This window comes from Staphylococcus pseudoxylosus, assembly GCF_044794325.1.
In the GTDB taxonomy this organism is placed as follows: domain Bacteria; phylum Bacillota; class Bacilli; order Staphylococcales; family Staphylococcaceae; genus Staphylococcus; species Staphylococcus pseudoxylosus.
In genome coordinates, this window is the sequence record NZ_CP085024.1 from 1268775 (window position 1) to 1384117 (window position 115343).

At 33.0% G+C, this 115343-nt stretch carries 102 protein-coding genes, 1 other RNA gene, 1 riboswitch and 3 other annotated features (1 of these 107 only partly in view); of the genes, 87 read left to right on the forward strand and 16 right to left on the reverse strand.

What is annotated here, in order from left to right; translation table 11 throughout:
- The first annotated feature begins 94 nt into the window (after window positions 1-94).
- Window positions 95-1216 (forward strand): HAD family hydrolase, encoded by a 1122-nt coding sequence (locus LG295_RS06105; RefSeq protein WP_107558253.1) that lies wholly within the window; start codon window positions 95-97, stop codon window positions 1214-1216.
- A 282-nt stretch (window positions 1217-1498) separates the two neighbouring features.
- On the opposite strand, the gene serA is transcribed toward LG295_RS06105, so the two are convergent.
- The 3 genes from serA to LG295_RS06120 form a co-directional block, all read right to left on the reverse strand.
- On the reverse strand, window positions 1499-3115 hold the full coding sequence (serA, locus tag LG295_RS06110) for a phosphoglycerate dehydrogenase (protein ID WP_107531449.1): 1617 nt from the start codon (window positions 3113-3115) through the stop codon (window positions 1499-1501).
- A complete protein-coding gene (locus LG295_RS06115) occupies window positions 3108-4268 on the reverse strand; it encodes an alanine--glyoxylate aminotransferase family protein (protein ID WP_318832800.1) in 1161 nt (386 codons plus the stop codon). Before LG295_RS06115 ends, serA begins: the two co-directional genes overlap by 8 nt.
- A gap of 166 nt (window positions 4269-4434) precedes the next feature.
- Window positions 4435-4875, reverse strand: coding sequence for an SACOL1771 family peroxiredoxin (locus tag LG295_RS06120; RefSeq protein ID WP_107531451.1), 441 nt, complete (start codon window positions 4873-4875; stop codon window positions 4435-4437).
- A 79-nt stretch (window positions 4876-4954) separates the two neighbouring features.
- Between LG295_RS06120 and LG295_RS06125 the strand changes: the two genes are divergently transcribed.
- Window positions 4955-5695 (forward strand): glycerophosphodiester phosphodiesterase family protein, encoded by a 741-nt coding sequence (locus tag LG295_RS06125; RefSeq protein WP_318832801.1) that lies wholly within the window; start codon window positions 4955-4957, stop codon window positions 5693-5695.
- 95 nt (window positions 5696-5790) lie between these two features.
- Here LG295_RS06125 and LG295_RS06130 read toward each other — a convergent pair whose 3' ends face one another.
- From LG295_RS06130 to LG295_RS06140, 3 genes are all read right to left on the reverse strand, one after another.
- Complete coding sequence (locus LG295_RS06130; protein WP_107558250.1) at window positions 5791-6303, reverse strand: GNAT family N-acetyltransferase; 513 nt, start codon at window positions 6301-6303, stop codon at window positions 5791-5793.
- A 233-nt stretch (window positions 6304-6536) separates the two neighbouring features.
- Window positions 6537-7139 carry a 30S ribosomal protein S4 gene (rpsD, locus tag LG295_RS06135; RefSeq protein WP_017722144.1) on the reverse strand — a complete coding sequence of 201 codons (603 nt, stop codon included), beginning with the start codon at window positions 7137-7139 and terminating at the stop codon, window positions 6537-6539.
- Window positions 7140-7394: 255 nt separating this feature from the next.
- On the reverse strand, window positions 7395-7859 hold the full coding sequence (locus tag LG295_RS06140) for a GAF domain-containing protein (protein ID WP_107531105.1): 465 nt from the start codon (window positions 7857-7859) through the stop codon (window positions 7395-7397).
- A 224-nt stretch (window positions 7860-8083) separates the two neighbouring features.
- On the opposite strand from LG295_RS06140, the gene ezrA reads away from it, so the two are divergent.
- The 9 genes from ezrA (at window position 8084) to LG295_RS06185 (ending at window position 18065) form a co-directional block, all read left to right on the forward strand.
- On the forward strand, window positions 8084-9775 hold the full coding sequence (gene ezrA / locus LG295_RS06145; protein ID WP_107531104.1) for a septation ring formation regulator EzrA: 1692 nt from the start codon (window positions 8084-8086) through the stop codon (window positions 9773-9775).
- Window positions 9776-10083: 308 nt separating this feature from the next.
- Window positions 10084-11220, forward strand: a complete 1137-nt coding sequence (locus tag LG295_RS06150) for a cysteine desulfurase family protein (protein ID WP_107557901.1) — start codon at window positions 10084-10086, stop codon at window positions 11218-11220.
- On the forward strand, window positions 11217-12440 hold the full coding sequence (gene thiI / locus LG295_RS06155) for a tRNA uracil 4-sulfurtransferase ThiI (protein WP_107531102.1): 1224 nt from the start codon (window positions 11217-11219) through the stop codon (window positions 12438-12440). Before LG295_RS06150 ends, thiI begins: the two co-directional genes overlap by 4 nt.
- A 38-nt stretch (window positions 12441-12478) precedes the next feature.
- Complete coding sequence (locus tag LG295_RS06160) at window positions 12479-13252, forward strand: TSUP family transporter (RefSeq protein WP_107557902.1); 774 nt, start codon at window positions 12479-12481, stop codon at window positions 13250-13252.
- 282 nt (window positions 13253-13534) lie between these two features.
- Window positions 13535-14527: a signal peptide peptidase SppA gene (sppA, locus tag LG295_RS06165; RefSeq protein ID WP_107557903.1), complete on the forward strand. Its 993-nt coding sequence runs from the start codon at window positions 13535-13537 to the stop codon at window positions 14525-14527.
- An 8-nt stretch (window positions 14528-14535) separates the two neighbouring features.
- Window positions 14536-15078, forward strand: coding sequence for an RDD family protein (locus tag LG295_RS06170; protein WP_107557904.1), 543 nt, complete (start codon window positions 14536-14538; stop codon window positions 15076-15078).
- Window positions 15079-15169: 91 nt separating this feature from the next.
- Window positions 15170-15664: a thiol peroxidase gene (gene tpx, locus LG295_RS06175; protein ID WP_107531098.1), complete on the forward strand. Its 495-nt coding sequence runs from the start codon at window positions 15170-15172 to the stop codon at window positions 15662-15664.
- Window positions 15665-15833: 169 nt separating this feature from the next.
- Window positions 15834-16781, forward strand: coding sequence for a class I SAM-dependent methyltransferase (locus LG295_RS06180; protein WP_107531097.1), 948 nt, complete (start codon window positions 15834-15836; stop codon window positions 16779-16781).
- A gap of 84 nt (window positions 16782-16865) precedes the next feature.
- On the forward strand, window positions 16866-18065 hold the full coding sequence (locus LG295_RS06185; RefSeq protein ID WP_107531096.1) for an acetate kinase: 1200 nt from the start codon (window positions 16866-16868) through the stop codon (window positions 18063-18065).
- 157 nt (window positions 18066-18222) lie between these two features.
- Here the strand turns inward: LG295_RS06185 and LG295_RS06190 are convergent, their stop codons facing one another.
- A complete protein-coding gene (locus tag LG295_RS06190) occupies window positions 18223-19401 on the reverse strand; it encodes an esterase-like activity of phytase family protein (RefSeq protein ID WP_107557905.1) in 1179 nt (392 codons plus the stop codon).
- A gap of 236 nt (window positions 19402-19637) precedes the next feature.
- Window positions 19638-20141 (reverse strand): universal stress protein, encoded by a 504-nt coding sequence (locus LG295_RS06195; protein ID WP_017722132.1) that lies wholly within the window; start codon window positions 20139-20141, stop codon window positions 19638-19640.
- A 142-nt stretch (window positions 20142-20283) separates the two neighbouring features.
- On the opposite strand from LG295_RS06195, the gene ald reads away from it, so the two are divergent.
- A complete protein-coding gene (gene ald, locus LG295_RS06200; RefSeq protein WP_107531094.1) occupies window positions 20284-21399 on the forward strand; it encodes an alanine dehydrogenase in 1116 nt (371 codons plus the stop codon).
- A 121-nt stretch (window positions 21400-21520) separates the two neighbouring features.
- On the opposite strand, the gene LG295_RS06205 is transcribed toward ald, so the two are convergent.
- The gene (locus tag LG295_RS06205; protein WP_107531093.1) at window positions 21521-22150 is read right to left on the reverse strand and encodes a copper homeostasis protein CutC; all 630 of its coding nucleotides are present in this window, start codon (window positions 22148-22150) and stop codon (window positions 21521-21523) included.
- Window positions 22147-23199, reverse strand: a complete 1053-nt coding sequence (locus tag LG295_RS06210) for a M24 family metallopeptidase (protein ID WP_404476719.1) — start codon at window positions 23197-23199, stop codon at window positions 22147-22149. The genes LG295_RS06205 and LG295_RS06210 overlap by 4 nt, the downstream gene beginning before the upstream one ends.
- 209 nt (window positions 23200-23408) lie before the next feature.
- On the opposite strand from LG295_RS06210, the gene LG295_RS06215 reads away from it, so the two are divergent.
- Complete coding sequence (locus LG295_RS06215; RefSeq protein ID WP_107531091.1) at window positions 23409-24098, forward strand: metal-dependent hydrolase; 690 nt, start codon at window positions 23409-23411, stop codon at window positions 24096-24098.
- 73 nt (window positions 24099-24171) lie between these two features.
- On the opposite strand, the gene LG295_RS06220 is transcribed toward LG295_RS06215, so the two are convergent.
- Window positions 24172-24585 carry a universal stress protein gene (locus LG295_RS06220; RefSeq protein WP_107531090.1) on the reverse strand — a complete coding sequence of 138 codons (414 nt, stop codon included), beginning with the start codon at window positions 24583-24585 and terminating at the stop codon, window positions 24172-24174.
- A 226-nt stretch (window positions 24586-24811) separates the two neighbouring features.
- On the opposite strand from LG295_RS06220, the gene LG295_RS06225 reads away from it, so the two are divergent.
- From LG295_RS06225 to pyk, 8 genes are all read left to right on the forward strand, one after another.
- Entirely contained in the window at window positions 24812-26104 is a 1293-nt protein-coding gene (locus LG295_RS06225) for a DRTGG domain-containing protein (RefSeq protein WP_107531089.1), read from the forward strand.
- Window positions 26105-26131: 27 nt separating this feature from the next.
- Window positions 26132-27067 carry a bifunctional oligoribonuclease/PAP phosphatase NrnA gene (locus tag LG295_RS06230; RefSeq protein WP_107531088.1) on the forward strand — a complete coding sequence of 312 codons (936 nt, stop codon included), beginning with the start codon at window positions 26132-26134 and terminating at the stop codon, window positions 27065-27067.
- A gap of 21 nt (window positions 27068-27088) precedes the next feature.
- Window positions 27089-30292: a DNA polymerase III subunit alpha gene (locus LG295_RS06235; RefSeq protein WP_107557909.1), complete on the forward strand. Its 3204-nt coding sequence runs from the start codon at window positions 27089-27091 to the stop codon at window positions 30290-30292.
- Between the two features lie 256 nt (window positions 30293-30548).
- A complete protein-coding gene (locus LG295_RS06240) occupies window positions 30549-31781 on the forward strand; it encodes an NADP-dependent malic enzyme (RefSeq protein WP_107531086.1) in 1233 nt (410 codons plus the stop codon).
- Window positions 31782-31859: 78 nt separating this feature from the next.
- Window positions 31860-32726 (forward strand): acetyl-CoA carboxylase, carboxyltransferase subunit beta, encoded by an 867-nt coding sequence (gene accD / locus LG295_RS06245; RefSeq protein ID WP_107557910.1) that lies wholly within the window; start codon window positions 31860-31862, stop codon window positions 32724-32726.
- The gene (locus LG295_RS06250) at window positions 32719-33663 is read left to right on the forward strand and encodes an acetyl-CoA carboxylase carboxyltransferase subunit alpha (protein WP_107531085.1); all 945 of its coding nucleotides are present in this window, start codon (window positions 32719-32721) and stop codon (window positions 33661-33663) included. The genes accD and LG295_RS06250 overlap by 8 nt, the downstream gene beginning before the upstream one ends.
- Before the next feature lie 264 nt (window positions 33664-33927).
- On the forward strand, window positions 33928-34896 hold the full coding sequence (gene pfkA, locus LG295_RS06255) for a 6-phosphofructokinase (protein ID WP_107531084.1): 969 nt from the start codon (window positions 33928-33930) through the stop codon (window positions 34894-34896).
- A gap of 20 nt (window positions 34897-34916) precedes the next feature.
- Complete coding sequence (gene pyk, locus LG295_RS06260; protein ID WP_107531083.1) at window positions 34917-36677, forward strand: pyruvate kinase; 1761 nt, start codon at window positions 34917-34919, stop codon at window positions 36675-36677.
- 222 nt (window positions 36678-36899) lie between these two features.
- On the opposite strand, the gene LG295_RS06265 is transcribed toward pyk, so the two are convergent.
- Entirely contained in the window at window positions 36900-38261 is a 1362-nt protein-coding gene (locus LG295_RS06265; protein WP_107531082.1) for an amino acid permease, read from the reverse strand.
- A 353-nt stretch (window positions 38262-38614) separates the two neighbouring features.
- Between LG295_RS06265 and LG295_RS06270 the strand changes: the two genes are divergently transcribed.
- From LG295_RS06270 to LG295_RS06405, 28 genes are all read left to right on the forward strand, one after another.
- Window positions 38615-39733 (forward strand): citrate synthase, encoded by a 1119-nt coding sequence (locus LG295_RS06270; RefSeq protein ID WP_318832802.1) that lies wholly within the window; start codon window positions 38615-38617, stop codon window positions 39731-39733.
- A gap of 113 nt (window positions 39734-39846) precedes the next feature.
- Window positions 39847-41112, forward strand: coding sequence for an NADP-dependent isocitrate dehydrogenase (gene icd / locus LG295_RS06275; protein WP_107531969.1), 1266 nt, complete (start codon window positions 39847-39849; stop codon window positions 41110-41112).
- A 489-nt stretch (window positions 41113-41601) separates the two neighbouring features.
- The gene (locus tag LG295_RS06280; protein ID WP_107531411.1) at window positions 41602-42312 is read left to right on the forward strand and encodes a response regulator transcription factor; all 711 of its coding nucleotides are present in this window, start codon (window positions 41602-41604) and stop codon (window positions 42310-42312) included.
- Window positions 42312-44000 carry a two-component system histidine kinase PnpS gene (gene pnpS / locus LG295_RS06285; RefSeq protein ID WP_107531412.1) on the forward strand — a complete coding sequence of 563 codons (1689 nt, stop codon included), beginning with the start codon at window positions 42312-42314 and terminating at the stop codon, window positions 43998-44000. Before LG295_RS06280 ends, pnpS begins: the two co-directional genes overlap by 1 nt.
- Window positions 44001-44306: 306 nt before the next feature.
- On the forward strand, window positions 44307-46937 hold the full coding sequence (gene polA / locus LG295_RS06290) for a DNA polymerase I (RefSeq protein WP_107557913.1): 2631 nt from the start codon (window positions 44307-44309) through the stop codon (window positions 46935-46937).
- Window positions 46938-46952: 15 nt separating this feature from the next.
- On the forward strand, window positions 46953-47825 hold the full coding sequence (mutM, locus tag LG295_RS06295; protein WP_107531414.1) for a bifunctional DNA-formamidopyrimidine glycosylase/DNA-(apurinic or apyrimidinic site) lyase: 873 nt from the start codon (window positions 46953-46955) through the stop codon (window positions 47823-47825).
- A gap of 15 nt (window positions 47826-47840) precedes the next feature.
- Window positions 47841-48461 (forward strand): dephospho-CoA kinase, encoded by a 621-nt coding sequence (coaE, locus tag LG295_RS06300; RefSeq protein ID WP_107557914.1) that lies wholly within the window; start codon window positions 47841-47843, stop codon window positions 48459-48461.
- A 282-nt stretch (window positions 48462-48743) separates the two neighbouring features.
- Window positions 48744-49769, forward strand: coding sequence for a type I glyceraldehyde-3-phosphate dehydrogenase (gap, locus tag LG295_RS06305; RefSeq protein WP_107557915.1), 1026 nt, complete (start codon window positions 48744-48746; stop codon window positions 49767-49769).
- A gap of 326 nt (window positions 49770-50095) precedes the next feature.
- A complete protein-coding gene (gene nrdR, locus LG295_RS06310) occupies window positions 50096-50566 on the forward strand; it encodes a transcriptional regulator NrdR (protein WP_017724710.1) in 471 nt (156 codons plus the stop codon).
- On the forward strand, window positions 50567-51946 hold the full coding sequence (locus tag LG295_RS06315; protein WP_107531417.1) for a replication initiation and membrane attachment family protein: 1380 nt from the start codon (window positions 50567-50569) through the stop codon (window positions 51944-51946).
- Complete coding sequence (gene dnaI, locus LG295_RS06320) at window positions 51947-52870, forward strand: primosomal protein DnaI (RefSeq protein ID WP_107531418.1); 924 nt, start codon at window positions 51947-51949, stop codon at window positions 52868-52870. It abuts the gene before it with no gap.
- Window positions 52871-53220: 350 nt separating this feature from the next.
- Window positions 53221-55158, forward strand: a complete 1938-nt coding sequence (thrS, locus tag LG295_RS06325) for a threonine--tRNA ligase (protein WP_039069384.1) — start codon at window positions 53221-53223, stop codon at window positions 55156-55158.
- 59 nt (window positions 55159-55217) lie between these two features.
- A riboswitch (Lysine riboswitch) is annotated at window positions 55218-55392 on the forward strand.
- A gap of 214 nt (window positions 55393-55606) precedes the next feature.
- Entirely contained in the window at window positions 55607-57097 is a 1491-nt protein-coding gene (locus tag LG295_RS06330) for an amino acid permease (RefSeq protein WP_107531420.1), read from the forward strand.
- A gap of 60 nt (window positions 57098-57157) precedes the next feature.
- Window positions 57158-57286 (forward strand) — a sequence feature (ribosomal protein L20 leader region).
- 23 nt (window positions 57287-57309) lie between these two features.
- Window positions 57310-57837: a translation initiation factor IF-3 gene (gene infC / locus LG295_RS06335; protein ID WP_039069398.1), complete on the forward strand. Its 528-nt coding sequence runs from the start codon at window positions 57310-57312 to the stop codon at window positions 57835-57837.
- Between the two features lie 29 nt (window positions 57838-57866).
- Window positions 57867-58067: a 50S ribosomal protein L35 gene (rpmI, locus tag LG295_RS06340; RefSeq protein ID WP_002507378.1), complete on the forward strand. Its 201-nt coding sequence runs from the start codon at window positions 57867-57869 to the stop codon at window positions 58065-58067.
- A 62-nt stretch (window positions 58068-58129) separates the two neighbouring features.
- On the forward strand, window positions 58130-58486 hold the full coding sequence (gene rplT, locus LG295_RS06345; RefSeq protein ID WP_017724704.1) for a 50S ribosomal protein L20: 357 nt from the start codon (window positions 58130-58132) through the stop codon (window positions 58484-58486).
- A 212-nt stretch (window positions 58487-58698) separates the two neighbouring features.
- Window positions 58699-59310 carry an NUDIX domain-containing protein gene (locus tag LG295_RS06350; RefSeq protein WP_107557916.1) on the forward strand — a complete coding sequence of 204 codons (612 nt, stop codon included), beginning with the start codon at window positions 58699-58701 and terminating at the stop codon, window positions 59308-59310.
- A 12-nt stretch (window positions 59311-59322) separates the two neighbouring features.
- Entirely contained in the window at window positions 59323-60246 is a 924-nt protein-coding gene (locus LG295_RS06355) for a hypothetical protein (RefSeq protein ID WP_107531422.1), read from the forward strand.
- A gap of 167 nt (window positions 60247-60413) precedes the next feature.
- Window positions 60414-61724: a trigger factor gene (gene tig / locus LG295_RS06360; RefSeq protein WP_107555185.1), complete on the forward strand. Its 1311-nt coding sequence runs from the start codon at window positions 60414-60416 to the stop codon at window positions 61722-61724.
- Between the two features lie 185 nt (window positions 61725-61909).
- On the forward strand, window positions 61910-63172 hold the full coding sequence (clpX, locus tag LG295_RS06365) for an ATP-dependent Clp protease ATP-binding subunit ClpX (RefSeq protein WP_039069378.1): 1263 nt from the start codon (window positions 61910-61912) through the stop codon (window positions 63170-63172).
- A gap of 272 nt (window positions 63173-63444) precedes the next feature.
- The gene (gene yihA, locus LG295_RS06370) at window positions 63445-64032 is read left to right on the forward strand and encodes a ribosome biogenesis GTP-binding protein YihA/YsxC (RefSeq protein WP_318832804.1); all 588 of its coding nucleotides are present in this window, start codon (window positions 63445-63447) and stop codon (window positions 64030-64032) included.
- A 172-nt stretch (window positions 64033-64204) separates the two neighbouring features.
- Window positions 64205-65539 (forward strand): glutamyl-tRNA reductase, encoded by a 1335-nt coding sequence (gene hemA / locus LG295_RS06375; RefSeq protein ID WP_107530529.1) that lies wholly within the window; start codon window positions 64205-64207, stop codon window positions 65537-65539.
- Between the two features lie 21 nt (window positions 65540-65560).
- Window positions 65561-66397 (forward strand): inner membrane protein YpjD, encoded by an 837-nt coding sequence (locus LG295_RS06380; RefSeq protein WP_107530528.1) that lies wholly within the window; start codon window positions 65561-65563, stop codon window positions 66395-66397.
- Between the two features lie 49 nt (window positions 66398-66446).
- Window positions 66447-67373, forward strand: coding sequence for a hydroxymethylbilane synthase (gene hemC, locus LG295_RS06385; protein WP_107557920.1), 927 nt, complete (start codon window positions 66447-66449; stop codon window positions 67371-67373).
- Window positions 67374-67391: 18 nt separating this feature from the next.
- Window positions 67392-68078, forward strand: coding sequence for a uroporphyrinogen-III synthase (locus LG295_RS06390; protein ID WP_107530527.1), 687 nt, complete (start codon window positions 67392-67394; stop codon window positions 68076-68078).
- Complete coding sequence (hemB, locus tag LG295_RS06395; protein ID WP_107530526.1) at window positions 68068-69048, forward strand: porphobilinogen synthase; 981 nt, start codon at window positions 68068-68070, stop codon at window positions 69046-69048. The genes LG295_RS06390 and hemB overlap by 11 nt, the downstream gene beginning before the upstream one ends.
- 13 nt (window positions 69049-69061) lie before the next feature.
- Window positions 69062-70345, forward strand: coding sequence for a glutamate-1-semialdehyde 2,1-aminomutase (gene hemL, locus LG295_RS06400; RefSeq protein ID WP_107530525.1), 1284 nt, complete (start codon window positions 69062-69064; stop codon window positions 70343-70345).
- Window positions 70346-70439: 94 nt separating this feature from the next.
- Window positions 70440-71525 (forward strand): AbrB family transcriptional regulator, encoded by a 1086-nt coding sequence (locus tag LG295_RS06405; RefSeq protein WP_107530531.1) that lies wholly within the window; start codon window positions 70440-70442, stop codon window positions 71523-71525.
- A gap of 157 nt (window positions 71526-71682) precedes the next feature.
- Here the strand turns inward: LG295_RS06405 and LG295_RS06410 are convergent, their stop codons facing one another.
- Window positions 71683-72261, reverse strand: a complete 579-nt coding sequence (locus LG295_RS06410) for a DNA-3-methyladenine glycosylase I (RefSeq protein ID WP_107557921.1) — start codon at window positions 72259-72261, stop codon at window positions 71683-71685.
- 58 nt (window positions 72262-72319) lie between these two features.
- Window positions 72320-72562: a binding site (T-box leader), on the forward strand.
- A gap of 42 nt (window positions 72563-72604) precedes the next feature.
- Between LG295_RS06410 and LG295_RS06415 the strand changes: the two genes are divergently transcribed.
- From LG295_RS06415 to LG295_RS06440, 6 genes are all read left to right on the forward strand, one after another.
- Window positions 72605-75235 (forward strand): valine--tRNA ligase, encoded by a 2631-nt coding sequence (locus LG295_RS06415; protein ID WP_107557922.1) that lies wholly within the window; start codon window positions 72605-72607, stop codon window positions 75233-75235.
- An 11-nt stretch (window positions 75236-75246) separates the two neighbouring features.
- Window positions 75247-76512: a folylpolyglutamate synthase/dihydrofolate synthase family protein gene (locus LG295_RS06420; RefSeq protein WP_107530522.1), complete on the forward strand. Its 1266-nt coding sequence runs from the start codon at window positions 75247-75249 to the stop codon at window positions 76510-76512.
- A gap of 244 nt (window positions 76513-76756) precedes the next feature.
- Window positions 76757-77575 carry a squalene/phytoene synthase family protein gene (locus tag LG295_RS06425; RefSeq protein ID WP_107557923.1) on the forward strand — a complete coding sequence of 273 codons (819 nt, stop codon included), beginning with the start codon at window positions 76757-76759 and terminating at the stop codon, window positions 77573-77575.
- A 288-nt stretch (window positions 77576-77863) separates the two neighbouring features.
- Window positions 77864-78571 carry a prepilin peptidase gene (locus LG295_RS06430; protein WP_107557924.1) on the forward strand — a complete coding sequence of 236 codons (708 nt, stop codon included), beginning with the start codon at window positions 77864-77866 and terminating at the stop codon, window positions 78569-78571.
- On the forward strand, window positions 78571-79248 hold the full coding sequence (gene radC / locus LG295_RS06435; protein WP_107530519.1) for a RadC family protein: 678 nt from the start codon (window positions 78571-78573) through the stop codon (window positions 79246-79248). Before LG295_RS06430 ends, radC begins: the two co-directional genes overlap by 1 nt.
- Before the next feature lie 156 nt (window positions 79249-79404).
- The gene (locus tag LG295_RS06440; RefSeq protein WP_107530518.1) at window positions 79405-79686 is read left to right on the forward strand and encodes a hypothetical protein; all 282 of its coding nucleotides are present in this window, start codon (window positions 79405-79407) and stop codon (window positions 79684-79686) included.
- Window positions 79687-79896: 210 nt separating this feature from the next.
- On the opposite strand, the gene LG295_RS06445 is transcribed toward LG295_RS06440, so the two are convergent.
- Window positions 79897-80073, reverse strand: a complete 177-nt coding sequence (locus LG295_RS06445) for a hypothetical protein (protein WP_241959662.1) — start codon at window positions 80071-80073, stop codon at window positions 79897-79899.
- 149 nt (window positions 80074-80222) lie between these two features.
- On the opposite strand from LG295_RS06445, the gene LG295_RS06450 reads away from it, so the two are divergent.
- The 24 genes from LG295_RS06450 to LG295_RS06565 all read left to right on the forward strand — a co-directional run bounded on the left by LG295_RS06450 (window position 80223) and on the right by LG295_RS06565 (window position 104151).
- Complete coding sequence (locus LG295_RS06450) at window positions 80223-80681, forward strand: DUF4930 family protein (protein ID WP_107530517.1); 459 nt, start codon at window positions 80223-80225, stop codon at window positions 80679-80681.
- 70 nt (window positions 80682-80751) lie between these two features.
- Window positions 80752-80919, forward strand: coding sequence for a hypothetical protein (locus tag LG295_RS06455; RefSeq protein ID WP_199186493.1), 168 nt, complete (start codon window positions 80752-80754; stop codon window positions 80917-80919).
- Window positions 80920-81465: 546 nt separating this feature from the next.
- Window positions 81466-82308, forward strand: a complete 843-nt coding sequence (mreC, locus tag LG295_RS06460) for a rod shape-determining protein MreC (protein ID WP_107530516.1) — start codon at window positions 81466-81468, stop codon at window positions 82306-82308.
- Complete coding sequence (gene mreD, locus LG295_RS06465; RefSeq protein WP_107557925.1) at window positions 82308-82832, forward strand: rod shape-determining protein MreD; 525 nt, start codon at window positions 82308-82310, stop codon at window positions 82830-82832. The genes mreC and mreD overlap by 1 nt, the downstream gene beginning before the upstream one ends.
- Window positions 82833-82861: 29 nt before the next feature.
- Window positions 82862-82935: a sequence feature (ribosomal protein L21 leader region), on the forward strand.
- Between the two features lie 12 nt (window positions 82936-82947).
- Complete coding sequence (rplU, locus tag LG295_RS06470; protein WP_107530514.1) at window positions 82948-83256, forward strand: 50S ribosomal protein L21; 309 nt, start codon at window positions 82948-82950, stop codon at window positions 83254-83256.
- 2 nt (window positions 83257-83258) lie between these two features.
- The gene (locus LG295_RS06475; RefSeq protein ID WP_026113597.1) at window positions 83259-83579 is read left to right on the forward strand and encodes a ribosomal-processing cysteine protease Prp; all 321 of its coding nucleotides are present in this window, start codon (window positions 83259-83261) and stop codon (window positions 83577-83579) included.
- Between the two features lie 12 nt (window positions 83580-83591).
- Window positions 83592-83876 (forward strand): 50S ribosomal protein L27, encoded by a 285-nt coding sequence (gene rpmA / locus LG295_RS06480; protein WP_017724675.1) that lies wholly within the window; start codon window positions 83592-83594, stop codon window positions 83874-83876.
- A gap of 131 nt (window positions 83877-84007) precedes the next feature.
- Window positions 84008-85303, forward strand: coding sequence for a GTPase ObgE (gene obgE / locus LG295_RS06485; RefSeq protein ID WP_107530513.1), 1296 nt, complete (start codon window positions 84008-84010; stop codon window positions 85301-85303).
- A 12-nt stretch (window positions 85304-85315) separates the two neighbouring features.
- Window positions 85316-85771: an ACT domain-containing protein gene (locus LG295_RS06490; protein WP_107530512.1), complete on the forward strand. Its 456-nt coding sequence runs from the start codon at window positions 85316-85318 to the stop codon at window positions 85769-85771.
- Window positions 85772-85783: 12 nt separating this feature from the next.
- Entirely contained in the window at window positions 85784-86386 is a 603-nt protein-coding gene (ruvA, locus tag LG295_RS06495) for a Holliday junction branch migration protein RuvA (RefSeq protein ID WP_107530511.1), read from the forward strand.
- 31 nt (window positions 86387-86417) lie between these two features.
- A complete protein-coding gene (gene ruvB, locus LG295_RS06500; RefSeq protein ID WP_107530510.1) occupies window positions 86418-87422 on the forward strand; it encodes a Holliday junction branch migration DNA helicase RuvB in 1005 nt (334 codons plus the stop codon).
- Window positions 87423-87424: 2 nt separating this feature from the next.
- On the forward strand, window positions 87425-88450 hold the full coding sequence (queA, locus tag LG295_RS06505; protein WP_107530509.1) for a tRNA preQ1(34) S-adenosylmethionine ribosyltransferase-isomerase QueA: 1026 nt from the start codon (window positions 87425-87427) through the stop codon (window positions 88448-88450).
- Window positions 88451-88470: 20 nt separating this feature from the next.
- Window positions 88471-89610 carry a tRNA guanosine(34) transglycosylase Tgt gene (gene tgt, locus LG295_RS06510; RefSeq protein ID WP_404476749.1) on the forward strand — a complete coding sequence of 380 codons (1140 nt, stop codon included), beginning with the start codon at window positions 88471-88473 and terminating at the stop codon, window positions 89608-89610.
- A gap of 18 nt (window positions 89611-89628) precedes the next feature.
- Entirely contained in the window at window positions 89629-89889 is a 261-nt protein-coding gene (gene yajC / locus LG295_RS06515) for a preprotein translocase subunit YajC (protein ID WP_039068310.1), read from the forward strand.
- Between the two features lie 406 nt (window positions 89890-90295).
- On the forward strand, window positions 90296-92572 hold the full coding sequence (secDF, locus tag LG295_RS06520) for a protein translocase subunit SecDF (protein WP_404476752.1): 2277 nt from the start codon (window positions 90296-90298) through the stop codon (window positions 92570-92572).
- Window positions 92573-92804: 232 nt separating this feature from the next.
- Window positions 92805-95084, forward strand: coding sequence for a single-stranded-DNA-specific exonuclease RecJ (gene recJ / locus LG295_RS06525; RefSeq protein WP_107558298.1), 2280 nt, complete (start codon window positions 92805-92807; stop codon window positions 95082-95084).
- Between the two features lie 12 nt (window positions 95085-95096).
- Entirely contained in the window at window positions 95097-95615 is a 519-nt protein-coding gene (locus LG295_RS06530; RefSeq protein WP_107530505.1) for an adenine phosphoribosyltransferase, read from the forward strand.
- Window positions 95616-96066: 451 nt separating this feature from the next.
- Window positions 96067-98256 (forward strand): bifunctional (p)ppGpp synthetase/guanosine-3',5'-bis(diphosphate) 3'-pyrophosphohydrolase, encoded by a 2190-nt coding sequence (locus LG295_RS06535; protein WP_107530504.1) that lies wholly within the window; start codon window positions 96067-96069, stop codon window positions 98254-98256.
- Between the two features lie 12 nt (window positions 98257-98268).
- Window positions 98269-98721: a D-aminoacyl-tRNA deacylase gene (gene dtd / locus LG295_RS06540; protein WP_107530503.1), complete on the forward strand. Its 453-nt coding sequence runs from the start codon at window positions 98269-98271 to the stop codon at window positions 98719-98721.
- Entirely contained in the window at window positions 98718-99593 is an 876-nt protein-coding gene (locus LG295_RS06545; RefSeq protein ID WP_107558297.1) for an N-acetylmuramoyl-L-alanine amidase, read from the forward strand. Before dtd ends, LG295_RS06545 begins: the two co-directional genes overlap by 4 nt.
- Window positions 99594-99920: 327 nt before the next feature.
- A complete protein-coding gene (hisS, locus tag LG295_RS06550) occupies window positions 99921-101183 on the forward strand; it encodes a histidine--tRNA ligase (RefSeq protein ID WP_107558296.1) in 1263 nt (420 codons plus the stop codon).
- 12 nt (window positions 101184-101195) lie between these two features.
- Window positions 101196-102962 (forward strand): aspartate--tRNA ligase, encoded by a 1767-nt coding sequence (gene aspS, locus LG295_RS06555; protein ID WP_318832811.1) that lies wholly within the window; start codon window positions 101196-101198, stop codon window positions 102960-102962.
- Window positions 102963-103026: 64 nt separating this feature from the next.
- Window positions 103027-103217, forward strand: a non-coding RNA gene (gene ssrS / locus LG295_RS06560) — 6S RNA.
- A 163-nt stretch (window positions 103218-103380) separates the two neighbouring features.
- The gene (locus LG295_RS06565) at window positions 103381-104151 is read left to right on the forward strand and encodes a ThiF family adenylyltransferase (RefSeq protein WP_107558294.1); all 771 of its coding nucleotides are present in this window, start codon (window positions 103381-103383) and stop codon (window positions 104149-104151) included.
- A gap of 102 nt (window positions 104152-104253) precedes the next feature.
- Here the strand turns inward: LG295_RS06565 and LG295_RS06570 are convergent, their stop codons facing one another.
- Window positions 104254-105528, reverse strand: coding sequence for a replication-associated recombination protein A (locus LG295_RS06570; RefSeq protein WP_404476757.1), 1275 nt, complete (start codon window positions 105526-105528; stop codon window positions 104254-104256).
- Window positions 105529-105614: 86 nt separating this feature from the next.
- On the opposite strand from LG295_RS06570, the gene cymR reads away from it, so the two are divergent.
- The 3 genes from cymR to LG295_RS06585 all read left to right on the forward strand — a co-directional run bounded on the left by cymR (window position 105615) and on the right by LG295_RS06585 (window position 106552).
- A complete protein-coding gene (cymR, locus tag LG295_RS06575) occupies window positions 105615-106034 on the forward strand; it encodes a cysteine metabolism transcriptional regulator CymR (RefSeq protein WP_017724657.1) in 420 nt (139 codons plus the stop codon).
- A gap of 132 nt (window positions 106035-106166) precedes the next feature.
- The gene (locus LG295_RS06580) at window positions 106167-106349 is read left to right on the forward strand and encodes a CsbD family protein (protein WP_029377123.1); all 183 of its coding nucleotides are present in this window, start codon (window positions 106167-106169) and stop codon (window positions 106347-106349) included.
- A 35-nt stretch (window positions 106350-106384) separates the two neighbouring features.
- A complete protein-coding gene (locus LG295_RS06585) occupies window positions 106385-106552 on the forward strand; it encodes a hypothetical protein (protein ID WP_167456072.1) in 168 nt (55 codons plus the stop codon).
- Window positions 106553-106938: 386 nt separating this feature from the next.
- Here the strand turns inward: LG295_RS06585 and LG295_RS06590 are convergent, their stop codons facing one another.
- Window positions 106939-107937 carry an LLM class flavin-dependent oxidoreductase gene (locus LG295_RS06590; RefSeq protein ID WP_107558292.1) on the reverse strand — a complete coding sequence of 333 codons (999 nt, stop codon included), beginning with the start codon at window positions 107935-107937 and terminating at the stop codon, window positions 106939-106941.
- A 288-nt stretch (window positions 107938-108225) separates the two neighbouring features.
- Here LG295_RS06590 and sal point away from each other — a divergent pair, with 288 nt between their 5' ends.
- The 5 genes from sal to LG295_RS06615 all read left to right on the forward strand — a co-directional run.
- Window positions 108226-109857, forward strand: coding sequence for a Sal family ABC-F type ribosomal protection protein (sal, locus tag LG295_RS06595; RefSeq protein WP_404476763.1), 1632 nt, complete (start codon window positions 108226-108228; stop codon window positions 109855-109857).
- A 60-nt stretch (window positions 109858-109917) separates the two neighbouring features.
- Entirely contained in the window at window positions 109918-111063 is a 1146-nt protein-coding gene (locus tag LG295_RS06600) for a cysteine desulfurase family protein (protein ID WP_318832812.1), read from the forward strand.
- The gene (gene mnmA / locus LG295_RS06605; RefSeq protein ID WP_107558289.1) at window positions 111064-112176 is read left to right on the forward strand and encodes a tRNA 2-thiouridine(34) synthase MnmA; all 1113 of its coding nucleotides are present in this window, start codon (window positions 111064-111066) and stop codon (window positions 112174-112176) included.
- 135 nt (window positions 112177-112311) lie between these two features.
- The gene (locus tag LG295_RS06610; RefSeq protein WP_101049493.1) at window positions 112312-112977 is read left to right on the forward strand and encodes a tetratricopeptide repeat protein; all 666 of its coding nucleotides are present in this window, start codon (window positions 112312-112314) and stop codon (window positions 112975-112977) included.
- Between the two features lie 3 nt (window positions 112978-112980).
- Window positions 112981-115343, forward strand: the 5' portion of a protein-coding gene (locus LG295_RS06615; protein WP_107531867.1) for an ATP-dependent RecD-like DNA helicase. It continues 25 nt past the right edge of the window; 2363 of the gene's 2388 nt are visible here — the first part of the coding sequence; the start codon lies at window positions 112981-112983; its stop codon lies beyond the right edge, outside the window.

Here is a 115343-nt window from a genome sequence, read left to right on the forward strand (position 1 = left end):
TTTAACAAAACACTGTAAATGCATTGCTCTTTTGTTTGTAAAATAGTACGATATAATGGTATCAGAATTTTCTGATTAAAGGAGAGTAGGTAGTATGAAGTCGGTATTATTTGATGTTGATGGCGTTTTTTTAAGTGAAGAAAGGTGTTTTGATGTATCGGCGTTAACCGTATATGAAATGCTTATGAGTAAGGATTATATTGGGTTAGATCCATCGATACCATTTGAAAATTTGAGTGATGAACAAATTACAGAAATCAGGGATATTGTATTCTATCATGATGAGATATTAACTAAGCTAAAATCACTTGGTTTAAACTCAAATTGGGATATGCTATTTGTTGTAATAGCTATTCATTTCGTTGATATTTGTAAAACTTTATCTGCTGATGCATTAGCAGAAATTTTAAATCCTGAAAATTTTGGACAAGCAACATTACAAAAAATAGGGAATCAAATTTCTGATATAACATTGAACTTTGACGCACCATTATCATTTTTAGAACATGTGCGTACAGGTAAAGATAATATATATCAGGACTTGATTAAGTATGTGAGTGAACAGTTAGACACACAACAAACAGCACTATTTGAGTTGAAAAGTCCATTTTGGTTACTTTCACAGGAAATTTATCAAGAATGGTACCTAGGTCATCAACTTTATAATGAGGTTGAACAAAAATTGAATCGTTCTGACTTTAAAAAAGGTTACATATATAATGAAGTGGTGTTAAGACCAGTTGATGAGATTAAGCAATTGTTAGAAGACTTAAAAGCAGCAGGATATCATATCGCGATTGCCACAGGGAGACCGCGCACGGAAACGTTAGTTCCATTTGATACAATTGGTATTAAAGACATATTCGAAGATAAACACATTGTTACTGCAAGCGAAGTACTAATTGCTGAAGATATTTATCCTGAATTGAAACCTTTAGGTAAACCAAATCCATTTAGCTATTTGGCAACACTTGAAGGCAATTTCGAAGAGGATTATAGAAAGTATGCAACTAATCAAGAAAATCGAGTTGTTAAAAATGAAGTCTTTGTAGTAGGGGATTCATTAGCTGATTTGCTAAGCGCCAAAAAAATTGGCGCAACTTTTATTGGTCCTTTAACTGGATTGAAAGGTCAAAACGCACGTGAAGAACTAGAAGCTTATGAAGCAGATTACATAGTCGATCACGTAGGTGAGATAAGAAATATTTTATTATAATGATTGCTGACACATTGCAAATTTATTTTCTTAAAAATGATTATAAATTTGTAGATGTGTCTTTTTTTATGTCTGAATAAATTAAGAATAATAGTTTAGTAATGATCAAGTTGAAAACATTAAAACTAATGTATATTAAATAACATAGTTTAGTATCGCCTTATAATGTCTTGAGCTACATTAAAATGAGAATGATTGAGCATTAAAAAGCGCGAGTAAGAAATTTTAATTAAATTCCTTACTCGCGCTTATGTTATTACATGTATTTAAAAGGAAAGAGCATTAAATATTGTAATTAATATTATTATCAATTTCTAATTCTACGCTTCTAATTAAATTGAAACCTTCAATTTGGTATAAACCGTCAATAACATCTTCTGTTACAGGGTGGTCGATTGATAAAATCATTAGTGCGTTACCACCTTGATTAGTACGGCCGAGGTGCATAGAGGCAATGTTAATGCCATATTCACCTAAGATTTGACCAGTACGTCCTACAATACCAGGTCTATCATTATGATTAATTACAAGTTGATATTGTTCAGGCTTAAAGTCTACTGGATAATCATTAATACGAACGATCCTTGGACCATAACCATTTAATACAGTAGCGCCAATCTTGATTTGTTTATCTTTATTGATAAGTGTTAATTCAATATAATTACTGAAACCACGGTGTTTTGTATTTTTTTCAATATTATAAGATACACCTTGTTCATTTAGAAGTACTAACGCATTAATCAAGTTAACACGTTCAGCTAAATCTCGTTTTAGTACACCTGATACTAATGTTCTAGTTAATAAACTTGTATCATCTAGCGCGATGTCACCTTCGTATTTAATGTGGAGTTCACGAGGTGCTTTTTCAAGTAGTTGGATGCCAACCTCACCTGTTAATTTGCTTAATTCGATATATGGCTTTAACTCATCATTGATTTCACTGTAAGTCATACGTGGTGCATTTATTGCATTTAATACATTACCGTTTTCAAAAATATCTACGATTTCATTAGCAACTGATACAGCTACTTTTTCTTGTGCTTCAACTGTAGAAGCACCTAAGTGAGGCGTAACAATAATTTTTTCATTTTCTACAAGAGGGGATTCAGTTGCTGGTTCAGTTTCAAAAACATCAATCGCTGCACTTTGTATTTGATCATTATCTAAAGCTTCTACTAATGCTTCTTCATCAATAATACCACCACGCGCTACATTGATGATTTGTAATGTTGGTTTTGCTTTTTCAAAAAATGCTTTACCAACGATACCTTTTGTTTTAGGCGTTAATGGAGTGTGCACAGTAACGAAATCTGCTTGTTCTGCAATTTCTTCAACTGTTGCACGTGTTACATTTAATTCTTTAGCTTTATCTTCTGATAAATAGGGGTCAAAGGCTAATATATTCATCCCAAAACTTTGTGCGCGTTTTGCAACACCAAGTCCAATTCTACCTGCACCGATTACACCAAGTGTTTTATTAAAAAGTTCCGTACCTCTATAAGTCTTACGGTCCCATTTTCCATTTTTTAATGATTGATGTGCTTGTGGGATATTTCGTGCCATCGATAAAATCATTGCCATTGAATGTTCAGTGGCAGAAATTGTATTACCATCTGGTGCATTGATTACTATCACACCATTTTTGGTAGCGGCATCCACATCGATATTATCTACACCAACACCAGCACGAGCAATTACCTTGAGGTTAGGTGACGCTTCAATAATAGCTTCAGTGACTTGTGTTTGACTACGTACAATCAATCCTTGGTAATCTTTAATTTCTTCAATTAATTCATTTTCAGTTAAATCTGTATTAATTTTAACTTCAAAATCTTTATGGTCAATTAAACTTTTTAAACCTTCTGGTGAGATTGGATCAGATACTAAAATTTTATACATAAGCTTTGACGACCTCCATATACTTAGTGATTGCTTTACCAACATAAGATTCATTTCTAAATTCTGTTAACAGAATCTCCAATGCTGAAACTACTTGTAAAATATCAAATGGAGAGATTTGCCCCATATGACCGATGCGTAATATTTCACCTTTTAAGTGACCTTGACCGCCAGCAATTGTAATAGCAAAACGGTTTTTTAATTCATTTTTGATGAAATTTAATTCATCTTTTGTTTTAGGAGTAAATGCAGTGACAGTAGGCGAAGCATATTCGTCTTCGACTAGTAAATCTAATTCTAGTGCTGCCAATGCTTCTCTAAGACCATCACGAATTGCATAATGACGAGCGACTACATTACTAAAACCTTCTGCTTCAACTAATTTTGCATATGCGTTTACACCTCTAAACAACGAAACATTAGGTGTGAAAGGTGTTGAGTTTTCAGACTGTGATTTTAAATATTTGTTCAAGTCTAAATAAAAACGTGGCGTTGTAACTTCACTAAAGCGTTTTTTAGCACGATCATTATAAGCTACAAATGCTAAACCGGGTGGTAACATGATTGCTTTTTGGCTACCTGAGATAAGGACATCAATTGCATCACGTTGTAAATCAACATCTACTGCACCGATACAGCTTACGCCATCGACGACAAAGTAAATAGATTCATCATATGCTTTAAGAGCATGGCCCAATTCGCTTACGGGATGCAATACAGCTGTTGAAGTTTCACAATATTGGCTGTAAACAGCCGTAATATTAGTATTTAAAGATTCCAAGAAATCTATGAAGTCAGGTACATTGACAGCTTTACCCCATTCGACCTCGAAAATATGTACATTATTGTAATAAGTTTCTGCAATTTGTTTAAAACGATTACCAAATGCGCCAGTTACGATAATAACAATTTCATCATCTGGATTTGCAAGATTAAGCATACTTGCTTCTAGTGAGCTTGTACCACTGGAAGTAAGTATCATTACATCATTTTGTGCACCAAAAATTGGTTTAAGCGCACGAAATGCTTCTTCAGCAATTGCTTCGAAATCACTTGATCGATGACCGACCATAGGTGACTGTGTAGCATGTAAAATTTGTTCTGGTACTGGTGTAGGTCCTGGTGTTAGTAACAAAGGATGATAATATTTCATGAGTAATTCCCCCAATGCTTAAGATTGTACAAGTTTAGCAAATTTTCAGATAATATAAAAGTGCAAATATTAAAAAAACAGACGGAATAGACAGGTTATCAATCAAATGTAAGGGTATTCATTGCTAATTTAATCATATTCCGTCACACATAAAATTTTTTTGAAATTATTTTATTTTTGGTTCTATTTTTACAGAAACATTGCCTCTAATAGAATTAGAAATCATACAATTGTTGTCTGCAACCTTTAATAGTTTAGGTAATTTTTGAGTCAAAAGTTCTTTTTGATTCGTTTCAACTGAAATGACTGGATAATGTATGATTGTATCCATGCGAAATTTTGCGTTTTCAAAAATTGCTGTTCCAATAGAGGATTGGTCTATTGTAATATTATTGAAGCCTGAGCGTTCTAATACAGCTGCTAGTGAAATGATATAACATGATGAAGCGGCGGATACTAATAACTCATCTGGGTTTGTGCCTGTTCCATTACCACCTAGTCCTGAGGGTATTGATATTTGCTCACTTAAAACATCACCTTTAAGGTCACCGACTGATTCACGGCCGCCTGACCAATTTGTTTGTACTACAAATTCATGTTGCACCATATAGATTGACCTCCAGTATAATTATGATAACTTTAGTTTAGACGATTCTAAGAGATAATGAAAGTGGGGCATTATAAGCATGCATAACTATTTAGAAGATAGTAGAGTAATGTTGATTGCACATCGTGGATTTTCAACTGATTTTCCAGAAAACACACAAGCAGCTTTTGAACCTGCATTAGAAAGTGATATAGATATGCTAGAAATAGATATACATAGAACAAAAGATAATTACTTAGTTGTGATTCATGATGACACAATAAATCGCACTTCAAACGGTAAAGGCAAGGTGAAAGATTATAGTTTAAATGATTTGATGCAATTTGATTATGGTGTGACTAAGCATATTAAATTTAAAGGTCAACATTTGATGACGTTAGAGCAAGTGTTGGTATTAATTCAAAATTACCCACAAAAGCTTTTAATTGAAATTAAGCAACCACATGTTTATCCAGGGATTGAACAACAATTAATTGATAAGCTAAAAAAACATGACATTTCTGAGGAAAAAGTAATGATACAATCTTTTGATCAAAAATGTATTCGTAATCTCTATGATATGAAAGTGGGGTTTAAGCTTGGCGTTTTAATTAGCAAAAGGCAGTACTGGTATAGAATGCCGAATTTTGGCAAAATTGCCGTATATGCGGATTATGTAAATCCACATTATTCTTTAGTAAATCATAAATTTATGACTGCTGCACATAACCTTGAATTGTCAGTTATGCCATATACTGTTAATGAGCCGAACATTGCTAACAAGTTAATCATGTTAGGCGTTGATGGTTTAATTTCTGATAATCCGACAAAATTAAAATAACTTAATATAAAAAATATGTGAACTTTGTAAATGAATTGATTTCAACTAAAGTTCACATATTTTAATTTAACTATAGATGTATGGATTATTTACAATTAACTATCTTCATGTGTATTAATCCAATGCTTTTTTAGTAAACCCATAATATGGCAATTACTATATTTTCCTCGAGTATAAAAGTGTTCTTGCAGTGTGCCTTCAATAACAAAATTTTGGCTTTTATAGATATGGACTGCTCTTTCGTTTTGAACATCTACAAAAAGGTAAATCTTATGCAAGTTCAACACTAGAAATGCATAGTCAATTGCTTTTTTAAATGCATTTTTTGCATATCCTTGCCCGCTATATTGAGGGTCGACAATAATTTGAATCTCACAATTACTATGTACAAAGTTAATTTCTACTAGCTCTACGACCCCGATGCGAACATTGTCATCTTCTATGATGAAGCGACGTTCAGATTCATCCAATAAATGTTTTTTATATAATGATTGCAGTTCACTTAATGATTGATATGGTTCTTCAAACCAATAGGACATAATTGAATATTCATTATTTAAGTGATGTACAAATTCTAGGTCAGTTTCTTCTAAAGCTCTAATAATCAAAATATACACTCCTTTAATTATATATGCTTATCATACTCAAATATAGTAAGATTGTAAATCGTGATGTAATTATAAACTGTGTATAATATTATTGATATACATAAATATGTTGAAAAGTTCATTCCATAATTAAAGACGTTATATCACTATTTAGGGAAGAGGAGAGTTAACGATTAGAAGACAATAAAAAAACCAAGAAATCAATAAGATTTCTTGGTTCGACATAATCACGCTTATCTTGAGTAGTACTCAACGATAAGTTGTTCGTTGATTTCAGCAGGTAATTCACTACGTTCTGGAACGCGAATATATTTACCTTTTAAATTGTCTGCATCAAATTCTAAATAATCTGGAACAAAATTGTTGATTTCAACAGATTCAGCGATGATATCTAATTTTAAAGATTTTTCGCGTACTGAGATTTCTTGACCAGGTTTTAAAGTGTATGATGGGATATCAACACGTTTGCCATCAACTTCGATGTGACCGTGGTTAACGATTTGACGAGCTTGACGACGTGTACGTGCTAAACCTAATGAATATACAACTGCATCTAAACGAGCAGCTAGTAATTGCATGAAGTTTTCACCGTGGACACCGTGTTGGTTACCAGCAGTTTCAAAAGTGTTACGGAATTGTCTTTCAGTCATTCCATATAAGTAACGTAACTTTTGTTTCTCACGTAATTGTAATGCATATTCTGATAATTTTTTACGTTGGTTAGGACCGTGTTGACCTGGTGCGTATGGACGCTTCTCTAATTCTTTACCAGTACCACTTAATGAGATACCTAAACGACGTGATTTTTTCCAGTTTGAACCTCTAAATCGAGCCATAGTAGACTCCTCCTTTTTCTCTTTTGTTGTTATGAAAAAACAAAAAAGAGTGTTGCATGCTTATTTGGATATATTGTTTTATGTGTCCTCGCCTCATAGCTACGGTTACACGGCACGTCCGCGTTGGGAACAACATAGTGCCAAATAATATACAACTGCTAATTTCGTTTATTCACACAAAGTACATTGTATCATGATATTAAGAACTGTCAACAACTAATGAGGATTTTAATGAAAAGTAGTTTTCTTTTACACTTATGCGATTTGATTTTCAATAGTTTTTACAATATTTTCTAATGCGTTCTTATCCGTTTCTGAAAAACGATTTGTGATTGGCGCATCAATATCTAATACTCCAATTACTTGTTCATTTTGATGAATAGGCACTACAATTTCCGATTTGCTGTTAGCATCACAAGCAATATGACCTGGGAAGGCATGAACATCTGCTACTAATTGTGTTTCATCTTGAGCTACTGCGGTACCGCATACACCACTACCAATTGCAATGTGTACACACGCTGGATGACCTTGGAAGGGGCCTAAAATCAATTCATTATTTTCTATTAGATAAAAACCCACCCAATTGACTTGATCTAAAGAATCATTTAATAAAGCAGACACATTACTGAGTATGGCGATTAAATTGGATTCGTCTTCTATTAAACTAGAAACTTGTTTTTCTAATAAATTATAATTGGTTTCTTTAACCTCTGACATACAAAAACCTCACTTTTTACTTTTCATTTAGTATAAAGACTGTTTTAATAGTAATCAAACAAATGATTTGTAAGGGCTTTTTTTAAATAACTTTATACATATAATTACTAGAGGTGAATTTAACGCAAATATTGAAATATTCATATGAATTAATTCATTTTCTCTTTTAATGCATAGGTAAATTACGTTATAATAAATAGTGATAAAATAGGAGGAGAAAACGTATGGTATTGTATATCATTTTAGCAATTATTGTCATAATACTGATTATTGTTGGTGTATTGTTCTATATGCGTTCAAGCAAAAGCCAAATTATTGAAAAGGCAGAAGAACGCAAAGTAAAAGTAGAACAATTACCTTATGATGAGAGTTTATCTCAATTATCTGAGTTAAATTTAACTGGTGAAACAAAATCTACCTATGACAATTTAAAACAATCATCATTAGATAGTAAAAACCAATATTTAGTACCAGTAGAAGAAAAAATTCATAACGCAGAAGGTTTGTTAGATAAATTTAAGTTTTCACAAGCGCAAACCGAAGTGGATGAAGCCCACGAAATGATGGATCAATATGAAGCGAACTATAATGAACTTACTACAAAAGTAGAAAATATTATAGGACTACATAAAGAAAGCGATCATTTATACGAAGAATGTACAACTGATTATCGTGAAATGAAACGTGATGTATTAGCAAATAGACATCAATTTGGTGAAGCAGCTACGCCACTTGAACAAGAAATTGAATCGTTTGTACCTGAAATGGAGACATACGAAACATTAAAAAATGAAGGCAACTATAATCAAGCACATGAGCATATTAAAACTTTAAATGATGATATGAATTATTTAAAAAAAGATATGGACGAAATTCCTGACTTGATTAGAGAAGCACAAAAAGAATTACCTGGACAATTCCAAGATCTTAAATATGGTTGTAGAGACCTAAAAGTTGAAGGTTATGATCTAGACCATGTCAAGATTGACAGCACGCTACAAACATTGAAGACTGAACTTAGTTTTGTTGAACCAATGATTAGTAGATTAGAACTTGATGAAGCAAATGAGAAACTTAATAGTATTAATGATCGATTAGATGAGATGTACGATTTAATTGAACATGAAGTGACAGCCAAAAATGAAGTAGAAGAAACAAAAGAAGTTATTACTGATAATTTATTTAGAGCTAAAGAAATGAATTATACACTACAAACTGAAATTGAATATGTTCGTGAAAATTATTATATTAATGAAAGCGATGTTCAAAATGTAAGACAGTTTGAAAATGAAATACAAAACATGATTGCTGTATACGATGATATCCTTAGAGAAATGTCAAAATCAGCAGTAAGATATAGCGAAGTTCAAGATAACTTGAAATATATCGAAGAACATGTTGATGTTATAAATGAGAAACAAGAAAAATTACAAAACCATTTAATTCAATTGCGTGAAGATGAAGCAGAAGCAGAAGAAAATATCTTACGTGTACAAAGTAAAAAAGAAGAAGTGTACAGAAAGTTACTTGCTTCAAACCTACCTAGTGTACCAGAACGCTTTATTATCATGAAGAATGAAATTGATTACGAAGTAAGAGAAGTAAATAAAAAATTCAGCGTACGCCCAATACATGTTAAACAGCTAAAAGATAAAGTTTCTAAAGTAGTACTACAAATGAATAAATTTGAAGATGAAGCTACTGATGTACTTGTGAATGCTGTTTATGCCGAAAAATTAATTGAATACGGTAACCGTTATCGTAAAGACAGCTCGAATATAGATAAGAGCCTAAACGAAGCAGAACGTCTCTTTAAAAATAACCGTTACAAACGTTCGATTGAAATTTCTGAGCAAGCTTTAGAAAGCGTAGAGCCAGGTGTTACAAAGCAAATTGAATCAAAAATTATCGGTTAAGTACGGTTATAACTCATATTATATAGTAAGTTGGAGCCTGGGACATAAATAGATGTCTCAGGCTTATTTTTAATTTGGCAGTAGGTGACTGAATTGAAAATACGCTTATATCAAGCTTTTTTCAATGCTAGTCACCTTTGCCGGGGTGGGACGACGAAATCTATGTTAGAAAATTTGATTTCTGTCCCACTCCCTTTTCTTTTTAATAAAAGCGAGTATAATGCTAAAGGGAAAACTTAAAAAGATTACGTGAAGCAAAGTTGAATACTAAGTAGTTTATAATATATATAATGAATGGAGTGAACGCGGTGATATACTTAGATAATGCTGCGACGACAAAACCCAATCCTGAAGTGTTGGATACCTTTGTTAAAGTGAATCAATCACTATATTTTAACCCTAACAGTCCACATCAAGCTGGATTACAGGCAGAACAATTACTGCAACAATCAAAGCAACAAATTAAAGATCTATTTGATTTGAAGCAATCATTTGATATTATCTATACAAGTGGTGCTACTGAAAGTAATAATATAGCAATTAAAGGTATCGCATATAAGAAAAAATTATTTGCCAATGAAATTATTACTTCAGTGTTGGAACATCCTTCAGTTTTAGAAGTAGTTCGTTCGCTTGAGACAGAAGGTTTTATTATTAAATATGTAAATGTTTTAGATGATGGCCAAGTAGATTTGACTCATTTAGAAACGTTAATGACAGACAATGTGGGATTAGTAACTTGTATGCATGTTAATAATATAATGGGGCAAATACAGCCTATTAAGGATATTGCTAATATTGTTCATCAATATCCTAAAGCGCATTTACATGTCGATGCTGTACAAGCACTAGGTAAAATACCGTTAATATTTGACGGCGTAGATACACTTAGTTTAAGTGGTCATAAATTTAATGGGTTAAAAGGGCAAGGTGTACTCTTTGTTCGTAATATTCATCAATTAGAACCCGTTGTACATGGCGGCGGTCAAGAATATGGCGTTAGAAGTGGCACAGTGAACTTGCCAATGGATATAGCGATTGTAAAAGCAATGAAAGCAGCCGTAAATCAAACGTCTGCATTAAATAGTCAGTTACGTCGCTTTCATGATGAACTTACCCAGTTCTTAACTCATTTTACGGGTGTGAAGATTAATTCACCCCAAGCAGGTGCACCGCATATACTGAATATAGGCTTACCAGGTGTTAAAGGAGAAGTTTTAGTAAATGCATTTTCTAAAAATGACATTATGTTATCGACAACAAGTGCCTGTTCATCTAAAAAAGCGAGTCTTAACGAAGTGTTATTGGCTATGAATGTACCAGTAAAACAAATTGAAGGTAGTATTCGCATTTCTATGGGAAGTCATACTACATCAGAAGATATACAAGGGTTTAAAGATAAATTTAAATTAGTTTATGAAGAAGTGAGGGATTTATTAGTATGATATATGATCATATATTAGTTAGATACGGGGAGTTAACATTAAAAGGAGCTAACCGTAAAATATTTGTGAACAAATTACGTTCAAATGTAAAACGTTCACTAATGCCATTACAAGGATATACGGTAAAGGCAAATAGAGATAGAATGTATATAGAATTAGCGGAAGGTTCAGATATTGAAGAAATGTGCAACAGATTAAAAAAAGTCTTTGGTATTTATTCAATAAGCCCTGTATTAAAAATAGATAAAACAGTAGAAGCGGCAAAAGAGTTAGCTGTCCGATTTGCTAAAGAGTATGCACAAAATGACACTTTTAAAATTGATGTAAAGCGTTCAGATAAAAACTTCCCATATGACACATATGAACTACAAAGAACTTTAGGTGGAGCTGTATTAAGTGAAACTGATTATTTAAATGTAGATGTACACAATCCTGATCACGTGATTAAAGTTGAAGTGCGTTTAGATGCCATTTACATGTATGATCAAGTGATTGCAGGCTCTGGTGGATTACCAGTTGGTACTGGAGGTAAAACTTTATTAATGCTATCTGGTGGTATTGATTCTCCAGTTGCCGGTATAGAAGTTATGCGTAGGGGTGTTACTGTAGAAGCGATACACTTCCATAGTCCGCCGTTTACAAGTGAAAAAGCAAAAGAAAAAGTAATCGAACTAACGAGAATTTTATCAGAACATGTTGGACCAATTAAATTACACATTGTGCCATTTACAGCACTACAAAAACAGGTGAACAAAGAAGTTCATGAACGTTATACCATGACTTCAACACGTCGTATGATGATGCGAGTGGCTGACAAAGTGGTTCATGATATTGGCGCGCATGCGATTGTAAATGGCGAGAATTTAGGCCAAGTTGCAAGTCAAACATTAAAGAGTATGTATGCGATAAATCATGTCACATCTACGCCTGTATTACGTCCTTTACTGACTTTAGATAAAGAAGATATTGTTAAAAAAGCTAAAGATATAGGTACATTTGATGTATCTATCCAACCATTTGAGGATTGTTGTACAATTTTCACTCCTAAAAATCCAGTTACTGAACCGGAATTAGAAAAAGTAGAAAAATATGAAAGTGGTTATGATTTTGAACCACTTGTACAACAGGCTGCGGATGAAATTGAGACATTATATATTACAAGCGATTACCAAAGTGAGAAAGATTCAGCTACACAAGCGCTAGCTGATGATCTATTTTAACTTTAAAAATTAATTAATTAAACAAGGGGAGTGATGGGATGTTGGAATGGGACATATCTATCGTAATCATCATTGTTCTTTTAGGGTTTTTGGCAGCATTTATTGATGCTGTTGTTGGAGGCGGCGGTTTAATTTCTATTCCTGCACTGCTAGCTGTTGGAATGCCACCGTCTATGGCTTTAGGTACAAATAAATTAGCGAGTGCATTTGGTTCAATGACAAGTGCTTTTCGATTTTTACGGTCAGGTAATGTAGATTTAAAAATTGTAGGGAAGTTATTCCCAATTGTATTTATTATGGCTATGGGGGGCGCAAGTATTGCAACATTCTTGCCCTCTCAGTTATTAAAACCTGTCGTCATTGTCGTCTTAACAGTTGTAATGATTTATACGATTATGAAGAAAGATTGGGGTAATGTACGAACTTTCACAACATTAACGTTACCTAAAGCGATTTTATTTACATCTTTAATGAGCTTGATTGGTCTTTATGACGGCTTTCTTGGTGGCGGTACAGGGTCATTTATGCTGTTTATATTATTGATGTTTGGTTTTGATTTTTTAGGTGCAGCAGGAAATGCTAAAGTACTCAATTTTGCATCTAACTTAGGCGCATTAATCCTTTTTATCTTTTTAGATCAAGTAGATTATTTTTATGGCTTTATTATGGCAGCGAGTATGATTTGTGGTTCGTATATTGGGGCGATGTTTGCTATTAAAAAAGGCGTTGGCTATGTTAAAGCCTTATTCATTATTGTTACTGCAATTTTGATTTTGAAAAATACATATGATTACATCATGCAAATAATGTAAAAGAATCAAATTTAATAAAACTAACGAAGTGATAAAATGCGAGTTTAGCAGTTGTTAAGTAGAAAAATATACAACCGTAATACACATTTTTCTTGAAATTTAATTGTTGCAAAATTTATATTCACCATATGACAAGGCAGAACACTGAAATCAATTTTACGTTTACGATTTCTGTTCTGCCTTGTTTTGAATTGTTTGATAAAAGGTATACATAAATGAATTAATTGTGTTTAAATTAAGCGTGAGATAACAAAATTATTAAAATATAGGAGTGACTATTAAATGTCGAAAAAACGCATTATTGCTATTATAATTGCGATCGTTATAGTGGTTGGTGGTATTGTTATGAGTTCGATATCAGCTTTTGTAACCACAATGTTTAATGATTCGTCTTCTACAGCGATGGATCCCTTTACAGAAGAAATAGAAAAAAAAGGAAATTCTAGCAAACGTATTGCACATTTAACATTAAATGGAGAAATCGCTGAAGGCACGGGTGGTGGATTGTTCGGTGAAAGTGGCTATAATCATGAGTCTTTTCTTAAACAGTTAGATAACGTGAAAAAAGATGACACGATTAAAGGTATGTTATTAACAGTCAATACACCTGGTGGTGGCACATACCCAAGCGATGAAATATACGAAAAAATAAAAGAAATTAAACAGAAGAATAAAAAAGTTTATGTACATATGGAATCGATGGCAGCATCAGGGGGCTATTATATTTCAGCGCCTGCCGATAAAATTTATGCAGGACCACAATCAATGACAGGTTCTATTGGAGTAATTATGTCCAATGTCGATTATTCTGAATTACAAAAGAACTTAGGAATAAAAGAAAATGTGATTAAATCTGGAGACCATAAAGATATTTTAAGTAGTTCAAGAGAGATGACTTCAGAAGAAAGAAGCATCTTACAATCTGTATTAGATGATAGCTTTGATCGTTTTGTAAATATTGTTAAAGAAGGCAGGGACATGCCAGAAAGTAAAGTAAGAAAATTAGCTGACGGTCGCATCTATAGCGCACAACAAGCAAAAAGTAATGGCTTAATTGATGAAATAGGTTATGAAGATAAGACTATAAAAGCTTTACAGAAAGATATTAAATCTAAAAATGCTGAAGTATTTGAATATACAGAAGGCGGTGGATTCTTCTCTTCATTTTCAGATATGAAGACGAGCGTTTCTCAGTTTACAGATAGTTTTAATGATATCAAATCAGTAATTAACAATGATACTAAAACTGAACCTATGTATCTATACGAAGGTTAGGTGTGACCATGAAAAATATACAAAATGAATATAGAGATAATGAGAAAATCAGTAATGATAGCAAGAAAGACGAAACAAGTGATCTTTACCACGAACAAATATCCAAAGCATTATATGCAGGATTTGGAATAAGATTTTTCGCATTCATCATAGATTTACTAATTATTTTTGGTGTAGAGAGTTTTATTTTGAAACCTATTTATCATTTTACAAACATTAATTCTTTAAAGTTGTTGATTGATTATTTTAGTGTTGAACACTTGCTAAATGCATTAGTATTTTACTTGTATTTTGTACTACTTACGAAGTATTTTAAACAAACATTAGGGAAAATGATATGTAATGTAAGGGTTGAGCGTATAGACAGACAACGTTTGACTTGGCAAGATGTATTATTTAGAGAGTGGATAGGTCGTATTATTAGTGGTGTATTTATGAATTTACCATACTTGGTAGTTATATTTACGAACAAACATAGAGGTGTTCACGATTATTTTGCAGATACGGTCGTTATAAAAAATAAATTAGATAAATTGTTTTATTTGAAGTAGTTTAACACAATTTATAAGTTGAATAGTTTATTTCAGAAACACAAACAGTTATAATTACAAAGTAAACACTTTTAATTTAGGAGGCGTTCTAATGGCGCAAATTACATTCAAGCAAGATCCAATTACTTTATTAGGTTCACAAGTGAAAAAAGGAGAAACTGCACCGGATTTCGCTGTATTAGACAATGATTTAAATGAAGTAAACTTATCAACTTACGATGGTCAGAAAAAACTTATTAGTGTTGTACCATCTATAGATACTGGTGTTTGCGATCAACAAACACGTAAATTCAATGAAGAAGCTTCAAAAGAAGACGGCGTTGTATTAACTGTTTCTGTTGATTTACCATTTGCACAAAAAAGATGGTGTGCCTCAAACGGATTAGATAATGTTATTACATTAAGCGATCATAAAGATTTATCTTTTGGTAAAAACTATGGCGTTGTGATGGAAGAATTACGTTTGCTTGCACGTTCAGTTTTTGTCTTAGATAAAAATAATAAAGTTGTATATACTGAAATTGTTTCAGAAGGTACAGATTTCCCGGATTTCGATGCTGCTTTAGAAGCTTACCGTAGTATTTAATTCGATTAGTTTTAATAAAAATAGCATATGTTAAAGTATTGTTACACAGAAAAACAGTATCATTGACATTATAAAATTTACTGTCCATAATTATTTGGTAAAATAAGTTAGCTGAAACTAACTTGATTTCAATTAAATTATGGACAGTTTTTTTAGAAAGGACTATTAAATGACACAAGAAGAAACAGTAATGGAGAAGTTATTCCAGACATTAGATGAAAAAGCTAAATCGTTAAATGAAGATAATGGGCAAAGTTTTATTGAGAATTTAGGACTTGCAATGGAGCATGTTTATACAAATCAAAGAGACTTATTAGAACAAGCTACTTTGCAAGATAGAAGGAAAGCTTTTCAATTTGCTTATTTAAGTTTGATGCAAAATGAAGATATACAAGCAAATCATCAAATTACACCAGACTCTATAGGTCTAATCCTTGGTTTTCTATCTGAACGTTTCTTGAAAAATAGTGAAGCCATGCATATCGCTGATCTTGCGAGTGGAGCAGGACATTTAAGCGCCTCTGTTCATGAAGTGCTTTCTGATCATACGTTAATGCATCATTTGGTAGAGGTCGATCCAGTATTATCTAGAGTAAGTGTGCATTTAGCTAATTTCTTAGAAATTCCATTTGACGTATATCCACAAGATGCTATTATGCCATTACCGTTTGAAGATGCTGACGTTGTTATTGGTGATTTACCGATTGGGTATTATCCGGTAGATGATAGAAGTAAGGAAATGGCACTCGGTTTTGAAGCGGGACATAGTTATTCACATTTCTTACTCATCGAACAGGCTATTACAGCAATGAAACCATCTGGTTATGCTTTTTTAGTTGTACCAAGCAATATTTTTGAAGGCGAAAATGTGAAACAGTTACAAAATTTCATTGCTACAGAAACAGAAATGCAAGCCTTTTTAAATTTACCAGCGACATTATTTAAAAATGAAAAAGCGCGTAAATCTATACTTGTATTGCAGAAAAAAGAAACGAATGTAACCAAATCTGTAGAAGTTTTACTAGCAAATATTCCTGATTTCAAAAGCCCGCAACAATTCCAAGGTTTTTTACAAGATCTAAATGCATGGATGCAAGAAAATCACCCTGAAAATTAAGCTGTAATATTCTTGTATTTGAACTGTATTAATGATTAAATAGATATGGATATTAAAACTTAAAAAAATGGAGGCATTATGCTTATGTCAAAATTAATTTTGGCCATTAACGCTGGTAGTTCATCTTTGAAATTTCAACTTATTGAAATGCCGGAAGAGAAAATTGTAACTAAGGGACTTATTGAACGTATTGGGTTGAAAAATTCTATTTTCACTATTGAAGTGAACGGGGAAAAAGTAACTGAAACAAAAGACATCGAAAACCATGAAGATGCAGTTAATATTATGTTAGAAAGCTTTAAAAAACATGGTATTATTGAAAGTATTTATGATATTGATGGTACTGGCCACCGTGTTGTTCATGGTGGGGAAGTATTCCCTTCATCAACTTACGTAGATGATGAAGTAGAAAAACAAATTGAATCACTAAGTGAGCTTGCACCATTGCATAACCCTGCTAACTTAATGGGAATTCGTGCATTCCGTAAATTACTTCCTGAGATACCTCATGTTGCTGTGTTTGATACTTCATTCCATCAAACAATGCCAGAGAAATCTTATCTCTATAGTTTACCGTATCAATATTACGAAGATTTCGGAATTCGTAAATATGGTTTCCATGGTACGAGCCACAAATACGTTTCTCAACGTGCTTCAGAAATCTTAGGCAAACCTATTGAAGAGTTACGTATTATTTCATGTCATATTGGTAATGGTGCTTCTATTGCCGCTATTGATGGTGGTGAATCTGTAGATACTTCTATGGGCTTCACGCCATTAGCAGGTGTGACTATGGGTACACGTTCAGGTAACATTGACCCAGCATTAATTCCATTCATCATGGAGAAAACTGGTAAAAACGCTGAAGAAGTCTTAAATACTTTAAATAAAGAATCTGGTTTATTAGGTATTTCAGGTACTTCTAGTGACTTAAGAGATATTATTGATGAAGCTAAAGAAGGCAAAGAAAGAGCGCAATTAGCACTTGATGTATTTGCTTCTCGTATCCATAAATATATTGGTTCATATGCAACGCGTATGCATGGTGTAGATGTGATTGTATTTACAGCTGGCGTTGGTGAAAACTCAGATCCAGTTAGAGCGAAAGTATTAGAAGGTCTAGAATTTATGGGCGTTTATTGGGATGCTAAGAAAAATGAAGCAATTCACGGTGAAGAAGGATTTATTAACTATCCACATTCACCAGTTAAAGTCATTGTTATTCCAACAAATGAAGAAGTTATGATCGCACGTGATGTAGTAGAATTTGGTGACGTTAAATAATATTTATAATGATAGAGTATTAGATGTAAGACCAAATAGATTTGATAAAGATATTATAAGCGAGCATTAAAAATTAAAGCACCGCGGTGGCCTTATGCATAGCATGAGGCTTCCGTGGTGCTTTTTGTGAATATTAAGCTATATTCCAGTGTTGAAATTACGTCTCGTTGTTTACTACTTCAAATACAATGAATTGTGATATTTGTGATTTGTTGAAGTTATTATCTGATACAATTACAAGTGAATCATTACCATTTGCTAGTTTTTTTCCAAATGTCATTCCTTCGATATTATCTACTTTATCTAATTGTTCATCGTTTAAATTAGCAACTAATTTCTTTTTAACCGGTGTTACTTCGGCATTTTGCAAAGTTTGTGTATCTTTTATGTCAGATGCATGAGTAACATCTATTTTATAAATTCGTACGTAGTTTTTAAATGTACCTTCTGATGTCTGAACACTAGCTCTTTCTAATGTTATAAATTCATGATTATTAATTGCTAACATTTCAGAAACACCGTTTTCTGCTGTTTTGGCGTTGTCTCCTACATGTGGTACTGAATCGATTGGGTAGGCGTATTCTGATAATACATTACCTCGGCGATCATATTGTGTGATACGTGATAGGGCGCCTGAATCGGCTGTAGGCACAGGCCCGTCTTGTATTACTGGTGCTTCCATAGATGTCCATATAGATGTTCCGTCAACTGAAAAAGTACTGCCTTCAATGGCTAAATTATTACGGAATCCTTTTTTTGATTGAGTATCCATTTTTAAAGATTTGTTAATAGGCAATTCAGAAATAAAATCACCGTTTAAATTACTAAACCTGATAAATGGATTTAATCCTAAACTTCGATCACCTTCACTTGTATATAAAATATTGTTCGTCAAAGGATCAAATCGGATTGATTCTGGGTCCGCCACAATATCCTTTGATTTATTACTAAATTGTTTTTTACTAATATAATTACTTCCATTTGGTTGTTTTAAGCTATTAACATTTTTAATATTTATGTCATTAAACTGACGAAGATTATAATTTAAATTCGCTTCATAAAATCTGGAAGGGCTATGTTCCGAACGGTCGTCACTAAGGAGATACCATTTATTTGATTTTGGATTATATGTAATACCTGATATTCCACCGACTTTAGTTTTATTATAGGTCTGTTCATGTGGTATTGTTTTACTATCTATAAGTCTTAGATTATCTACTTGATGAGAGTGTGGCGCAGCGTCTTGTTCGCTTGTTGCGAAGGCATTAAGTGATATCATATTTATCATTACAATAACGAGTAATGTAATGTAAGTGATTTTTGTGGCTTGTTGCATAACTGTTATGCTCCTTTCATATGCTTACTAATTAAAGGATAAGTTATGATTGTGAAGGATAGTTAAATTTTGGATAACAATGTTGTAAAAGTGAGTGTTATAAACATGTTCGTTATGTAAGGTAATCAATTAAATTATAAAAAGCAGGATAAAATGTCCGGCTAATATGAACAAAATATCCTGCTTCAAACCTTATTATGTTTAAGTGAATCATATCATGCATAATTCGTATCAACTTAACGAGCTTGGTATTGTGATCTGAATTCATCAGTAGCAACTTGTGGTTGGAAGTCTTCAGGAAGTTCTTCTGTACGTACAACTAATACATCACAAGGAGAATGACGCACAATAGCCTCAGACACAGAACCAACAATGAATCTTTCTACTGCATTTAAACCAGATGTACCACACATAATTAAATCTGCATCGACATCAGCGGCTAATTTTTTAGGGATAATTGCTTTTGGTGAACCGAATTCTAAACGTGTTTCAACATCAGTTACACCTGCATTTGTAGCGACTTCTTTATAACCTTTTAACAAATCTTCAGAGAAATTTTTAGATTTCTCAGTGAATTGCGCATCATATACTTCGTATGAAGAATATGTTCTTGAATCAATCACATTCACAACAGTAAGTTTTGAATCGTTACGTTTTGCTACGTCTACAGCCTTGTTAAATGCCCATTCTGCCTCATGTGATCCATCGACTGCTATTAAAATATTTTTATAAGTTAGCATCGTAATTACCTCCTTATTTTTCTTACTTATATTATACCACCGTTTACAGAATATTAACACAATTTGTATGTTGTAAAACTACCCTAAACTATGATTGCGCTTTCATCGGATACGCGTTACTATGAATTTGGAGGTGGATGAAATGATTATAGGTATTCCTAAAGAGATTAAAAATAACGAAAATAGAGTGAGTTTGTCGCCGAGTGGTGTACATGCATTAGTTGAACAAGGTCACACTGTTATCGTTGAAAAATCTGCAGGTTTGGGTTCATACTTTGAAGACGTGGACTACACTGCAGCTGGGGCTAAAATTGTTAATGAGCAAGCAGAAGTTTGGAACGTAGATATGGTCATGAAAGTTAAAGAACCATTAGAAGAAGAGTTCCAATATTTTAAAGAAGGCTTAATTTTATTTACTTATTTACATTTAGCGAACGAACCAGCGTTAACTCAAGCTTTATTAGATAATAAAGTTGTGGGTATTGCATATGAAACCGTGCAATTGCCAGATCGTTCGTTACCATTGTTAACTCCAATGAGTGAAGTAGCGGGACGTATGTCTGCTCAAATTGGAGCTGAATTTTTACAAAAATATAAAGGCGGCATGGGTATACTACTTGGTGGCGTACCGGGCGTTTCTAAAGGACGCGTATCAATTATCGGTGGGGGTCAAGCAGGTACAAATGCTGCAAAAATTGCGCTTGGACTAGGTGCAGATGTTACGATTTTAGATGTTAATCCTAAACGATTACAAGAATTGGAAGACTTATTTGATGGTCGAGTACACACAATCATGTCTAATCCTTTAAATATAGAGCAATGTGTGAAAGATAGCGATTTAGTCATTGGTGCAGTATTAATTCCTGGCGCTAAAGCTCCAAACCTTGTAACTGAAGATATGGTTAAACAAATGAGAGATGGTGCAGTCATAGTTGATATAGCTATTGATCAAGGTGGTATATTCGAAACAACTGACCGTATTTCTACACATGATGACCCAACTTATAAGAAACATGGTGTTGTACATTATGCTGTAGCAAATATGCCTGGTGCAGTTCCTCGTACATCAACGATTGCTTTAAACAATGCAACACTACCATATGCGCAACAACTTGCTGGAAAAGGTTATTTAAAAGCATTACAAGATAATCAAGCATTGTCATTAGGTTTAAACACAATTAATGGTGTGCTTACGAATAAAGGTGTAGCTGAAGCATTAAAATTATCCTATACCGATATTGAAAGTGCATTAAAATAATTATATAAAAAATAAAAACTGGTAAGCCAATGTGAATTAACACAATATAGGCATTACCAGTTTTTTATTGATAAATATTTTATACGAATTTAAAAAATCATCTCATTAGCTTTAAATTGATTTAGACGATTTTTGTTCCATGTACCTCTTGAAAAGGGAAAGCTTCAAGAAGTTCTTGTAAATTTTCCTTATTTAATCCGCCTCCAGGCATAATTTCGATATTTCCGCCTGAATTAACGACTAATTTTCCTAAATGATTTAAATTATCAAAGATATCAGTGTCACTAGGACCACCATGCGTTAGTAATCTAGTAAATTTAAGGTCGATTAGTTGGTGTAGCGCTTTAATCTGACCGTGCTGATGAATTTCATCGAATGCCATATGACAAACAGCGGGAATAGAATCAGCAAGTTGTTTTAATGTTTTCATTTGCCATTCATTTAAAACTGCATCTTGAGTCAGACAGCCAAATACAAAATAATCAATGTTAAATTGTTTTAGTGCCTTTATGTCACGTTGCATAATCTCGAAATCATATAGATTATAGACAAAATCTCCGCCACGTGGTCGAATCATTACCGCTATTTCCACATGGTTTGCGTGACATATTTCTGTAGCAATTTCGACCATGCCAATACTTGGTGTTGTGCCCCCAACAGTTAAGTTGTCGCATAGTTCAATACGGTTCGCACCGTTACTTATCGCTTGTTCGACTTGTTGAATTGTTTCAACTACTGCCTCTTTAATCATTTTTCGTATCCAGTCAAGCTTTCATGTCCTTCTTCGGTAACAAGAATGTCGTCTTCAATACGCACGCCTGCTACGCCAGGTACATAAATACCTGGTTCTACTGTAACCACCATACCAGCGACAAATTGATTTGTATTTGAACTAGAAACATCTTGATATTCATGTTCTTCTAGACCTAAACCATGACCTAATCTATGAGGGAAATATTCACCATAACCAGCATCACTAATAATATTACGTGCAATATCATCAATATCTTTAATCGTTACACCAGGTTTTATAGCAGCGATAGCCTCTTGTTCTGCTTTTAATACAATATTATAAATTTCTTGCGCTTCATCACTCGGTGTGCCAAATCTAACAGTTCTTGTCATATCGCTACAATAATTATTATAAATTACGCCCAAATCAAATAATACAAATTCATCTTTTTGAAGTTGACGGTCACCTGGCGTGCCGTGAGGAGAAGCAGCGTGATCGCCAAATAATACCATTGTATCGAAACTCATTTCGTTTACACCATAAGCTTTAATTTCATTTTCAATATGGTTAACAACTTGACGTTCTGTGATACCTTCTTTTAAAAATGCTACACCAATTTCAATACATTTATCTGCGAGTTCACACGCTTTTTTAATAGTAGTGATTTCATTTTCACTTTTAACATTTCGCAATTCTTTAATTGTTTGATCGATATCGCCAAATTGTTGGACTCCAAATGCATCTATAAGTGCTCGTTGACGATGAAGTGTTAAGTGTTCTGCTTCAACAAGTAATTTATTGATTTTAAGAGGGTACTTATCTAAACCATTTTCTGTATCCAAATAGCCAATAACTTCTCCTTTAAATGGCGAATTTTTAACATCTTCCATTTCTAATTGTGGGCAATATAAAATTTGCTCTCCGTTAGCTTTAATTAATAAAGCTAATAAACGTTCGTGAGGATCACTTAAGTAACCTGTGAAATAAAAGATATTCAGTGGTGTAGTAATCCAAGCTGCATCAGCTTGTTGTATTTGTAATTCTTTAGTAATCTGTTCTAATTTCATTTTTATTCGTCCTCCTAAAATTATAATCATTTTAATTTTATGCCACTTCATGGAGGAATTCAAAAGTTAAATATTATTTTATTCATATTTCATTCATTTATACATTGGTTTAATATACCTCATAATTATTTAAAATCAATTAGTGTGTTATACGATAGTGGAATCGTGGTATAAATAAAATAAATAGATTTATGGGAGGAATTAAAATAATGAAACTTTCATTTCATGGACAATCAACAATATATTTCGAGGCGAATGGTAAGAAGGTCATCGTAGATCCATTTATTACGGGTAACGGTATGTCAGATTTAGATGCATCAACATTGGAAGTTGACTATATCATTTTGACACATGGTCATGGAGATCATTTTGGTGATACAATTGAACTTGCTAATAGAAACCACGCAACGGTTATTGGGTCTGCAGAATTAGGAGATTATTTAACTACATATCACAATGTAGAGCATGTTAGACCAATGAATATAGGTGGGAAAGCAGAGTTAGACTTCGGAAGTGTCAAGTTTGTACAAGCATTTCATAGTTCAAGTTTAACAGATGATAATGGGGTGCCAGTATATTTAGGCATGCCAATGGGAGTTATTATAGAGGCTGAAGGTAAAACGATTTATCATACTGGAGATACAGGGTTGTTTAGTGATATGAAATTAATTGCTGATCGTCATCCTGTTGATGTATGCTTTATTCCAATTGGCGATAATTTTACAATGGGAATAGATGATGCTAGTTATGCAATAAATACTTTTATTAAACCGAACATTACAGTGCCAGTGCACTATGATACATTTGAGCTTATTGAACAAGACCCTAATGCATTTAAAGATGCTGTTACAACAGGAGAGGTTCAAATATTGAAGCCTGGTGAAGCAGTAAAATTTTAAACATGATATAAACTACAACCTATTTTATATAGAAAAGCCTGAAGCACTTTATAGAACTTCAGGCTTTTTATAATTACTTTACTATTAATACAGGGATGCGTGCTCTTTTAGCAACCTTATGACTTACACTGCCTAAGACAAACTTTTTCTTATCTTCAGCTTTTCGGTTACTAAGTACAACAATTTCATATTTACCACTGTTAGCTTCTCTGACTAATTGCTCTTTGGCATTGCCGCGAACTATAATTTCGTCATAATCAATACCGTATTCATTTAAAGCGTTACGTGTACTCTCGAGACCTTCGCTACGTTTTTCTACGAGTTTATCTAAATGAACACCTGATTTGATTGATGCTTGTGCATCTTGTTCGCTAATTGCATTTAAAATTGTAACCTTTGTACCTTCTCCTGCTAATTTTGAAACTTCAACAAGTGCTTTTTCATTTTTAAGTGTTGTATCAACACCAAGTAAAATATTTTTGAACATTGTTCATCCCTCCTTACCTTCATTCTAATAAAAGTTTATTGATAAAGCCAACTAAAATATTGGATTTAACATATTAAATTATTAATAAAGCTACTTTACATAATTTTAAGGAAATCTTTTTACTTTTATCGATATAAATTATTTTATTTGGTTTGTTACATCGCATTTTTAGTTATAAAAAGTTATAATATGATAGAAACTGTTCAAAATAAATGAGGTTATTGAAATGACAAAGCATGAACAAATTTTATCATATATAGAATCTCTAGCAGTTGGTCAAAAAATTTCTGTTAGAAAAATTGCCAAAGATCTCAATGTCTCTGAAGGGACAGCTTATCGTGCTATCAAAGATGCTGGACAAATTGGTTTAGTAGCTACAATTGATAGGGTCGGAACTGTTCGCATTGAGAAAAAATCACGAGAACAAATTGAACAATTAACTTTTGCTGAAATTGTAAAGATTATAGATGGTCAAGTACTTGGTGGTAGAAATGGATTAATTAAAACGCTCACAAAATTTGCGATAGGTGCGATGGAAATAGAGGATGTTGTAAAATATTTAAGTGCGCACACTTTACTAATTGTGGGCAACCGTAAAGACGTGCAATTAGCAGCATTAAAAAGAGGAAGTGCTGTACTGATTACAGGTGGGTTTAATACTTCACCTGAAATAATCAAGTATGCAGATGACCATGATTTACCTATACTTTCATCGAATTATGATACATACCTAGTTGCAAATATTATTAATAGAGCAATGTATAACCAAATGATTCGCAAAGAAATTTTAGTCGTTGAGGATATCGTTAAACCTGTCAATGAAGACACAGTCGTCTTCGACCATATGTCGCTCAATGATTATAAAGTTAAAGCAAGTGAAACAGGTCACTCAAGATTTCCAGTTATTGATGACGAATGGCGACTTGTCGGCATAGTGACTAGCAAAGAGATTATAAAGATGCAAGAAAATGATACGCTTGCGCAATTTATGACAAAAGCACCAATTCATGTACAATTGTCAACAACTGTTGCTAATTGTGCACATATGATGATTTGGGAAGGTATTGAGTTATTACCTGTGATTACGCCGAGCAAGAAGCTTATAGGGGTCATCACAAGAAAAGATGTACTGACAGCCATGCAACTATTGAGTAGACAACCTCAAGTCGGTGAAACAATCAATGATCAAATTGCAAAGCACATTACTATTACTAATGATGGTATACAAGTGCAAACCACTCCATTATTAACTAATCAATATGGTACATTAAGCAAAGCAGTTTTTGTAGCAATCATAGAAGAAACAGTACGTTATGAAATGAGAAAACTAAAAAAACTAGAAGTTATGATAGAAAGTTTGAATATTATATATATCAAAACAGTTCAAATTGAGTCGGAAATACATGTACATTATGAAATGTTAGATGTCGGAAGAAATTTTGCTAAATTAGAAATAACAATGACCAGTGATAGCCAACAAGTAGCTAAAGCAATGATCATTTGTCAGATGATAGATTAAATATAAAAGTGAAAAGGAAGTATAGAGATGACTAAAGGGTTTAACCAAATTATGCAAGAAATAGAAGCAGCAGAAACGATTATTATACATAGGCATGTAAGACCAGATCCAGATGCTTATGGTTCACAATTAGGATTGAAAAATTATCTAAAATTAAAGTTCCCAGACAAGTACGTATATGCAGTAGGGGAGTCAGAACCTTCATTAGACTTTATAGGAACATTTGATGAGATAGCTGATGATCAATATAAAAACGCACTCGTAATTGTTTGTGATACTGCCAATGCGCCTAGAATTAGTGATGAACGTTTTGACAAGGGGCGTATGTTAATCAAGATTGACCATCATCCAGCAGTAGATCAATATGGTGATATTAACTACGTGAATGATCAAGCATCTTCAACAAGTGAAATTATATTTGATTTTATAGAACATTTTAACGATTTATCAATAATTGATGCTTCAGTAGCGAGAGTACTTTATTTAGGTATTGTAGGCGATACAGGACGTTTCCTATTTAACAATACGACGCCTCATACAATGAGTGTGGCAAGCCAATTGTTGACCTTCCCATTCAGCCATAATGAAGAACTTAATAAAATGGGTGAAAAAGATCCGAAATTATTACCTTTCCAAGGATATGTCTTACAACATTTTGATTTGAATGACAAAGGATTTTGTAAAGTCATCATTACTAAAGATATCCTCGAGCAATTTGATATTGCAGCAAATGAAGCGTCATTATTTGTAAATACCATTGCAGATATACAAGGTTTAAAAATATGGGTGTTTGCTGTAGATGAAGGGTCTGAAATTAGATGTCGTATTAGATCTAAAGGTATCATTATCAATGATGTTGCTAGTGACTTTGGAGGCGGCGGACACCCAAATGCTTCAGGTGTGTCGGTAAGCGATTGGGATCGATTTAATGAATTGGCAGACGCATTAAATAATAAATTGTAGAAAGATTGGAGGTATTTGCTGATGGTAGTACATTTAAATGTTCATACGACGTATGATTTGTTGTATTCTAGTTTGAGAATTAAAGATGTCGTTGCTAAAGCTGCTAAAGAAGGTTATACAGCTTTAGCTATAACAGATACAAATGTATTATATGGTTATCCACAATTTTATGATGCGTGTATCGCAGCAAATATTCATCCTATCTTTGGTATGACTGTTAACGTAACAGATGGATTAGATGTCGTTGAAACAATCGTATTAGCACGAGACAATATAGGTCTTAAAGATTTATTTAAGTTATCTTCTGCTATAAAAATGAAAGAAAAAACAGAAACCCCTATAGAATGGTTGAAAAAATATATAGAACACCTTGTCGTTATTTTTAAAGATGTCTCATCATCTAATGAGGCGTTAGTAACAAAATTTGAGGATTACTCATACGTATATGTCAACCACACGAGCCAATATACATTTAATTTGCCAGTTGTATGGGCGCAAAGTACGCGCTATCTAAATCAACAAGACTCAGATACACTAACCGCATTATCAGCGATTAAAGATAATAGTAAACTAGATTTAGTGAGTGAACCGATAGATTATGATGCGCATCTATATTCAAAAACACAACGAGACGATTTAGGATTAAGTGAAGCAGTATGGGAACATACAAATCAGCTGGAAAATATCTGTCAAGCTGAGATAACGTATAACCAATCTCTCTTGCCTAAATTCAAAACGCCAAATAATACACAGTCGAAACAATATCTATGGCAAATATTGGACACGAAATTAAATGATTTGAATTTAAATCAAAAGCATTTTGAAACTTATAAGCAACGGTTGTTACATGAATATAAAGTTATTACTGACATGGGCTTTGAAGATTATTTCTTAATTGTAAGCGATTTGATTCATTATGCTAAAACACATGATGTATTAGTAGGCCCAGGACGTGGTTCAGCAGCTGGGTCTTTAGTCAGTTATCTATTAAATATTACAACGATAGATCCTATTCAATACAACCTCTTATTCGAACGATTTTTAAATCCAGAACGTGTGACAATGCCAGATATTGATATAGATTTTGAAGATACACATCGAGATAAGGTGATTCAATACGTCCAAGAGAAATATGGTGATAATCACGTTGCGGGTATTGTCACTTTTGGTCATTTACTTGCAAGAGCTGTGGCTAGGGACGTGGGTAGAATTATGAGTTTTGATGAAATAACATTGAATGAAATTTCGAAACTAATACCGCATAAATTAGGAATTACATTGGATGAAGCTTATCAACAAGAAGATTTTAAGCAGTTTGTTCATCGTAATCATCGTAATGAACGTTGGTTTGAAATATGTAAAAAACTAGAAGGGCTCCCACGTCATACTTCTACACATGCGGCGGGCATAATTATAAATGACCATCCACTTTACGATTATGCGCCACTCACTTTAGGTGATACAGGCTTGTTGACACAATGGACGATGACAGAAGCAGAGAGAATTGGACTGTTAAAAATTGACTTCTTAGGATTAAGAAACCTCTCAATTATTCATCAGATTGTGAAACAAGTAAAACATGACATGCAAATAGATATTGATATTGAACAAATACCTTTCGATGATAAGCAAGTATTTCAATTATTATCCCAAGGTGACACGACTGGTATTTTCCAGTTAGAATCTGATGGGATTAGAAATGTATTGAAGCGGTTAAAGCCTGAACATTTCGAAGATATAGTTGCCGTGACCTCACTTTATCGCCCTGGACCAATGGAAGAGATACCAACTTATATTTCTCGTCGACATGACCCAGACAAAGTGCAATATTTACATCAAGATTTAGCACCAATATTATCAAAAACCTATGGTGTGATTATATATCAAGAACAAATTATGCAAATTGCGAGTAAGTTTGCGAATTTCAATTATGGTGAAGCGGATATTTTACGTCGAGCTATGAGTAAAAAAAATCGGGCTGTACTTGAAAGTGAGAGACAACATTTTGTTCATGGTGCGATGAAAAATGGTTATGAAGAAGCATTGAGTAAACAGATTTTTGATTTAATCTTAAAATTCGCTGATTATGGCTTTGCTCGTGCGCACGCAGTTAGTTATTCAAAAATTGCCTATATTATGGGGTATCTAAAAGTACATTATCCAAATTATTTTTATGCGAATATATTAAGCAACTCAATTGGTAGCGAGAAGAAGACTGCACAAATGATTGATGAAGCAAAACATCAAAATATCAATATTTTAGCGCCGAATATTAATTATAGTCATTGGTTTTATAAAGCAACTAATAAAGGAATATACTTGTCTATTGGAGTGATAAAAGGTGTTGGGTATCAAAGTGTCAAACTTATTGTTGATGAACGAAAAGAAAATGGATACTACAAAGATTTCTTTGACTTTACAAGACGTATTCCTAAAAGAATTAAGTCTAGAAAATTATTAGAAGCATTGATACTTGTAGGGGCATTTGATACATTAGGTAAAAATCGTGCGACATTATTACAATCTATAGACCAAGTGTTAGATGATGTTTCAGATGTTGAACAAGATGGTTTTATATTTGATGTACTCACACCTAAAACGAATTATGAAGATAAAGAAGAATTGCCTGATAAGGTGTTAAGTGATTACGAAAAAGAATACTTAGGATTTTATGTGTCAACACATCCTGTTGAGAAAGCATTTGAACAAAAGCAATATCTAGGTATTTATAAATTATCCAATGCGAGAGATCATCAACCTATCTTCGTTCAAATCGAAGGCTTTAAAAAAATCAGAACGAAAAATGGTCAAAATATGGCTTTTATAACTTTGAATGATGGTATTAATAATTTAGATGGTGTTGTTTTCCCTGAGACATTTAAAAAATACGAAACAGAATTGAACAAAGATCAAATGTTAATAATAAGTGGGAAATTTGAAAAAAGAAATAATAAACAGCAACTTATTTTAAATAAAATCGAATCAATTGAAAGTTTTGAGCAATCCAAACTGCAACATGCACAAAAAATCGTTATTCGTAATCATAATGATGTGTTAGAGATAGACCGAATTTTAATGAATGATTCAAACGAAAATAATATACCTGTACAGTATTTTGATGAAAGTCAAAATATAATAAAGACAATTGGCTTTATTCCTAGAGAAAATAATATAATAGAAAAATTGATTCAACACTTTTCACCATGGGATATTCGAATTATTTAACTTTAATAGCGCTATAAACTATGGTATAGTAAACTGATGGTTGAGCATAAATTTGCCATCAGTTTTTATTTTCTATAAATTAAGATTCTAAAAATATATAATAATTTAGCTGTATATATATTTTTATTACAAATAATAACTTCAAGCGTAATTTGGCAAAAATGTTAACGATATCATTTGTAATTTGAGTTGCTTTGTAATAAAAATATATATGAAATGATATTTATACTAATCGAATGTAAAGGGGTAGGTTTACATGACTTTGAGAGACGACGCTTTAGAAATGCACAGAAGAAATCAAGGAAAATTACAAGTTTCACCAAAAGTAAGAGTTACAAATAAAGAAGAATTGAGTTTAGCTTATTCTCCAGGTGTAGCAGAACCGTGTAAAGAAATTCATGAAGATAAGCGAAAAGTTTTTGAATATACAATGAAAGGTAATACAGTAGCAGTTGTTACTGATGGTACAGCAGTTTTAGGTTTGGGCGATATTGGACCTGAAGCGAGTATACCTGTAATGGAAGGTAAAGCTGTACTCTTTAAGAGCTTCTCAGGAATTGACGGTGTACCAATTGCGTTAGACACAACGGATACAGACGAAATTGTTAATACAGTGAAATTACTAGAACCTAATTATGGTGGCATAAACCTAGAAGATATTTCTGCACCACGTTGTTTTGAAATTGAGGAACGTTTAAAAAAAGAAACGAAAATCCCTGTTTTTCATGATGATCAACACGGTACAGCCATTGTTACGGTTGCAGGTATGATTAATGCATTAAGAATTGTAGACAAAGATCTATCTGATATTAAAGTAGTATTAAACGGTGCTGGAGCAGCAGGTATCGCTATCGTAAAATTACTTTATTCTTATGGAGTAAGAGATATGATTATGTGTGATTCAAGAGGTGCGATTTATGAAGATCGTTCATTTGGTATGAATGATACAAAATCTTATGTTGCAAGATGGACAAACCGAGATAAAATTGATGGTAGTTTAAGTGATGTTATTAAAGATGCTGATGTATTTATTGGTGTATCAGTAGCAGATTTATTATCAAAAGAAATGGTGGCGTCGATGGCAGATGACCCAATTATCTTTGCTATGGCAAACCCAAATCCAGAAATAAATCCAGATGTAGCAAAAGAAGCTGGCGCTAAGGTAATTGGTACGGGTCGTTCAGATTATCCTAACCAAATTAATAATGTGTTAGCATTCCCAGGTATTTTCAGAGGTGCTTTAGATGTAGAAGCTACACATATTAATGAATCAATGAAGCAAGCTGCAGTTGAGGCAATTGCAGATTTAATTAAACCTGACGAGCTAAACGCGGATTATTGCATCCCAGGTCCTTTTGATAAACGCGTAGCACCTTCAGTAGCTAGAGAAGTTGCGAAAGCTGCAATGGAATCAGGTGTTGCTAGAATAGACGTTAATCCTGAAGATGTTTATGACAAAACAATGAAATTAACAGACTTAGATAAATAATATTCATTAACGCTGATCACATATATTATTAAAGAATAATATTGAACTAAGATCGCGATGGTTAAGTGGAGGTTTACAATGTTTAAAGATTTTTTCAATAGAAGCAGTAAAAAGAAAAAGTACGTAACTGTATCTGATTCGAAACAAAGTGATGTACCAGCAGGAATTATGACAAAATGTCCTAAATGTAAAAAAATTATGTATACAAAAGAATTAGCAGAAAACTTAAATGTTTGTTTTAATTGCGATCATCATATTGCTTTAACGGCATATAAACGCATTGAGGCTATTTCAGATGAAGGTACGTTTACTGAGTTTGATAGAGGAATGACCTCAGCTAATCCATTAGATTTTCCGAGTTATGAAGAAAAAATTCATAAAGATCAGCAAAAAACTGGTTTGAATGAAGCTGTCGTTACAGGAACAGCACAGTTGGATGGCATTACATATGGTGTCGCTGTAATGGATGCTCGGTTTAGAATGGGCAGCATGGGATCAGTATTAGGTGAGAAAATTTGCAGAATTATTGAACACTGCATCGAAAATCGCTTACCATTTATTTTGTTCTCAGCAAGTGGTGGTGCAAGAATGCAAGAGGGTATTATTTCATTAATGCAAATGGGTAAAACAAGTGTATCGTTAAAAAGACATGCTGATGCTGGTTTATTATATATTTCGTATATAACAAATCCAACAACAGGTGGAGTCTCAGCAAGTTTCGCATCTGTTGGTGATATCAATATTAGTGAACCTAAAGCATTGATAGGTTTTGCGGGCAGACGTGTTATTGAACAAACTATCAATGAAAAATTACCTGATGATTTCCAAACATCTGAGTTTTTATTAGAACATGGACAATTAGATAAAGTTGTTCATAGAAAAGAAATGAGAACGACACTCTCTAATATTCTAAAAATGCATCAAGAGGTGAAAATAAATGCTTGATTTTGAAAAGCCACTTTTTGAAATAAAAAATAAAATCGAATCCCTAAAGGAATCTCAAGAAAAAAATGATGTGGATCTTCAAGAGGAAATAGAAATGCTTGAAGCATCTCTAGATAGAGAAACTGAAAAAGTATATACTAACCTTAAACCATGGGATCGTGTGCAATTAGCACGTTTACAAGAACGTCCAACATCATTAGACTATATTCCGTATATCTTTGATTCATTTATTGAATTACATGGAGATAGAAACTATAGAGATGACCCAGCAATGATTGGTGGTATAGGTTATTTAAATGGTCAACCAGTTACTGTTGTAGGACAACAACGCGGTAAAGATACAAAGGATAATATTTATCGTAATTTTGGTATGGCGCATCCAGAAGGTTATCGCAAAGCATTGAGATTAATGAAACAAGCTGAAAAATTTAATAGACCGATTATTACTTTTATCGATACAAAGGGTGCTTATCCAGGAAAAGCTGCAGAAGAGCGTGGTCAAAGCGAATCTATTGCACGAAACTTAGTAGAAATGGCTGCATTAACTGTACCTGTTATTTCAATTGTTATTGGTGAAGGTGGTAGTGGTGGTGCTCTAGGATTAGGTATTACAAACCGAATATTAATGCTTGAAAATAGTACATATTCAGTAATCTCGCCAGAAGGTGCATCAGCATTATTATGGAAAGATAGTAACCTTGCAAAAATAGCAGCAGAAACGATGAAAATAACTGCAGAAGATTTACATGAATTAAAGATTGCAGACGAAGTAGTCAAAGAGCCTTTAGGTGGAGCGCATCAAGATGTTGAAACACAAGCTCAAAATATTAAACGTACTTTTGAGACACATTTAAAAGACTTAAGTTCGTTCAGTAAAGAACAACTTGTCGAAGATCGTTATCAAAAATTTAGAACAATAGGCTCTTATAAAGAATAAAATAGTAAACAAAAGGAAGTTCTAATAACCTAGGGCTTCTTTTTGTTTTTTAAAGTAAAAACTATTTAATTTGTTTAATTATTTTAAATAAAAGGTATTAAATAAAAGGTCTAAATTTCTATTTATAATTAAAGGAAACGCTTTCTAAAAGATTCGTTGGATTTAAAACGTTTACATTAGTCACAAAGCCTTATTTTAATGGCACCAGGCTAAATTTTATGGTATTTTTAGAATAAGAAATACATGTTAGAAAGGTATGTCGTCATGAAAAAAATTGCAGTGTTGACAAGTGGTGGAGATTCTCCAGGCATGAATGCAGCAGTAAGAGCTGTAGTTAGAAAAGCGATTTACAATAACATTGAAGTTTATGGTGTTTACCAAGGCTATCAAGGTTTGTTAAACGATGATATCGAGAAACTTGAACTCGGTTCAGTGGGAGACACAATTCAACGAGGCGGAACTTTTTTATATTCAGCAAGGTGTCCTGAATTTAAAGAAGCAGAAGTTCGTAAAAAAGGTATTGAGAATTTACGTAAAAGAGGCATCGAAGGACTTGTAGTTATTGGCGGTGACGGTAGCTATAGAGGTGCACAACGTATAAGTGAAGAATGTGAAGAAATCCAAACGATAGGTGTTCCGGGTACGATTGATAATGATATCAACGGTTCCGACTTTACAATTGGATTTGATACAGCATTAAATACTATAATTGATTGTGTTGATAAGATTCGTGATACAGCATCAAGTCATGCCAGAACATTTATCATTGAAGTCATGGGTCGTGATTGTGGTGATTTAGCACTTTGGGCTGGTCTTTCTGTCGGTGCAGAAACAATCATTGTTCCTGAAGTTGAGACAGATTTGAAAGATGTAGCTGAAAAGATTGATAATGGTATTAAACGAGGCAAAAAACATTCAATTGTTATGGTTGCTGAAGGTTGCATGTCAGGTGAAGTTTGTGCTCAAGAACTGACTAAATACATTAATGTTGACGCTCGTGTTTCTGTGCTTGGACACATCCAACGTGGTGGTAGCCCAAGTGGTGCAGATAGGGTTCTAGCTTCACGTCTTGGTGGCCATGCAGTGGATTTACTGTTAGAAGGTAAAACTGCGATTGGTGTTGGGATTAGAAACAATGAACTTACTGATACGTCATTTGAAGAAATATTTAGATCAAATGAACATGAATTTGACTTTGAAACTTTTGAATTAACGAACGAATTATCTATATAAAATACTGGGAGGAAATAATAATGAGAAAAACTAAAATTGTTTGTACAATTGGACCTGCGTCTGAATCAGAAGAAATGCTTGAGAAATTAATTAAAGCTGGAATGAATGTGGCGCGTTTAAACTTCTCTCATGGTGATCATGCAGAACATAAAGCGAGAATCGATACTATCCGTGAAGTTTCTAAGAGATTAGGTAAAACAGTTGGGATTTTACTAGATACGAAAGGTCCTGAAATCCGTACACACAACATGCAAAATGGTGTGATTGAACTTGAAAAGGGCAATGAAGTAATCGTTAGTATGACTGAAGTAGAAGGTACTTCAGACAAATTCTCAGTAACTTATGATAACCTTATCAATGACGTAGACGAAGGTTCTTATATCCTTTTAGATGATGGTTTAATCGAATTACAAGTTAAATCAATTGATAAAGCTAATGGCGAAGTTCTTTGTGATGTTTTAAACACAGGAGAATTAAAAAATAAAAAAGGTGTTAACTTACCAGGAGTAAAAGTTAGTTTACCAGGCATCACTGATAAAGATGCTGAAGATATTAAATTCGGTATCAGTGAAGGCGTAGATTTTATCGCGGCAAGTTTCGTACGTCGTCCAAGCGACGTATTAGATATCCGTAAATTATTGGAAGCACAAAAAAATACAAACATAAGTATTATTCCTAAAATTGAGAACCAAGAAGGTATTGATAATATCAAAGAAATTCTTGAAGTTTCTGATGGTTTAATGGTTGCCCGTGGTGATATGGGTGTTGAAATCCCACCTGAATCAGTGCCAATGGTACAAAAAGATTTAATTAGACAATGTAATAAATTAGGTAAACCTGTTATTACAGCAACACAAATGTTAGATTCTATGCAACGTAATCCACGTGCTACACGTGCGGAAGCTAGTGACGTTGCTAACGCAATTTATGATGGTACAGATGCTGTTATGCTTTCTGGCGAAACAGCTGCAGGACAATACCCTGAAGAAGCTGTTAAAACTATGCGTAATATCGCAGTTTCAGCAGAGGCTGCTCAAGATTATAAAAAACTATTATCTGATCGCACTAAATTAGTTGAAACTTCTTTAGTTAATGCAATTGGTGTATCAGTTGCGCATACTGCTTTAAACTTAAGTGTTAAAGCAATTGTTGCTGCTACAGAAAGTGGTTCAACTGCACGTACAATTTCTAAATACCGTCCACAATCAGATATTATTGCTGTGACACCTAGTGCAGAAACGGCACGTCAATGTGCTTTAGTATGGGGTATCCACCCAGTAGTTAAAGAAGGACGTAAGACAACAGATGCATTATTAAATAATGCGGTAGCAACTGCAGTTGAAACTGAAAGAGTTCAAAATGGTGATTTAATTATTATCACTGCTGGTGTACCAACAGGTGAAAAAGGTACTACAAACATGATGAAATTACACCTTGTAGGAGACGAACTTGCTAAAGGTCAAGGCGTTGGAAGAAACTCAGTTGTCGGACAAACATTAGTTGTGAATGACGCTAGTGAATTAGAAGGTAAAGATTTATCAGAATCAATTATCGTTACAACTTCTGTCGATGAAACGCTTGTACCTTATATTGAGAAAGCAATCGGTCTTATTACAGAAGAAAATGGTATTACATCACCAAGTGCGATTATTGGTTTAGAAAAAGGAATTCCTACAATCGTTGGTGTTGAAAATGCTACTTCAAATATCCAAAATGACGTTTTAATTACTGTAGATGCTAATCAAGGAAAAATCTTCGAAGGTTATGCAAACGTACTATAATCTAAACAAGTTTTCGACTAGCTGTTTAGTTTAAACTTTATAATAATTAGGGACAAATTTGTCCAAGTATATAGTAAAAAGACGAAGCCATTAATAAAAAATGACTTCGTCTTTTTTATTATATTCGCAGTAATAAATGCCATCTAAATGCTGTTAAGTACATAGATATAAAAAATCGGGACATCATTTGATGTCCCGGTTTTTCTAAGTTTTTATTTGTTATTACTGTTGTTTGCGAGATACCTGTTTATATCTTAGATACATAAGAGTTAATAAGATAAACCAGATAGGTGTTAAAAATACTGCTATTCTTGTATCAGTGTTAACAAATAATAAACAAAAAACTAATAAGAAGAAAGTTAAAATAGCATACCCCATATATTTTCCGCCTGGTAATTTAAATGTTGTTTTTTTATGTAATTCAGGATTTCTACGGTGGTAATTAATATAAGCTACAGTGATTAAGCCCCAAACAACAATGAATAATACAGTTGAAACTGTAGTGATGTATGTGAAGACAAGTGTTGCATTTGGAATAATATAGTTTAACAGTGCTGCAATCATAAGCAATGCACACGAAACAAATATTGCAATATGTGGCACACCATTTTTATTTGTTTTCTCAAAGTAAGGCGGTGCTTGTTTTTGTGTCGAAAGTCCAAATAACATACGGCTATTTGAGAATATACCACTATTACAAGAAGACGCCGCTGCTGTTAATACTACAAAGTTTATAATTCCTGCTGCAAAAGGTATACCAATCAGTGCAAACAGTCTTACAAATGGGCTTTCTTCTGGGTTAATTTGATTCCATGGAATGATGGACATGATAACAGCTAACGCACCTACATAGAATACTAAAATACGAATAGGCACACTGTTAACAGCTTTAGGTAGTGTCTTTGTTGGATCTTTTGTTTCTCCAGCTGTGACTCCTATAAGTTCAATACCTACAAACGAGAATAACGCCATTTGGAAAGACATTACGAAACCGCTCATACCTTTAGGGAATATGCCATTGTTATATAGGTTGGTTAATGATGCATGGCCAAATTGTGTGTCATAAGCCATAATAATCATAATTGCACCAACTATAATTAAAGCAATAATTGTAAATATTTTAATCAGTGCAAACCAAAACTCTAACTCACCAAATAGTTTAGCACTTAATAAATTTAGTGACATTAATACAAGTACACAAAATAATGCGCTTATCCAGTTTGGTATGTTTGGAAACCAAAAACTAACATACTTTGCAACAGCAGTTACTTCTGCCATACCTGTAATAATCCAACAGAACCAATAAGTCCATCCTGTGACAAAACCTGCAAATGGGCCAATATAATGATTGGTGACATCTGCAAATGATTTGAAATTCGTGTTTGTTACTAATATTTCTCCCAGTCCACGCATAAACATAAAAAGCATAAAACCAATTATGATATATGTAAGTAAAATAGAGGGTCCAGTTAACGCGATAGTTTGACCTGCTCCTAAAAATAGTCCTGTACCAATTGCTCCCCCGATTGCAATTAGCTGGATGTGACGATTACTTAGTTCTCTTTGTAATTCATGATTAGCCATAAAATTATACTCCTTTATTTAGTTAATTATTATTATGCTATGCAATATAAAATAAAACAACAATTTTTTTAAACAGAGTCTATAGCTTTTAGTATAATAATACATTAATTATTTGTTATTAATCATGATAACCAATTAAAATGCTATAAAAATTGAAGTGAGACAGTTTCCATATTAAAATGAATTTATAACAATGCAAGAGATAGAAGTGTGTTAAAGGGCATATAAATAAATAAGTATTTCATATTGATTTGATAAGAAAATATACTCAAAATATTCACAAAAGAGTCAAGATTGGATATAATGAGTTGTGAAAGCCATTTCATAATGAAATAGAAAAGGGGAATTTATATATGGCAGAGTTACAGAAAGGTTTAGAAGGGGTAATTGCATCTGAAACAAAAGTAAGTTCTATTATCGATAGCCAATTAACTTATGCTGGTTACGATATTGATGACTTAGCACAGAATGCTGAATTTGAAGAAATCATCTTCTTATTATGGCATTATCGATTGCCAAATGAGGATGAATTAAAAGACTTAAAACAAAAGCTTTTTGAATATATGACTTTAAATCCTAGAGTGTATAACCACTTTAAAGAATACGCGACAGGCAACGTTCATCCAATGACAGCTTTAAGAACTTCAGTTTCATATATTGCTCATTTTGACGAGCATGCTGAAGATGAAGATGAAAGTCAAACACTAGATCGAGCTATACGTATTCAAGCCAAAATTGCTTCATTAGTTACGGCTTATGCACGTGTTAGAGAAGGAAAAGAAATTGTTAAACCAAGTAGTGATTTAAACTATGCGGGTAACTTCTTGTACATGTTAAGAGGAGAACTACCTACTGAGATTGAAATTGAAGCATTTAATAAAGCACTAGTATTACATGCAGATCATGAATTAAATGCATCAACATTTACAGCTAGATGTGCAGTATCTTCATTATCAGATATGTATTCAGGAATTGTAGCGGCTGTTGGTTCATTAAAAGGACCACTCCACGGCGGTGCAAACGAACGTGTAATGAGCATGTTATCTGAAGTAAAATCTATTGATGAAGTCGATGAATATATTGATAATAAAATTAAAAACAAAGAAAAAATCATGGGCTTTGGACACCGTGTATATAAAGATGGTGATCCAAGAGCTAAATACTTAAAAGAAATGAGTAGAAAAATCACTTCTGAAACAGGACAAAGTCAATTATTTGATATTTCAGTGAAAATTGCAGATAAAATGAAAGCTGAAAAAGGTTTAATTGCCAATGTCGATTTCTTTAGTGCTACTGTATATCATAGTATGAATATCGAGCATGACTTATTCACACCAATCTTTGCAGTGAGTAGAACTTCTGGTTGGATTGCTCATATCTTAGAACAGTATAGAGATAACAGAATCATGCGTCCAAGAGCTCAATACATTGGTGAAACAAATAGAACTTATGAACCAATTGAAGAAAGATAAATAAATAATTAAATAAGAAATTTTATTTATAAAAATTGAAATTATAATTAATTCATGTATGATAATGGTTAGTACAACTAAAATAGAACTCAAAATGACGGAGGTTTTTTTACATGGCAGGAGAAAAAGTAGTTAAAACAAATGAAGGTTTAACAGTACCAAATAATCCAATAATTCCATTTATAATCGGCGACGGTATCGGACCTGATATCTGGAACGCAGCAAGCCGCGTAATTGACGCTGCAGTTGAACAAGCTTATAACGGCGAAAAGAAAATTGAATGGAAAGAAGTATTGGCTGGTCAAAAAGCTTATGATGAAACTGGTGAATGGTTACCTAAAGAAACACTCGAAACAATTGAAGCATATTTAATTGCGATTAAAGGTCCATTAACTACACCAATTGGTGGCGGTATTCGTTCACTAAATGTTGCATTACGTCAAGAGTTGGATTTATTCACATGCTTACGTCCAGTACGTTGGTTCCAAGGTGTGCCTTCACCTGTAAAACGTCCTGAAGATACTGATATGGTAATTTTCCGTGAAAATACTGAAGATATCTATGCTGGTATTGAATTTAAAGAAGGTACGCCAGAAGCGAAAAAATTAATTGACTTCTTACAAGACGAAATGGGCGCTAAAAACATTAGATTCCCTGAAACATCAGGTATCGGTGTAAAACCAGTTTCTAAAGAAGGTACTGAGCGTTTAGTTCGTGCATCTATTCAATATGCTATAGATAATAATCGTAAATCATTAACTTTAGTACATAAAGGTAATATTATGAAATTTACTGAAGGTGCTTTCAAACAATGGGGTTATGATTTAGCTCATAATGAATTTGGAGATAAAGTATTTACATGGCAACAATATGATGAAATTGTTGAAAAAGAAGGTAAAGACGCTGCAAATGCTGCGCAAGATAAAGCTGAACAAGAAGGAAAAATTATTGTCAAAGATTCAATTGCTGATATCTTCTTACAACAAATTTTAACACGTCCAGCTGATCACGATGTAGTAGCTACTATGAACTTAAATGGTGATTATGTATCAGATGCATTAGCTGCACAAGTTGGTGGTATTGGTATTGCTCCTGGTGCCAATATCAACTATGAAACTGGACATGCCATTTTCGAAGCAACACATGGTACTGCACCTAAATACGCTGGATTAAATAAAGTGAACCCATCATCTGAATTACTAAGTGCTGTATTAATGTTAGAGCATCTTGGATGGCAAGAAGCTGCTGATAAGATTACAAGTTCAATCGAAAAAACGATTGCTTCTAAAGTTGTAACTTATGACTTCGCACGTTTAATGGACGGTGCAACAGAAGTTTCTACTTCTGAATTTGCAGACGAATTAATTAAAAACCTATAATTATATATCATCAAAGGTAATTTACCTTGAATTAAAATCAACAGTTAAGTCTGGGACATGATTAGATGTCTCGGGCTTTTCTTTTTCTAGTTATCTGAGATATAACAAAGAGAAATTTTTTATTTTTTATGTTCAAATTTATAAGGGCAAATGAACTGGAGCGAGTAGAAAATAATATCTTTGTTTTATTGTAAAAGTGTAATTTTTTCGTGATGTTAGTTGAGGCTTGCTTGGCTATCATGTAATAAGTGTTCATATTATGAATTAAATGTTAAGATTTTATTAACAAAGGGTAATTAGTATGGTGTAATAATTCAAGTGGATTTGTTTGATTCTTTGTATAGGCTAATGTAGCAAAAATCGCGTGTATATTGGTATAGTTTAGCAATCAACGCATTGTAAAGTTTATGTTAAAAAATTTTAAACTATGTTATTTTTATTAAAATATAAGTTATAATTAATTTGTAAACACAATTATGGAGGTATACTATGTCACAAAAAGTACTTGTAGTAGATGATGAACAATCAATCGTAACCTTATTAAAATATAATTTAGAACAAGCCGGATACATAGTAGAAGTGGCTTATGATGGAGAAGATGCATTAGAGAAAGTTAACTCTACAAATCCTGAATTGATTGTGTTAGATGTCATGCTTCCCAAAAAAGATGGAATAGAAGTTTGTAAATCAATTCGTTCTGATAAAAACTTAGTGCCTATTTTGATGTTAACTGCCAAAGATGATGAATTTGATCGTGTTTTAGGTCTTGAATTAGGGGCAGACGATTACATGACTAAACCATTTTCACCTAGAGAAGTGGTAGCAAGAGTAAAGGCGATATTAAGAAGATCAGCAATTGTTAATGAAGCAGTACCAGTTGAAAATGATGAAGACGATATACTGATTGGATCAATAAGAATTAGACCAGAATATTTCGAAGTGTATAGAGAAGATGAATTGCTAGAATTGACTCCAAAGGAGTTTGAATTATTATTATATCTTATTGAAAGACAGGGCAGGGTGATTACCCGCGAGCATATGTTGAATTCAGTATGGAATTATGAATTCGCAGGAGACTCTAGAATTGTGGACGTACATATTAGTCATTTGAGAGATAAATTAGAAGAAAACCCTAAACAACCGAAACTCATTAAAACAGTTCGTGGATTAGGGTATAAATTGGAAAGACCTAAAGTCTAATGCTTAAGTTTCACCAAAGACTTTTATATTTATTATGTACCATCGTTATTATTAGTTTTTTAATATTGGGTACTATTATTACACATGTGATCCACAACACGATTACAACTGGTCAAGAAGGCGATTTAGAACATCAAGCTCAACATTTTATTAATCTTTATAATGAAGATAAAAAAGATGAGATGAGAGATGTTGCTAAAAGCGAAGAACTTACAGTGTATATTAAAGAAAATGACGATGTCTTGTTTTCGACAAAACAAGGGACGCAAATTAATAATGATATAAATAATCCTGCTATTCCTTCTAAATTGACTTATGATAAGCAAAATGATGACCATAGATTTACCTTTAAGACATCTATAAATGATAAAGATGTTTTAATTAGTGGTATAAATAATGAGATTTTAGAAATACAGATTGAAGTCTGGAAATATATAGCGATTATTGGTTTGTTTGTATTAATCATTATATTTTTAGTTGTTAGAAGCATTAATCGAACATATATCAGACCAATCAATGAGGTGACCTACGCCACAAATCTATTGGCTGAAGGCTATTATCATGTAAGAGTACCAGAAAGCAATGTCAAAGAGACAAGAGAACTGTTTGTAACTACTAATGAGTTAGCACGTAGGTTGCAAAGATTAAACCATAAACAGAAACTGCAATCAAATAGGTTGAAAACAACTGTTGAAAATATTCCAAGTTCGATTTTAATGATTGATAAATATGGTGAAATTGTTGTAGCAAATAAATCGTTTTATCATGTATTTACGCCAGATGAAGCCGTTGAACATAAAAGCTATGTTGATTTTACAGATGTTAAATTACAAAAGCTAATTACTGAAGCATTTAAAGTTGAGAAACCTATTTATGATCAAATTAAATTAACTATAGATCAAGTACATGAGAAATATTTTGATACAGCCTGCGTTCCAATATTATCAAGAACAAGGAAAAATCTTTATGGTATGGTCATTGTTTTACATGATATAACGAACCTTAAAAAACTAGAGAATTTAAGACGTGAATTTGTAGCTAATGTTTCACATGAATTGAAAACACCTATTACGTCAATTAAAGGATTTGCGGAAACATTGTTAGATGGTGCTAAAAACGATGAACAAACACTTAATGACTTTTTACAAATTATTTCTAAAGAGTCTGATCGTATAGAGACTTTAGTTTTTGATTTATTAGATTTATCGCACATAGAACAACAAACAGAAATAGAAACAGCATATATGAGTTTGTCAGATATTGCAGAAACAACAATTAAGAATATGCAAAAAATTGCAGAAGACAAAAATATTACTATAATTAATGAAATTGATTCTGATATTGTTATTGATGCAAATCAAGACAAAATATCTCAAGTTGCGCTTAATTTATTATCAAATGCAATTAGTTATTCTAAAGAAAATAGCAATGTAATAATTCGTGTTTATAAAGACGAGCAGAAGCGCATCATGGAAGTACAAGATTTTGGTATTGGTATAAGCGAAGAAGATCAAAAGCATATTTTTGAACGCTTTTATCGGGTTGATAAAGCACGAAGTAGGGATTCAGGTGGCACTGGACTAGGTTTATCTATTACTAAACATATTATGGAAGCACATGGTGGTAGAATTAATGTCTATAGTACAGTTGGTAAAGGTTCGACATTCAGAGTTACTTTTTTTAAATAGTGTTTATAAATAAAAGCTATGATGATTGAGTTATAAATCGACGTCTGAAATTTAAATTCGGCGTCGGTTTTTTATGCTTTTTAAGTAGAATAAATGGCATAACATAAAAATTTAAAACGTATATTAAAAAGGGATAAACGTGTTAAGCTAGTCATAGAATTAATTGACTTATATAATCATTGCAAGGAACTACATACTCACAGTTAAAAATGATGATTATAAAATAAGGTGAAACAATGTTTCGATATAGGTTAGTTAGTAATTTATGCTAAAATGTTAAATAAATATGTGTTGGAGGTTAAAATAGTGAATAAATTAATTCTAATTGATGGTAATAGCCTGAGCTTCAGAGCCTTTTATGCTTTACCACTATTACAAAATAAAGCAGGTATACACACTAATGCTGTGTATGGCTTTGCAATGTTACTAGAAAAAATAATCAAAGAAGAACAGCCCACACATTTTCTTGTTGCGTTCGATGCAGGAAAGACTACATTTAGACATGATAAATATAGTGAATATAAAGGGGGACGTCAAAAAACGCCACCCGAGCTGAGTGAGCAATTTCCTTATGTAAGACAGTTATTGGATGCTTATCAAATTAAGAGATATGAATTAGAAAACTATGAAGCCGATGATATTATAGGAACATTAAGTAAAGAGGCTGATGACGCACAATTTGAAACGATTATTGTCACAGGTGATCGCGACTTAACACAATTAGCGACGGATGATGTTACAATTTATTATACTAAGAAAGGTGTGACAGATGTTGATCATTACACACCTGATTTTATTGCGGAAAAATATGACGGTTTAGTTCCTAATCAAATCATAGATATGAAAGGTTTGATGGGCGATGCATCAGATAATATCCCAGGTGTAGCTGGAGTCGGTGAAAAAACTGCCATCAAGTTATTAAAACAATTTTCAACCGTGGAAAACATTTATGAACATTTGGATGAAGTTTCTGGTAAGAAATTGAAAGAAAAACTAGAAAATAGTAAAGATGATGCTTTGATGAGTAAAGAGCTTGCAACTATTAATTGTGTAAGTCCTATTGAAGTATCACTTGAAGATACAAAACTGCCAGAGAATCCAGATGCTTCAGCTAAAATAGATTTATTCAAAAAACTAGAATTTAAACAATTGCTTGAACAAATAGATGTGGATGGCACACAGTCTACGGCTGAGGAAAAAGAATTAAATATAGAATCTGACTTTACAAATATTGACTTTAAATCTTTAACTTCTGCAACTGTTCATTTTGAATTGGATGGCTCCAATTATTTGAAAGATGATATTTTGAAATTTGCAATATTTGATGGTGATCATCATGTTGTTGTTGATGCAACAACTATTCATGATGATCCTGAACTTATAGCTTGGTTAGAGGATGACACAACAGAAAAAAATGTTTATGACGCTAAAAAAACATATGTTGTGGCGCACAGGTTAGATATATCGATTAAAAATATTATGTTTGATGTAATGCTTGCAAGTTATATTATTGATCCATCTCGAGCTATTGATGATGTAAACTCTGTGGTTAGCAATTACGGTCAATATTATGTTCAACAAAGTGTTGAAGTATATGGTAAGGGTAAGAAGAGACATTTACCTGAAGCCGATGTTTTGAATCGTTATGTTGCAACAGTGATTGAAGCGATTAGTCAAGTTAAACCAATCATGCAAGAACAATTAATCGAATATAACCAAACAGACTTGTTAGATAATTTAGAACTACCATTAGCGCGCATTTTAAGTGATATGGAAGAAACAGGTATTTACACTGTGGCTAGTGATTTAGAAGAAATGGAAAAAGAAATTCAAACAAAATTGGATGTATTGATTGATAATATTTATCAAGCTGCAGGAGAATCATTCAATATTAATTCTCCAAAGCAATTAGGTGTCGTATTGTTTGAAACATTAGAATTACCAGTAATTAAGAAAACAAAAACAGGATATTCTACTGCGGTAGATGTACTTGAACAATTACAAGGACAACATCCAATCATTGAATATATATTAGAATACAGACAACTTGCAAAGTTACAATCCACTTATGTTGAAGGCTTACAGAAGGTTATAAGTGATGATAATAGAATCCATACAAGATTTAATCAAACTTTAGCACAAACAGGTAGATTATCGTCTATTGACCCAAATTTACAAAACATCCCTGTCCGTTTAGAAGAGGGTAGAAAAATAAGAAAAGCATTTAAATCTAGTGATGACAACAATGTTATTTTTTCTGCAGATTACTCGCAAATTGAACTCCGAGTTTTAGCTCATATCACACAAGATGAAAGTATGAAGCAAGCATTTATTAATGATGATGATATTCATACGGCAACGGCGATGAAAGTATTTGGGGTAGAACCTGATGAAGTAGATGGCACGATGCGTAGACAAGCTAAAGCAGTTAACTTTGGAATTGTTTATGGTATTAGTGATTATGGTTTAAGCCAAAGTTTAGGAATCACTCGGAAACAAGCTAAACAATTTATTGATGATTATTTAGATAGTTTCCCTGGCGTAAAACAATATATGGAGGATATCGTCAAAGATTGTAAAGCACAAGGCTATGTAGAAACCTTGTTACATCGTCGTAGATATATTCCGGATATAACTAGTAGAAATTTCAATTTGCGTGGTTTTGCTGAGAGAACTGCAATGAATACGCCAATTCAAGGTAGTGCTGCTGATATAATTAAATTAGCTATGGTTAACTTTGATAAAGAAATTAAGCATACAGATTTTCACGCAAAATTATTATTACAAGTACACGATGAATTAATATTTGAATTACCGAAGGATGAAGTGGAAGCATTCAGTAAATTTATAGAAGAAATCATGGATAATGCCCTTGAACTAGATGTGCCATTAAAAGTAGAGTCTAGTTATGGTGCTACATGGTATGATGCAAAATAGAAAGAAGGTACTTAAATGCCTGAACTCCCAGAAGTAGAACATGTAAAAAGAGGTATTGAACCGTTTGCTACCGGTCAAAAAATTGAATCTGTTATATTTTCAGAGAAAGTTAAGGAAGGCAAGGCAAGTCAACGTGAAACCATAATTAAAGGTATGGCATTAGATACATTCCAAAAATTCACAGAACAATATGTAATTAAAGAGATTGAACGTCGTAGTAAATATATTGTGTTTCACATCGAAAAAGATAACGAAGAAAGAATACTCATCAGTCATTTAGGTATGGCTGGTGGATTCTTTGTGGTTGATAAAATTGAAGATATTAGTGTGCCAAATTATAGAAAACATTGGCATGTTATATTTAAGTTAGATAATGATAAATTGCTAGTTTATTCAGATATTAGACGATTTGGAGAAATTAGGAATGTACCTGATTTTGAGGCGTATCCTTCATTTTTAGAAATTGCTCCAGAACCTTTTGAGGAAGATGCAAAAGGGCATTACTTAGCTTGGTTTGCCAAAAAAATGTATCAAAATAAGCCTATTAAACAAATGATTTTAGATCATAGAGTGATTTCAGGTTGTGGTAACATATACGCTTGTGAAGCATTATTTAGAGCGGGGATACATCCAGCTCGGTTATCAAAATCATTAAACAATCAAGAGCGCGACATATTATTTTATTATGTTCGAGATGTGTTAGAATCGGGTATAAAATATGGTGGAACAAGCATCTCCGACTATCGTCATGCAGATGGTAGTACTGGGACAATGCAACAGCACCTTAATGTTTATAAACAAAAGGTTTGTAAGGTTTGTGGAAATGACATAGAAACGCAAGTCATTGCAACTAGAAACAGTCATTTCTGCCCTACATGCCAAAAATAAAGGAAGAGTGAGAATATGCCAAAAGTTATAGGACTAACTGGTGGTATCGCATCAGGTAAATCTACAGTATCAGAACTTTTAACAGCACACGGATTTAAAGTTGTAGATGCAGATATTGCATCTCGACAAGCTGTTGAAAAAGGAACTGAAGGATTAGCACGCGTCAAAGAGGCATTTGGCGATGGAGCAATAGATGAAGATGGGAATATGAATAGATCGTATGTTGGTGAAGTTGTTTTTAATCAACCAGAGAAGAGATTGATTTTAAATGAAATCGTTCATCCAATTGTTCGCGATATAATGGAAGAAGAAAAGAAAACATATCTTGAGCAAGGTTATAATGTGATTATGGATATTCCATTGTTATTTGAAAATGATTTACAAGAAACTGTAGATGAAGTGTGGCTAGTGTACACTTCAGAAAGTATTCAAATAGATCGATTGATGGAACGCAATGACTTATCTATGGAAGAAGCGAAAGCACGTGTATATAGTCAAATATCAATTGATAAAAAACGTAGAATGGCAGATCATGTTATAGATAACAGAGATACTAAATTAGAACTTAAACAAAACTTAGAAAATTTGTTGCTTGAAGAAGGTTACATTGAGAGTGACACAGAAGAAGCACAATAATAGAAGTGTATAAACATCCAGTTTTCGTTATGAAAATTGGATGTTTTTTATATATAAAGATAAATTAGTTATTTAACAGTGTATATTGCAACGATCAATAATGTTACATCTGATGTTTTAAAGAAGAGGATTGAAATTGAATTGTATGTTTTTGTGTAACTAAAAGTATAAATTATTTGAAATTAAAAAAATTTACATTTGTTTCAGAAAACGCTTTCTTAAAATCTAATTTATGTTATACTATTTCCATAAAGTATAACACTAAAACGAGGGGTGCTTCGAATGACGACAAATATTGCGATTAACGGAATGGGTAGAATAGGTAGAATGGTATTGAGAATTGCGCTCAATAATAAAGATTTGAATGTTGTAGCGATTAATGCTAGCTACCCAGCTGAAACAATTGCTCACCTAATTAACTATGACACAACACATGGTGCTTATGATTTAAAAGTAGAGCCAACGGAAGAGGGTATTAAAGTGAATGACCATGTCATCCAATTGGTATCTGATAGAAATCCGGAAAATTTACCTTGGGAAGAATTGAATGTTGATATAGCAATAGAGGCAACAGGTAAATTTAATCATGGAGATAAAGCAATTGCGCATATTAATGCAGGTGCTAAAAAAGTATTATTAACAGGACCATCAAAAGGTGGCGATGTGCAAATGATCGTCAAGGGTGTAAATAATGATCAATTAGACATAGAGCAATACGATATCTTTAGCAACGCTTCATGTACAACAAATTGCATTGGACCAGTCGCTAAAGTTTTAAATGATGAATTTGGTATTCAAAATGGATTAATGACTACTGTTCATGCTATTACTAATGATCAGAATAACATCGACAACCCTCACAAAGATTTAAGACGTGCACGTTCATGTAATGAAAGTATTATCCCAACTTCTACAGGTGCTGCAAAAGCATTAAAAGAAGTCTTACCTGAATTAGAAGGAAAACTACATGGTATGGCTTTAAGAGTACCAACAAAAAATGTATCTTTAGTAGACTTGGTTGTAGATTTAGATGCAGATGTAACGGCAGAACAAGTTAATCAAGCATTTAAAGACAATGATTTACAAGGTGTTATTTCAACCGAAGATGCACCATTAGTTTCAATGGATTTCAATACTAATCCACATTCTGCTATCATTGATACACAGAGTACAATGGTTATGGATGATAATAAGGTAAAAGTAATTGCGTGGTACGATAACGAATGGGGCTATTCAAATAGAGTTGTGGATGTTGCCGTTCAAATTGGTCAATTACTGAAAAGTGATGTTGCAGCAGTAACATATTAAAACTAAAATCATGTCTGTAATAACAATATGATGGTATTAATTTATAAACTCCTTCTAAGTTAGTTTGCATTTAAGCATACTAACTTAGAGGGAGTTTTATTAGTGTTATTAACACAAGGAGGAATAAGAAGCTAGATATATTCAAATATTTGGTGTAATGAAGTATCCTTTTATAGTAAGAGTTGTCATCAGAAAAATGTATAAGAGTTAGTTAAAAATAATTCAGCATTAATTCTTATATGCTAAATTGTGTAATACGATTCTTTTGTGACATGCATATTTATAGTATAATAGAAGATAATCATAAATGAGAGGGTGATAATTCGATGAAATGCCCGAAATGTAATTCGACTCATTCTCGTGTTGTAGACTCTAGACATGCAGATGAAGTTAATGCGATTCGTCGTAGAAGAGAATGTGAAAATTGTGAAACAAGATTCACAACCTTTGAACATATAGAGAAAAGACCACTTATCGTGGTGAAAAAAGATGGAACCCGGGAGCAATTTTCGCGTGAGAAAATATTAAATGGTTTAGTACGTTCTTGTGAAAAGAGACCGGTTCGTTACCAACAATTAGAAGATATTACTAATAACGTAGAATGGAAGTTGCGTGATGAGGGACACGCAGAAATTTCTTCTAGAGAAATAGGAGAACATGTGATGAATCTACTTATGCACGTAGATCAAGTGTCCTATGTACGATTTGCTTCTGTTTATAAAGAATTCAAAGATGTAGATCAATTATTGCAATCAATGCAAGGTATATTAGTAAATAATAAACGGAGTGATTCGTAAATGGGGTTACAATCATATGATTATGGATTGAGACCACATGATAATTTTACTATCGTGCGTGAATTTTATTTAAATAATAATCATTTAGAAATCTTGAACAGATTGTTTACACCGATGATAGGCGCTAATGCGACGGGACTATATCATTATTTAAACCAATTTGTGGACCACGAAGTAGATGCGGTGTTGACGCACTATATTATTATGAGTGAGTTGAAAATTAATCTATTAGAATTCAGAAAAGAAATGGATTTGTTGGAAGGTATTGGATTGGTAAAATCTTATGTAAATCATAACGAGCAGCATTCCTCATTTGTTTATGTTCTTAATCAACCTCCTACTGCGAAACAGTTTTTCAGTGACCCTATGCTATCAGTTTATCTATATAGTGAGGTGAGCAAGCAACGTTACCAACAATTAAAACGTCACTTTGAAACCAAAAATGCTATCGACTTAAACAGTTATCAAGATATAACACGCACATTTACTGATGTTTTTAAAATCCCTAATAAAGCATTAGCACAAGATACAACATACATCCAAGATGATAAGCCGTATGAAGGTTTAGACCTTACACGCGTTCACTTTGACTTTGAAACATTATATGATTTGTTGCAGAATCATTTTATTAGTTCAAAAATTGTTACGAATGATGCGAAAGCGTTAATAACACAAATTGCAACATTATATGGTTTGACGCCTGAATCGATGAAGCGTATTATTTTAAAATCGATAACGAGTGCGCAAGAATTATCTTTTGAAGAATTAAGAAAACACGCACGTACTTATTATTTAATGGAACATGAACAACAGTTACCCAATTTACAAGTTAAATCAGAAAAAGATAATGTTCCTTCACAAGTAAACACTTCTGAAGAAACGTCAAGTCAATCTGATAATTGGTTGGTACAATTGGAGCAAACAAGCCCAATTGATATGTTAGCATCGTGGTCAGAATCTGAACCGACTACACAGCAAAAATTCATGATTGAAGAATTGATTGAACGTGAAAACTTATCTTTTGGTGTTATTAATATTCTATTGCAATTTGTTATGTTGAAGGAAGATATGAAGTTACCTAAAACTTATATTTTTGAAATAGCATCAAATTGGAAGAAAAAAGGTATTAAAACGGCTGAACAGGCATATGAATATGCAATGAAAGTTAATCAACCTAAAAAAGAATCTTATCCGACCAAAAATCGATATAAACAAAAACAATTAGCTTCTAGAGAGATGACACCGAAATGGTTAGAAGAGCGAGATGAGAAACCAGAAAAAGATAACCAACAGCATAACGACGAAGAAGATGAGAAGCTAAAAAATGACAGAGAGCAATTTTTAAATCAATTAAAAAATAGATGGAAGGAGGGCGAATAAATGAAATCTTTTAATAATATCATGGGAGAGTCAGATGATTTATCAAAACGCATAGAAAAAATAAAAAAAGATGTGATTAATGATCCTGATGTTAAACGCTTTTTAAATGAGCATCAATCAGAATTGACAAATGCCATGATAGATGAAGACTTAAATATTTTGCAAGAATACAAAGACCAAGTGAAACACTATGATGGACATGCTTATAAGGATTGTCCTAACTTTGTAAAAGGCCATGTTCCAGAACTATATATTGAAAGTAACCATATCAAAATTCGTTATTTACCATGCCCGTGTAAGATAAAGTATGATGAAGAAAGGTTTAACTCTCATCTAATTACTTCGCACCATATGCAACGTGATACTTTAGACGCTAAACTTGAAGATATATATATGGATAGAAGAGATAGATTAGATGTTGCAATGGCAGCAAACAAAATTTGTGATAAAATCACGAAACACGATCCTCAAGTTAAAGGATTATACTTGCATGGCCCATTTGGAACAGGGAAGTCATTTATTTTAGGCGCCATTGCGAATCAGTTAAAAACGGAAAAAATTCCTTCTACTATTGTCTATTTGCCTGAATTTATTCGTTCACTTAAAGGCGGCTTTAAGGATGGAAGTTTTGAAACAAAATTATCCAGAGTACGAGAAGCGAATATTTTAATGTTAGATGATATCGGTGCTGAAGAAATTACACCATGGGCTAGAGATGAAGTTATAGGGCCGCTATTACATTACAGAATGGTACAGGAATTACCAACATTTTTTAGTTCTAATTTAAGCTTTGAAGAATTAGAGTATCATCTTTCGGTAACGCGTGATGGTACTGAGAAGACAAAGGCAGCCCGAATTATGGAACGTATCAAAACTTTGGCGACACCTTATTATTTAGAAGGAAAAAATTATAGGAACGATTGAAATCTAAAATAAATGTTGTATAATATAATTAAATCTAAATCAAACGAAATGAAACGAAGATACGATTGATATTTCACTACTTCACAGAGAGCCATTGGATGTTGAGATATGGTAAGTATATTTATTGATTACTCCTTCGTCAGTGATGTTGTAATGAACATCCGGCTCAAGACCGTTATCTTACGTAGAGAGAAGCTATTTTGTATTTATGCAGAAAAGTTTTAATTTAGGGTGGTACCACGAAGACCTCGTCCCTTTATAGGGATGGGGTCTTTTTATTTTCTCTGCGATTATTGATAAATTGTATTTCGCTTTGATTTAAGTGCTTGAATAAATAGGAGGAATGTTAAATGGACCAAATTAATATAAAATTTCCAGATGGTAATGCGAAAGTGTTTGATAAAGGCACAACAACAGAAGATATAGCACAATCAATAAGTCCAGGATTAAGAAAAAAAGCCGTAGCTGGAAAGTTGAATGGTCAACTAATTGATTTAACTAGACCAATTGAAGAAGATGGCGATATTGAAATCGTTACACCTGGTACAGATGAAGCTTTGGAAGTGTTACGACATTCAACAGCCCATCTTATGGCACAAGCATTAAAACGTTTATATGGAAATGTAAACTTTGGTGTTGGTCCCGTAATTGAAGGTGGTTTTTATTATGACTTTGATATGGAAGAGAGTCTTTCTTCGGATGATTTTGAGAAAATTGAAAAGACAATGAAACAGATTGTTAATGAGAATTACCCAATAGAGCGTAAGGTTGTTTCTCGTAATGAAGCTAAAGCATTTTTCTCAGAAGACCCTTATAAATTAGAACTTATAAATGCAATTCCTGAAGATGAAAATGTCACATTATACACTCAAGGTGAATTTACAGATTTATGTCGTGGTGTACATGTACCTTCAACTTCAAAAATTAAAGAATTTAAACTATTATCGACAGCTGGAGCTTATTGGCGTGGTGATAGTAACAACAAAATGCTACAACGTATTTATGGTACAGCATTTTTCGATAAAAAGGATTTGAAAGCACACTTACAAATGCTTGAAGAAAGAAAAGAACGTGATCATCGTAAAATTGGTAAGGAACTAGAGCTATTCTCAAACAATCCATTGGTAGGCGCTGGTTTACCACTTTGGTTACCAAACGGTGCAACAATCCGTCGAGAAATTGAACGTTACATCGTAGACAAAGAAGTGAGCATGGGCTATGACCATGTTTACACACCGGTTATGGCTAATGTTGATTTATATAAAACATCTGGTCACTGGGATCATTATCAAGAGGATATGTTCCCAACAATGAAACTTGATGAGCATGAAGAAATGGTGCTTAGACCAATGAATTGTCCACATCATATGATGATTTATGCTAATAAACCACATTCATATCGTGAATTGCCAATAAGAATTGCTGAATTAGGCACAATGCACCGTTATGAAGCAAGTGGAGCTGTGTCAGGTTTACAACGTGTACGTGGTATGACTCTAAATGATGCGCATATCTTTGTTCGTCCGGATCAAATTAAAGAAGAATTTAAACGTGTTGTTAATCTAATTATTGATGTATATAAAGACTTTAACTTTGAAAACTATAGCTTCAGACTAAGTTATAGAGATCCAGAGGACAAAGAGAAATACTTCGATGACGATGAAATGTGGAATAGAGCAGAGAGCATGTTGAAGGAAGCTGTTGATGAGTTAGGCTTAGATTATGAAGAAGCCATTGGTGAAGCGGCATTCTATGGTCCGAAACTAGATGTACAAGTACAAACTGCAATGGGTAAAGAAGAAACATTATCTACAGCACAACTTGATTTCTTATTACCACAAAAATTTGATTTAACTTATATTGGTAATGATGGAGAACAACATAGACCAGTTGTTATACATCGTGGTGTTGTTTCAACTATGGAACGTTTTGTTGCGTTTTTAACTGAAGAAACAAAAGGAGCTTTCCCAACTTGGTTAGCACCTAAACAAGTAGAAATCATCCCTGTAAATGTTGATTTACATTATGATTATGCGAGACTTATTCAAGATGAGCTTAAGTCACAAGGTGTTCGAGTTGAAATTGATGACAGAAATGAAAAAATGGGTTATAAAATTAGAGAAGCACAAATGCAAAAAATTCCATATCAACTTGTCGTAGGCGATAAAGAGGTAGAAAATAGTGAAGTGAATGTGAGGAAATATGGCTCGCAAGATCAAGAAACTATAGAGAAAGACGAGTTTATTTGGAACTTGGTCGATGAGATTAGATTGAAAAAACAAAGATAGTCTTGAAAGTAATGTAGAAATCATGTATATTACAGGTTAGTGAGTTAAAATAAAATTAAATTTGAGTTAGAGGTTGCATTTTTAAAGAGTAAGTATTCAGAAGCCGTATGGGACGTATGTTGAATTCATGAAAGGTAAAAATGCCGAAACTGGTATTGACCATTGACACAATATCAGTTGGGACAGTTATCGAAAGAAACTGGACTGTCACATATGTGATGTGCTACCTATATAAATGCTATTATTAAAATGGTTGCATATCTAATAGGTATGCAACCATTTTGTTTTGGTTGAATGATTAAAATTAATACTTTTACGGGATTGAGTGAAAATTATTGTGAATGCGGTTTTGCAAATATTTGCGCTGCGTTTAGATTTTTCATAGTAAAAATTGAATGCTTTAATCATATAGTAAGTTAACCTCTAAGTTTAAAGAAAGGACACTTCTATGGCAAAACAAGAAAATCAAAGCAATGGAGTTCAAAGAGGACTAAAAGATCGTCATATTTCCATGATTGCGATTGGTGGATGTATTGGAACAGGGCTATTTATGACTTCAGGTGGAGCGATTCACGATGCCGGAGCCTTAGGTGCATTACTAGCCTATGCAATTATTGGGGCAATGGTCTTCTTCCTTATGACGTCATTAGGAGAAATGGCGACATATTTACCAGTGTCGGGATCATTTAGTACTTACGCAACACGTTTTGTTGATCCTTCACTAGGATTTGCATTAGGTTGGAATTATTGGTTCAACTGGGTTATCACGGTTGCGGCAGATGTTACAATTGCAGCGCAAGTTATACAATATTGGACACCTTTAACCGGGATGCCAGCTTGGGCTTGGAGTTGTCTATTTTTATTAATTATTTTTGGGCTTAATGCATTATCTGTTCGCGTATATGGTGAAAGTGAATACTGGTTTGCATTAATTAAAGTAGTTACCGTTATCATATTCATAGGAATTGGTTTACTAACCATCTTAGGTATTATGGGTGGAGAATTTGTTGGTTTTGATACCTTTACTAAAGGTGGCGGACCAATACTAGGTGATGGACTAGGAGGTAGCCTATTAACTATCTTAGGTGTATTCTTAGTTGCTGGATTCTCCTTCCAAGGAACTGAATTGATTGGTATAACTGCAGGTGAATCAGAAAATCCAGAACGCGCTGTACCAAAAGCAATTAAACAAGTGTTTTGGAGAATATTGATTTTCTATATTATGGCAATTTTTGTTATTGGTATGTTAATTCCTTATGACAGTGCAGCATTAATGGGTGGAGGCGACGATATTTCAACATCTCCATTTACGCTTGTATTCCAAAATGCAGGATTAGCATTTGCGGCATCATTTATGAATGCTGTAATATTGACTTCAGTTCTATCTGCGGGTAACTCAGGTATGTACGCATCAACGCGTATGTTGTATTCAATGAGTAAAGATAAATTAGCATATCCTGTATTTGGTAAAACAAACAAATATGGTGTGCCTTATGTATCATTATTAGTCACAGCGCTTATCGTAATAGGTATATTTGTATTACAACATTTAAGTGGTGACGCTTATGAATATATTGTTGCTGCTAGTGGTATGACAGGATTTATCGCATGGGTTGGTATTGCAGTCAGCCATTATAGATTTAGAAAAGCATTTGATAAACAAAATTATGATAAATCAAAATTAAAATACAAAGCTAAGTTATTCCCGTTCGGTCCAATATTTGCAGGTGTACTCTGTGTACTTGTTATAATAGGGCAAGACGTAGACTTTATAAAAACGGGTGATTTCAATTTAAATAGATTCGTTATAACTTATATGGGTATACCTGTATTTTTAGCATTTTTCATTTATCATAAATTGAGATACAGAACGAAAATCATTCCGTTAGAACAAGTAGATTTACGTCAAGATGTTGATATGGATGAAATTAATAAATAGTAAAAAAACAGTTGACTAATGTCATTATTGTTGTTATGCTAGGTAACGTTGAATACGAAACGAACCAAGTAGAAGCTCCCGCTTCTCACCTGTTGCGACGCAAAAGCTGTTGGCAGGTCTTATATATGCATGATGTAGTCATGCGTAGAGGAGAGCGGGTATATTATATACTCGCTCTTTTTGCTTGGGATAATTTCGTAAAAATCTTGGAGGTGTCAACCATAGCAAAAGATCAGACTCAAGTTAACGAAAAGATTCGTGCAAAAGAATTACGCTTAATCGGTCAAGACGGAGAACAAATTGGTGTAAAAACTAAGACAGAAGCTCTAGAAATGGCAGATAGAGTAGGTTTAGACGTAGTCATCATGGCTCCGAATGCTAAACCACCTGTTGCTAGAATTATGGATTATGGTAAATATAAATTTGAACAACAGAAAAAAGAAAAAGAAATGAAGAAAAAACAAAAAACAATTAACCTTAAAGAAATACGTTTAAGCCCAACTATTGAGGAACATGACTTCCAAACTAAGTTGAAGAATGGACGTAAATTCTTAGAAAAAGGCGACAAATGTAAAGTTTCAATTCGTTTCAGAGGTCGTGCGATTACGCATAAAGAAATTGGTCAACGTGTTTTAGAGAAATTTGCAGATGAATGTAAAGATATCGCTACAGTTGAACAAAGACCAAAAATGGATGGACGTCAAATGTTTATTACATTAAGTCCAATCAATGAAAAATAATAAGAAGATATTACAGGAGGAAATGAATCATGCCTAAAATGAAAACACACCGTGGAGCAGCTAAACGTGTTAAAAGAACTGGTTCAGGTAAATTAAAACGTTCTAGAGCTTTCACATCTCATATGTTTGCAAACAAAACAACTAAACAAAAACGTAAATTACGTAAAGCTTCATTAGTATCTAAATCAGATATGAAACGCGTAAAACAATTATTAGCATACAAAAAATAATGATTAAAATGTCATAACGTATCAATTTGAAAGATTGAACATATTTAGAGGAGGAATTTATTATGCCACGAGTTAAAGGTGGAACAGTAACAAGAGCGCGTCGTAAAAAGACGATTAAATTAGCTAAAGGTTACTTCGGTTCAAAACGTACATTATATAAAGTTGCAAAACAACAAGTTATGAAATCAGGTCAATATGCATTCCGTGACCGTCGTCAAAGAAAGCGTGATTTCCGTAAATTATGGATTACACGTATCAACGCAGCAGCTCGTCAACATGACATGAGTTATTCAAGACTTATGAACGGTTTGAAAAAAGCTGAAATCGACATTAACCGTAAAATGCTTTCAGAAATTGCTATTTCAGACGAAAAAGCTTTCGCTGAGTTAGTAACTAAAGCTAAAGATGCTTTAAAATAGTATCTAATTATAGAGGGAGTGCGACAGAAATACTATTATAAAAAATAGATTTCTGTCGCACTCCTTATTTTTTTATTACGCAGTTTTAAATATATATGTGACATAAGCGCCGATGAATTGATTTGATTGTATTTTAAGATACGAATTATCATTTTGATAAATAACCATCATTTGATAAAATAGCTTAGAAGTCATAAATGGAGGAGAAACTAATGTCTAAATTCGATGAAATGATTACAGTAGTTCCGAGAAAAATTTTATTTAATGATGAAAAGAATAAATTCAATGGTTTCTTAGATAAAAATACTGTTAAAGGGCAAGAAATTTTTGACACACTTTCTAAATTTGAAGTTAAACGTCGTGGAGATATGGAAGAAGACCCAGCATATAAGCAGTTAATTTCTTATTGTATATTGGAAAATGAAAACGATGAGTTATTAGTATACGAACGATTATCTGGTGGAGGAGAATCCCGTTTGCACGGCCAATCATCTATTGGTGTAGGTGGCCATATGAATGATGTTAAAGGTGCTGAGTCAATTAATGAAATATTAAGAGTTAATGCGCAAAGAGAACTAGAAGAAGAAGTAGGCTTATCAGAAAGTAAGTCTCAGAATTTAGCTTACATAGGTTTTATCAATGATGATACGAATGAAGTCGGTGAGGTTCATATGGGCGTTGTGTTCAAAATTCATGTAAACAGTAATGACGTAGAAGCTATGGAAACTGACACACTTCGTATAAAGTGGGTAGACCAAAGTAAAATTGAAGATTATGATGAGTTTGAAACATGGAGCGCTTTAATATTACAAGCTATAAAATAGGGGTGTCTGAAGATGTCTGATATCATTCCTTTTCCACGTTCAAAAGATAAATTAGTGAGAGAAATTAAGCAATCATTTAATGATAACGATTTTGAGCATACTTATAACTTATTTGAAGACTTTGAAGAACAATTTGAATTAGATGAACAAATGTCTTTGCTAAAATGTTCAATGTTATATAAAATGGGACATTTTCTCGAACTACGTGAAGAAGCTATTATTTTATTAAAACAAGGCACGACTAAGTATGATGATTTGATGATGTATTATATTAAAAGTTTGAATGGTCTAGGACAGTATTTTGAAGTAGTGGAAGTTATTAATCAAATTATTGATGAAGTTCATGATCATAGAACACGTATGGAATTGTTTCCAATTAAAGAATATGCATTAAGCCAAATCGACAAACATAACGAACATGCTACACATATGTTGCAAAATTTCGACGCGATCTCTCTTAGAGAACAAATCAATACTATATTAACGTTAATTGATCATAGCCAATTTAGATATCAGGAAACGATGGTCAACATTATCAATGAAATGAGCTTGCCACCCAATGTGGTAAGTATAATGCTTGAATATTTACGTTTTGGTGGTTACAATCAGATCATTCAAATTCAAAAATTTGGATTTAATATAGAAGTTGTTCCAGCCAAATTATCTGGACTAGAACATACAGTGTTTAAAACAAATTTAATACCAAAAGTAATTGATCAAATAGAAGATAGTGCGCCACAAATGATGGAAGAGGCGCTTCGCTTAATGAATAATCATGCGATTTTATTTTATCCATTAGAATTAGAACGCATAGCATTAGAATCAGTATGGATTGAAGCATACGTAAATTATTTTAAATCTATGCTAGGCTTAGAAAGTTTAGATATGTCAAATGAAGTAGTGAAATTCATAACTAACATTGATAGTGTAGAATAATTAATCATTTGATTTTCGGGTAATGGAAGAAAGTAGCTATAATGAAAATTTTCAAGTTTACATTTTAAATCACGTGTTATAAACAGAGTGTTTGTGTAGAGCATAGACGTGTGCTATAATAGTGAAGTTGAAAAAATAAAATAGGATAATCATGGAGGTTTTTATACATGACAGCAACTTGGGAAAAAAAGGAAGGTAACGAAGGTGTTTTAACCGTTACAGTTCCAGCAGAAAAAGTAGACAAAGCAATTGATCAAGCTTTCAAAAAAGTGGTTAAACAAATAAACGTACCGGGCTTCCGTAAAGGGAAAGTACCTCGTCCAATCTTTGAACAACGCTTTGGTGTAGAAGCATTATATCAAGATGCAGTTGATATCTTATTACCAGAAGCTTATGGTGAAGCTATAGATGAAACTGGCATAAAACCAGTTGATCAACCAGAAATTAATGTAACATCTATTGAAAAAGGTAGCGAAATGACATTTGAAGCAAATGTTGTTGTAGAACCAGAAGTACAATTAGGTGATTACAAAGGTTTAGAAATTGAAAAACAAAACGTTGAACTAACTGATGAAGAATTACAAGAATCAATCGATCATCAATTAGGACATTTAGCTGAAATGGTAGTTAAAGAAGACGGCGCTATTGAAAACGGCGACACTGTTAATATCGATTTCGACGGCTATGTTGATGGCGAACAATTTGAAGGTGGACAAGCTGAAGGCTATGATCTTGAAATTGGATCAGGTTCATTTATCCCAGGATTTGAAGAACAATTAGTAGGCGTTAAAACTGGTGAAGAGAAAGACGTTAACGTTACTTTCCCAGAAGAGTATCACGCTGAAGAATTAGCTGGCAAAGAAGCTACTTTCAAAACTAAAGTAAATGAAATTAAATTCAAAGATGTTCCAGAATTAACAGACGAAATTGCTAACGAATTAGACGCAGAAGCGAACACTGTTGACGAATTTAAAGAAAACTTACGCAAACGTCTAACTGAACAAAAAGAAACTGACGCTGAAAACAATCAAAAAGAAGAAGCAATTAACAAAGCAGCAAACAATGCTACAATTGATGTTCCAGAAGCAATGATTAACACTGAGTTAGACCGTATGGTTCAAGAATTTGGTCAACGTATGCAACAACAAGGTCTTAATTTAGAAACTTATTTCCAAATTTCTGGCCAAGATGAGTCACAATTAAGAGAGCAAATGAAAGATGATGCAGAAGAACGTGTTAAAACAAACTTAACATTGACTGCTATCGCAGATGCTGAAGAAGTTGAAGTATCTGATGATGACATCGACAAAGAATTAGAAAAAATGAGTGGACAATTTAATATCTCTGTTGAAGATATTAAACAAACACTTGGTAATACTGACATTGTTAAAAACGATGTACGTATCCAAAAAGTGATTGACTTATTAGTTGATGAAGCTAAATTAGTAGAACCATCTAAAGATGACTCAGAAGCGTAACTAAATATAGAGTGAGCAAATTATTTTGTGAATTATATGTTAGTTGTTTAATATAGTAAACTAGTAGCAGATGCATTCAAAGATGTATCTGCTACACTATTTTGTGCAAATAACTTGTGAAAGGTGCAAGTTGCATATTAAAATACTATCTAGTATAGTCTTTAGGGAATAGGGGTGTAAATAGAATGTTCAAATTCAATGAAGATGAAGAAAATTTAAAATGCTCTTTCTGTGGCAAAGATCAAGACCAAGTAAAAAAATTAGTTGCAGGAAGTGGCGTGTATATTTGTAATGAATGTATTGAGCTATGTTCAGAAATTGTTGAAGAAGAATTAGCTCAAGCAGAACCTGAAGGTTTAACTGAATTACCAACACCTAAAGAAATTATGGACAAATTAAATGATTATGTAATTGGACAAGAGAAAGCTAAGAAATCATTAGCTGTTGCAGTTTATAATCATTATAAGCGTGTTCAACAGTTAGGTCCAAATGAGGATGAAGTTGAACTACAAAAAAGTAACGTAGCTTTAATTGGTCCAACTGGTAGTGGTAAAACACTTTTAGCACAAACATTAGCTAAAACATTAAATGTTCCATTTGCGATTGCAGATGCTACTAGTTTAACTGAAGCTGGTTACGTTGGTGATGATGTTGAAAACATTTTACTCCGTTTAATACAAGCAGCAGATTTTGATGTAGACAAAGCTGAAAAAGGTATTATTTACGTCGATGAAATTGATAAAATTGCAAGAAAATCAGAAAACACATCAATTACCCGTGATGTTTCTGGTGAAGGTGTACAACAAGCCTTACTTAAAATTTTAGAAGGTACAACTGCAAGCGTTCCGCCACAAGGTGGACGTAAACATCCAAACCAAGAGTTAATACAAATCGATACAACAAATATCTTGTTTGTACTTGGTGGTGCGTTTGACGGAATAGACGAAGTTATCAAGCGTAGATTAGGTGAAAAAGTTATTGGTTTCTCAAGTAGTGAAGCTTCTAAATACGATGAAGATGCTATTCTTGAACAAATTAGACCAGAAGATTTACAATCATATGGTTTAATTCCTGAATTTATTGGTCGTGTGCCAATCGTAGCTAATCTTGAAACGTTAGACGTTGATGCATTGAAAAACATCTTAACGCAGCCTAAAAATGCGTTGGTAAAACAATATACTAAAATGCTTGAATTAGATGATGTTGAGTTAGTGTTTACAGACGAAGCGTTATCTGCAATTAGTAACAAAGCAATAGAACGTAAAACAGGTGCACGTGGATTACGTTCTATTATTGAAGAAGCTTTAATTGACATTATGTATGATGTACCATCCACAGATGGTGTTGTAAAAGTTGTCATTACTGATCAAACAATAACTGAAGAAAAAGATCCTGAACTATACGATAAAGAGGGGAACCTTGTAAACAAGGAACAAACTTCTGCATAATTCATCTATAAATAAGAAAACATTTATAGTGAATACTTTTAAAAGTATTCATTTTTATAATGCAAACTTGGCATAAGAGACAAACTTTGATTTGAGTTTAAATACCATTTCAAATGCGTTTATTATTGTCAATATCATATTTGAGGCCGACACGTTTATGATGTCCGGCCTCATTTTTTATGAAAATAATACGATATTTAAAAAATACATATTCATATTAGACTTTGTGTAATATAATTAACAAGTGAATTTAGAAGAAAAGAGGGTCGATAATGAAAATTAATCCTAATGAAATAGAATTATTGATTAGTGCTGTGAAGCCAGAACAATACCCAGAAACTGGCTTAAGTGAAGTTGGCTTAAGTGGTAGATCTAATGTGGGGAAATCAACATTTATCAACAGTATGATTGGCAGAAAAAATATGGCGCGTACATCGCAACAACCAGGTAAAACCCAAACACTGAATTTTTATAATATAGACAATCAACTTGTATTTGTAGACGTGCCTGGTTATGGGTATGCAAAAGTAAGTAAAAAGCAACGTGAAGCTTTTGGAATAATGATAGAAAAATATATCTCACAAAGAGAAGAATTAAAACTAGTTATACAACTTGTAGATTTAAGACATAATCCGACTGAAGACGATATTTTAATGTATAACTATTTAAAATATTATGAAATTCCAACCTTTGTAGTAGCTACAAAAGAAGATAAGATTGCTAAAGGTAAAGTACAAAAACATTTAGCTAACATACAGCAAAAATTAGAAATGGAACCTGAAGATGAAATTATAAGCTATTCTTCAATCAAAAATAATAATCAACAACAGATTTGGAATATTATCGCTAAATATCTTTAGTAACTATTAAAAAGTTATTAAAACTATTAAGGATGCGTTGTATTTGAATTTAATTATGACAACAATATGAATGTAAATTATAATTCTTCTAATTTACTGGTGCAAGTTACTTAACTCAAGCTATAATTGTGTTATAATTTACTTATTGTAATATGTATGGAGGGCGTTATAAATGCATTTAATTGCGGTTAGCATAAATCATCGCACAGCAGATGTAGCACTTAGAGAAAAAGTTGCTTTTAAGGATGATGCCATACGTTCAGCCAATGTTGGTTTATATGAAACGAAATCTATATTAGAAAACGTCATATTATCAACTTGTAATCGTACAGAAGTATATGCTGTAACAGATCAAATTCATACGGGTCGCTATTATATTCAAAGATTTTTAGCGAGATCATTTGGTTTTGAGGTTGAAGAAATTAAACAAATGACTGAAGTAAAAGTGGGGGACGATGCAGTAAAACATTTACTGCAAGTTACTTCAGGATTAGATTCTGTAGTTCTTGGAGAAACACAAATTCTTGGACAAATAAGAAATGCATTTTTTATTGCTCAAGAAGAAGATACAACAGGTACAATCTTTAATCATTTATTTAAACAAGCAATTACTTTTGCGAAAAAAGCACATAATGAAACAGATATTGCTGATAATGCAGTAAGTGTTTCATATGCTGCAGTTGAACTAAGTAAAAAAGTATTTGGCAAAATTAATAACAAGCAAGCTTTAATCATTGGTGCAGGGGATATGAGTGAACTATCACTTCTTAATTTAATCGGTTCAGGTGTAACAGATATCACGATTGTAAATAGAACATTGAGCAAAGCTCAAAATCTTGCAATGAAACATAACGTGAAATTTGAAGCAATGACATCTTTACCACAACTTTTAGCAAACGTGGACATAGTAATCAGTTCAACAAGTTCTGATGAATATATTGTAACGAATAAAATGTTGCAATCATGCGCGTCTGAACGTAAAAATGATTCTTTAGTATTAATTGATATTGCGGTTCCTAGAGATATTGAACCTACAATCGATGCAATAGAAGATGTGTTTAATTATGACGTTGATGACTTAAAAGGGTTGGTAGATGCCAATTTGAGAGAACGTCAAAATGCAGCTAATCAAATTATGCAAAGTATTCCAAATGAAATTGCAGCGCATAATGAGTGGGTGAATATGCTAGGTGTTGTACCAGTTATTCGCGCATTAAGAGAAAAAGCAATGAACATTCAAGAAGATACTATGGATAGTTTAGATCGTAAATTACCTGGATTATCAGAAAGAGAACGAAAAATAATCTCAAAACACACGAAAAGTATTATCAATCAAATGTTGAAAGATCCTATAAAACAAGCTAAGGAATTAAGTAGTGATAAGAAAAGTACCGAAAAATTAGAGCTATTTCAAAACATTTTTGACATTGAGGCTGAAAATGCATATGAACCTAAAAAGGAAACTACTAATAAGGTGGTAAACAGCCAAATATTGAGTTTTGAATAAGCATATTCAAATGGTGATGATATGCAAGAAATTATGTTCATAAGGTTAAATGAACTTATATTATTATTTTATTTTTTTTGTATCGCTTGTTACTTTTTTGATTTTATCAAAAAGTTTTATAAAGTAAGAAGAATTGGATTTGTTACATTAGGGATTGTTTGGGTGTTACAAACAATCTCTTTATCATTTTATATTAATGCTACGAAACAAGTACCCTTAGGTAATATTTTTGATGTGTTTTTCGCATTAGCATGGTTAATTATTTCTATTTCTATTGTGATTAGTGTCATTAAGCAAATAGATTTTTCGATTTTTTTATTCAACTTAATAGGTTTTGTCTTTATTGCGATGAGTACCTTTCAACCAATGCATTACCATGGTACAGGTGAAAAATTAAATCTGATCAACGAATTGCTTATTGTACATGTCACATTTGCTATTATTAGTTACGCACTATTTGCTTTTGCCTTTGTAAATAGCATTTTATACTTAATTCAGTATAAAAATTTAAAACAAAAGCGGTTTGATCAAAAATATTTTAGAATAGCAAGCGTTGCCACGCTTGAGCAAATTGTATTCTATAGTAGTTTAATTGGTTTTTTATTTATCATTTTAAGTATTATCTTAGGTGCTCAGTGGGGATTCAATGCTTTAGGATTGAATATTTTGATTGATCCTAAAGTAGTTATGTCGATAATTATCACTTTGCTATATGGCATTTATATCATTTTTAGAGTGAAACATACGTTGACTAAACATAAATTAATTTATTTTAATATCATCTTATTTTGTCTGAGCATGATAAATTTATTTTTTGCTTCACATGTTTCTGATTTTCATCAATGGACAGGGATATAATTATAAAATTTAAATGATAAATCGTTTTATTTTTAGGAGGTTGCGCATGATGCGTAAGTTAATCGTTGGTTCAAGAAGAAGTAAATTAGCTTTGACACAAAGCCAACAGTTTATAGATAAATTAAAAGCAATAGAGCCTGATTTAGATATTGAGATTAAAGAAATAGTAACAAAAGGTGATCGAATAATAGATAAACAGCTATCAAAAGTTGGTGGCAAAGGATTATTCGTTAAAGAAATACAAAACGAATTATTCGACCATTCAATAGATATGGCGATTCATTCTTTAAAAGATGTACCAAGTGTTATACCTGAAGGTTTAACATTAGGTTGTATACCAGATCGTGAAAATCCATATGACGCCTATATAGCCAAAAATCACATTCAATTGGATGAACTTCCAGCCAATAGTATTGTTGGTACTAGTTCATTACGCCGTGGCGCACAAATTCTGGCAAAATACCCGAATCTACAAATTAAATGGATTCGAGGTAACATTGATACGCGATTAAGTAAATTGGAAACTGAAGATTATGATGCTATTATTCTTGCTGCTGCTGGTCTTAAACGTATGGGATGGTCTGATGATATCGTTACGACTTACTTAGATAAAGAAACATTAATCCCTGCAATCGGACAAGGTGCGTTAGGTATTGAGTGTCGTTCAGATGACAAAGAGTTGCTAGATTTGTTAAGCAAAGTACACAACAATGATGTTGCTTCATGTGTGACTGCTGAAAGAACATTTTTAACGCGTATGAACGGTAGTTGCCAAGTGCCTATCGGTGGCTATGCAACTAAAGAAAGTGATGGTACAATTGAGTTCACCGGATTAATTATGTCACCTGATGGCAAAGAACGTTATGAACACACAGAGCGTGGTACAAACCCAGTTGAACTCGGTGAAAAAGTTACTGAAGTATTAAATGCGCAAGGCGCTTACGAAATAATTAAAGCACTAAACGAAGAACAATAATCCTTCGAGGTGAAAATAATGAGACCAGTTATAGTTATGACACAAACCAGTGAATTTAAAAGAAATGATGCATGTATCTTACACAGACCATTTATCCGTGTAGAGCCATTATCTTTCGATTTAAATTTATTGAATGTGAACTATGACTGGCTTATTTTTTCGTCCAAAAATGCGGTGAAGTTTTTTCAACCATATCTAAAACATGTTAATGTAGATAAAATAGCAGTTATTGGTGAGAAAACTGCAAACTACTGTAAATCATTGGGATTAAAGGTGTCTTTTTGCCCAAAAGACTATTCTCAAGAGGGATTTCTTGAATCGTTTTGTGCCGACGAAGGTAGTAAATTATTGTTGCCTTCAAGTGATGCGGCTAGGCCTTTGTTACAAGAGGAATTGTATAATCAAAATTATATAGTTCAGAAAATTGACTTGTATAAACCAGTTCCACATACTGAAAATATCAGTGATGTTAAAATGATGATTAAAAAAGGTGAAATAGATGCTGTAGCTTTTGCAAGCTCATCAGCTGTACGTTACTATTTTAATCATGAAATGACAGTGAACTTTGACCATTATTTTGTAATTGGTCTACAAACATTGGAAACATTACATCAATATCATGCTAAAGGCACGGTATCAGAAATTCAAACGCTAGAATCATTAGTTAGCAAAATAATAGAAAGTTGGGAAACAAATGCAATTTGATAGACATAGAAGATTACGTAGTAGTAAATCAATGAGAAGTATGGTACGTGAAACACATATAAGAAAAGAAGATTTAATTTATCCTATTTTTGTTGTTGAGCGTGATAATGTTAAAGAAGAAATCAAATCAATGCCAGGTATTTATCAAATAAGTTTAAATTTACTTGGTGATGAAATTAAAGAAGCTTATAATTTAGGCATTAGAGGTATTATGTTTTTCGGTGTACCAAATGAAAAAGATGCTGTAGGTACAGGAGCTTATGATCATAACGGTATCATACAAGAAGCCACTAGAAAAGCAAAATCAATGTATAGTGATTTACTAATTGTAGCAGATACATGTCTATGCGAATATACAGACCATGGGCACTGTGGAGTGATTAATGAAGAAACGAAAGATGTCGACAATGATAAATCATTACCATTACTAGTAAAAACTGCAATCTCTCAAGTTGAAGCAGGAGCTGATATCATTGCTCCAAGTAATATGATGGATGGCTTTGTAGCAGAGATTCGTGAAGGCTTAGATCAAGCAGGTTATCATAATATACCTATTATGAGTTATGGGATTAAATATTCATCAAGTTTCTTCGGGCCATTCCGTGATGCTGCTGAATCTGCACCACAATTTGGCGACCGTAAAACATACCAAATGGATCCAGCAAATCGTAGAGAAGCTTTAAGAGAATTAGATAGTGACTTAAATGAAGGTGCAGATATGATGATAGTTAAACCTGCATTAAGCTTTTTAGATATTATTAGAGACGTCAGAAATACAACAAATGTACCTGTCGTTGCATATAATGTAAGTGGCGAATATAGTATGACCAAAGCTGCATCAATTAATGGATGGATAGATGAAAAAGCAGTGGTTATGGAACAAATGATTTCTATGAAACGTGCAGGTGCAGATATGATTATCACTTATTTTTCAAAAGACATTTGTCGATATTTAGATGAAGAACAATAGGAGGATGGATACAATGCGTTACAGTAATTCTGAAAAAGCAATGGAAGCAGCAGAACATTTAATGCCTGGTGGTGTAAATAGTCCAGTTAGAGCATTTAAATCTGTAGATACACCAGCAATTTTTATGGATCATGGTGAAGGTTCAAGGATATATGATATTGACGGCAATGCTTATATTGATTATGTACTAAGTTGGGGACCGTTAATTTTAGGTCATAAAAACAAACAAGTTATTGATAAGATTCATGAGGCGGTAGATAAGGGTACAAGTTTTGGTGCTTCAACAACACAAGAGAATAAATTAGCAGAACTTGTTATAGATCGAGTACCATCTATTGAGAAGGTACGTATGGTATCATCTGGTACAGAAGCGACATTAGATACTTTGCGTTTAGCGCGTGGTTATACTGGAAAAAATAAAATCATTAAATTTATTGGTTGTTATCATGGTCATAGTGACTCTTTACTAATTAAAGCTGGTTCCGGCGTTGCGACTTTAGGTTTACCAGATTCTCCAGGCGTGCCAGAAGGTATCGCTAAGAATACAATCACAGTCCCTTATAATGATTTAGAGGCAATTAAAGTTGCATTTGAAGAATTTGGTGACGACATTGCAGGCGTAATTGTAGAACCGGTTGCAGGTAACATGGGTGTCGTTCCACCGATTGAAGGCTTTTTACAAGGTTTAAGAGATATTACAACTGAATATGGCTCATTATTAATTTTTGATGAAGTTATGACAGGCTTTAGAGTGGGCTATAATTGTGCTCAAGGATACTTTAATGTGACACCAGACTTAACTTGTTTAGGTAAAGTCATTGGGGGAGGTCTACCAGTAGGTGCTTTTGGTGGTAAAAAAGAAATCATGGATCATATTGCCCCAGCTGGTGACATCTATCAAGCTGGTACGTTATCAGGTAATCCATTAGCTATGACTAGTGGTTATGAAACATTAGTGCAACTTAAACCAGAAACATATGATTATTTTAATAAATTAGGTGACCAATTAGAAGCAGGATTAAAAGCAGTGTTTGCAAAACATAATGTGCCAATCACTGTAAATCGAGCAGGTTCTATGATAGGATATTTCTTGAATGAAGGGCCTGTTACAAACTTTGAAGAAGCAAACAATAGTGACTTAGAAATGTTTAGTCAAATGTACAGAGAAATGGCGAATGAGGGCGTATTTTTACCACCATCACAGTTTGAAGGTACATTTCTTTCAACCGCGCACACCGAAGAAGATATTCAACAAACTATAGAAGCGTTCGACACTGCTCTAAGTCGAATTGTATAAAGTTTAAATTATGCCCGAACAACCAATACGTTGATCGGGTTTTAATATGGATAGCTCAGTTAAGTATGACGATAACTATGAAAGTTGTGAGAACATGAGTAAGCAATTAAGAAATAATATCATCGTTTTATTGCTAGCTATTTTATTAAGTCTAATCTTAAATGCAGCAAATATATTGTTACCATTTATGTTTGGACCAATAATTGCCAGTGTCATTTGTGTTAGATGCTTTCACATGGAAGTTGAATGGCCGTTTTGGCTAAGTCAAATTGGGTTGGTATTATTAGGCGTCCAAATAGGATCAACTTTTACTGAAAATGTAATATTTGATATCAAAGATGATTGGCTGACCATTATATTAATCACAGTTATGCTGTTAGGACTTGCGTTAATAATAGCCTTTTTCTTTAAAAAAATCGCTAACGTAAATACTGAAACTGCAATTTTAAGTGTGATTCCAGGTGCGTTAAGTCAAATGCTAATAATGGCAGAGGAAAATAAGAAAGCGAATATTATGGTCGTCAGTTTAACGCAAACATCAAGAATTATATTTGTTGTTATTCTTGTGCCATTTATTTCGTATTTCTTTCAAGGCAGTGGTGATAATCGTTCTGCGAAGGATAGTGTAGTCAATACACTCACCGAAGCATTGTCTATTCCAAATATACTTTTATTAGCACTCGCAGTATTTTTAGTATATGTCATTATGGGAAAAATTAATTTTCCGACCAGACAATTACTTGCACCGATATTAGTTCTTATCTGTTGGAATTTATTAACTGGCGTTACATTTACCTTAGACAATTATATTATTGCGGCAGCACAAGTTATTTATATGATACGTATTGGTATACAAATTGCTAAATTATTAGACCAAATGAAAGGTAGAATTGCTGTAGCAATTGCATTTCAAAATATACTATTAATTTTATTAACTTTTGTAATGGTGCTATTTATTGCAATGGTTTCCGACCATTCTGTTAATGAATTGTTTTTAGGTGCTGCGCCAGGTGGTATGAGTCAAATCGTATTAGTTGCAATTGAAACTGGTGCAGATGTAGCATTAATTTCAAGTTATCACATCTTTAGAATATTCTTTATACTATTTCTAATTGCTCCTTTACTAAGTTATTTCCTAAAATACAGAGTAGCGAAAAATTCTATTAATAAGAAATCTTAAAAATTACGATGAAATATAATAAAACCACAGTAAACACTATGCGTTTGCTGTGATTTTATTTATAAATGATAAATATAGAACGTATTTTCTACTATATAAGTAGTGTAATGGGAAATCTTAATAGGTAAGGTGGTCTATTAAGATTTTCGCAAAGTATTTAATTGAAACCTTTTCCGTTATACACTTTAGGATTATTCGGACAACTTTGAAGATGTGCATTATACAAACCAGCTGCTTCTAAAAAAGAAAAAACAGTAACAGGACCTAAAAATTTAAAACCATATTTTTTAAGTTGCTTTGAAAGTTGTGCAGCACGTTCATCTACTGTAATGCGATCACTTGGCGTATCGTAGGCACAATCAATAGGCTTAAAATCTACAAAGGACCATAAAAAGTCACTAAAGCTACCATAATCTTTTTCTATATCGAAATAACCTTGTGCTTGGCTAACGATAGCTTCAATCTTTTTACGATTATGTACGATATTGGGAAAAGTCATTAACCGATCAACATCTTCAGCTGTCATTTTTGAAATTTTAGTTGGATCAAAGTTATAAAAAGCTTGTTCGTATGAGTCTTTTTTCTTTAAAATAGTTAACCATGAAAGACCTGCATGTTGTGATTCAAGTGCAATTAATTTAAATAATTTCAAACTATCATAAATAGGTTGTCCCCATTCCTCATCGTGATAGTGGATGTAAAGTGGATCTTTTGTTCCAAATGCGCATTCATTCATAAATTTCACTCCAGTGCATTGACTTATTTTAACATCCATTATACTATAATTAAGTAAAAGAATATTGTCTACTGGGAAGAGTAAATAAGCTGAAATTTAGAAGAGAGTACATGGTTGGTGTAAATGTATAATTTAACTTATTGAAGGTAGCCCACATTGAACTTTAGCTGAAATATAATGCTATTACATAATTATAGTATAGGCTAAAGCGTGTTTGAGCGTTAATCATATAATTAAGTGCTTGAAATTATATTTATAATTTCTTGAATTTAGGTGGTACCACGGAATATCCGTCCTATATTGATAGGGCGGATATTTTTATTTTTAAGGAGGATTTTAACGAATGGAAATGAAACCAAAATATAATCCGAACGAAGTCGAGTCCGGACGTTATGACCAATGGGTTAACAATGGTTATTTTAAAGCGACAGAAGATAGTTCAAAAGAGACATATACAATTGTAATTCCACCACCAAACGTAACTGGTAAATTACATTTAGGGCATGCGTGGGATACGACATTACAAGATATTTTAACGCGAATGAAACGCATGCAAGGCTATGATACTTTATATTTACCAGGCATGGATCATGCAGGTATTGCTACGCAAGCAAAAGTAGAAGCTAAGTTAAATGAACAAGGTTTATCAAGACATGATTTAGGGCGAGAAAAGTTCCTTGAACAAGCTTGGGATTGGAAAGAAGAATACGCTACTTTTATTAGAGAACAGTGGGCAAAACTAGGTCTAGGCTTAGATTATAGTAGAGAGCGTTTCACGTTAGATGAAGGTTTAAGTAAAGCTGTGAAAAAAGTATTCGTTGATATGTACAATAAAGGTTTGATATATCGCGGTGAATATATTATAAATTGGGACCCAATCGCACGTACTGCTTTATCTGACATTGAAGTAATACATGAAGATGTAGAAGGTAAGTTTTATCATTTTAAATATCCATATGCAGATGGTGATGGATTTATTGAAATTGCTACAACACGCCCTGAAACCATGTTAGGTGATACTGCGATTGTTGTAAATCCTAATGATGAGCGTTATAAAGATGTTATTGGGAAGAAGGTGATTTTACCTATCATTGGTAGAGAACTACCAATATTAGCAGATGAATATGTTGATATTGAATTTGGTAGTGGTGCAATGAAAGTAACACCTGCACATGATCCTAATGACTTTGAAATAGGTAATCGCCATGAGTTAGAACGCATTATTGTAATGGATGAATCTGGCAAAATGAATGATAAAGCTGGTAAATATCAAGGCATGGATCGATTTGATTGTCGTGAACAATTAGTGAAAGATCTAGAGGCTGAAGACCTTGTTATTAAAATTGAGGCACATGAACATTCAGTAGGTCATTCAGAGCGTTCTGGCGCAGTTGTAGAACCATATTTATCAACACAATGGTTTGTTAAAATGAAGCCACTTGCTGAGCAAGCATTAGATAATCAAAAAACAGACGATAGAATTGATTTTGTTCCTGCACGTTTTGAAAAAACGTTTAATCGTTGGATGGAAGAGATTAGAGACTGGACGATATCACGTCAACTTTGGTGGGGCCACCAAATTCCAGCTTGGTACCATAAAGAAACAGGCGAAATTTATGTAGGTGAATCAGCGCCTGAAGATATTGAAAATTGGACTCAAGATGAAGATGTATTAGATACTTGGTTCTCAAGTGCATTATGGCCATTTTCGACATTAGGTTGGCCAGATACAGAAGCAGAAGACTTCCAACGTTACTTCCCAACGAATGCATTAGTAACGGGATATGATATTATCTTCTTCTGGGTTGCAAGAATGATATTCCAAGGTTTAGAATTTACTGGGAAACGTCCTTTTAATGATGTATTATTGCATGGATTAGTCCGTGCGGAAGACGGTAGAAAGATGAGTAAATCACTTGGCAATGGTGTAGATCCTATGGATGTCATTGATGAGTACGGTGCTGACAGCTTAAGATACTTCCTTGCTACTGGTTCATCTCCTGGTCATGATTTACGTTATTCTACTGAAAAAGTTGAATCTGTTTGGAATTTCATTAATAAAATATGGAATGCTGCGAGATTTAGTATTATGAATATTGGTGAAGACTTTAAGGTAGAAGATGTAGATTTATCAGGCAACCTTTCTCTTGCGGATAAATGGATTTTAACTCGATTAAATGAAACCATTGCAAATGTTACAGATTTAAGTGATAAATATGAATTTGGTGAGGTTGGTCGTACCCTTTATAACTTTATTTGGGATGAATTCTGTGATTGGTATATCGAAATGAGTAAGATACCTATGAACGGTGAAGATGAAGCGCAAAAACAAGTTACACGTTCAGTACTTACGTATGTTCTTGATAACACTATGAGAATGTTACACCCATTTATGCCTTTTGTTACAGAGCAAATTTGGCAAAACCTACCTCATGAAGGTGAAACAATTGTAAATGCATCTTGGCCAAAAGTGAACGACGAACTCACATTTGATGACAGTAAAGAAACGATGCAACAACTTGTTGAAATTATTAAATCAGTTAGACAATCACGTCTTGAAGTAGATACGCCACTTTCAAAGGCAATTCCTATCTTTATTAAAGCAAAAGATGACAATATCAAAGAGACGTTGTTAAACAACTCGAATTATATTGATAGATTCTGTCATCCGAGCGAATTGACAATTGATATAGATATTGAAATCCCTGAAAAAGCCATGACCTCTGTTACGACTGCTGGTGAAGTTGTGTTACCATTAGAAGGTCTAATAGATATGGATAAAGAAATTGAGCGTTTAGAGAATGAACTCTTGAAATGGGAAAAAGAGCTCGACCGCGTGAATAAGAAATTAGCAAATGAAAACTTCGTCAATAAAGCACCTGAAAAAGTTATTAATGAAGAACGTGAGAAAAAACAAACATATCAAGAAAAATATGATGGTGTGAAATTACGAATTAATCAATTAAAAGCATAGGAGTCCTTAAGATGAATTACCTAGACAGCTTATATTGGATACATGAACGAACTAAATTTGGCATTAAACCAGGCGTAAAACGTATGGAATGGATGTTGGATAGACTAAATAATCCTCAATTTAATATAAACGGTATTCATGTTGGTGGCACAAATGGTAAAGGGTCCACGGTGTCGTATCTACGTTCAGCACTTGTTGATAATGGATATGATGTGGGCACTTTCACATCGCCATTTATTGAAACATTCAACGAACGTATTAGTTTGAATGGCTTGCCAATAAGTGATGATGATATTGTTAAATTAGTTCAAAGAGTAAAACCAGTAAGCGAAGCCTTAGAAGTGGAAACTGACCTTGGAACTGCAACCGAATTTGAGATTATTACAACGATGATGTTTTTATATTTTGGTGAAATCCACCCAGTTGACTTTGTAATTGTTGAAGCAGGATTAGGTATTAAAAATGATTCTACTAATGTTTTTAAACCAATCTTATCTATATTGACAAGTATAGGTTTAGATCATACTGATATATTGGGTGATACGTATGTAGATATTGCAAAAGACAAAGGTGCGATAGTAAAACCAAACACACCTATCATTTATGCTGTGAAAAACGAAGAAGCGCTTAAAGTTATTCGTGATTATGTTGAACAACAAAATGCTGAAGGTATTGAGTTGGATAGAGATATTAGTGTTATCTCCGAAGATGAAGAATTCACTTATCGCTATAAAGATTATGAACTTGAAACGCTTTTATTAAATATGTTAGGTGAACATCAAAAAGAAAATGCCGCGTTAGCAATTACCGCACTTATAGAATTAAATGAGTCAGATATCGTTGATTTAGATTTCAATAAAATGATTGATGGTATTGAATCGGTGAGTTGGACTGGTCGAATAGAACAAGTGAAAGAACGTCCTTTGATGATTGTCGATGGTGCACATAACGTTGAAAGTGTGGAAGCACTAATAAGTACGATGAAAAATTATTATCACACTGAAAATATTGATATTTTATTTTCGGCAATCAAAGGTAAACCTTTAAATGCTATGGTGGATCAACTTAAAACTATTGCTTCTACATTCTATATAACAGATTTTGATTTTCCGAAAGCTTTAACAAAAGAAGCGATTTTTGACGAAGTTCGATTTGATCAAAAAGTACTCGTTGATGATTATGTGAAGTTTATTGAATCATATGAAGGTGACGGTTTAATCATTACTGGAAGCTTGTACTTTATAAGTGAAGTAAAAGCTAAAGTTGATTTTAGTTAAATATATATTTACTACATAAGCGAACGGTTCGATAGTTTATTGAATCATTCGCTTATTTTTGTTTTAAATAAAAGAAACGTGGTATCTAGATATAGTTCAAATAAAGAGTGAAAAGTTAGTTTGAAAATCTGGGGTTTGTCAATTTTTTGACGAGTCTATTTTGATTAAACTAGGTAACAAGCAATTCCTATTTTATTTTGTAATTATATGATAATATTTAAAAAAGGGGAGGTATTAGATTAAAATGACTGAAAAGAAATTCCCAAAAGATGCAATGCGTGTTTTAAAAGAAACAAGTCGTACTTTTTATATTCCGATAACTTTCTTAGAAAAAGAGTTAAAACATACGGTAGCATCTGCTTATTTAGTATTAAGAGCAATTGATGAAATTGAAGATCACGAGGAATTGGATAACGATTTAAAACATTCAATACTGATGCAAGTGAGTGAGTTATTTAAAGCACCTTTTGATGAAGCAAAATACATGCAAATTCTTGAACCAGTGAAGAATAAAATGCCTGAAGTCACTTTAAGATTAGGTGAGTGGATAGAAGCTTGTCCTAATAAGACAGTAACAATTGTATTAGATGCTTCTAGTGAAATGGCATTTGGTATGGCAAAATGGGCGAAAGCAAACTGGGATATCCATACCAAGGATGATTTAGATGATTATACATATTATGTAGCGGGACTTGTCGGTGTCATGCTCTCGCAATTGTGGGACTTATGTGCAAATGTTAAAACAGATAGAGAATTGGCAATTGGATACGGACGAGGCTTGCAAGCTGTTAACATTCTTAGAAATGAACAAGAAGATTTAGCAGAACGTGGTGTAAGTTTTGTACCGGATGATTGGACACGCGATGATTTGTTTAAATATGCTGAAAATAATTTAGCTAAAGCAGATGCATATATGAAAGATATTAATAAAAAAACCATTTTACTATTTTGTCGTTTACCATTAGCACTGGCTCATAAATCACTTAAGGCAATGAAAAATGGTAGAGAGAAGATATCCAGAAAAGAAGTTGAAGAAACTGTCGATGAAATTCAAAAAGATTAGATGCTAATATCCTTTTTTGTATGATTCGTTTTATTAATGTTACAAAATCAAAAACCATTAGCAACCATATACATATAAAACCAGCTCACTATATTGTTGAGTTGGTTTTATTATTCTAAAATATAATTCGTAAACGAAATCATGTGTGATGATAATACACAATCAACAAACCGAACTATATACAAAAATTGGTTTGCTGATTGTGCACTATTGAAATAATTTCAATAGTGTTATTTTTCTTATGGGTATTATGTATTGATGCTATAATATTTATTAGGAGGTGAAGTGTTGATAACGCTACTTTTAATTTGTCCTATATTATTTAGTTTTTTATATCAGCTATGTTTTGTAGAAAACCTGAAATTAAGTTATTTCACAACCCGTTCAAAATGTGATTATTGTCGCAAACAAATAACTATAATAGAAACAATCCCAATTTTAAGTTTTATTTTTTTAAAAGGCACTTCAAGATGCTGTCATCGTAGAATTAGTGTTTTCTATCTTTTTGGGGAGTTGCTTTCTTTGACTCCTGTATTTTACCTGCTTTATTTACCTCACAAACTAATGATTGATCATACTACTTTAATATTAATTTATTTATTCCTTCTTACCTTTTCTATATTTGATATTAAGACGTACACAGTTCCTTTGCATGTGGTAGTTGTATTTGCTATTTGCATTTGTTTCATCACCCCAATACATATCATGTCATTTTTTTACGTCACAAGCTTGCTTCATATATTCTATTTACTATTTCATAATGCCATTGGCTATGGAGATATAATTATCTTTTCTTTGCTAGCTTTAGCTTTATCATCTTCAGAGTTTTTAATCATACTTTTGTTTACATTTATCTGTGGTGGTGTTTTTGCTTTGCTCGTGTTACTTATTTCTCGTAATGAAAGAGCAAGGATTCCACTGATCCCTTTTATTTATATTGCATTTAATATAATGCTATTAACATCTCAAAATTTAAACTTTGGAGGTTTTTCATAATGAAAATAAAAGAACTCGCCAATAATCAGAAACCTAGAGAAAGGTTGTTAAACAACGGACCTGCTCATTTATCTGATGGTGAATTACTAGCCATTTTAATTAATACAGGTAGAAAAGGGTTTTCAAGTTTAGATATAGCTAATGAATTGTTAAAGTCAGTAGAAAGTTTAAAACAGTTAAAGGCATTATCCATCAATGATTTAAATAAAGTAAAGGGAATTGGTTTGTATAAGGCATTGATTCTAAAAGCTGCTTTTGAGCTAGGGGAACGTATGCATTCGGGCAGTTTAGATGAGAAAATACAAATTACTAGTCCTCAAGATGTTGCTAATTTTATGATGGGGAAAATGGAGCATTTAACTCAGGAAAAGTTTATTGTGTTATTTCTTAATTCTAAGAATGTGGTTATTAAGCAGAAAACAATATTTATTGGGACTTTAAATTCATCAATTGTTCATCCTCGAGAAATATTTAGCGAAGCGATAAAATGTGCAAGTAATGCAATTGTCGTGCTTCACAATCATCCATCAGGTGATACTACACCGTCCAAAGAAGATATTAGCGCAACTAATAGATTAAGAGAATGTGGAGAAATTTTAGGGATAGATTTACTAGACCATATTATTATTGGAGATCATACTTATATGAGTATGGTAGAAGATGGCTATTTGGATTAAACATGATATACGAAGTTGCTCACATAAACTTACATCATTACATAGAAGGATTATCGCATTATTTTATTTTTATTGTATGCTTTAGAATTAATTTTGGCTTTCTGTACACGCTCAGGTACGGTATAATCAAGTTGATCATTAAGGAGGCGTTATCAAGTGGGAACGATATTATTGATTGGTTTGTTACTGCCAGTAGTTTATTTAATGCAATTAGTTAAAAATAAAAAGCCTATTGATTTTAATAGTACTAAAAAAACAGTAATCATTTCTATTGTAGGGGTCTTATTAACTACTATGTTATTCTTTGTTTTTAGTACGAATCATACATCTTTTTGGCTATACTTCATTGGTGCATTGATTATCGCGGTTATTTGGGCGCTATTGTTGTGTGCTTGTTATTATTTTTATCAAGTGCTATCAAATAATGTTAAAAAATAACTACAATGTTTGTGAAACGTTAGTTTTTATATTAAGGTTAGAAAATATCTTTGGTTATGAAACAAGTTTGACATACTAACTGCCATAGATGTAACTATAGTTAAATGTTAAAAAAGATGGAGCAAAACATCTGTTTTTGATGCCTTGCTCCGTTACTGGAATAATCTAAATCTGTGATAACATGATAGATTGTGTTATTTATATTCTAATTTATATAAAACTAAAGTAATTATTGAAGTTTTCCATTATCCAAAGAATACCTTGATAACCTAGATATATACATAATACGATAATTCCAACGTATATTAAAAATCTTAAAATTGATAAACCTACTCTAAATAATAATATAATTAAGAGGGCAAGTAGGATTATAGATATAATACTCATATTATATTTCACTCCCTTTGTATATCATTGTACTATGAAAAAAGCATGTATGCATCGGTCTATCGTTAACTTTTGAATACTACTACAGACTGATGATATTTAAATTTATTGATTTTATAATATAGGGTGAAATTATGGGAGGGTGGTTCATGCGGTTTATATTTAGTATTATTAAAAACTTTATAGCTATTATAGCAATTATAATCATTGTATTCTTCGCATTGAAATATGCGCCGTTTTTAAAAGACCAGCAATGGAACCCAGTGCATAATAATGAGCCACCTACAAGCAACACGCAATCAGAAGGCGATTTAACAGGTGGTCAACGTTATTCTGTAGAAGACAATGATATTTTAAAAAATGTCCCTCGCAGTCAGGTTAAAAATGTATTTGATTGGATAGATAAGAAAGAATTTATGTCTGTATCAGGTATTGGTAGAATGGGATATAGTGATAAATATCTGGCAGGCCAACGCGGTGATGAATTTATAATTTATAAATTTGGTTCAGACTCCATTCGTGTTTATAAAACTGAAATAGAGATGGAACAAGACCTAAATCAACTTGGGGAGCATATCGAACTACAGCCACCATCTAATTACGAGTAAGTGGTTTGAATTCTCAGCTAAAATGCGTTAGCCTTATATAAGTAAAAACGTAAAAGGTTGGTGTCTAAATATGAGTGAACAGTCTAAAGATAAAAAAGTAGATGAACAAGCAAAAGCACAAAATCTATTCGCACGTTGGCGTAAAGAAGAAACTTTATATAAAGAAGACGAAAAAGAAGCTGAAAAAGAAGCTGAAAAATCTGCTGAAACAGAAAAAAACGACTCAGAAGAAAAATAATTATCTCCAAGACATAACTTTATTTGAATCGAAAACACAATTTTCATTCTAGTAATGTTGTAAAATTATACCAAAAAGCTGAGACATGATTTCATGTGTCAGCTTTTTTGTTTTTATACAGAACGTTAAAATATAAAAAGTTGATGATAAATTAAACTTAGACTGCTCTAGTGATAAACGCACGAGGATGTAAATGGTAGAAAACATAATCAAAATCACTGTTTAGCTAGCCTGTTTGTTTTATCTCAGTAATTATTCTTTATTAGCATAAAATATAGTTAACTTATATACATAATTTTGAATTTAAAAAAATGGGAATTTCAAGACTTTAATGCACTATTTACTTTGAAACTTGTTATAATAGGAAGTAACACTACATTTTATGTTTTAAAGTAGAATCTCAGTAATTTCTATTCTAGCTTTAGTATATTAAATGAGCGGCTAGAATTTAATTTGTGAATAATAAGGTTACTACTTTATTTCGATCTACGAGTAATATAAAATGATATCAAGTAGTAAAATAGTCGGGTAATAGAGGTGTTTAGGTTGTCAAAGTTTTTTAAAAACAACAAGTTGATTGTTATTTTATGTGCAATCATTGTATTTATTGCCTTAATTGGTGTATCTTTACGTTCGCAGTCACAATCACCAGTAGAACAATACGTAGGAGATTCAGTTGCATTCGGTCAAAAGGTAGTGAGTTATCCTGTTCATTTCGTAACAGGTTCAATCAATAACCTTTTTGCAAAAGATAGTTCAAAAGAGCAACAAAGCAAGGTTAAACAATTAGAAGCTGAAAACGAAAGACTGAAATCAGAAAACAAAAAGTATAAAAAAGAATTGGATATAGAAGATATATCTAAATTCGAACCAATTTCTAGTACAGTATTATCTAGAAATCCAGATCAATGGATGAATACACTAGTCATTAACCAAGGTGCTAAAGATGGTATAAAAAATAATATGGCTGTGATGACTTCAGAAGGATTAGTAGGTCGAATCTCTAAAGTAAATCAATTTTCATCACAAGTTGATTTAATTTCAACAAACACACGTGCTAACCGTTTATCAGTAAATATTCAACATGAGGATGAAAATGTATTTGGATTAATCGATCATTATGATTCTAAAAATGAAGAACTTATTATTACTGATATTAATAATAAAGATAGTGTGAAAAAAGGAGATAAGGTTGTTACAAGTGGTTTAGCTGATCAATTACCAAGTAGTATATACATAGGTGAAGTTTCAAAAGTAGAAAATGATGAATATGGCTTATCAAAAGAAGTTAGAGTGAAAACAGCTGCTAATTTATCAGATTTAAATCATGTATATGTAGCTAAAAGAGACCCTAAAACAATACCAGATAATGAAAGTGGTGATAATTAATGCGTGCGTTATACTACTTTCTTATCGGTATTGTATTATTTTATATTGATACTGCAATTGGGTTAATTATACCCATGCAAATTGGCATGAAAGACATAATTTTTGTCCCACACTTGACTCTAATGTATTTACTCATCATATGTGTTCACAGAAGTTTTGGTGTAGCTATTATATTATCTACGGTGTTAGGCCTAATTACAGATTTATATTTTGGTAGTTTTTATGGTTTGTATTTATTTGGTTATATATTGTTCGTTGTAATACAAGACTTTTTCTTCAAAACATTTTATAGAGACGATACAATGCTATTCTTTGTAGTTTTATTAAGTACAATTTTATTAGAAATTTACGTAGCTATCATTTATAGTATATTGGGATTGATAGCATTTAATTTATTTGATTTTGTGTTGTATAGATTAATACCTACATTGGTACTTAATTTTATATTACTTATTATTTTCTATCCGATTATTACTAAATTCTTTAGAAAAGTACAATTGAAGATTGACAGTAAGAAAGCCTAATGCTAAAATGCAGTAGTTGAGTAGTTTTTAGCTACATACAACCGCTCGGATTTAGGTTAAAGCACATGTATGTCACCTAAATTTGGCGTGACTTAAATTATAGGAGGTGCAAAGTATGTTTGCTATTATTGAAACAGGTGGAAAACAAGTTAAAGTAGAAGAAGGGCAAGAAATCTTTGTTGAGAAATTAGATGTTAACGAAGGTGACTCTTTCACATTTGACAAAGTATTATTCGTAGGTGGAGATGCAGTTAAAGTTGGCGCGCCAACTGTTGAAGGTGCTTCAGTTACTGCTACTGTTAAGAAACAAGGTCGTGGCAAGAAGATTACTGTATTCACATATAAACGTCGTAAAGACTCAAAACGTAAACAAGGTCATCGTCAACCTTACACTAAATTAACAATCGACAAAATCAACGCATAATTATGATTACTGTTGATGTTACATTGAACGATGTCGGTCAAATCACTGATGTTATCATGGATGGCCATGCAGAACATGGCGAGTATGGACATGATATAGTTTGTGCAGGTGCATCCGCAGTGCTTTTCGGAAGTGTTAATGCTATAATGGGGTTAACAAATGAGAAGCCCGATATTGATTACAATGATGACGGTGGACATTTCCATATTAGAAGTGTTGATACTTCTAATGAACAAGCGCAATTAATTCTTCAAGCAATGTTAGTTTCGTTGCAAACAATTGAAGAAGAATATAAAGAAAATATCAGATTAAACTATAAGTGAGGTGCAATCATAATGTTAAAATTAAATTTACAGTTCTTCTCATCTAAAAAAGGACTTGGTTCTACAAAAAACGGACGTGACTCAGTTTCTAAACGTTTAGGAGCTAAACGCGCTGATGGTCAACACGTTACAGGTGGTTCAATCTTATTCCGCCAACGTGGTACTAAAATTTATCCTGGTGAAAATGTAGGTCGTGGTGGCGACGATACATTATTCGCTAAAATCGACGGCGTGGTTAAATTTGAACGCAAAGGTCGCGACAAAAAACAAGTTTCTGTTTACGCAGCAGCTGAGTAATTTGTCATCGTTAACACCAGAAGTGATCACTTCTGGTGTTTATTTTTTGTCTTTATTTTCTAGTTAATGAGATAATGATATAATATACAGAATGATATAAAGAATAAATTTTAAGAAAAAGAGGTGAAATCATGTTTGTCGATCAAGTTAAAATATCACTTAAAGCGGGTGATGGCGGTAACGGTATAACAGCATATCGTAGAGAGAAATATGTTCCATTCGGTGGTCCAGCCGGCGGTGACGGTGGTGATGGTGCATCTATTATATTTGAAGTGGATGAAGGTTTGAGAACATTATTAGATTTTAGATACCAAACGCATTTCAAGGCCAAGAGAGGCGATGCCGGTCAAAGTAGTAATATGCATGGTAAAAATGCTGAGGAACTCGTATTAAAAGTTCCACCTGGTACGATTATTAAAAGTGTTGAAACAGAAGAGGTTTTAGCTGATTTAGTTGAAAATGGTCAACGTGCAGTAGTGGCTAAAGGTGGTCGAGGCGGTCGAGGAAATTCACGTTTCGCATCTCCTAGAAACCCAGCACCAGATTTCAGTGAAAATGGTGAACCTGGTGAAGAAATTGATGTTACGTTAGAATTAAAATTACTAGCTGATGTTGGTTTAGTAGGTTTCCCAAGTGTAGGTAAATCTACTTTATTGTCTATTGTATCAAAAGCTAAACCTAAGATAGGCGCATACCATTTTACAACAATTAAACCTAATCTTGGTGTGGTTTCTACGAAAGATCAAAGAAGTTTTGTAATGGCAGACTTACCAGGATTAATAGAAGGTGCGTCTGAAGGTGTAGGATTAGGACATCAATTTTTAAAACACGTTGAACGTACAAAAGTAATAGTTCATATGGTAGATATGAGTGGCTCTGAGGGGCGTGATCCTTATGAAGATTACAAAGTTATCAATGAGGAATTAAATGCCTACGAACATCGTTTAGAGGAGCGACCTCAAATTGTGGTTGCTAATAAAATGGATATGCCTAACGCAGAAGAGAATTTAGAAGCATTTAAAGAAGCTTTGAATGATGATTCTGTGCACATTATCCCACTTTCAACATTTATGCATGACCATATAGATGAACTGCTTTATGCTATAGCAGACAAATTAGAAGAAGTAAAAGACATTGATTTTAGTAAAGATGAAGAAGAAGATTTAGGTGTTAATAGAGTGATTTATAAACATACACCTAGTCAAGATAAATTCACAATTACACGCGATGATGATGCTGCATACGTTGTAAGCGGTAAAGCAATCGAAAGAATGTTCAAAATGACTGACTTTAATAGTGACCCTGCAGTACGTAGATTTGCGCGTCAAATGCGTTCTATGGGTATTGATGAAGCATTGAGAGCACGTGGATGTAAAAATGGAGATATTGTTAGAATCCTTGGTGGAGAATTTGAATTCGTTGAATAGGAGTGCTTGAAAATGGACAAAAAAGATTATAAAAAGTTTTACTTAATTCGCGAGGATGTATTACCAGAATCTGTTGTAAAAACCTTGAAAATTAAAGAAGTTTTAAAAAATAATCCGTCACTGTCCATATTTGAAGCAGTTAAACAATTCGATTTATCAAGAAGTGCTTTTTATAAATATAGAGATACAATATTCCCTATTGATGAAAAAATGGAGTCTACACGTGAATTCACGTTAATATTATATGTGAATGATATCGTAGGGATGTTGGCAGAGGTTTTAAATACTTTATCAAGTTTAAGTTTATCAGTATTAACTATACATCAAAGTATACCAATGGAAAGTAGAGCAACAATTACACTTTCATTAGACGCTAAAGGTACAAATCTAGAAATTGATGATGTTATGGAAGCGTTGCGAGTTATTGATCACGTTTCTAAAGTAGAATTAATTAGTATGACTATATAAGGAAGTGTAACTATGTATGCATATATAAAGGGGACATTAGCAGTTTTGAACCCTACACACGTGGTTGTAGAAGCCTCAGGTGTAGGGTACGAAATTCAAACGCCCAATTCTTACCGTTTTCAAAAATTTATGGACCAAGAAGTTGTCATTCATACGTCATTAATAGTTAGAGAAGATGCTCAACTTCTTTATGGTTTCATAAACCAAGAAGAAAAAGACATGTTTTTAAGCTTAATTAAAGTAACTGGCATTGGACCGAAATCTGCGTTAGCTATATTAGCTAGTAGTTCGCCTAATGAGGTTAAGATAGCTATAGAGAATGAAAATGATGCCTATTTAACAAAATTTCCTGGTATTGGTAAAAAAACAGCACGTCAAATCGTATTAGACCTTAAAGGGAAAGTTCAAATAAATGAAGTAGATAGTGGTCAAATTTTAAATGTTGAAGCTTCACTTAGTGATAATACACCGATTATTAAAGAAGCGCTCTTAGCATTGGAAGCGTTAGGGTACTCAAAACGAGAGCTAACAAAAGTGGAAAAAGCATTAGCAAAAGACTCGTTCGAATCTGTAGATGATGCAGTTAAAAAAGGATTGCAATTATTGATATCATAATTGTAAATAATATTTTAAAGGGGTGTAATCAATGGACGATAGAATGGTAGATCAATCTATGCATGATGAGGAATCTTCATTTGAATTTTCATTGCGACCGACTAAATTACGTCAGTACATAGGTCAATCAACAATTAAATCGAATTTAGAGGTGTTTATAAAAGCAGCTAAAATTAGACAAGAACCATTAGACCATGTGCTATTATTCGGTCCCCCTGGATTAGGTAAAACGACTTTGTCTAACATTATTGCAAATGAAATGGACGTTAACATTAGAACAATTTCCGGACCTTCAATTGAAAGGCCAGGAGATTTAGCTGCAATTTTGTCTAGTTTACAACCTGGTGATGTTTTATTTATAGACGAAATTCATAGACTAAGTAGTGTTGTAGAAGAAGTTTTGTACCCAGCTATGGAAGATTTCTTTCTAGATATTGTGATAGGTAAAGGTGAAGAAGCGCGTAGTATACGTATAGACTTACCACCATTCACTTTAATTGGTGCGACGACTCGTGCTGGTAGTTTGACGGCCCCATTGCGAGACAGGTTTGGTGTGCACCTCAGATTAGAATATTATAAAGAACATGAATTGAAAGAAATTATTGTGCGTACTGCAGAAGTGCTTGGCACCTCAATTGATGACGAAAGTGCTATAGAATTAGCGAAACGTAGTCGTGGTACGCCTAGGGTAGCCAATAGATTATTAAAAAGAGTTCGTGATTTTCAACAAGTTAATGATGACGAATTAATCTGTATTGAAACCACGAAAGCATCATTGCAATTGCTACAAGTTGATGATGAAGGATTGGATTATATTGACCATAAAATGATGAATTGTATTTTGGAGCAATATAAAGGTGGACCTGTTGGGCTAGATACAATTGCTGTTTCGATTGGTGAAGAACGGGTTACAATTGAAGATGTTTATGAACCTTTTTTAATTCAGAAGGGTTTTATCGAACGCACGCCCCGTGGCCGTAAAGCGACACCTTATGCATTTGAGCATTTTAGTAAGAAGAATGAAAAGAGGGAATAAGTTTGGATATTGAAGCATTTGATTATCATTTGCCTGAATCATTAATTGCACAAACACCTCTGAAAAACAGAGATGAAAGTAGATTGCTAATTCTTGGCAGACAATCTGGTAATATTGAACATCAACACTTTAAAGATGTTATTGATTATTTAGAAAGTGGGGATACCCTTGTATTAAATGATACAAGAGTAATGCCTGCAAGGCTATTCGGTTTAAAAGAAGAAACTGGTGCAAAAGTAGAAATGCTGATGCTTACTCAAATAGAGGGTAATGATTGGGAAGTGTTACTAAAACCAGCTAAAAGAATTAAAGTAGGCAATAGATTAACTTTCGGTGAAGGTAAAATTGTAGCCGAGTGCATAAAAGAGCTTGATCAAGGCGGTCGTATTATGAGACTGCATTATGATGGCATCTTACAAGAACGTTTAGATGAATTAGGTGAAATGCCTTTACCTCCTTATATTAAGGAACGTTTAGATGATCAAGATCGTTATCAAACTGTATATGCAAAAGCATCGGGTTCTGCAGCGGCTCCGACAGCAGGACTTCATTTTACAGATGAACTATTAGCCAATATTAGAGAGAAAGGTATTAATATTGCATTTATCACATTACATGTAGGACTAGGAACATTTAGGCCGGTTAGCGTAGATAATATAGATGACCATGAGATGCATAGTGAATACTATCAAATGGATCGAGAAACTGCGGAACTATTAAATAAAACGAAAGAAAGTGGCCACCGTATTATATCGGTTGGTACAACATCTACAAGAACATTAGAAACAATTATGCAATCAAATGATAAATTTGTAGCACAAAGTGGTTGGACAGATATATTTATCTTCCCAGGATTTACTTTTAAAGCTATTGATGGATTGATTACCAATTTCCATTTGCCGAAATCTACACTTGTAATGTTAGTTTCAGCTTTTAGTTCGAGAGATAAGATTTTAAACGCTTATAATCAAGCAGTTTCTTCAGAATATAGATTCTTTAGCTTTGGAGATGCAATGTTAATTATTTAGGGAATGAAAGGAGCGTTTATATGCCGGCAGTAACGTATGAGCATATTAAAATTTGTAAACAATCTGGTGCGAGATTAGGTATCGTACACACGCCTCATGGCTCTTTTGAAACACCAATGTTTATGCCTGTTGGGACAAAGGCAACAGTTAAAACGATGAGTCCAGAAGAATTAAATCAAATGGAAGCAAAAATCATTCTAGGAAACACATATCATTTGTGGTTACAACCTGGAAATGATATCATCAAAAAGAGCGGGGGATTACACCAGTTTATGAACTGGAACGGTCCAATACTGACTGACTCTGGTGGTTTTCAAGTATTTAGCTTAAGTAATTTGAGGAAAATTACTGAAAAAGGTGTAGAGTTCCGTCATCATACGAATGGTTCAAAATTGTTTTTGAGCCCAGAAAAAGCTATGGAGATACAAAATGATTTAGGTTCTGATATCATGATGGCTTTTGATGAATGTCCACCTATGCCTGCTGAATATAAATATGTGAAAGACTCCATTGAAAGAACAACAAGATGGGCAGAACGTTGCCTCAAAGCACATAAAAGACCTGACGATCAAGCCTTGTTTGGAATTATACAAGGCGGAGAATATAAAGATCTAAGGAAGCAAAGCGCTGAAGAATTAGTTGCTTTAGATTTTCCGGGGTACGCAATTGGTGGTTTGTCTGTAGGCGAACCTAAACCAGTTATGTATGATATGGTAAAGCATACGGAACAATTTATGCCGAAAGATAAACCACGTTATTTAATGGGTGTGGGTTCACCAGATGCATTAATAGAATGTAGCATTAGAGGTATGGATATGTTTGATTGTGTGTTGCCAACACGAATTGCACGTAATGGTACTTGTATGACATCTCATGGCCGTGTGACTATTAAAAACGCTAAGTATGCAGAAGATTTAGGCCCGCTTGATGAAAACTGTGATTGTTATACTTGTAAAAATTATAGTAGAGCATACATAAGACATTTAATAAAAGCAGAAGAAACTTTTGGTATCCGTCTTACTACTTATCATAATTTACATTTCTTGCTTAAATTAATGGAAAATATCCGACAAGCGATTCGTGAAGATCGACTTCTTGATTTTAAGGAAGAATTCTTTGAACAGTATGGACTGAATGTTGAAAACCCAAAAAACTTTTAAAAAGGGAGAAATAAAATAATGCAATTTACTTCATTGATATTACCAATTTTATTATTAGTATTAATGTGGTTCTTCTTAATTAGACCACAACAGAAAAAGGCTAAAGAGCATCGTGAAATGATTAGCCAAATTACTTCTGGCCAACGTGTAACAACTATCGGCGGTATCAAAGGTACTGTACGTAGTGTTGATGAAACTACAGTTGTATTAACTTTAAATGGTAATGGTACTGAAATCACTTTAGAAAAACCTGCTATCAAACAAGTTGATCCTTCATAATAAATAATGTATTGATACATGAGAGTGTATTAATTTTGAAAAAACAAGCCTTAGGGGAAAATGTGCCTAAGGTTTGTTTTTTATTTTATTCTAATTAAATATGTAAAATAAATGACGCAACTTTATTTACTTAAAGGTCATTTTATTCAGGTCATGTTATACTTTAAAATATATCATACGCATCATATGCCTATTATCTTTAAAACATTTATAATAACTAGGTCTGATCATTGTAACGCTTACAATTAAATTTTCTTACAATATTTAATAGAGTTAGTTTTTACAGAGGATGTAATATGTTAAGATATATAGGTCGTTCAGATAATTTAGCGTAGTTTAATAAAACTTGCAATAATTGATGTTAGAAGCGTATTCTTAAAATATAAGCTTAGAATGAGGTGTTCAAGTGAAGAAAAGTAATCGAATAGTTGCGTTTATATTACTTGTAGTGCTCCTGTTTGCAGGCATGGGACTCACGTATAAGAGCGTAGTTAAGGATGTTAATCTTGGTCTTGATTTGCAAGGTGGATTTGAAGTCTTATACCAAGTAGATCCTTTACAAAAAGGTGATAAAATAGACGATAAAGCGGTGAAAGCTACGGCTAAAACGCTTGAAAATCGTGTAAACGTCTTAGGGGTTTCGGAACCTAAGATACAAGTAGAAGATAAAAATAGAATTCGCGTACAACTTGCCGGTGTTAAAAATCAATCACAAGCACGTGAGATATTATCTTCTCAAGCGAATCTAACAATTCGTGACGCTGATGATAATGTCAAACTAACTGGTAAAGATATCCAGCAAGGTTCTGCAAAACAAGAATTTAAACAAAACACAAATCAGCCAGCGGTTACATTTAAATTGAAAGATAGTGCTAAATTTAAAAAAGTAACTGAAGAAATTTCTAAAAAAGATGAAAATGTAATGGTCGTATGGCTAGATCATGAAAAAGGTGACACTTATCATAAAGAAATGAATAAGAAAGATCCTAAGTATGTTTCTGCAGCTTCAGTTGATCAACCAATAAACTCTGATAGCGTTGAAATTTCAGGTGGTTTTAATGGTGAAGAAGGCGTAGAAAAAGCAAAACAAATTGCAGATTTACTAAACTCTGGTTCACTGCCAGTTGATTTGAATGAAATATATTCAAATTCTGTAGGCGCTCAATTTGGTCAAGATGCTTTAGATAAAACGGTATTTGCTGCTGCAATCGGTATCGCTGTTATTTATCTATTCATGTTAGGATTTTATCGTTTACCTGGTTTAGTAGCTATTATTGCGTTAACAGCATATATTTACTTAACATTATTAGCATTTAACTTTATTTCTGGAGTATTAACACTCCCTGGTCTAGCAGCCTTAGTACTAGGCGTGGGTATGGCTGTTGATGCTAATATAATCATGTACGAGCGGATAAAAGATGAACTGAAGATTGGACGTACGCTTAAACAGGCATATAAAAAAGCGAATAAGAGCTCTTTCTTAACTATCGTAGATGCCCAGTTAACAACAGTAATTGCTGCTGCTGTACTATTCTTCTTTGGTGAAAGTTCAGTTAAAGGTTTCGCTACAATGTTATTATTAGGTATTTTAATGATATTTGTAACAGCTGTATTCCTATCAAGATGGTTGTTAACTTTACTTGTATCATCTAATTACTTTAAAAAATCAAATTGGCTGTTCGGTGTAAGTAAGAAAAATATTCATGATATTAATGATAAAAAAGAAGTTCATGATTTGAAAACACCATATGAACGTATTGACTTTATGAAACTTGCTAAACCATTGCTAGGACTAAGTGTAGTTATAATCGCCGTAGGTGCAATTATTTTATTTGTATTTAAGTTAAACTTAGGTATTGATTTCACAAGTGGTACTCGGGTTGACTTTGAATCAGATAATAAAGTTACTGAAACTAAGGTTAAAAACACTTTAGAAGAAAATGATTTTAGACCTAACCAAGTATCTTTAGGTGAAAATGGTAAAACAGCAACGGTTCAATTCAAAAAAGATTTATCTAAAGATGAAGTATCTAAAATACAGGATACGATAGATGACCAATTTGGTCACAAACCAACTGTCAATACGGTTTCACCAGTAATAGGTCAAGAACTCGCTAAAAATGCTATGCTCGCATTACTATATGCTGCAATTGGTATTATCATCTATATAACATTTAGATTCGAATGGCGCATGGGACTTTCATCTGTGCTCGCATTATTACATGATGCATTTATGATTGTTGCAGTGTTCAGTTTATTTAGATTAGAAGTAGATATTACATTTATAGCAGCTGTGTTAACTATTATTGGTTATTCAATAAATGACACAATTGTGACATTTGATAGAGTTAGAGAAAACTTACACAAAGTAAAAGTAATAACTAAGAAATCTCAAATTGATGACATCGTTAATAGATCGATTCGTCAGACAATGACACGTTCTATAAACACAGTACTAACTGTAGTTATCGTTGTTATTGCATTATTGTTACTTGGCGCTCCAAGTATCTTTAATTTCTCACTCGCATTATTAATTGGATTGATTACAGGCGTATTTTCTTCCGTATTTATTGCAGTACCGCTTTGGGGTATTATGAAGAAACGTCAACTTAAAAAATCTGATGATAATAAACTTGTAGTTTATAAAGAAAAAAAATCAAATGACGAAAAAATCTTAGTATAACTTCATATTAAATTTCAAAAGACCACAATTTTTGCAAACGCATTAATTGTGGTCTTTATCTGTTTAATTGTTATGAAAACACATTAATTGATTTGTTATAAAATAGTGAATTTAAAACAGTATATGACGACTTTATTATCAAATAGTCGATTCAGTCAATTCTATAAAAGAAACTACTTTTTATTTTGGTATATCTTTTGTATAATGACTTGTGGAAATGAGGGAGAATAGTATGATTAAATCAAAATATACTTGGGACGTTAATTTACCAGAATATGAAATTGCAGAAGCAGATTCTTCGGATTTAAAACTAACTCCTATTGTAAAAAAAATCCTTGAGAGTAAAGGATTAACAAATAAAGACACAATTAATAATCTCCTTAACGGTACACCTGAAATGCATGATCCGATGTTGATGAGTGATATGGATAAAGCAATAGCAAGAATTAATTTAGCGATAGATCAAAATCAAAAGATTTTAGTTTATGGCGATTACGATGCAGATGGTGTTACGTCTACGACAATTTTAGTGAATACACTAAAGGAATTAGGCGCACATGTAGGTTGGTACATACCAAATCGTTTTTCTGAAGGCTATGGCCCAAATGAAATGGCTTTTAAAAATGCATATGAAGAAGGTATCTCTTTAATCATTACTGTCGATAACGGTATTCAAGGCCATGATGAAATACAAATGGTGCAAGATTTAGGTGTGGATGTAATAGTAACCGACCACCATGAAATTGGTCGTACAATGCCAAACGCATATGCAATTGTTCATCCTATGCACCCAGAATTTGATTATCCATTTAAATATTTATGTGGCGCAGGTGTCGCATATAAATTGGCACAAAAATTATTGGATGAACCTCCAGCATATTTCTTAGGCTTAGTTGCGATTGGAACAGTAGCAGATTTAGTATCATTGACAAATGAAAATAGAGCTTTAGTTCAAAAAGGATTGGAAGTATTAAACGATCATTGCCCACCATCTATTAAAGCCGTATTAAGTCAAGCGGGTTATAGTGATAGTATTACGGAAGAAACAATTGGTTTTATTATAGGGCCAAGACTAAATGCGGTAGGTAGACTTGAAGATGCAGGACTTGCTGCAGAATTATTGATGACTGATTCAGATGAGGAAGCAGAATTTCTTGCAGAACAAGTAGAATTTTTTAATCAAGAACGAAAAGACATCGTAGCTCAAATTACTGAAGAGGCGTTAGCTGCAGCGGAAATTCAAGTTAAGCAAGGAGCGAAATTTTTACTTTTAGCTCAGGCTGACTGGCATGAGGGTGTATTAGGCATCGTAGCTTCCAAAATAGTAGAAACCTATAGTCTACCAACTCTAATTTTAAATATAGATGAAGGACAAGATCATGCTAAAGGTTCTGCACGTAGTATTGAGCAAGTGTCTATGTTTGAAATTTTGAATGCGCATACAGATTTAATAACAAAATTTGGTGGGCACCATATGGCTGCAGGTATTACTATGCCAATTGAAAATATTGATTCGTTACGTAATGGTTTAAATGATTGGATGGAACAACTAGCAAGCACAACTTCATTGGAACCACGTAAAAAAGTTGACGTGAAAATAGATGAATCTGATATTACGATTAAAAATATTCAAGATATCCAAAGGTTACGTCCGTTTGGTACAGATTTTTCTAGCCCGTGTTTTGAATTAGAAGATATTACAGTTAATCAAAGTAAAGCGATCGGCCAAGATAGTAAGCATTTAAAATTAGTTATGGGAGATAGTAAGCTACAAGCTATATTTTGGCAACATGGTCACTTAGTTAAGGAGTTGGGTGAGCAACAACCAATTAATGTAATAGGAACATTACAAATTAATGAATGGAACGGTTTCCAATCTCCTCAATTTATGATACAAGATCTAGCTAGTAATAATTTACAGATTTTAGACTATAGAAGTAAACGTAATATAAGTAGTTTGGAACAAGGCGATAAGGATGTCGCATATTTAATCCATAAGAAGAATGAAAAAATAGGAGATAATTATTATTATTATGGAGAAACAATTCAACAACCATATGATAAGTATGTATTTCGTGATTTACCAACTTCTATACAAGAAATTAAAGACACGCTAAAAACGGTGAATGTTTCACAAATTTATTTAGTTTTAAATCATGAGCAATCAATATACTTTGAAGGTATGCCAAAAATAGAAACATTCAAAAATTGCTTTAAAGCATTAGCAACGAAACGTGAAACCAATTTAGCTAATGACGGGATGCAATTATGTAAGTTTTTAAATATACAACCGAATATGCTTAAATTTATCTTAAAAGTTTTTCTCGATTTAGAGTTTATAAAAGAGGAAAATGGTATAATTAAGATGAACAGTGTTTCCACAAAGAGAGAGATTGAATCCAGTAAATACTACCAAGGTCGACTAAATAGAATAGAGGTTGAAAAAGTTCTATTATATGATGACTTTAGTAACTTAAAGAAATGGATTAAATCAGAGCTGATAGATAAATAGGAGGAAGTTTGAATGGATTTAAAACAATATGTGTCTGAGGTTGAAGATTGGCCAAAACCAGGCGTTAATTTTAAAGATATAACAACGATTATGGATAATGGTGAGGCGTATGGTTACGCTACTGATCAAATCGTGGCATACGCAAAAGACAGAGATGTTGATGTTATCGTTGGACCAGAAGCACGTGGTTTTATCATTGGTTGTCCAGTAGCTTATTCAATGGGAATAGGTTTTGCTCCAGTAAGAAAAGAAGGTAAATTACCAAGAGAAGTAATTCGTTATGAATATGATTTGGAATATGGAACAAACGTACTTACAATGCATAAAGACGCGATTAAACCAGGTCAACGTGTATTGATTACGGATGACTTACTTGCGACAGGTGGAACAATAGAAGCGGCTATTAAACTAATAGAACAATTGGGTGGCATTGTGGTAGGTATTGCATTTATTATTGAACTTAAATATTTAAATGGCATAGAAAAAATCAGAGACTACGATGTTATGAGTTTAATCTCATATGATGAATAATCAGCACAATTAAGTTAAAGGCTTGAATTACCAACATTACTTAAAATAAAAGTGCATCTTCATTTTCTAAATGGGGGTGTATTTTTTTAATTTAATTGCGCTAAACAAAATGAGCACTATAGTATTATTTGACTTTGATTAAATTAGAGCTAAGGCTAATAGTACGAGAGGGTTTGCTATATGTAATAAGTGACGTGAGGCATTAATTATTTCAGAAAAAAATAGCTTTATTTTGTATTTATAAGACAAAATAAAACCATATTTTACTATTAGTATCGCATACTCATTTATTTATTTATTAACATGTAGTATTATATAACTATTATACATAATTTGGCCGAATAACGTTAAAATACGTTACAATCATAATTAAACAAAAATTAATTGCAGCTAACGAAATATAATACTGGGTATCTAATAGCGATTAATATTTAGTATAGGGGTGTCTTAAGTGAACAATGAATATCCATATAGTGCCGATGAAGTACTATCCAAAGCAAAATCATATTTATCTAAGGAAGAGTATGAATATGTGTTGAAAAGTTACCACATAGCCTATGAGGCACACGAAGGCCAATTTAGAAAGAATGGTTTACCGTATATTATGCATCCAATTCAAGTTGCGGGCATTTTGACTGAAATGCATTTAGATGGTCCAACCATTGTTGCAGGTTTTTTACACGATGTTATAGAAGATACACCTTATACATTTGATGACGTGAAGGGCATGTTTAATGAAGAAATTGCAGTTATCGTTGAGGGTGTAACTAAATTAAAAAAAGTGAAGTATCGTTCAAAAGAAGAACAACAAGCAGAAAATCATAGAAAATTATTTATAGCGATTGCTAAAGATGTGCGGGTAATCTTAGTCAAATTAGCAGACCGCTTACATAACATGAGAACATTGAAAGCAATGCCTAGAGAAAAGCAAATTAGAATTTCAAAAGAAACACTTGAAATTTATGCGCCTTTGGCACATAGATTAGGTATTAACACTATTAAATGGGAATTGGAAGATACTGCGCTAAGATATACAGATTCTGTCCAATATTTCAGAATAGTAAATCTTATGAAGAAGAAACGTAGCGAACGAGAAGAATACATTCAAAATGCTATTAACCAAATACAAAATGATTTATCCAATATGCATATTATTGGGGACATAAACGGACGTCCCAAGCATATTTATAGCATTTATAGAAAAATGGTTAAACAGAAAAAACAATTCGATCAAATCTTCGATTTATTAGCAATTAGAGTTATTGTTAATTCCATTAACGATTGCTATGCTGTTTTAGGCCTTGTTCATACATTGTGGAAACCGATGCCTGGAAGGTTTAAGGACTATATTGCCATGCCGAAACAAAATATGTATCAATCCTTACATACTACTGTAGTAGGACCAAATGGCGATCCATTAGAAATTCAAATTAGAACTTATGAAATGCACGAGATAGCAGAGCATGGTGTGGCCGCGCACTGGGCGTATAAAGAAGGCAAAAAAGTTACCGAAAAATCTCAAAGTTTCAATAAAAAATTAAATTGGATCAAAGAGTTAGCTGAAACTGATAATACTACTTCTGATGCAGAAGAATTTATGGAAACGCTAAAATTCGACTTACAAAGTGATAAAGTTTATGCTTTTACACCTGAAAGTGATGTCATTGAATTACCATATGGTGCAGTGCCAATTGATTTTGCTTATGCAGTTCACAGTGAAGTTGGTAATAAAATGATTGGATCAAAAGTAAATGGCAAAATTGAACCAATCGACTATGTATTACAAACAGGAGATATTGTTGAAATAAGAACAAGTAAACATTCATATGGCCCTAGTCGTGATTGGTTGAAAATTGTAAAATCCTCAAGTGCTAAAAGTAAAATTAGAAGTTTCTTCAAAAAACAAGATCGTTCTTCAAACATTGAAAAAGGTAAATTTATGGTTGAGGCAGAAATTAAAGATCAAGGCTTTAAAGTGGATGCAGTTTTAACAGACGAAAATATTGAAATTGTCAACAATAAATACAATTTTGCTAATGAAGATGATTTGTTTGCTGCAGTAGGTTTTGGTGGCGTGACAGCATTGCAAATTGTTAATAAACTGACTGAAAAACAACGTATTTTAGATAAACAAAAAGCATTAAATGAAGCTCAAGAGATAACTAAATCAGTACCTATTAAAGAGGATATAACGACTGATAGTGGTGTTTATGTTGAAGGTATTGAAAATGTTTTAATTAGATTATCAAAATGTTGTAATCCAATCCCTGGTGATGATATTGTAGGATATATCACAAAAGGCCATGGTATAAAAGTGCATCGCACAGATTGTCCAAATATAAAAAATGAAAATGAACGTCTGATTCATGTAGAGTGGGTACGTTCTAAAGATTCAACCCAACGTTATCAAGTAGATTTAGAAGTTTCTGCATATGATCGAAACGGTCTGCTAAATGAAGTGTTACAAGCAGTTAATTCAACACAAAGTAATTTAGTAAAAGTATCTGGACGCTCTGATATCGATAAGAATGCAGTAATTAATATCAGTGTAATGGTTAAAAATGTGAATGAAGTATATCAAGTTGTAGATAAAATCAAACAACTTGGAGATGTATATACAGTAACAAGAGTTTGGAATTAGAGGTGTAACTAAATGAGAATAGTAGTCCAGAGAGTCAAAGAAGCATCAGTTTCAAATGATTCTATTGAAAACAAAATAAATAAAGGCTACTGTTTGCTTGTGGGTGTTGGTAAAACTTCAACAGAAGCAGATATAGCTACATTAGCTAAAAAAATCCTCAATGCAAGACTATTTGAGGATGAGGATGGAAAATTAAACTTAAACCTTCAACAAATTGGTGGAGAGATTTTATCTATTTCTCAATTTACACTTTATGCAGATGTTAGAAAAGGTAATAGACCTGGGTTTACCCAATCCATGCCTCCAGAACGTGCTAATGAATTATATGAAAAATTAAATGCAACACTCCGTTCTTATGGAATAAATGTGTTGACAGGTGAATTTGGAACAGACATGTTAGTTAATATTGCCAATGATGGACCTGTAACAATTATTTATGAAAGTCAGGATGGCAAAATTATATGAAAAAAATCAATACTTGGCTAGAAAAAAATAAACTTAAAAATTTCCCCGCGCTAATTGTCATTGTAACATTTATTGTCTTTATCATTATGATTATCTCTTTCTTAAATCATAATGATGAGAATAGTAGTAGTATCTATGTTACTGAAGATGCTGAACTAAGAACTGGTCCAAGCTCGGCCTATCCAGTTATTAATAACATCGATAAAGGGCAAAACTTCCAAAAAATAGGTAAGACAGGTAAGTGGATAGAAGTAGAATCTTCTAACAAGAAAGAAAAAGGTTGGGTAGCAGGATGGCATACGAATTTAGATATTGAAGCAGATGCTAATCATAATGCCAAACCTTTAAAAGATAAAACGATAGTACTTGATCCTGGTCACGGTGGTAGTGACCAGGGAGCATCAAGTAATACAAATAAAAAAAGTATCGAAAAAGTATACACTTTAAAAACTGCTAAAGAACTAAAATCACTTTTGGAAAAAGAAGGTGCTACGGTTAACATGACTCGTGAAAGCGATGAATACGTTAGTCTTGATGAGCGAAACATAAAAGGTGATGCTTATATTAGTATACATAATGATTCTTTAAAGTCATCTAAAGCAAACGGCAGCACAGTCTATTGGTTCAAAGATAATCAAAAGGCATTAGCCGAAACATTAAATGCTAGTTTGCAAAAAAGAGCGTTACTGACAAATAAAGGTGCTAGACAGGAAAATTTCCAAGTATTGAGACAGACAGATGTACCAGCTGTATTATTAGAATTAGGTTATATCAGTAATCCGACTGATGAAGATATGATTACGGACCAATTGCATAGGCATATACTTGAAAAAGCAGTTGTCGATGGCTTGCGTGCATATTTTTCAGAATAAAAAGGTTGCATAATTCTCATAAACTGGTTATTATTAAATATGAATTCTATATTAAAACCGATATGATTCTTGAATTTTCTTTACGAAATGGTAGCAAAATATGCGAAGAGACATAATTCCTGGCTGAAAAATTATGCATAGTAGTTTTGAGAAATTGAACACAAGAACAGGTGCTTTGATAAAAGCCGTTTAGCGAGCGTTATTCGTATGAAGTGGATTATAAATCTAGCGTTTATAATCAATTAGGGTGGCAACACGGAAATTCGTCCCTTGTATGACTTATTAGTCATGCAAGGGTTTTTTTTATTGCATAAAAGGAGAGATTCTATGATAAATATACCTAGAGGGACGCAAGATATTTTACCAGACGAAACAAAAAGATGGCGTTATATTGAATCAAGATTAGATGAGTTAATGGAAGTTTATAATTATCAAGAAATTCGTACACCAATTTTTGAAAGTACAGAATTATTTGCACGTGGTGTAGGTGATTCGACAGATGTGGTCCAAAAGGAAATGTATACGTTTAAAGATAAAGGAGACCGTAGTATTACTCTACGCCCAGAAGGCACAGCAGCGGTAGTACGTTCTTATATTGAAAATAAGATGCAAGGTTTGCCTAATCAACCAATTAAATTATATTACAATGGGCCAATGTTTAGATATGAACGTAAACAAAAAGGGCGTTATCGTCAATTCACACAATTTGGTGTTGAAGCAATTGGTGCTGAAGATCCAGGTATAGATGCTGAAATTTTAGCGATGGCTATGCACATTTATCAATCATTTGGATTGAAGCATTTAAAATTAGTGATTAATAGTATCGGTGACATTGAATCACGTCGCGAATACAATGATGCACTAGTTAGACATTTTGAACCTGTAATTGATGATTTCTGTAATGACTGTAAGGCGCGTTTACACACAAATCCAATGAGAATATTAGATTGTAAAGTTGATAAGGACAAAGAAGCTATTAAAACTGCTCCTAGAATCACTGAATTTTTAAATGAACAATCTCAAAAATATTATGCTGATGTTAAGCAACATTTAGATGATTTAGGTGTACCTTATGTAGAAGACCCTAACTTGGTTCGAGGTTTAGATTATTATACGCATACAGCATTTGAATTAATGATTGATAACCCAAATTATGATGGTGCGATTACAACATTATGTGGTGGTGGTCGCTACAATGGTTTACTAGAATTGTTAGATGGACCAAGTCAAACGGGTATTGGATTTGCGTTAAGTATAGAAAGGTTATTATTAGCTTTAGACGAAGAACAAATCGAACTTGATGTTGATCATGATTTTGATTTATTTATCGTAACTATGGGTGAAGAAGCAGATCGTTATGCCGTCAAATTACTTAATGATTTACGTAGAAATGGTATTAAAGCCGACAAAGATTATTTACAACGTAAAGTTAAAGGACAAATGAAACAAGCCGATAGATTAAAAGCAAACTATACTATTGTTATAGGTGAGCAAGAATTAGAAGATAATAAAATAAATGTTAAAAATATGCAATCAGGTGAAAGTGAAACTATTCGTTTAGATGCAATTATAAATTATTTTAAAAACTAAGGAGAAGATAACATGAGTAAGCGCACAACATACTGTGGTTTAGTAACTGAATCATTATTAGACCAAGAAGTAATATTAAAAGGTTGGGTACACAACCGTAGAGACTTAGGCGGTCTGATTTTTGTGGATTTAAGAGACCGTGAAGGATATGTACAAGTCGTATTTAATCCTGATTTTTCTGAAGAAGCATTAAAAATAGCTGAGACAGTAAGATCTGAATATGTAGTTCAAGTTAAAGGTATCGTCAAAAAACGTGATCCTCAAACAGTGAACCCGAAAATTGCTACAGGTCAAGTAGAAGTACAAGTTTCAGAAATTGAAATTATAAACAAAGCAGAAACACCTCCATTTGCATTGAATGAAGAAAATCAAAACGTTGATGAAAATATCAGATTAAAATATAGATATCTAGATTTAAGACGTCAAGAATTAGCGCAAACATTTAAAATGAGACACCAAACTACACGTTCAATCAGACAATACTTAGACAAAGAGGGCTTTTTCGATATTGAAACTCCTGTACTAACTAAGTCAACACCTGAAGGGGCGCGTGACTATTTGGTACCTTCACGTGTACATGACGGTGAATTCTATGCATTACCACAATCACCACAACTATTTAAACAATTATTAATGATTGGCGGTTTCGATAAATATTATCAAATCGTAAAATGTTTCCGTGATGAAGACTTACGTGCTGATCGTCAACCTGAATTTACACAAGTCGATATTGAAATGAGCTTTGTAGATCAAGAAGACGTTATGGAAATGGGAGAAGAAATGCTCCAAAATGTAGTGAAAGATGTAAAAGATGTCGAAGTTCCAAGACCTTTCCCTAGAATGACATATGATGAAGCAATGCAACGCTTTGGTTCAGATAAACCAGATACACGTTTCGGTATGGAATTGATAGACGTATCAGAATTAGGAGAAATCATGGATTTCAAAGTGTTTAAAGATGCTGTGACTAATAATGGCCAAGTTAAAGCGATAGTTGCAAAAGGTGCATCAGATCAATATACGAGAAAAGATATTGATGGTTTAACTGAATTTGTAAATATTTATGGTGCTAAAGGTTTAGCATGGGTAAAAGTCGTTGATGAAGGTGTGAACGGTCCAATTGCTAAATTCTTTGAAGCAGACCACGTTGCTAAACTACAAACATTAACTGAAGCACAGCCAGGTGACTTAGTATTATTTGTAGCGGATAAACCAAGTGTTGTTGCACAAAGTTTAGGTGCATTACGTCTTAAGTTAGCTAGAGAGTTAGATTTAATTGATGAATCTAAATTAAACTTCCTATGGGTAACAGATTGGCCGCTACTAGAATATGATGAAGACTTAAAACGTTATACTGCAGCTCACCACCCATTCACTGCACCAAAACAAGAAGATATCGCTAAATTAGACACTGAACCTGAAAATGCACAAGCTAACGCTTATGATATTGTATTAAATGGTTATGAATTAGGTGGCGGATCTATCAGAATTCATAATGGTGATTTACAATCTAAAATGTTTGAAGTATTAGGCTTTACTGAGGAACAGACGCAAGAACAATTTGGTTTCTTGCTAGATGCATTCAAATATGGTGCGCCACCACATGGTGGTATCGCGCTTGGATTAGACCGTCTAGTAATGTTATTAACAGGCCGTACAAACTTACGTGATACAATTGCATTTCCTAAAACGGCTTCAGCTACATGTTTATTAACAAATGCACCAAGCGAAGTATCTGAAAGCCAATTAGAAGAATTGTCATTACGTATTAGACACTAATTTTTGGTATAAGCTTTTATTCTTGCTAATTTCAAATAATGTGTTATTATTAATTCCATAAGATAGTCATCTGTAGTGTTCGTATGTTTGCTTAATATTTGGGCCTAACACTCTTTGATCCGGGAGCCCAATGGGTTTTCTTGCAGCGCACACGCCTCATTAGGAGGACTTGCAAAACAAGAAACAGGGCACCCACCTGTTTTAAGCAGGCCGAATGATCAAGCATTTTATAACTACGGCACTTATGGACTCTATCGGTACGCAAGACTTCGGTCTTGCGTATTTTTTTGATATAAAATACAGAACTTGATATTTTTAATTAAATTGAAATAAAATAAATATATTAAATCCAATAAGAGAACAAGAAGTTTAAATGTAAAAACTATATTTAATTGCTCTTATTATTAAGGAGAATGGCATGAAACATCAATTTTCAAGAAATGAATTGGCTTATGGCCAAGAAGGTTTAGAATTATTAAAACAAAAAACTGTGGTGATTTTAGGCGTTGGAGGGGTTGGCTCATTTGCTGCCGAAGCTCTAGCGCGTACTAATATCGGACATATCATTTTAATAGATAAAGACGATGTTGACATCACTAATGTGAATCGTCAATTACATGCATTAACAACTACTGTTGGACAAAGTAAAGTTACTTTGATGGAAGAACGTATTAAGTTGATTAATCCTGAATGTAAGGTAACTTCATTACATATGTTTTACACAGAAGAAACATACGAAGCTTTGTTCAATAATTATGATATTGACTACTTTGTTGATGCAAGTGACACTATTATGTATAAAGTGCATTTAATGAAAGAATGCTTGGAAAGAGGCATATCTGTTATTTCCAGTATGGGTGCTGCAAATAAAACAGATCCAACACGATTTAAGATTGCTGATATCTCTGAAACCTATATGGATCCAATGGCTAAAATTATTCGTCGTAAATTGAAAAAACATGGCATATATAAAGGTATACCTGTCGTGTTTTCAGATGAAAGTCCCATAGTAATAAGAGAGGATGTTAAAGATACTGTAGGTGATGCAAACGCACCAACGAGAAAAGGACAAATCCCACCATCTTCTAATGCATTCGTCCCAAGTGTAGTTGGTTTGATTAGCGCCAGCTATGTTGTTAATGATATTTTAAAAGATATACCTGTTTCACGTATTAAAGATAAAATATAAAGTCATTTTTAGTATGTAGTTATCCAATATTTTATATATAAAAACAGAGGTTGAGATGCTATAATCTCAACCTCTGTTTTTTTATTTAAATCTAGAATTTTTTTATTTTTGTTGCGCTTGTGTGATGTTTTCATAAACCGATTTGAATTGTTGCTCACTTTTAGAAGTCGTTTTCGGTTCATAATAAATTTTACTTTTTAATTTATCAGGTAGATATTGTTGAGGAATAAATCCACTGTCATAACTGTGAGGATACTTATAACCAATAGCACGTCCTAGTTCTTTAGCGCCAGCATAATGTCCATCTTTTAAATGATCAGGAATTTGTCCTATATGACCTTTGCGTATATCAGATAGGGCAGCATCAATAGCAGTAATGCCTGAATTAGACTTAGGTGATAAGCAGAGTTCAATAACAGCCTGACTTAAGGGGATTCTAGCTTCTGGAAAGCCTAAACGCTCAGCTGATTCGATAGCAGCTAATGTGCGTTGTCCCGCACTAGGAGATGCGAGGCCAACATCCTCATAACTTATTACTAACAATCTCCTAACGATTGTTGGTAAGTCGCCTGCTTCAATTAAGCGTGCTAAATAATGAAGTGCAGCATTTACATCACTACCGCGAATTGATTTTTGAAACGCACTCATCACATCATAATGCATGTCGCCATCTTTATCACTTACAAAAGCTCCTTTTTGTAAACAATCTTTAGCATCTTGTAAGGTGATGTGACGTTGGTTGTCTGTTGTATCTGAACTTAAAACTGCTAATTCTAATGCATTTAAAGCACTTCTAACGTCACCTTGACTTTGAGTTGTAAAATAGGCCATCGCGTCTTCGTCTACAATCGGATTATAGCTTGCTAGGCCACGTTCTTCGTCATTTAGAGCTCTATTCAATGAAGCTTTGATGTCATCTTCATATAATGGATAAAGTTCAAATATTTGAGCTCTTGAACGAATGGCAGGGTTTATTGCGTGATACGGATTTGATGTCGTAGCCCCAATAAGAACAATTTTTCCATTTTCCAAATGTGGTAATAGAAAATCTTGTTTAGCTTTATCTAAACGATGGATTTCATCTAATAATAAAATAACTTGCCCAGACATTTTGGCTTCTTCAACTATAAGTTGCATGTCTTTTTTTGTATTTGTAACTGCATTTAATTGACGGAATTTAAACTGAGTACTTCCTGATATAGCTTTAGCAATACTTGTTTTACCGATACCAGGTGGTCCATAAAAAATCATTGAGGATAATCTTTTTGTTTCTACCATCCTTCTGATAATGCCTTTTGGACCAACTAAATGCTCTTGAGATATAATCTCATCAATGTTGCCTGGTCGCATTCTTGAAGCTAGTGGTTCGTTTGACACAATGTTTCACACCTTTCTAATTCTATATTAACGTAAAAAGTGATAGAATGTTATTATATAGTATTCGAATTAAGTGAGGTAATATAATGAAAATTTCAACTAAAGGAAGATATGGGTTAACACTAATGATATCTCTTGCTAAAAAAGAAGGTCAAGGGTGTGTGTCTTTAAAATCTATTGCGGAAGAAAATAATTTGAGCGATCTGTATTTAGAGCAATTAGTCGGTCCATTGAGAAATGCCGGGTTAATTCGAAGTGTTCGTGGTGCAAAAGGTGGTTACCAGTTAAGAGTACCATCTGAAGAGATAACAGCGGGTGACATTATTCGTTTATTAGAAGGTCCAATCACATTCGTTGAAAGTATCGATTCAGAACCACCTGCTCAAAAACAACTTTGGATTAGAATGAGAGACGCAGTAAGAGATGTGCTAGATAATACATCATTAAAATATTTAGCAGAATATAAGGATACAAATAATCTAGATGGGTACATGTTCTATATCTAAATGATGCAGAAATAGCATTTGATATTAATGATATAACAAATTTGAAAAATATTTATTAATCTATGTTTGAGATGTTTATTTATTAAAATTAGTGGTACGTATTATATATACATCATTAAGGAGGTAATTTACATGGCAGACGAAAACAAAGTAGAACAAGCAAAAGGTAATGTGAAAGAAACATTAGGTAACGTTACTGATAATAAAGAACTAGAAAACGAAGGTAAAGAAGATAAAACTTCTGGTAAAGCTAAAGAATTTGTAGAAAATGCAAAAGATAAAGCTAATGATGTTATCGATAAATTTAAAAAATAATCTATAATTTATGACTATTAAAGGAGAGATTTTAAATGGCTGAAAACTTTTTAGATAAAGCAAAAGAAACTGCAAAAAATGTATCAGATAAATTAAAAGATACAGACAATGAAAAAGCAAAACAAGCATCTGAACAAATCGATAAATTCACTGGCGGCAGTGATAACGATAAAAAAGATGACAAAAAAGACGATAAAAAATAATATTTGTTGTAAACAAATAGGATAATGAAGAGAGGTTAAGACATCATGATGTCTTAACCCTTTTTATTTGCAAATAAAAACTATTATAAATAATGCCTACTAAACATCGGATAAGAACTAGACTTAAGCTTTCCATTGTTTAGTAGGCATTAATTTTTATGATAGGTTGTGATAATATGTGAAGGACAATAATATAGAATGTGACAATCTAGTATGAATAACACCAAGTTTATATTTTGAAATTTAACTATGATGAATTTCAAAATATAAACACTTATAAAGTAAATTAAAAGTTTAATCTTATATTTCGTACATTCGCTTATTTAATTACTGTTTTGATGAATATTAAACATTGAATTGTGAAAAGTCTCGGCTTATTTAATAAATTATATCTCTTCGATAATTGTTTTCAGTTTTTTATAAGAATCTAACTGTGCGTCTTGATCATAAATATAACTAATCGCCATCAGTTCATCTATTTCACCGTGTTCTTTGATAAAGTCTTGAATTTTAACTTCAACTGTCTCTTTAGATCCGATTAAGGATTGTTGCATTCTTTGTTTTGCAATTTCATATTCTGTAGGCGTTAAGAGCCCTTTTAAATCATCAGTTGGTGGTTGTACAGGTTGCATTCTGCCTCTAGTGATGCTCACCATCACTTGTGCTTGTGTAGTTGCTAAGTATTCAGCTTGTTCATCTGTATCTGCAACAATTGCATTAAGGCAAACAATAACATAAGGTTTGTCTAGTACGTCAGATGGCTCAAATAGTTCTTTATATATCTGAATCGCATCTTTCATTTGTTGCGGTGCAAAGTGGCCAGCAAAGACATATGGTAGGCCTTTACGTGCGGCTAAATGTGCTGAATCTGTAGAAGAACCAAGTATATAAAGTGGTACTTGCTTATTAACAGCTGGATAGGCGCGTACATATCCTTGCTGATTAGCTGGGCCAAAGTAAGTTGAAAGTTGTTCAACTTCTTCAGGGAATTCATAAACACCGTTATGTTGATCTCTACGTAAAGCGCTAGCAGTCATCATGTCTGTTCCTGGCGCACGTCCTAACCCAAGGTCTACACGGTTTGGGAAAACAGTTTCCATTGTTCCGAATTGTTCTGCAACAACTAATGGTGCATGATTTGGTAACATAATACCACCAGAACCGACACGTATTTTTGAAGTGTGTTCTAGTGTATGCTGAATTAATAATGCAGTTGCCGAACTAACTAGATTAGGAGCGTTGTGGTGTTCAGCTATCCAATAACGTTCGAAATCAAGTGCTTCTAAATCTTGCGCAAGTTTAACCATATCTTTGATTGCTGCTTGATCATCTTGACCTTCGCGGATTGGTACTAAGTTAAGCGCAGATAATTTTAAATTGTTCATTTTATATCGTAATCCTCCTTGAGCTTGTTAATACAAAGTAGTATAACAGGCGATTTAAAACTTGCGTAAGAAATTGCTCATTGTTATACTTATACAAAATTAAAACGTTAGGTGGCTTAATTAAGACAATGGATAAATCTCATAAGAAATATACAAACCAATTAAATTTAAATAAAAGTTATGGGATATGACCCTGTCTAAATTACGTGAAAATACTTAAGCAACCACATACAAAGTAATATATAACACGGTGAAGATATGTCATGTCCTAAAAGTGGAGGAATTGATATGTCTTTTTATTATGAACAAAAACCATTTGAACAGTACGGACGAATACTGATTGATAAGGTGCTAATTGAGATAGAAGAAGGAGAACATGTTGCATTTTTAGGAGACAATGGTGTTGGAAAATCGACACTCTTGCATGCGCTTAAGGATACTTATAAAGAAAGCGCATATTTAATGGAACAAGATATGACTGATTATTATGAGATGACAGCAATGGATTTTATCCTATTTCTAAAACCACAAATTGCTCAATTGAAAAAAGAAATACAATATAATTATGAAAAAATAAGTCATTACGTTGCATTGGAAGGCTATGAATTTGAACAAGAAATCATTACGCAAGCAAAATTATTTGATTTAACGGAAATCGACCTAGATAAAAAGGTTGCGTCGCTTAGCGGAGGACAGCAAACACGTGTAGCGGTATTAAAAGCATTCTTATCAAAAAAATCGTTAATATTACTTGATGAACCTACTAATCATCTTGATATGACAATGCTAGATAATTTGATAGAGAATATAAATAAATCTAAACAGACTATCGTTTTTGTGTCTCATCACAGAGGTTTCATCAATCAAACGGCATCACACATTTATCAAATAACACGTAACGGAACGAGAAAATTTCAAGGTAATTATGATCATTATAAACAAGTTGTAGATTTGGCTCATCAATCACAAGTCAACGCTTATGATAAACAACAAAAAGAAATCAAAGCGCTAGAAGCGACTATTAGACGAGTGAATGAATGGCATTCAGCTTCACAAAAATCAACTAGTGTGCGCGACCCAATACAACAAAAAAGATTAAGTAAATTAGCTCAAAAAGCAAAAGTAAAGGAATCACAACTAAAACAAAAGATTAATGAAAAACAAATTGAAGCACCCGAAAATGATAATAGGGATTTTCATTTTAATGAGCAAACGCGTTTACGAAAGCGTAGCTTAATTAGATTTGAAAATGTTAGTATAACTATAAATCAACAGGAAATTTATAGGAATGCTAACTTTGAAATGAAAAATAAAGAAAATATACTTTTAACGGGTCCGAATGGTAGTGGCAAATCATTATTTATCGCAATGATTAAACAAGACATAAAACCGGATAAAGGTGATATATATATTACGCCATCGCTTAAAATGGCTAGTTTTGACCAACAAAATAACAACTTGAACTTTAACAGCAGTCCATTAGACATGGTGATGGCATTGGACAGTGTGACTCGTAGTGAAGCGCAAACAATTTTAGCTTCTTTTGATTTTAATAAGGAAAAAATTCATCAACCTATCGCATTTTTATCCATGGGTGAGAAAAGTAGATTGCAGTTTGTATTATTATATTTTTCTAACCCACATCTTCTTATTTTAGATGAACCAACCAATTATTTTGATATAGCTACGCAAGATTTAATATTAAAAATGATTGAAAGTTTTCAAGGTCAAGTACTTATCGTTACACATGATCAGTATTTACAATCAAAAATCACTGCTACGCACTGGCATATTAATGATAAGCGATTGCAAAATATGTCATTGAATAGTAAACAACCATCAGATATCAAAAACACTATGAAATTATTAGAGGATTTTAAAGATATTGATGAAAATGGTCATTTTGAAACAGACAACTAGAAAAATTAATTATATGGTGCTATCATTGGAACATTGATAAAAATTTAAGGAGTGTCAAGCATGGAAGTATACGCAGATTATGCTGCTACAACACCAGTTAAGCAAAAAGTAATTGATAAAATGATGGATATTTATTCTGTTCATTATGGTAATCCGTCTTCCATTCACAGTATAGGAAGAGATGCACGAAAGTATTTAGATGAAGCACGTCGTGCAATTGCATCTTCTTTTAACGCAAAACCAAGTGAAGTGATTTTTACAAGCGGTGCGACAGAATCTAATAACACTGCTATTAAAGGGGTGGCTTATGACCAGATGCACAGAGGAAAACATATTATCACTTCCAAAATTGAGCACCATTCTGTACTCCATGTATTTGAACAACTAGAAAAAGAAGGCTTTGAAGTCACATATTTAGATGTTGATAAACAAGGTATAATCAACCTTCAGCAATTAGAAAATGCTATTACAGAGCAAACGATTTTAGTTTCAATCATGTTTGTTAATAATGAAGTAGGCACTGTTGAACCAATGTACGATATTGAAGAAATTGTTGGTAAATCTAATGCACTGTTTCATGTTGATGCAGTACAAGCGATTGGTCATTTAGAAATAGATTTTCATGAATTTGATATTGATGCTATGAGTATGACTGCACATAAATTTGGTGGTCCAAAAGGTGTTGGCATACTACTATTAAAAGAAGGCACTCCATTAAAATATCAACAATTAGGTGGAGAACAAGAGGCTAAACGTAGAGCTGGTACTGAAAATTTACCGCAAATTGTTGGATTAGCTGAAGCTGTTAAGCTTGCAAACCAATATAGAGACGAAAACAATGTTCATTTAATGAACCTTAAAAATTTATTCTTAGTTTCATTACAAGAACGCTCAATCCCCTTTGAATTAAATGGTTCTATGACAGATTCAACTGGTCACATAGTAAATTTATATTTACCATTTATAGATGTAGAAACAATGCTGACTTTATTAGATTTATCCAATATATATGTTTCATCAGGTTCAGCTTGTACTGCAGGTACTACAACACCATCACATGTATTACAAGCAATGTATGATGAAGAAGATAATCGAGCAAACCATTCGGTAAGATTTAGTTTTAATGAACAAACAACTGAACAAGAAATAAAATATATAGCTACAGAAATTCATAAAATTTATCATAAATTTAAGGAGGACGTGTAAGTGTCAAATAAAGATACACGAGTTGTTGTCGGGATGTCTGGTGGCGTAGATAGTTCCGTTACAGCACATTTGTTAAAAGAACAAGGTTATGATGTCATAGGTATATTCATGAAAAATTGGGATGATACTGATGAAAATGGCGTATGTACAGCTACTGAAGATTATAATGATGTCATCGCAGTATGCAATCAATTAGATATTCCATACTATGCAGTGAATTTTGAGAAAGAATACTGGGATAAAGTATTTACGTATTTCCTAGATGAATATAAAAAAGGTCGTACGCCAAATCCTGATGTAATGTGTAATAAAGAGATTAAATTCAAAGCATTTTTAGAACACGCATTAAAACTTGGTGCTGACTATGTTGCTACAGGTCATTATGCACGTGTGCGTCGTCATGAGGATGGACACGTTGAAATGTTAAGAGGCGTGGATAACAATAAAGATCAAACTTATTTCTTAAATCAATTATCACAAGATCAATTATCTCGTGTAATGTTCCCAATAGGTGATATCGATAAAAAAGAAGTGCGTCGTATTGCTGAAGAACAAAATTTAGCAACTGCTAAAAAGAAAGATTCAACAGGTATTTGTTTTATTGGAGAACGTAATTTCAAAGAATTTCTTTCACAATATTTACCAGCACAATCTGGAGAAATGCAAACACTACAAGGTGAAAAAATCGGTACGCATGCTGGACTAATGTATTATACAATCGGACAACGTCATGGCCTAGGTATTGGTGGAGACGGCGATCCATGGTTTGTAGTTGGTAAAAACTTAAATGATAACGTATTATATGTTGAACAAGGTTTTCACCATGATGCATTGTACAGTGACTACTTGATTGCATCAGATATCTCATTTGTAAATGATGTTGACTTGGAAAACGGATTTGAATGTACTGCAAAATTCAGATATCGCCAAAAAGATACTAAAGTATTTGTACAAAAAGAGAGTGATAACGCAATTCGTGTAGTATTCGATGAACCTGTTCGTGCGATTACGCCTGGTCAATCTGTTGTACTTTATGATGGGGATGTCTGTCTTGGTGGCGCTACAATTGATGATGTTTTCAAAGAATCTGGACAATTAAGTTACGTTTTATAAATCAAAAGATGAAGTATTATTTAGAAATCGTTAGTAGACTATATAATATAGTATCTAGCGATTTCTTTTTTTGAAATTAATATTTCAAAAAAATGAGTAAATGTTATAATTAATAGTCAGAAAAGAGGGTTAAAATTGAATCAAGAGCAAATATATAAATTAATTAAACAGGGTAATTTTGAAGAAGCACTTAAAGCATTATTTGAAAATATAGAAGCTAGTCCAAAAGAAGTTGAAAATTACATAAATGCTGGAATATTATTGGCTGAAGCTGGGGAAGTAGAAAAAGCTGAAAAATTCTTTCAAAGAGCAATCACTTTAGATCCAGAAAACGGTGCAATTTATTATAATTTAGGAAATGTATATTACAATGAAGGTCGTTTTAATGAAGCGATAAAATTATACCAACAAGCGCTGAAATTTAACGTTGATAAAGTTGATACAAATTATATGATTGGAATGTCTTTTAATCAACTAGAAGCATTTAACGAAGCTTTACCATTCCTAATGACTGCAGCGGAACAAGATGACCGTGATGATGCTGAGGTACAATTCCAATACGGGCTTGTGTTATGTCATTTAGAAATGTTTGAACCAGCTATTGACCAGCTAAACCGAGTATTAGCAATCGATAAAAAACACGCAGATGCGCTTTATAATTTAGGTTTAGCGACATATATGCAAACGGAGAATACTGACGAAGCTATTCGTCACTTTGAAGCGGCTGTCGATGCTAATCCAGATCATGTCATGAGCCATCATGCTATCAAAACTTTTAAATCTATCGCAGAGGAGGAATAACTTATGGAAAACCCTACACTATTTAATAATTCAATGATTAAAGGGACTGTTGATGCGATTTTGTTTCAAAACAAAGAAAATTTTTATACGGTTTTAAAAGTTGATACGATTGAATCCAATGAGACTTTCGATTCAATGCCTACAATTGTAGGGTTTTTTCCAGATATTGCAGAAGGTGACGTTTATACATTTAAAGGCCAAGTCGTTACGCATGCGAAATATGGTAAACAATTAAAGGCTGAAACATTTGAAAAAGAGTTACCACAAACGAAAGAAGCAATTATAAGTTATTTATCCAGTGACCTTTTTAAAGGAATCGGTAAAAAAACAGCACAAAGTATTGTAAATAAATTAGGTGAAAATGCAATTAGTGACATATTAAATGATCCAACTGTATTAGAAAAAGTGCCTAGCTTACCTAAAAAGAAACAAAAACAAATTGCTGATCAAATCGCAAGTAATCAAGAAACAGAACAAATTATTATTCGTCTTCATGATTTAGGTTTTGGACCTAAGCTAGCAATGGCTATATACCAAGCATATTTAGGCGAAACGCTCAACGTAGTTGAAAACAAGCCTTATCAACTTGTATATGACGTCAAAGGTATCGGTTTTAATAAGGCGGACACATTAGCGCGTAATGTCGGCATTCAATTTAACGATGCAGAACGTCTTAAAGCAGGTTTACTTTATGTGCTAGAAGAAGAATGCATAAAACAAGGCCATACTTATTTACCAACTCATAATGTACTAGAGATGACTCAAGATATGTTATCACAACCACCAAGTGAATTAATAGAAACACAGCAACTTGAGCAAGTTTTACAAGATCTGGTAAATGACACTAAATTAATCCAGCAAGAAAATGAAGTCGCTATTCCAAGTCTGTACTATTCAGAACTGAAAAGCGTTCAAAATTTATACCGTAATTTTACTTATACAAATAAACTTAAAGAAATTGAGCAATCGGATTTACTGCTTGAAATCGGTGAAATTGAGGATCGCAATAATGTTACATATGCAGATTCGCAAAGAGAAGCCTTGCAAACAGCGATTAACTCTAAAATAATGTTGCTGACAGGTGGTCCAGGTACTGGAAAAACTACTGTCATTAAAGGTATTGTCGAATTGTATGCAGAGTTGCATGGTTTATCATTAGATTATGACGATTATCAAAATGATGATTATCCTGTCGTTCTAGGTGCGCCAACTGGACGAGCATCAAAACGTTTGTCAGAGTCAACTGGTTTGGAGGCTATGACGATACATCGCCTAATAGGTTGGAATCAAGATACGCAACCAGAAGATATTTTAGATAATGAAATTTCTGCTAAACTTATCATAATTGATGAAATGTCAATGGTTGATACATGGTTATTTCATCAATTTTTAAGTGCTGTACCTATCGATGCGCAAGTTATACTAGTCGGGGACGAAGATCAACTGCCATCTGTTGGACCAGGTCAAGTATTTAAGGATTTAATTGATTCGAAAGTGATTCCTCGTGTGAATTTAACTGAAGTTTACCGTCAACAAGATGGTTCAAGTATTATTGAATTAGCGCATAGGATGAAACTAGGTGAAGCCATTGATATTACACAACGATTTCATGATCGTAATTTTATAAACTGTACAACTGAACAGATACCTTCTGTTGTTGAAAAAGTAGTATCAAGTGCAGTGAATAAAGGTTATGATATGAGTGATATTCAAGTATTAGCTCCGATGTATAAAGGATCTGCAGGTATTAAGAAACTAAATACAGTATTGCAAGATATCTTGAATCCTAAAGAACAGGATACTCGAGAAATTGAATTTGGTGATATTGTCTTTAGAAAAGGTGACAAGGTCTTACAACTTGTTAACCGACCAAGCGATAATATATTTAATGGTGATATTGGCGTTATTGTAGGTATCTTCTGGGCTAAAGAAAATGCGTTAAATAAAGATGTTTTGGTAGTTGATTTTGAAGGTAATGAGATTACATTTGTTCGTCAAGATTTAATGGAATTAACACACGCTTATTGTACATCAATTCATAAGTCACAAGGTTCAGAATTTCCAATCGTTATTATGCCAATGGTTAAACAGTACTTTAGAATGCTTCAAAAACCTATATTATATACAGGTTTAACACGTGCCAAACAGTCACTTGTGTTCTTAGGAGACCCACAAGCATTTGATATTGGTCTAAAGACGCACGGCCAAGTAAGAATGACACAATTGTGTGCTTTTCTTCAAGCATATTTTAATAATGATGAAGAGACTGAAAGTGCTGATGTCAGTAAATCCTTTGATTCAGATATTATATTGTCTGAAGAAAATATATTTAAAATAAATCCTATGATTAATATGGGGGAGTTTTC

Coding starts and splice junctions, on each gene's coding strand:
- tig (WP_107555185.1), top strand. CDS start 60,414: ATGACAGCAACTTGGGAAAAAAAGGAAGGTAACGAAGGTGTTTTAACC.
- icd (WP_107531969.1), top strand. CDS start 39,847: ATGGCAGGAGAAAAAGTAGTTAAAACAAATGAAGGTTTAACAGTACCA.
- LG295_RS06445 (WP_241959662.1), bottom strand. CDS start 80,073: ATGAGTATTATATCTATAATCCTACTTGCCCTCTTAATTATATTATTA.
- rplU (WP_107530514.1), top strand. CDS start 82,948: ATGTTTGCTATTATTGAAACAGGTGGAAAACAAGTTAAAGTAGAAGAA.
- LG295_RS06190 (WP_107557905.1), bottom strand. CDS start 19,401: ATGCAACAAGCCACAAAAATCACTTACATTACATTACTCGTTATTGTA.
- mreD (WP_107557925.1), top strand. CDS start 82,308: ATGCGTGCGTTATACTACTTTCTTATCGGTATTGTATTATTTTATATT.
- LG295_RS06230 (WP_107531088.1), top strand. CDS start 26,132: ATGACTAAAGGGTTTAACCAAATTATGCAAGAAATAGAAGCAGCAGAA.
- rpmI (WP_002507378.1), top strand. CDS start 57,867: ATGCCTAAAATGAAAACACACCGTGGAGCAGCTAAACGTGTTAAAAGA.
- LG295_RS06405 (WP_107530531.1), top strand. CDS start 70,440: ATGAGTAAGCAATTAAGAAATAATATCATCGTTTTATTGCTAGCTATT.
- tpx (WP_107531098.1), top strand. CDS start 15,170: ATGGCGCAAATTACATTCAAGCAAGATCCAATTACTTTATTAGGTTCA.
- LG295_RS06185 (WP_107531096.1), top strand. CDS start 16,866: ATGTCAAAATTAATTTTGGCCATTAACGCTGGTAGTTCATCTTTGAAA.
- ald (WP_107531094.1), top strand. CDS start 20,284: ATGATTATAGGTATTCCTAAAGAGATTAAAAATAACGAAAATAGAGTG.
- LG295_RS06140 (WP_107531105.1), bottom strand. CDS start 7,859: ATGTCAGAGGTTAAAGAAACCAATTATAATTTATTAGAAAAACAAGTT.
- LG295_RS06355 (WP_107531422.1), top strand. CDS start 59,323: ATGTCTGATATCATTCCTTTTCCACGTTCAAAAGATAAATTAGTGAGA.
- ruvB (WP_107530510.1), top strand. CDS start 86,418: ATGGACGATAGAATGGTAGATCAATCTATGCATGATGAGGAATCTTCA.
- LG295_RS06170 (WP_107557904.1), top strand. CDS start 14,536: ATGAAAAATATACAAAATGAATATAGAGATAATGAGAAAATCAGTAAT.
- dtd (WP_107530503.1), top strand. CDS start 98,269: ATGAGAATAGTAGTCCAGAGAGTCAAAGAAGCATCAGTTTCAAATGAT.
- cymR (WP_017724657.1), top strand. CDS start 105,615: ATGAAAATTTCAACTAAAGGAAGATATGGGTTAACACTAATGATATCT.
- obgE (WP_107530513.1), top strand. CDS start 84,008: ATGTTTGTCGATCAAGTTAAAATATCACTTAAAGCGGGTGATGGCGGT.
- LG295_RS06265 (WP_107531082.1), bottom strand. CDS start 38,261: ATGGCTAATCATGAATTACAAAGAGAACTAAGTAATCGTCACATCCAG.
- sppA (WP_107557903.1), top strand. CDS start 13,535: ATGTCGAAAAAACGCATTATTGCTATTATAATTGCGATCGTTATAGTG.
- LG295_RS06490 (WP_107530512.1), top strand. CDS start 85,316: ATGGACAAAAAAGATTATAAAAAGTTTTACTTAATTCGCGAGGATGTA.
- mutM (WP_107531414.1), top strand. CDS start 46,953: ATGCCTGAACTCCCAGAAGTAGAACATGTAAAAAGAGGTATTGAACCG.
- tgt (WP_404476749.1), top strand. CDS start 88,471: ATGCCGGCAGTAACGTATGAGCATATTAAAATTTGTAAACAATCTGGT.
- thrS (WP_039069384.1), top strand. CDS start 53,221: ATGGACCAAATTAATATAAAATTTCCAGATGGTAATGCGAAAGTGTTT.
- LG295_RS06390 (WP_107530527.1), top strand. CDS start 67,392: ATGAGACCAGTTATAGTTATGACACAAACCAGTGAATTTAAAAGAAAT.
- ezrA (WP_107531104.1), top strand. CDS start 8,084: ATGGTATTGTATATCATTTTAGCAATTATTGTCATAATACTGATTATT.
- LG295_RS06545 (WP_107558297.1), top strand. CDS start 98,718: ATGAAAAAAATCAATACTTGGCTAGAAAAAAATAAACTTAAAAATTTC.
- LG295_RS06425 (WP_107557923.1), top strand. CDS start 76,757: ATGACTGAAAAGAAATTCCCAAAAGATGCAATGCGTGTTTTAAAAGAA.
- LG295_RS06125 (WP_318832801.1), top strand. CDS start 4,955: ATGCATAACTATTTAGAAGATAGTAGAGTAATGTTGATTGCACATCGT.
- LG295_RS06475 (WP_026113597.1), top strand. CDS start 83,259: ATGATTACTGTTGATGTTACATTGAACGATGTCGGTCAAATCACTGAT.
- LG295_RS06120 (WP_107531451.1), bottom strand. CDS start 4,875: ATGGTGCAACATGAATTTGTAGTACAAACAAATTGGTCAGGCGGCCGT.
- LG295_RS06580 (WP_029377123.1), top strand. CDS start 106,167: ATGGCAGACGAAAACAAAGTAGAACAAGCAAAAGGTAATGTGAAAGAA.
- LG295_RS06585 (WP_167456072.1), top strand. CDS start 106,385: ATGGCTGAAAACTTTTTAGATAAAGCAAAAGAAACTGCAAAAAATGTA.
- LG295_RS06420 (WP_107530522.1), top strand. CDS start 75,247: ATGAATTACCTAGACAGCTTATATTGGATACATGAACGAACTAAATTT.
- hemB (WP_107530526.1), top strand. CDS start 68,068: ATGCAATTTGATAGACATAGAAGATTACGTAGTAGTAAATCAATGAGA.
- nrdR (WP_017724710.1), top strand. CDS start 50,096: ATGAAATGCCCGAAATGTAATTCGACTCATTCTCGTGTTGTAGACTCT.
- LG295_RS06315 (WP_107531417.1), top strand. CDS start 50,567: ATGGGGTTACAATCATATGATTATGGATTGAGACCACATGATAATTTT.
- LG295_RS06450 (WP_107530517.1), top strand. CDS start 80,223: ATGCGGTTTATATTTAGTATTATTAAAAACTTTATAGCTATTATAGCA.
- LG295_RS06210 (WP_404476719.1), bottom strand. CDS start 23,199: ATGAAATTAGAACAGATTACTAAAGAATTACAAATACAACAAGCTGAT.
- clpX (WP_039069378.1), top strand. CDS start 61,910: ATGTTCAAATTCAATGAAGATGAAGAAAATTTAAAATGCTCTTTCTGT.
- LG295_RS06530 (WP_107530505.1), top strand. CDS start 95,097: ATGGATTTAAAACAATATGTGTCTGAGGTTGAAGATTGGCCAAAACCA.
- pyk (WP_107531083.1), top strand. CDS start 34,917: ATGAGAAAAACTAAAATTGTTTGTACAATTGGACCTGCGTCTGAATCA.
- LG295_RS06215 (WP_107531091.1), top strand. CDS start 23,409: ATGAAACTTTCATTTCATGGACAATCAACAATATATTTCGAGGCGAAT.
- LG295_RS06250 (WP_107531085.1), top strand. CDS start 32,719: ATGCTTGATTTTGAAAAGCCACTTTTTGAAATAAAAAATAAAATCGAA.
- accD (WP_107557910.1), top strand. CDS start 31,860: ATGTTTAAAGATTTTTTCAATAGAAGCAGTAAAAAGAAAAAGTACGTA.
- hemL (WP_107530525.1), top strand. CDS start 69,062: ATGCGTTACAGTAATTCTGAAAAAGCAATGGAAGCAGCAGAACATTTA.
- LG295_RS06160 (WP_107557902.1), top strand. CDS start 12,479: ATGTTGGAATGGGACATATCTATCGTAATCATCATTGTTCTTTTAGGG.
- yihA (WP_318832804.1), top strand. CDS start 63,445: ATGAAAATTAATCCTAATGAAATAGAATTATTGATTAGTGCTGTGAAG.
- pfkA (WP_107531084.1), top strand. CDS start 33,928: ATGAAAAAAATTGCAGTGTTGACAAGTGGTGGAGATTCTCCAGGCATG.
- LG295_RS06105 (WP_107558253.1), top strand. CDS start 95: ATGAAGTCGGTATTATTTGATGTTGATGGCGTTTTTTTAAGTGAAGAA.
- hemC (WP_107557920.1), top strand. CDS start 66,447: ATGCGTAAGTTAATCGTTGGTTCAAGAAGAAGTAAATTAGCTTTGACA.
- LG295_RS06350 (WP_107557916.1), top strand. CDS start 58,699: ATGTCTAAATTCGATGAAATGATTACAGTAGTTCCGAGAAAAATTTTA.
- LG295_RS06205 (WP_107531093.1), bottom strand. CDS start 22,150: ATGATTAAAGAGGCAGTAGTTGAAACAATTCAACAAGTCGAACAAGCG.
- rplT (WP_017724704.1), top strand. CDS start 58,130: ATGCCACGAGTTAAAGGTGGAACAGTAACAAGAGCGCGTCGTAAAAAG.
- LG295_RS06455 (WP_199186493.1), top strand. CDS start 80,752: ATGAGTGAACAGTCTAAAGATAAAAAAGTAGATGAACAAGCAAAAGCA.
- LG295_RS06220 (WP_107531090.1), bottom strand. CDS start 24,585: ATGTTCAAAAATATTTTACTTGGTGTTGATACAACACTTAAAAATGAA.
- dnaI (WP_107531418.1), top strand. CDS start 51,947: ATGAAATCTTTTAATAATATCATGGGAGAGTCAGATGATTTATCAAAA.
- LG295_RS06240 (WP_107531086.1), top strand. CDS start 30,549: ATGACTTTGAGAGACGACGCTTTAGAAATGCACAGAAGAAATCAAGGA.
- LG295_RS06600 (WP_318832812.1), top strand. CDS start 109,918: ATGGAAGTATACGCAGATTATGCTGCTACAACACCAGTTAAGCAAAAA.
- aspS (WP_318832811.1), top strand. CDS start 101,196: ATGAGTAAGCGCACAACATACTGTGGTTTAGTAACTGAATCATTATTA.
- LG295_RS06565 (WP_107558294.1), top strand. CDS start 103,381: ATGAAACATCAATTTTCAAGAAATGAATTGGCTTATGGCCAAGAAGGT.
- LG295_RS06280 (WP_107531411.1), top strand. CDS start 41,602: ATGTCACAAAAAGTACTTGTAGTAGATGATGAACAATCAATCGTAACC.
- ruvA (WP_107530511.1), top strand. CDS start 85,784: ATGTATGCATATATAAAGGGGACATTAGCAGTTTTGAACCCTACACAC.
- LG295_RS06410 (WP_107557921.1), bottom strand. CDS start 72,261: ATGAATGAATGCGCATTTGGAACAAAAGATCCACTTTACATCCACTAT.
- pnpS (WP_107531412.1), top strand. CDS start 42,312: ATGCTTAAGTTTCACCAAAGACTTTTATATTTATTATGTACCATCGTT.
- LG295_RS06235 (WP_107557909.1), top strand. CDS start 27,089: ATGGTAGTACATTTAAATGTTCATACGACGTATGATTTGTTGTATTCT.
- hisS (WP_107558296.1), top strand. CDS start 99,921: ATGATAAATATACCTAGAGGGACGCAAGATATTTTACCAGACGAAACA.
- LG295_RS06115 (WP_318832800.1), bottom strand. CDS start 4,268: ATGAAATATTATCATCCTTTGTTACTAACACCAGGACCTACACCAGTA.
- radC (WP_107530519.1), top strand. CDS start 78,571: ATGAAAATAAAAGAACTCGCCAATAATCAGAAACCTAGAGAAAGGTTG.
- LG295_RS06330 (WP_107531420.1), top strand. CDS start 55,607: ATGGCAAAACAAGAAAATCAAAGCAATGGAGTTCAAAGAGGACTAAAA.
- LG295_RS06195 (WP_017722132.1), bottom strand. CDS start 20,141: ATGCTAACTTATAAAAATATTTTAATAGCAGTCGATGGATCACATGAG.
- gap (WP_107557915.1), top strand. CDS start 48,744: ATGACGACAAATATTGCGATTAACGGAATGGGTAGAATAGGTAGAATG.
- LG295_RS06270 (WP_318832802.1), top strand. CDS start 38,615: ATGGCAGAGTTACAGAAAGGTTTAGAAGGGGTAATTGCATCTGAAACA.
- coaE (WP_107557914.1), top strand. CDS start 47,841: ATGCCAAAAGTTATAGGACTAACTGGTGGTATCGCATCAGGTAAATCT.
- thiI (WP_107531102.1), top strand. CDS start 11,217: ATGATATATGATCATATATTAGTTAGATACGGGGAGTTAACATTAAAA.
- yajC (WP_039068310.1), top strand. CDS start 89,629: ATGCAATTTACTTCATTGATATTACCAATTTTATTATTAGTATTAATG.
- LG295_RS06225 (WP_107531089.1), top strand. CDS start 24,812: ATGACAAAGCATGAACAAATTTTATCATATATAGAATCTCTAGCAGTT.
- LG295_RS06590 (WP_107558292.1), bottom strand. CDS start 107,937: ATGAACAATTTAAAATTATCTGCGCTTAACTTAGTACCAATCCGCGAA.
- sal (WP_404476763.1), top strand. CDS start 108,226: ATGTCTTTTTATTATGAACAAAAACCATTTGAACAGTACGGACGAATA.
- hemA (WP_107530529.1), top strand. CDS start 64,205: ATGCATTTAATTGCGGTTAGCATAAATCATCGCACAGCAGATGTAGCA.
- LG295_RS06415 (WP_107557922.1), top strand. CDS start 72,605: ATGGAAATGAAACCAAAATATAATCCGAACGAAGTCGAGTCCGGACGT.
- recJ (WP_107558298.1), top strand. CDS start 92,805: ATGATTAAATCAAAATATACTTGGGACGTTAATTTACCAGAATATGAA.
- rpsD (WP_017722144.1), bottom strand. CDS start 7,139: ATGGCTCGATTTAGAGGTTCAAACTGGAAAAAATCACGTCGTTTAGGT.
- serA (WP_107531449.1), bottom strand. CDS start 3,115: ATGTATAAAATTTTAGTATCTGATCCAATCTCACCAGAAGGTTTAAAA.
- LG295_RS06380 (WP_107530528.1), top strand. CDS start 65,561: ATGCAAGAAATTATGTTCATAAGGTTAAATGAACTTATATTATTATTT.
- rpmA (WP_017724675.1), top strand. CDS start 83,592: ATGTTAAAATTAAATTTACAGTTCTTCTCATCTAAAAAAGGACTTGGT.
- LG295_RS06180 (WP_107531097.1), top strand. CDS start 15,834: ATGACACAAGAAGAAACAGTAATGGAGAAGTTATTCCAGACATTAGAT.